Source organism: Clostridium sp. AF20-7, assembly GCF_003479275.1.
Lineage (GTDB): Bacteria > Bacillota > Clostridia > Lachnospirales > Lachnospiraceae > Otoolea > Otoolea fessa.
Map to the genome: position 1 here is coordinate 1 of NZ_QUGF01000008.1, position 115,343 is coordinate 115,343.

Here is a 115,343-nt window from a genome sequence, read left to right on the forward strand (position 1 = left end):
CACCTAACTCATCACTACTACAATATACTTATGGGTAATCCCCTTACATCCAGTAAGGATTTATCCATCTCATTACTTAAACTGTTAGAATGTAGGATGCAATGGTATATCGACTTCATCACTAGGACTTAGCGTCCGTACTTTAGACTGATAACCAGCTCCTCATTCACAGTGTTCGTTTTATGCAGGTTGAATCACATTAAGTGCATTCGTGTCACACACAGTAGTTTGAGCAGGTAATGAGTAAATCTGGTATTTATCCATTGTAATATTTTTAAGGAGTGACAAATTTATGAACGCAGTAGGTATTGATGTTTCAAAAGGTAAAAGCATGGTTACAATTCTAAGACCATTTGGTGAGATTGTATCCTCTCCTTTTGAGATCAAGCACACATCCAGTGATATCCTTTCACTAATTAAACTTATTCACTCTATCGAAGGTGAATCACGAATTGTAATGGAGCACACCGGACACTATTACGAAGTACTTGCTCAGCAATTTTCAGCAGCTGGTCTGTTTGTCAGTGCTGTTAATCCTAAGCTAGTCAAAAACTTTAATAATGACTCTCTTCGCAAAGTTAAATCTGACAAAGCTGATTCCATCAAGATCGCCCGCTATGCTCTTGACAAATGGCAAAATCTTAAACCATATAGTATTGTGGATGAATTGCGCACACAACTAAAGGCCATGAATCGTCAGTTTCATTTCTATGTGAAACAAAAAACGGCTATGAAAAATAATCTTATTAATCTCATTGACCAGACATACCCAAATGCAAATACTTATTTTAATAGTCCACCCCGCAGTGATGGCTCCCAAAAATGGGTTGATTTTGTCTATACGTATTGGCATGTAGATTGCGTTCGTAAAATGTCTCTAAATTCTTTTGTTAAACACTATCAAAACTGGTGCAAGCAAAAAAAATATATCTTCAATAAATCAAAAGCCGAAGAAATTTATACCAAGGCAACGGAACTTGTCCCGGTATTTCCTAAAAACGAAATAACCAAACGCATCATTAGACAAGCTATCGCTCAGCTTAACAGCACTTCCGCTACCGTCGAAACAATACGCATTCTCATGAATGAAACCGCCTCAAAACTTCCAGAGTACCCGATTGTTATGCAGTTTAAAGGGATTGGTCCATCTCTTGGTCCACAGCTTATGGCTGAGATCGGTGATATAACCAGATTTACACATAAAGGAGCCCTTACTGCTTTCGCCGGGGTAGATCCTGGCGTAAACGAGTCTGGCTCCTATGCACAAAAAAGTGTTCCAACATCCAAACGTGGGTCTTCAAATTTAAGAAAGACTCTTTTTCAAGTAATGGATGTTCTTATTAAAACAATGCCGCAAGATGATCCTGTATATCAATTCATGGACAGAAAACGTGCCCAGGGTAAACCGTACTATGTTTACATGACTGCAGGCGCTAATAAATTTCTCAGAATTTATTATGGACGAGTGAAGGAATATCTCTGTATTCTTTCTGAGTCAAGCTAATTCAAAACTTTTATTTGCAGACCAGCACTGCTTGTGGTGGTCTTATTTTAGTGCCTAATTTTAACCATGTAAAATTTTATATTTTTTTCCCCATTAAGTCTTGACTTTTTATTTGCAGGCTAAAGTAACGAGAACGCGGTGTGCCGTTTTTCAAACATTTTTCGAAATAAAAAGACCCATAGCCTTTCACTATGAGTCTTTTTCATACATCCCTTTTCTCTACTGGATAAACATAGCATCCCCAAAACTAAAGAACCGATATCTCTGCCGGATCGCCTCTTCATACGCCGTGAGCACATGTTCTCTGCCTGCCAGTGCGGATACCAGCATGACGAGCGTGGACTCCGGCAGGTGGAAGTTTGTGATCAGGCAGTCCAGAATCTTGAACTGATAGCCCGGATAGATGAAAATGTCGGTCCAGCCGCTGCACGCGCGGATCGTGCCGTCCTCAGCCGCTGCGGATTCAATCGTCCGGCAGCTTGTCGTACCGACACAGATGATGCGTCCGCCATTTTTCTTCGTCTCATTGATCATGTTGGCGGCATCTTCCTCGATACGATAGAACTCCGAGTGCATATGATGATCCAGTACATTCGAAACCTTGACCGGCCGGAAGGTTCCCAGACCCACATGAAGTGTGACATGCGCGATCTTGACGCCCATTTCCTGAATCTGTGCCAGCAGTTCCTTGGTAAAATGAAGTCCGGCAGTCGGAGCAGCCGCGGATCCCTCATGTTCTGCATAAACGGTCTGATAACGGTTTTTATCTTTCAGACGGTGTGTAATATACGGTGGAAGCGGCATCTGACCAAGCTGGTCAAGAATCTCCTCGAAGATCCCCTCATAGGAGAACTGAATCAGACGATTTCCCTCTTCTACCACATCAATGACGGTTCCTTTTAACAAACCATCGCCAAAATTAATTACGGTTCCCGGTTTTGCCTTTTTGCCCGGCTTTACCAGCGTCTCCCAGATATCGTTCTCACGGCGTTTCAGAAGAAGAATCTCGATGTGTGCATCCGTTCCCTCCTTGCTTCCGATCAGACGCGCCGGGATAACCTTTGTATCATTGATCACCAGGCAATCGCCCGGATGAAGATAATTGACAATATCCTTAAACACCTTATGCTGCATCTCACCCGTCTTTTTATCCAGCACTAAAAGCCGGGAAGAAGAACGATCTTCCAGCGGATCCTGTGCAATTAACTCCTGAGGTAAATCATAATAAAAATCTCTTACATCCATTTTTTGTGCCTCTTTGTCTTTCTATATCTGTACTTTCACTTTATTAAATCTATCGGTTTTATATCTTATATGCTATCAACCATTTCTCTATACTCCGGCATATCCGCTTTTCAGCTTTCCATACCTTAAAAACTTTATTTTTCCAGCCAGACGAATTCAATAAAGCATTTTAAGGATTTGACAAAGCCGGTTCTGACTCCTCCTGCATATAAGATGCGCCCTGTTTCATAAATTCCACGCGCTCTTTCAGCGCTTCATCCTGCTCCATCGCCGCATCCATTGCTTCATCCGTCTGCTTACTGAGAAGGCGTACATCCTCATTGACCGACAGCTCTTCAAAATACTGCGTCAGCTCTTCGGACATTTTCCCGTCATCGATCTGCCAGCTTCCGTCCTCCGCCCGGATCGCATAGATCCGCACCAGACTCGGTGCCGGTGTCTCCACGCCCGTATACAAAATCTCATAATACACATACGCTGCCATCTCGCCATCCCTAAGCCCCGGCGTCGTATAACATTTCACATTCTGGTACCCGGAAATGTACTGCTTCTGTTCTTCAAATTCCTGACGGTAGTGTTCTTCCTCACTCGTATCCTGTGAGGTAAACAACTTCACAAACGTATCCATATCACAGTCGGAAACTGCCTGAAAATAAGTATTCATCAGCTCTGTGATCCCCGGCTCGCCATTCTCTGTCAGAATACATCCGCCAAAGTCCTGAATATATTCTTTCGTGTCCGGCTCAATCACCATTCCAGATCCGCCTGTATCCACCATTTCTGCCGGTAAGCCATCCTTTTTCCCCAGAATGTTTGTTATTTTCCCGGAAAACATCGCCACCGAGCCAATCAGAATCAATACAATCACCGCCGCAAGCAGCATCACATAGCGGCGCAGTTCCCAGTCCGTTCCGTTCTTCCGGCTGCGTCCCGGTTTCTTTTTCGGTTCTCCCACCCGACCGCCTCCTGACTTATTCGATTGTTAATATTATAGCGGCGATTTGGTTACTCGGCAAGCGGTATTTCCGAAAAAAAACTTGCAATTTTCTAAATATTATAGTATCATACAAGTAATGCGTCTGTAGCTCAGTGGATAGAGCGCCGGCCTCCGGAGCCTGAGGCGTAGGTTCGATTCCTATCAGACGCATTCTTAAAAAGCGACAGCGGAGATATCTCAGCCGTCGCTTTTTGTGTTATTCATGATAAAAGGAGGACTCTTTCCGTGGAACTCATACACGTTTCTGGAAATACAGACTGCCTGCTTGGCAAAACAGCCGTCGGCATCTACCGCATCGACGACACCCGCTGCATCCTGTTTGACAATGGTTACTCAAAGGAATATGACGAGCTGGTCGGCTCTCTGAAAGACGCCGGGCTGACCCCGGCGGGGCTGATCGTTTCCCACGCGCACATCGACCATCATGGAAACAGCAAACGCCTGCGCGAAGCCTTTCAGATTCCACTGGCTATGTCGCTTGGCGAAGCCGGGCTGATCGCCTCCCAGGCGGCGCTGGAACGGTATACCAATTATTTCGGGCGCTCCGAGGAGGAAAAGGTTTCCATCGACACCGAGCAGCGCTGCCCGGTTGACTGTATCATCCAGCCGGAGGATACTTCCGTGACACTCTGCGGCGTAACCTTCCCGGTTCACCATCTGCCGGGGCATTCCCTCGACCACATCGTCATCGGCACACCGGACGGCGTCTGCTTTGCCGGAGACGCGCTTTTAACCGAAAATGTCCTGCGTCACGTCAAGCTTCCATACTGCGACCACGTCGGTCTGGATCTGGAAAGCAAGGAAGCAATCACAAAACTGCCTTACCAGTACTGGATTTTATCGCACAAAGGTCCATTTGATGGCAATATCCGGGAACTGGCGGACAAAAATATGGATCTTGTCCGTCTGCGTCTCGCAGAGCTGGCAAAGCTTTTGCAGAGACCGATGACGCGTGATGAATTTTATCAGGAAAGCCGACGCCTGATCGGAATGCATATCGGTACCTACGACCAGCTCATCCGTCAGGAACGCCACCTGCGCCCATATCTGGAACAGCTGGTGATTGATGGGACGGCACGGCTGGAAGTAAAGAATGACACCATATATTTTTACTTGAATGAATAAACTCTTTCTGCATGAATTTTCACTCTCCTGTTGTTATCGTTTCCGAAAATACACACACGCCACCGCAAATCCCAAGATTCCCGCTCCCATCACGGCGAAGCGGGAATATGTTTTTAACAGCACCAGAATACGTTCCCACGATGCCCCCGCCACCGCGCCGGCTCCGATGAGCACCGTATTCCAGATAAGACTGCCCGCTGTTGTCAGAAGGAGAAACGGCAGCAGTTCCATCTTTGCCATCCCCGCCGGAATCGAGATCAGGCTTCGGATGATCGGAACGAACCGGCAAAAAAAGACGGCTGACCGTCCCGTTCTCTCCAGCCATCCGTCTGCATCTTTCACATCTTCCACTTCTACTCCCAGCCGTTTTCCCCATGCCCCGCCCAAAAATGCATAAAACTTCTGCACGGGAATGTGCCGCCCCAGCTCATACAGAATCAGCGCCCCCAGCACCGAGCCCGCCGTCGCTGCCAGAACTGCCCCGGCTATGTTCATCCGTGTATATGTTGTCATAAATCCACCAAAGGTTAAAATCACTTCCGACGGGATCGGCGGAAACAAATTCTCAATTAGAATCAGGGCAAACATTCCCGCATATCCGTATGAACTTAAAAGTTCCAGCACTATATCACGCATGATATATCGCACTCCACGTTATCTCCACATATTCTATTTATTTTATGCGGAACGGAAAAAATCCAGGCATCTAATTTTCATTTTTCATGCCCGGATTTTAATTAAACCTAGAGAATCATCACATCCCCCACAGCCCCTGTGTCCGAAAACTCTGTCCACTCGCACACATTGACCGCGTGATCGGCGATTCGCTCCAGATACTTAGCAACCATCAAAAGATCGACTGCCACATCAGATTTATCCCCGTCTTTTTTCAGAAACTCAATCACTTCCCGTTTTACCCGCTCAAAGAAGGCATCGATCAGATCATCCCTCTGTTCGAATGTCTCCGCCGTCTCGGTGTCACGCTCAATAAACGCGTGAATCGCATCCTTTACCATCGTTTTCACATTTGCCACCATGGCCGGAAGATGTTTGCTTACAAGACTAATATCTGCATCCTCCAAACGCAGGGACAGATCGGCTATGTCCGCCGCCTGATCACCCATCCGCTCCAGATCGGTCACAACCTTCAGCGCCGTCGAGATATGGCGCAGATCACTGGCAACCGGCTGCTGCTTTAACATCAGCATCAGGCAGTGTGTCTCGATCTTTCGCTCCATATTGTCCACATCCCGGTCTCCTTTGATGACCTTCTGTGCCAGCTCTTCATTATGCTCGGTAAGCGCCTGAAAACTACTGTCAATCGCATCCTGCACCATCTGGCTCATCGCGTTCAATTCCTGATTCAGCCCTTCTAACTCCTGTATAAATGCCTCTCTCGTCGCCATCCCGTATCTCCTCTCCATCTCCCCTGTTTTCTGCCCAGAAAATTTCCACTTCTGAACAGCAAACTGATTTTCTACTTATTTTTAAATCCTCAATCTTACGCCTATCATCCAAACCGTCCGGTAATATAGTCTTCTGTCTTCTTTTCACGCGGATGCGAGAACAGATCCGTCGTCGGTGCATACTCGACTACCTCTCCTACCAGGAAAAATGCCGTATAGTCCGCAATACGGGTCGCCTGCTGCATATTATGGGTAACGATGACAATGGTATAATTCTTCTTGAGTTCGCCCATCAGATCCTCGATTTTCAGCGTGGAAATCGGGTCCAGTGCCGAGGTCGGCTCATCCATAAGAAGAATCTCTGGCTCAACTGCCAGCGCACGTGCGATGCAGAGACGCTGCTGCTGTCCACCGGAAAGTCCCAGTGCAGAACGTTTCAGGCGGTCCTTGACCTCATCCCACAGGGCCGCGCCGCGCAGACTCTTCTCTACGATCGCATCCAGCTCTGCCTTTCCCTTGATACCGTGAATCCGCGGTCCATACGCGATATTGTCATAAATACTCATTGGAAATGGGTTCGGCTGCTGAAATACCATGCCAACCTTCTTGCGAAGAAGCGTCGTATCGACCTTCGGATCGTAGATATCCTCGCCGTCGATCAACACCTTTCCATTGATTGTCACATTCGGCACCAGATCGTTCATGCGGTTCAATGTCTTTAAATAGGTAGACTTACCGCAGCCGGACGGTCCGATAAACGCTGTGATCTGATTTTCATATATATCCAGATTGATATTTTTTAATGCATGATTGTTTCCATAGTACAGATTCAAATCCGACGTAGAAATTTTTGTCTCCATATCATTTCCTCATTTTTTACTTTATTTTAATTTTGTCACATCAAACCGGCTGGTCAAAAATCTCGTCAGCAGGTTGATTCCCAGCACGATAATCAGAAGCACGACCGCGATTCCAAACGCCTGATCGTATTTTGCTTTCTGCATCGACAGGTAGAGCTGGATGGTCAGCGTGCCACTCGATTCAAACAGTTTTCCAAACAGGTTTTTCGGAAGCTGGAAGCCGCTTCCGGCAGTAAACAGAAGCGCCGCCGACTCTCCCACGATACGTCCAATCGAAAGAATGACGCCGGTCAGAATACCCGGTGCCGCGCTCGGCAGCAGGATTGTCCGGATCATATACCATTTCGTTGCACCGATTCCCAGCGCGCCGCTGCGGTAGCTGTCCGGAACGGTTTTGAGTGCTTCCTGTGTGTTCCGCGTAATCAGCGGAAGCACCATCAGGGTCAGCGTGAAGGATCCGGTCAGAACCGAATAGCCCAGCTTCAGCGTCATTCCGAAAAAGACCATACCGAACAAGCCAAAAATAATCGACGGAATACCGGACAGGATCTCGGTTGTAAATTCAATCGTCCGCACCAGTTTTCCCGGCTTTGCATATTCGTTCAGATAAATGGCGGAGCCGATTCCGATCGGCGCTGCAATGATGAGGGTAATTACAATGATGTAAATCGTGTTGATGATATTTCCCAGAATACCAAAGGTGCCCTTTAAAGAGCTCTGCACCGTGGACAGAAACTGCCAGGAAACCTGCGGCAGGCCGCGCACAAACACATACCCCATGATGCCAACTAACAACGCGATCGCCACGCCAGCTGCCAGATAAATCAACACTTTTAAGATATTGTCCCCGATGCGGGTGCGCTTCTGGTAAATACTTTTCATTCCATTATCGGTCATTTGCGCCGCCCTCCTTCACAAACATCCGGCTGAGCACCGTGTTGATAAACATGATAAATACGAACAGCACCAGACCGATGGTAAAGAGCACTTCCCGGTGAAGTCCCTCTGAATAAGACATTTCCGCCACGATCGCGGTCGTCAGGAAACGGACAGAGTTAAATGGAAGCGGCAGATTGACTGAACTTCCAGATACCAGGCTGATCGCCATTGCCTCCCCGATCGCACGTCCGCAGCCTAAAACCACCGCCGTGATGATGCCGGAGTGCGCCGCCGGAACGATTACTTTGAAAATCGTCTGGATATGCGTTGCACCGAGCGCCAGTGATGCGCTTTTTAAATGTTTCGGGACCGCCCTAAGCGACGCCTCGCTGATATTGATGACGGTGGGAAGAATCATGATTGCCAGAACCAGAACCGCCGATATCAGGTTCGCACCACCGGTAAACTGATGCGTCGTGGAACCGGCAAAAATTTTCATTTCCAGCTTATACATCAGGGGATTTAAAATCAAAATTCCTAAGAGTCCGTAGATAACCGACGGAATACCTGCCAGAAGCTCAACCGCCGGGCGGACCACTGCCGCTACCTTCGGCGGCGCAACCTCTGCCAGAAAGATGGCGGTAAACAGCCCAATCGGAACACCGATCAGGATCGCCAGAAAGGTTCCGACGATGGAAGTTAAAATAACGTAGAGGATTCCGAAAGACGCCGGATTTCCAGTCGGCTTCCAGATGGTTCCAAATAAGATTTCCGGAACACCCACCTTAAAAAGTGCCGGAGTACCGCTGATAATCATGTATAAGGTAATTGAAAAAACTGCCACCACTGCCAGAAGGCCGCAGGCGGTAAAAATAATTTCCGCTGCCCTCTCTACCGCTGATTTCGTGGCATGGCTTCCAAAAATGGTAAATTTCTTTTCGTGCATATGTCTCTCCTGTCTCGGATTGAACAGCGAGCCGCTTTCGGTCAAAGCAGAGTTTCCTTTCTGCGGCTTGACTGCAAGCGACTCGATATTGTTTGAATCTATTCAATATTATGTGTATTCGTGAATTTCTGATTTTTCTATCCTTACCTGTTTCCACCGGTAATTTTATCCACATTCACAAATTCCGATGCAGTTTCTTACTTCGTAGTAATCAGACCTACCGATTTAATCAGGTCATCGCCTTCTGCAGAGTATACATAATCAAACAGCGCCTGTACCAGATCGTTCTGCTCAGAAATTTCTCCCTTGGTTGCCATAACGAATGGACGACTTAAGAAATAGCTGCCTGCCTTGATGTTCTCCTCAGTCGGCTCTACATCATCCAGTTTAACTGCCTTAACGGTATCATCGACTACATCCAGGGAAACGTATCCGATGGAACCCGGTGTAGATGCTACTTTTGCCATAACTGCACCGGTGGAATCCAGCTCGTTTGCATATTTGCAGGCATCTTCCAGACCCAGAAGCTCCTCAAATGCGCCTCTTGTACCGGAACCTGCTTCCCGTCCGACTACGACAATCGGCATATCGCTGCCGCCTACATCCTTCCAGTTTGTGATGCTTCCGTCGTAAATGCCGGTCAGGTCATCCTTGCTCAGACCATCTACAGCGTTGGACGGGTCAACGACAACGGCGATACCATCGATGGCTACGATATTTTCAACAGCACCTTTTGCTTTCTCATCATCCTTTAATGCTCTGGAAGAATCACCGACATCACACTGACCTGCCAGCACGGACTCGATACCTGCGGAAGAGCCGGTAAATTCAGCCTGTACAGTCACGTTCGGATATTTCTCCATGAACGTTTCTGCCAGTGCGTTTGCAAATTTTTCCATCGAAGTGGAACCTGCCAGGGTGATAGAACCACTTAAATCTTTTGTATCTGCGCTGTTCTCGGTTGTATCTGCTGCTGCACCACTTTCAGCTGCGCTGCTATCTGCGCTTGTGTCTGCTGTACTTGTATTTGTATTGCTGGAACCACATCCTACCATTCCAGTTGCCAGAACGGCTGCTCCTAATACTGCGATTGTTTTCTGAATATTTTTCTTCATAATAAAATTCCTCTTTCCTCTCTCTTTTTTCTCTCAGAGTTTTTTATCCTTGATTTCTTACAGTACGCAGTATAAAAGATTCCTGGATTTACAGAAATCATGTTTTGGTATCGTTTATGTAAAATTTGGGTAATTTTTGTGGGAGTGAATGTAAGATATGGTTTCTGATCTGCTCTGTTTCTCTCCATGATCCGAAACGCCGCCGGACATCTCTTCGGACTTTGCTTGAAAGCCCGGGCAGAGATCGCCGGCGGCGTGATTCTGATTTTTATACTGAGTTTCATTCTGCTCTCAAACAAGGCAGGTGAATTTCCCCAGACATCCTACTTCAGAACAACCTTCTTAAAGTTTTTCTTACCTCTCTTGACAACCATTCCTTCGCCGGAAAGCTGATCCTTCGTAAAGACTGCCTTAACATCCTTTACCTGGTTTCCGTCTACAGATACGCCGCCCTGCTCGACATTTCTTCTTGCCTCGGAACGGGACGGAGCCAGACCGGATTTCTGCAGGATGGAGAGAATATCGATCTCATCACCGTTGAAATCATCCTCTGTCAGCTCGTAGGTCGGCATATTCGCTGCATTTCCGCTGGAAAACAGTGCTTTCGCTGCTGCCTGTGCCTTCTCAGCCTCTTCCTCGCCGTGTACCAGCTTGGTCAGCTCGTAAGCCAGGATCTCTTTTGCAGTATTTAACTGGCTGCCTTCCCATTTATCCATCTCATCGATCTGCTCAAGCGGCAGGAAGGTCAGCATACGCAGGCATTTTAATACGTCCGCGTCAGCGACGTTTCTCCAATACTGGTAGAACTCGAACGGGGAGGTCTTGTTCGGATCCAGCCATACAGCGCCTGACTGGGTCTTGCCCATCTTCTTGCCCTCGGAGTTTAACAGCAGGGTGATGGTCATCGCGTGTGCGTCCTTGCCAAGCTTTCTGCGGATCAGCTCGGTACCGCCTAACATATTGCTCCACTGATCGTCGCCGCCGAACTGCATGTTGCAGCCGTATTTCTGGTACAGCATGTAGAAATCGTAGCTCTGCATGATCATGTAGTTGAACTCTAAGAAGCTTAAACCTCTCTCCATTCTCTGCTTGTAGCACTCAGCAGTCAGCATGCGGTTGACACTGAAATGCGGTCCAACCTCGCGCAGTAAGTTTACATAATTCAGATTCATCAGCCACTCTGCGTTGTTGACTAAGAGCGCCTTGTCATCGGAGAAATCGATGAAACGGCTCATCTGCTTTTTGAAGCAGTCGCAGTTGTGCTGGATCGTCTCCGGTGTCAGCATCTGGCGCATATCCGTACGTCCGGACGGATCGCCGATCATGCCGGTGCCGCCGCCAAGTAATGCGATCGGCTTGTTGCCTGCCATCTGCAGACGTTTCATCAGGCACAGTGCCATGAAATGACCTACATGAAGGCTGTCTGCGGTCGGGTCAAAACCGATATAGAAAATGGCTTTTCCTTCATTGACCAGTTTTTTGATCTCTTCTTCGTTTGTAACCTGGGCGATCAGGCCTCTGGCTACTAATTCTTCGTAAATCTGCATTTTCCTGTTTACTCCTTTTTATAAAAAATAATTTTGCTTACTCGTTTTGCTTCTCCACGGGATTCCTTTTTTCAAAAATACATCCGATTCATCCTTTATTTTCTCTCCGAAAATCATTCTCAAAACAGAACAATAAAGGTACTTTGGAACGTCTGTGATTTCACAAGACACATTTTTCTATAAAATAAAAAAGCCCCGTCCTCCAAAAAGGACGGGGCAAAATTCCCGTGTTACCACCTTTGTTCGCAGACAGCTCGCGCCCATCTGCCTCTGCCGGTACCCTCTGATACCGTGACCGGATAACGTGTGTCTCTCACGTCGCAGCCTACCAAATCAACCGCCGCACATTTTCCACGCAGCCTTTTCATCGGATCCGATTTTAGATTCTTCGGTGCGAAGCTCCGGGATGTATTCGAATATCCGGTTCACGCGCGCCTCTCATCATCCGGCTGCTTTCTGTGCGCTCTCCTGCGGATCTCTACTTGTTCCCTTCATTGCCTTTGTAAGGTTATTGAGTATATTCTGTATTATAAGCGAAATTTATTATTTGTCAAGGCAATTTCTCAACTTCAAACTTCACGCTATAAAATTTTTACATTACTTTAAATTCAAAGCGTAAAAAGGAGTGTACATATTTATTAAATATAATTATCATATTATTACTTTAGTCACACAGTTCCCAATCTCCCAGCCACGTATCCTTAGAATAATTATATAATCTTCTATATAATTTCCCGTTTTCAACTTTATAAACATATTTTATAACATCTGCTCTAGCTATTGAACTCGATTTTTCAACAGCCACCTCTTTCTCTTGTGCAAACGCAGTCCCTGAAAAAATACATGTCATAGCAATTATTACTGCTAAAATTCTGATCGTTTTTTTCATTTTTATTTCCTCCTAATATTAATATTCTTTAATTCATTTGGTATTTCATCCAATGTTCCTATATATGTACCATTCATATATAATTCATACCCGTTTTCTGTCTTTACAAAAAAGTTATTTTTTTTGACTATATCATCTTCTTCAAAATACGGTGCATGCAACTTCAAATCAGCTACTGGTTCTATTACTATTGTACCAGACAATATAATAGCAATTAAGAAAAAGAACAACTTAATATTGACCTGTTTTTTTTGTTCTTCATTCAATATAGAAGAAATTCTAATTTTCAAAAAACTTCCATTAAAAAAAGATAGTGTTCCTCTCCTTTTTAACGCTTTTGTCCCAGACATTTTTAACAATATTTCAACATAATGAATTTTTTCTATTTCAGATAACTCATTACAAACAATTAAATCATTTCTTATTTCTAATATGTTAGAAAAATAATACCGAACTATGTATACTAACGGATTCCACCAGTATAAAAGACATAATATTTCAAAAAAACACTTTAAAAATAAATCTCTTTTAATGTAATGTCCCACTTCATGCAAGAGTACTATTTTTTTTGTTTCTTCATCTATATTCGGTATTATTATATACGGATTTTTTATACCAACAATAAATGGATCTTCTATACTATCAACTTTCAATATTGGTATTTTTTTCACTTTTTTATACTTTTTAACACGAATATACTCTATCGGTCTTATTTCTTTTATTAATTTTATAAATGATATATATGATAAACTTTTTTGCACTAAGATAAGAAAACTTCCAAGTAAACTAATCAAAAAAAGTACAGAAAAATGACTTAAAAATCCTATTTTCCCCCGCATAAAGCGACAAAGTTCTGGATATAATATTTTTATTCCTATCGTATGACTTATTCCGCAAATATCTATTGGAAAAAATAATCTTACTCCTGTTAGTACAGTGCAAAAAATAAGTAATTTTACTTCATACAAGCTATAATTTTCTTGCTTTTTCCATATATAAACCGACAAAAAACCCAATAGCAAAATTGAACTACATATTGCCGATAAAATTGATGTATATGTTATTTTCATAAAATCTCTTTTTTTCTTTTTTGAACTATACGTTCTAATTCGTCAATAACCGACTCTTCATCTACTGCTCCATTCAACAAAGCTGCTGTTATTGTATTTACAAAGGACATAGGATTTCTAGAATTTTTCATACATTTTTCTATTTTTTCTTCTATTTCTTCATCCTGAGTCTTTTTCGCTTTATATCGCCTAGCAAAAACTTTTCCAGTCTGAACTGTATCAATAACCTGAACATAACCCTTATCAAGCAATTTTCTTAACACAGTATGGACTGTTGGCGTTGTCAATTCTTTTTCAGATTCTACAATTTCTGTCACCGTCATGGGTTTTTCATACTTCCACAAAACCTGCATAACATTCATTTCTCGTTCACTTAAATAATTATTCTTCATAAAATTCCCAATCTCATAATTTATAGAAACAAAGGGAGCAACTGACGCCCCCTTTGTTTTTCACTCAAGTTCCAATACTACTAACTAATATTATCATTTCCAAGATCCACATTCCATAAATCACTCTATCTTTTTTCATTAGCTCATACCATTCAGGCGTATCTAATAATCTTGGTTTTTTAATTATATAATAATAACAAAAAATCAAAATACAAAGAAAAATTCTAACAGTTCCCACCTGATCATACCAATTTCTAATTCCCATTATGGAAGCAATTCGCTCCCCACAAAGACACAGTTCCATTAATAAAGCGGCAAACGTTGCTTCTCTTCCTTGACGGAATTCATTTGATACTCTATTCTCTTTCATTGCATCTCCCTTTTTTATTACCAATACTCATACTTGGTATAACCTGGCGTCCACCCTAATACTCCATCATTATTATAGCCATATGTATAAGATATTGTAACTTTTGCATAGTTTATGCCACCCTTTTGTGCAGCTGCTAAAACTGTTTTAGCAACAAGTGCTGCCACTGCTACCCCTGCTCCTGCTCCGCCTACCTGTCTTGCGATAAAATTAGTTATTGTCGCTAAATCTTTCATTTCTTGCAAATCAATTGTATACACAATATTTACAACGGTTCCTATAGCAGCTGTTGCTGGTAATCTTCCAGTTATACTAGATGCCCTCGAAGCACCTGTAGATCCTCCACTACCACTTTTGCTTACTTCCAATAATTCTTTAACTTCCGATCTTGAAAAACCAAAATCTTCCATTAACATATCTTCCACAACAGTTTCATCCGTTACCGAAGCATATTTATCATAAATATCTCTCAATTCATGTTGATCAATCACAACCTTTGTTGCCACTTTATCTATTGAATATGGCGGCGCTTCCGCAAATGTTGGGATTACCAATGAAGTTGACATAACTATCGACAATAAAATACTCATAAATTTTTTTCATAAAACCACCTCTTAACGTTATTCACATTATTAATGAGCATCCCACATTTTTGCTGCATTGGAATCCCTCCCTTCTTTAAATTTAGTAAACAAGCTTTAATTTGATTATATATTATCATCTTTGATTATATATGTCAATATTAAAAATATATTTTCATTTCAAATATACTTTCAATCTTTTCTACACAATTAAAAACTACTCTTTCGCCAGCGCCGCGAGCCCGGAAAGAATCTCCCGCGCCTTCACAAGCATCGTCTCGCAGTCCGTATGTTTCTGCCGCACGTCGCGGTAATAGAACGACGGCACATCACCCGTCCTGAAGGTCAGCGTGCCCTTATATTTCTCCATCAGCGCCGGAATGCCGGAGACGTCCAGATCGGCTTTCTGGTACATCTGAATCGTGATATCCTGCTTCTTTACATCGACCTCCACGACACCCGCCTGATGAGCAAGCGCTTTTAGATCGGCGATCTTTAACAGGTTCTCCACCGAACGTGGAATCTCGCCAAAGCGGTCGATCAGCTCATCCTGCATATCCATGTACTCTTCCTGGTTCTCAATACCGGAAATCCGCTTGTAAACGTCGAGTTTCTGATATTCATTGCGGATGTAGGACGGCGGAATATACGCGTCGATGTCGCAGTCCACCACCGTCTCGAAGTCCTCGGCTTCGTTCTTACCGCGAAGTGCCAGCACCGCCTCGTTTAAGAGCTTGCAGTACAGGTCATAACCGACCGCCTGCATGTGGCCATGCTGTTCCGCGCCCAGAAGATTTCCGGCACCGCGCAGCTCCAGATCGCGCATCGCAATCTTGATACCGCTTCCCAGCTCCGTAAATTCACGGATCGCCTGCAGACGTTTTTCCGCCTCCTCACGCAGCAGCTTGTCGCGCCGGTACATGAGAAACGCATACGAAGTCCGCCCGGAACGTCCGACGCGACCGCGGATCTGGTAGAGCTGCGACAGCCCCAGCCGGTCGGCGTCGTGGATGATGATCGTGTTCGCATTCGGAATGTCCAGTCCCGTCTCAATGATGGTCGTAGACACCAGAACGTCGATATTGCCCTCAACGAAATCCAGCATAATTTTTTCCAGTTCATGTTCGTGCATCTGCCCGTGGGCGAACACGACGTTTGCCTCCGGCACCAGAGCCGCCACATGGTTTGCCACCTCGTCGATGTTATTGACACGGTTGTAGACATAATATACCTGTCCGCCCCGCGCCAGCTCCCTGTGAATCGCCTCGCGCACCATCTCGTCGTTGTACTCCATGACGTAGGTCTGAATCGGCAGGCGGTCCACCGGCGGTTCCTCCAGGACACTCATATCCCGGATGCCAATGAGACTCATATGCAGGGTACGCGGAATCGGCGTCGCCGTCAGCGTCAGAACGTCTACATTTTCCTTTAATTTCTTGATCTTTTCCTTATGTGCCACACCGAAGCGCTGTTCCTCATCGATGATCAGAAGCCCCAGATTTTTAAAGACAACATCCTTAGAAAGGACGCGGTGCGTTCCGATCACGACGTCCACCTGCCCTTTTTTCAGATCTTCCAGCGTTTTTTTCTGCTCGCCCGCCGTGCGGAAACGCGACAGCATATCGACCCGCACTGGGAAATCCTTCATCCTCTGCACAAAGGTATTGTAATGCTGCTGCGCCAAAATTGTGGTCGGCACCAGATACACAACCTGCTTACCCTCCTGAATCGCCTTAAATGCCGCCCGGAGCGCTATCTCCGTCTTGCCGTATCCAACGTCGCCGCAGATCAGGCGGTCCATGATGCGGCGGCTTTCCATGTCTTTTTTGGTCGCCTCGATCGCCTCCAGCTGATCCTCCGTCTCCTCAAACGGGAACATTTCCTCAAATTCCCTCTGCCAGACCGTATCCGGTCCATACTGGTAGCCCTCGCTCCGCTGACGCGCTGCATAAAGCTCGACGAGATCCTTTGCAATATCACGGACCGCACCGCGCACCTTGCTCTTCGTCTTATTCCATTCCATTCCGCCCAGTTTATTGAGCTTCGGCGTCCTGGCATCCGAACCGGCATATTTCTGGATTCCCTCCAGGCGGGTCGCCGGAAGATAGAGATTACCGCCGTCGCGGTACTCAATCTTGATGTAATCCTTGACGACCTTGTCCTGCTCGATCTTCTCAATGCCCCGGTAAATGCCGAGTCCGTGGCTCTCATGCACCACATAATCGCCGATCGAAAGCTCGGAAAAGCTCTGGATTTTCTTACCCTGGTAGGAGGTCTTTTTCTTCTTTTTCCGCCCCCGTCCGCCGCCGAACATGTCTCCCTCGGTGATCACGACGAACTTAATCAGCGGATATTCAAATCCCCGATGCAGCTTTCCGTAAGTCACCAGGATTTCACCCGGTTTCACGGTGTTTTCGCCCTCATCCGGGCAGAAGGCACTTAAATCATACTCCCGCAGATCGCCCGCCAGACGGCTCGCGCGCGTCCGCGAACCAGCCAGCAATACCACCCGGTATTTTTCCTTCTTCCAGCGCGCCAGATCGCTGATTAAAAGCTCAAATCCATTCTGGTAGGAATTGACATTTTTAACGCTCAGACTGTATTTTTTCTTAACCGTCATGCCGGAGAGCTTCTGATCCAGCCCCAGCAGTAAAAGAGTGCGCGGGCGCATTGCCATCGCCAGCGTCTCCTTCGCCGAATAGAGGAAGGAAGTCTGCCCCGGAAGCAGATAGCCGCCCTCGAGACGGTGCGACATGCTCTCCCGGAACTCCGTCTCGGTCGTCTCTGCTTTTTCCTTCAAGCGCAGCGGCTCATCCAGGAAAATCGTCAGCTCATCGACTGGAAAATAGTTTAAAAACGATACCGTTTCCTTGCAGAAATACCGGATATAGCTTCCCAGCCCATGCACCCGGAAGCCCTCGCGAAGCCCCTCTAAGACCTCCGAGACAGCCGAATCCATCCGGTACGCCTCTTCCGTCTTCATGGCATCCCGGAGCTTTTTCACGTATTTCCTGCGGTCTTTCTCGATCGCCTCGGTTCCATCCTGAATCTGCTCCGGCGTCAGCGCCATCTCCGTCGCCGGATAGATCACTGCCTCATCCACCTGCTCGATCGATCGCTGGCTCTCCGGGTCGAAGGTACGGATCGAATCGACCTCGTCGCCCCACAGCTCGATCCGGTACGGCACCTCCTCCGTCAGCGGGAAAATGTCAATGATACCGCCGCGCACCGAAAACTGCCCTGATCCCTCAACCTGCGCGACCTTCTCATATCCCATTTCTGCCAGGGCGTGCGTCAGCTTCCCGACCTCGACCACATCTTCTGTCCCGATCGTGAGACTCCGCTCTTTCATCCACGCAAGCGGCAGCAGATGTTCCATCAGCCCGTCGATCGTCGTGACCACCACGCCGCCGGAACTCTCCAGGACCCGCCGCATGACCTGAATCCGCTGTTTCGTCAGCAGGTTTCCGTGGATATCCGACGTATAAAACAGCAGATCCCTCGCCGGGTACAGCGAAATATCCGTATCAAAGCACCGGTAATCCTCACAGATCTCCCGCGCCCTCGAATCATCGTAGGTGACAATCAGCTTCCAGGGCGTCAGATCCGAAAGCTCGGACAGCAGATGCACCTTCTGCGAATCCAGGCATCCCGTGACAAGAAGCGGTCCCTGTCCGCGCTGTAAATCCGTCTTGAGATCCTGAAACTCGATCATCTCCTCTAACGGATTTGCAAATAAATCGCTCATTGTGTCTTGACTTCCTCCTTCCTCTCCGCCTTCTGCTTCTCTAGCTTCTCCTTCTCCCCGCGCGCCGCGCCGTTAAAATGGTTCATCGCCGCCTCAACGCCCTCTGTCATCATATCCACGACTGCCGCCGCACCGTCCTTAAACGCCGTCGTCATCGTTTCGGCTTCCTCTTTCGGAAAACGTCCCAGCACATAGTCTGCCAGATCCATGCGCGCCGGCTTCTCGCCCACACCGATCCGCACGCGTGGAAATTCCTGCGTTCCCAGATGGGCGATGATATTTTTGATTCCATTGTGGCCGCCCGCGCTGCCTTTTTTGCGGATCCGGATGCCGCCCGGAACCAGGCTGATATCGTCATAAATCACGATAAACTCCGCTGGATCTACCTTATAATAATCCATCACCTGACGGATGCACTCGCCGCTCAGGTTCATATACGTCTGCGGCTTTACCAGAATGACCTTATTTCCCTCGATCACGCCTTTTCCGATCAGTCCCTTAAATGCTTTCTCCCGGACATCAATGTTATACTTGTCCGCCAGCGCATCCAGCGTCATAAATCCCACATTGTGGCGGGTTCCCTCATATTCTCTTCCCGGATTTCCAAGTCCTGCAATTACATACATAATTCTATTTCTCCCTCTTTTTCTATAGTATCAAAAATACCAGATTCTTCACTCATCGTCTTTCTCAAAAAGCCAAAACAGACACGACTTTAAGCGTTAAATCCTGAAACTGCCACTTTTTCAAGCTGTTTCAGGATCTAACGCACTTATTTTTCTGGATACTTTTAAAGTTACTGTTCACGGATAGGCACTTTTGGAATCGAAAGTGCCGTAAGTTTTGGGGTCGTGTAAATAAGAAGTTACTTTCCCTTCACAACCTCAACCGCCTTCTGCAGCTGATTATCCTTCTCCTCTGGAATCACGACTTCCTGCGCCGCCTCTTCATCCAGCTCCACCTCGAGATCCGGCTCGATGCCTTTTCCATGGATATCATTTCCATTCGGCGTATAATAATGGTCGGTCGTCAGCTTGATCGCGCTTCCATCCGAAAGCGGCATCAGCGTCTGCACGATACCTTTACCGAAAGTCTTCGTTCCGACGATCGTCGCCACGCCGTAATCCTTCATCGCACCGGTAAATACCTCCGACGCGCTGGCGGAATTGCCATTTACCAGCACAACCATCGGGATCTCCAGGCTGTGTCCATCCTCAGCGTCGTATGTCTCCTCCGTGCCCTTCTTATTTGCCACGGTCAGGATCCGTCCGCCATCTTTCAGGATATAATCCGCCATTGAGACAACCGTCGTCACCTCGCCGCCCGGGTTGTTCCGCAGATCGATGATCAGGCGCTTCATGCCCTCGCCCTGCAGTTCCTCGATCTTGGATTTAAACTGATCGGCAGTCACACGGTCAAACTCTGCAACGGAAATATATCCGATCTCTTCATCCAGCATCTTGCCTGACACCGTCTGCACATCGATCGGTCTGCGGGTCAGGGTGATATCCTTGTACTCGTCGCTATTTTCACGATAAACCGTGATCGTCAGCTGGCTGCCTTCCTCGCCCTTGACGTAATTATTGACCAGAAGCGACAGATCCATGCCAATCACCTCGGTGCCGTCTACCTTATAAAGCGCATCACCCGGAAGTATGCCTGCCTCCTCGGCCGGGCTGCCCTCAAAGACGCGCACGATCGTGCTGACGCCGGTCTGGACATTCTGGGATACCAGAGCGCCGATGCCGCAGTAAGAACCATTTGTCTCATCCAGGAAGCTTGTCAGCTCGTCCGGCGTATAGTAAACCGCATACGGATCATTTAAACCACTCAAAAAGCCCTGATAAATGCCGGCTTCCTCCTCGGATGTATCAATTTTTTCCTCAAACAGGTACTTTTTATCGATAATATCCTGTATCTGCTCCAGCTTTTTCGTGACATTCTCAAAATTGACCGGCTCCTGTGCCTGCGACGGTGTTCCCTCGGTCTGTACCTGTACCTGTGTCTGATTATCGATCACACGGCGTCCAAACATGTAAATCCCCGCCGAAGCACCGACCGTGATCAGACACACCAGTGCTGTCACCAGCACACCGACCATCACACCGCGCCAGAATTTATTTTTACTGTCCATCTCTTATGCCTCCTGATTCCTGTCTATTCCTTCCGGATTTGTAACTGTTCAGTACCTTCACAGTCACGCGCAAAAATCCATCAAAAATTGCCTACGGCAATGGGATTTTTGCCTGCTGGTCCATGTTTTCGTACGGTCAGCGCAGTAAATGCGCAGACCTACTGAACAGTTACCCGGATTTCATCTTTTGCAGCCACCTGATACTTTCCGCACTACGGACTTACATAGCTCGAAGGGTTTACATAACTTCCGTTCTTGCGGACTGCAAAATGCAGATGAGAACCTGTCGAATATCCGGTCGAACCTACCTTCGCGATCGTCTGTCCGGCTTTTACCGTATCCCCTGCCGATACCAGAAGCTGGGAACAGTGCATATACACGGTTGAAAGTCCATTTCCATGGTTGACCACAACATAATTTCCAGCCGAATAACTGTAGGTTGCAATCGAAACCGTTCCTCCGGCGGCTGCCACGATGCTGCTGCCGGTCGAAGCGCTGATATCAATGCCCTTATGGTTCGAGGACGCGCCCGCCGTCGGTGATTTACGTTTTCCGAATCCAGATGTAATGCGTCCGCTTGCAGGGCACGGCCAGCGCAGCGAAGAACTTCCCGTCGAAGTGGTAGTCGTACTGCCAGTATTCCCTTTCGCGGTCGAATTATTCGTTTTTCCCGCTGCGGCGGCTTTTCTGGCAGCTTCCTCTGCCGCTTTTTTCGCCGCCTCTTCCGCTTCCTTCTTCTTAATCTCCGCCTCCATCTGCGCGATCTTGGCTTCCTGCGCCTTGATATCGTCCTCATACGCTTTCGCCTGCGCTGATTTCTCGCCGATCTGCGCGTTGACGTTCTGGAGTTCTTTATTTTTCTCATTCAGGAGAAGCTGGACTGAATCCTGCTTTGCCTCCGTCTGCGTCTTCATCTCCTGCAGCTCCGTCTTCTCCGTCTCCAGCTTTTTCTTGCTGTCCGCGATGGACTCTTTCGTCGCCACATACTGGTCGAGCATCTTCCGGTCATACTCCGAAATCTTTGAAACATACTCTGCCCGGTTTAAAAGCTCCGAGAGCGAACGGGCTTCCAGAAGCAGATTTAAGTAGCTGCTATCGCCCTTCTCATACATATATTTGATACGCATTTTCATCGAAGCATACTGCTTTTTTTCAGTTTTCTGCGCTTCCTCCAGCTTTACCGCCGTCTCATTGATGCTTTTCTGCTTGCTGGAAATATTATTTTCCAGCTTCGTGACCTGCGACTGCAGATCATTCATCTTCGTGTCCAGCTCCTTGACATAGCTCTCGGTGTTACTTTTCAGACCCTGAAGGCTTTTGATCGCCTCCTCGGTCTTCTTTTTCTCCTGTTCCAGGGCGCTTTTCTTATCCTTGGCGCTGCTTACATCCTTTTTCGTCGCTGCCGCCACCGAGGTCAGCACTGGGGAAGACGCCAGCGCCGCCGTCACAAGGAACAGAGCCGCACGTATTTTCAATCCCTGTTTTTTCATGTTCTCATCCTTTTTACCGCAAATTTCCGCTGCCGCCGCATTCTCCTACAGCAGCCGCCAATGTTTCTTACACCTTTAAATGTCTGCGGATCGTAAAGAAACTTCCGACAAAACCGATTCCCACGCCCAGCGCCATCGCCACGGCTACCATGCTCGGGAAAATGGTCTGAATCGGGATAAATTCAATCAGGTTCGACAAGATATCAAACCGTTCCATCATATATACAACCGCCTGGCGGTACAGAAAATACGTGATCGCCAGCGGAATCAGCGCGCCAACCAGACCGATCATCACACCCTGTACAACGAACGGCGCACGGATCATGAAATTCGTCGCACCGATCAGGCGCATGATCCGGTTTTCCTCCCGCCTAAATGCAGCTGCCGTCGTGATCGTATTGCTGATAAGGAAGATAGCAACTGCCAGCAGAATAGCGATGATCACCCCCGACAAAAGTCCCAGCATCTTGTTGAAGCTTGAAAGCCCGGACGCCGTATCGCTCGAATAATTGATCTTCCGGATCCCCTGCACCGTGCCAAGCCATGCAACCATGTCATCCTGCATGTCAATGTCTTTCAGATAGATCTCGTAGGACGCCGAACCGGCTAACGGGTTGTCATCTGCAAATCCTTCTGCCAGATCCTCGACTCCCTTAAAATATTCTTTCTTAAAATTCTCCCATGCCTCCTCGGCAGAAACATACTTTACTTCCTTGACCTCATCGCGGGCGCGTATCTCATCCCCGATTTTCTGTATATCGTCCTCACTCATATCTTCATTGAAGAAAACCGTGATTCCTACTGTAGATTCTGCATTCCGCACCATATACTGTACGTTGGCAATCAAGCCAAAAAACATACAGAACAGGAAAATACATGCCGAAATAATCGCCACCGACGCCAGTGAAAACCAGATATTCCGGATGATATTGCGCATGCCCTCCTTGGTGCAGTAAATCAATGTACTAATTTTCATGCCAGATACCGCCTTTTTGATCTCCCGTCAGCACGCCGCGCGTCAGCGTGATCACACGTTTTCCCATCTCTGCTACGATCTCCCGGCTGTGCGTTACCACAAGCACCGTCGTCCCGCGCCGGTTTATCTCCTCCAGAAGCTCCATGATCTCCATGGAATTATGTACATCCAGGTTTCCCGTCGGCTCGTCCGCCAGAAGTATCTCCGGCGAGTTGATCAGCGCACGGGCAATCGCAACACGCTGCTGCTCGCCGCCCGAGAGCTGGTTAGGGTATGCTTTATATTTTGAAGAAAGCCCTACCAGTCGGAGCATTTCCGGCACATTTTTCTTAATCTCACGGGGCGATACGCCGATGACCCGCTGTGCAAACGCGACATTTTCATATACCGTCTTATCCTTCAACAGACGGAAATCCTGAAACACCATTCCCAGCCGTCTGCGGTACTTCGGGATGTAGCGTCTCGGCATCTTTTCCAGATCCATATCGTTGACGATAATCTGACCGGAAGTCGGCTCCAGCTCCTTCAAAAGAAGCTTTAAAAGCGTCGATTTGCCGGAACCGCTTCGTCCCATGATGAAAACAAACTCGCCGTCCTGAATCTGAATATTGATTCCCTTTAAGGCTTTATTCCCCGTCTTGTACGTCTTGGTGAGATTTTTAACCTCTATCATGCGTAAATCCTCTTTTTCAATTCTCCAAATGAAATTGCTGCGGCAAAGGCAATCTTCCTCCCCGCCACAGCAATTTGGATTAATAATCCAGGTTTTCCATGTATTTCATATATTTTACAACCATCAGGGCAATCTTAAATGTGATCGCATCCTCAAACACCCGCAGATCCAATCCCGTGCTCTTCTGGAGCTTATCCAGACGGTATACCAGGGTATTGCGGTGGATGTAAAGCTGTCGGGAAGTCTCTGATACGTTCAGGCTGTTCTCGAAGAACTTGTTGATTGTCGTAAGAGTCTCCTCATCAAACTCATCCGGCGATTTGCCATCAAAAATTTCCTTGATAAACATCCGGCACAGCGGCAGCGGCAGCTGATAGATCAGACGTCCGATTCCCAGCTTGCTGTATGCGACCACATTTTTGCTGCTGTAGAAAATCTTTCCTACATCCAGCGCCATCTTCGCCTCTTTATAAGAACGCGATACGTCCTTGATCTCGTTGACGATCGTACCGAATGCCACGCTGACACGTGTCAGTGACTCGGTATTGAGCATATCTACGATGGATGTGGCTGTCTTTTCCAGATCGTCGTAAGTCTCGCCCGGTTTCACTTCCTTGACTAGAATAATGTTCTTCTCATCCACTGCCGTGATGAAATCCTTCGTCTTGGTCGAGAACAGGCTGCGGACGGTCTCAAGTGCATTCACATCCTTCTCATGCTGCGTCTCAATGATAAATACGATCCGCTTGACGTTCGTCTCGATGTGCAGCTTCTTCGCACGGTTATAAATGTCAACCAGAAGCAGATTGTCAAGCAGCAGGTTCTTGATAAAATTGTCCTTGTCAAAGCGCTCCTTATAAGCTACCAGCAGGTTCTGAACCTGAAATGCCGCCATCTTGCCGACCATGTATACGTCGTCGCTTCCGCCCTTGGCAAGAAGTATATATTCTAACTGGTGATCGTCAAACACCTTGAAAAACTGATATCCCTGTATCACCTGGCTGTCCGCCGGAGAGTCTACGAAAGCCAGAATTGCACTCTCATATTCCTCAGCGCCAGTAAATGTGGATGCCAGCACCTTGCCTTCCGTATCACAGATACAGAGATCGACACGCGTAATTCCTTTTAACCCCTCAATGTTTGTCTGGAGTATCTGGTTCGAAATCATATTCCTCTCTCCTTTTCTTTTATCCTCCGTCCAGCTGTGTTTCCGGGTCTTTCAACCTGTCATTCCCCAAACCCGTTTGTTACCCCTCCGGCAATCTGTGCCTGTGGACCATAACCGTTCCCCATCTGAATCTTGGACGGATCTTTCCCTTTATTTTAAAGCAAAGTGACGAAAAAAAAAAGAGGGCGGACGAAAAAAAGTGAATTTTTTCGTCATTTTGCCCTCACACGCCGGGATTTTCACAGACTGGAACTTGTTTTTCCGGCGAAATTTTCCAAATATGCGATTCATTCTTATTTTGCTGCGATCGCTTCCATCTCCATCAGGACGCCCTTCGGAAGTTTAGATACCTCGACGCAGGAACGTGCCGGGCATGCGCCCTCGAAATATTTCGCATAGATTTCATTTACTTTTCCGAAATCATCCATGTTCTGGATAAATACGGAGGTCTTTACAACCTGCTCCATGGAAGCACCTGCTGCCGCCAGAAGATTCTTTACATTGGTTAAAACCTGCTCTGCCTGAGCCTCGATTCCCTCCGGGATCTCGCCGGTTGCCGGATTGACCGGAATCTGACCAGATGCAAATACCATTCCATTTACTTCGATTGCCTGGGAATACGGGCCGATCGCTGCCGGTGCATTGGTTGTGCTGATTACTTTCTTCATGTCAAATCTCTCCTTTGTCTTTTATTTTAAACGGATAGAATCTTCGTTTACCTCTACTTTTCCTTCTTTTAAAAGGTGTCCAACCGCACGCTTGAACGCGTTTTTGCTTAGATTAAATTCGCGGCGGATAATCTCCGGCTCCGCGCGGTCATTAAACGGCAGAACGCCGTTTTTTTCTTTCAGACGTGCCAGCACCGCCTCGGCATCCGCATTCATCTGACGGTACGCCACCTCGCGCAGGCTCAAATCCATTTTTCCATCCTCGCGCACCTTCGTCACGCGTACCTTTAAAACCTCGCCCAGACGGCATTTTCCATACAGCTCACGGTTCGGAATCAGACCGAAATAGCGGTCTGCCACTGCCACGAACACGCCCAGATTTTCATTGATCTCATAGACGCGTCCCTCGGTCCACTCGTCCTTCTTGTACGGCGCATCACTGCAAAGATACGAATATACCTTCATCGTCGCCGCCAGACGACCGCTCTTATCGATATACAGCGCTACCAGGCACTCTTCCCCGGCGCGAACCGGATATACCTGCTCTTTAAACGGGAGCAGCAGATCTTTTTCCAGCCCCATATCGAGAAAGGCGCCGATCTTCGATACATCCTTGACCTTCAAAACCGCCGTCCCGCCCAGTTCCAGCTTCGGCATCGAGGTCGTCGCAATCAGGCGATCCTCGGAATCTTTATAAATAAATACCTTGAGCTTATCGCCCACTTTTGTGCCCTCCGGCACCTGTTTCTTCGGAAGCAGGACCGCCGCCGCATCATCTTTCTTCTGTCCCAGATACACGCCGAAGTTTTTCTCCCGCACTACCATCAGTTCCTGTACTCTTCCCAGTTCAATCATGTCATTCGTCCTCTCTTTTCTGCCGATCTCTTTTTTTATTTAACGGTTGCATTTTTCATTCACTGGCAGACAATCCACGCCGAATCTTTCTTCGGCTGCAATGATTCAGTTTCTTCACTGCTACATACAAACTCTTTACAAACCAGTCCTTGCCAGCCACAAATTCGCATACACCTGACCTTCCGCATCCTGCAGCGATACCACGTATCCTTCCGGCACCTGCGCCAGTTTCGGGTACATCACATTCCCAAGCACTGCCGCCTTCCGGTACTCCACCCGCAGTTCTCCGAGTGCAAAGTCCACAGGCAGCAATTCACGCGCAATCGCCACATACTGTGCATTGTTCACGTGCCGGTTCGTATCGAGATGATGGCGTTCCACCGTGACCGGCGCCGCCGTCTCATACGTCTCAGGCAGGCGGATTTTCTTCGGCGCTGGCGGCATTGCAAGCGGTTTATCTTCAATCTGGTAGCCCTCCAACTGGCTTTCCGGCACCCGCACCGGGCATCCTTTTTCCAGATCGTAGTAAAACCAGGTCGAATCCGCCCGCACCAGCGGGTTTCCCATCTCATCCTCGATCGTGAAATTCCGGTAGCCATAGATTCCCTTAAACCCATACGGCCAGGTCGAAATACGGATCCGCTCGCCAAAATGCGGCTGTCTGAGAATCTCTATCTGCCATCCGCTCAGCCACCACGCCCGTTTTTCCTCATTCAGATAGGAAATTCCGAGTTTCAGATCCTCCGACTGGAACGTCGAACAATCCTGAAGATAATTCATGATTCCCACTACAGAAAGATTTCCCTCTTCATCCGTCTCACTGTACCGGACCCGGCTGTCAAATGTATACATATCGCTCTCTTTTCCTTTCCGGCTTCCGGCTCCCCGCACCATCTCCGCGCATCCGCCATCTGCCGTTTCGTCCTATATTGCCTTAACATTCTGTCATGAAACTCATTATATCCGATTCGAACCACGTTGTCTACTTACAGACCCAGAATATTGCAGAATTTGCCGGACGCATGGCGCGGTTTCTGCCACAGCAGCCGCCCAAACAAAAAAAATTATCAAAAAAGCGAAAAAAGTAGTTGACGAATCTGTTCCCTTACAGTATAATACAAATCGTTCAATTCATTGGGCTATCGCCAAATGGTAAGGCAACGGACTCTGACTCCGTCATTTTCAAGGTTCGAATCCTTGTAGCCCAGCTAAAAAGCATTTGTTTGCCAAAGACGGCATGACAAGTGCTTTTTTTGTATTATGGAAACTCCCTCTGAAATGTTCCATAATACAACATTTTTCAACTCAATAAACCTCCATATGTTTGCGAGAAAACAAGAAAAGAACCCCCGCTCCGGTCATCCCTCACAGCCGGCGGCAGGGGTTCTTTTCTATTTCCAAATATTCTTAATAAATGTATAGATCAGCCAAATCAGAAGAATCGGTCCCGCCAGATGAATCAGGATGGTGAAAATACCTCCGACCAGTGCAAACAGCACAAATAAGATCGCGATAACCACCACGCTGAGAATCACCTTCCAGTACCATTTGTTCAAATCGATGTAATGGAAGTTCGGCGGCAGACCGCTGTCGTCCCGCTCCGAAAAACCGCCGTTGTAGGAGGACGCTGTGCGCCCGCTCCCGGCAGCGTCTCCCGAAGTGTACGAACCGCCCTGGCCGGTCTCCCCAGCGCCCTCGCTGCTGTCGATAATGGTTTTCGCAATCAGGCGTGGGCTGCCGATCTCCTCGATCACTTCTTCCTCCCTGCGCCCTTTCGCCGCCTCCTGGCGGATATACTGATCGTAATAGCTTATGTTGCTCTGGATGACTGAAGCCGAAACCTCGCCGTCCAGCGCCTCCCGAAGCTCCTGTAAAAACTCTGTCTTTCTCATCTTGTCTCCTTATTCCTCAAACCGTCCCGCTTCTCCCGTTTTACCCAGCCGAAAGAAACAAGCTTCCAGTTCCCGTCCTTTTCAACTGCCTCAGCGCACGCGCTCTTTCAAAAGTCCGCTCCGGTACGCTTTCAAGAGCTCTTTCAGATCCTCGATGCGACCCGCCAGCTCCTTGCCCTCGTCGGTATCCGCCACTGTGATGCGCTTCTGCATTTTCTCCACAATATATACCTTCGGCGTCCGCTCGCGCTCCGGGTCAAATGGCTTGTGTTCCGCAAGCGCGAGATGGTGCGAATTGAAAATCAACGTATATCCGGCGATTCCCGTCCGCTCCTGGTAGGCTTTCGACAGCCCGCCGTCAATGATGAAGAGCTTGCCGCCAGCCCGGATCGGTGTCTCTCCACTCTTAATCTTCACCGGCATATGCCCGTTGATGATATGCGATCCCTTCGTCGGAAGTCCAAATTCCTTCAAAATCATATCGCAGGTCTCTTCTTCCTCACTGAGCTGGTAATACGGGTTCATCGTCTCTCTCATCACTTCCGGATCCTCAATGAAATAATGCTCAAAGCTGCGGTTTTTGTCCTTTCCAAATACCGGCGATTTCGCACCATTCCACAGATACCACATAAAATCGCGGCACGCCTCCTTCTCCGGCGCGTCCTCTGGAAGAAAATAGGCATTTTTAACCTGTGTGTCAATAAAATCCATCAATTCCTTGCCGCGGTACATCTTGCCGCCCACCATCAGACCGTCAAATTCCCGATTCTCCGTCATCGGGATACAGCCGTGATAGAGCAGGTTGGAATTGCAGCATTTATACATGCTTCCGTTGGAATATAGGAAACGGACATGCTCATGCAGCCGTGCATTGTGGCGGAACGACAGCTCCAGCGTGTGAAGCAGCTCTTCCTCTTCGTCCGTCAGCCGCAGCGGATCCGCCGGATCCACCGTCGGGAAATTCATGTCGCGCATCGGATACTCTTTTCCATCGATCGTGACCGTGCCGCGGTCATAACGAATCGCTGACAGAAGTATCCGCTCTTCCATCCCGTACTCCGGATGGCGCTTGATGATCTGCCCCTCTTCCTTATACTGTAACACCGCGATCGCCTTGTGCATCTTCGCCGCCAGCTTCGGATCCACTGCGTCGTAAATATTTTTGTCAAGAATCTGCGGCAGAAAACAGGTACACGGATCGTCCCGGTACACGCGCTCCGCAAACATCGACAGCGGGCGCAGGTTAATTCCGTAGCCGTCCTCCAATACATCAAATCCATTGTAACCGAGCGCCATACGCAAAACATTGCAGATACACGCCCGGTTGCCCGTCGCCGCGCCCATCCACGAAATATCATGATTGCCCCACTGGATATCCACATCATGGAAATGCATCAGTTCCTCCAGAATGATATCTGGCCTCGGACCACGGTCAAATATATCGCCCAGGATATGAAGATTATCGATCGTCAGACTCCGGATCAGGCTGCAGATCACGACAATAAAGCTGTCCGCCACCCGGACGTCAATCAGGGTATTGATGAGTTCGCTGTAATACTCCGTCTTATTGTCATCGGTATTATCGACATATAAAAGCTCATCGATCACACCCGAAAATTCCCTCGGCATCTTTTTTCTTACCTTGGAACGGGTGTATTTCGACGAAACCTCCCGGCAGATCTGCACCAGACGGTAGACCGCCGTCTTCTGCCAGTCCTCCGTGTATTCGTTCGCCTGTTTGATCTGATTGATCATTTTTTCCGGATAATAGATAAGGTTCGCCAGCCGTACCTCGTCCTCCTCCGAAATAATATGTCCAAATGTCTCGCGGATCTTCTCCCGGATAATACCCGACGAACTGCGGAGCAGATAAATAAACGCCTCATGCTCACCGTGCAGGTCACTGAAAAAATATTCCGTGCCCTTCGGAAGTCCACAGATTGCCTGTAAATTAATAATATCACTCGCCGCCGCCCGGATATTCGGATACTCCCGCGAAAGCAGCTTCAAATATGCTAAATCCCTCATGTTATCAGCTCCCAAACTGCGCTGTCTGCCCGGATATTGTCGTGACTCGTTATCGTCGCGCTCGCTTTGGGTAAACAGCACATTATCTACATTGCATTTGCCTTTTTGATAGATTTATAGTAGCATAGATTCAGATCAGGGTCAAAATATATTTTCGGCACTTTCGGTTCCAAAAGTGCCTACTCGTGAACAGAAACATACTTTTGTTACTGTACACGCATACGTGCCCAGTAACAGAATTTGCCGTGGCTTCGCATTTAAATACGGCAAATTCCTGCTGCCACCATGTTTTCTTACGGCACTTTCGGTTCCAAAAGTGCCTACCCGTGAACAGAAACATATTTTTACATAAATACAGGAGGAACATTCATGACGCAACCACACACTCTCTACGTGTTTGGCACCGGCAACGCCACGATGACACGTTATTATAATACCTGCTTCGCCATCCGCTCCGGCGAGGAATATTTCATGACAGACGCCGGCGGCGGCAATGGCATCCTGCGGATTCTGGAAGAAATGCAGGTTCCATTAAACCGCATCCATCATCTCTTCGTGACACACGAACACACCGACCACATTCTCGGCGTGATCTGGATGATCCGGATGATTGGCACTGCCATCAAAAAGGGAAATTATGAGGGAATTTTTCATATTTACTGCCACGACGGCCTGATCGACACGATTCAGACCTTCTGCCGCCTGACACTCCAGAAGAAATTCTGCGACCTGATCGGCGATCCGATCCAGCTCATCCCGATTTCTGACCGCGAAACCCGGCAGATTCTCGATATGGAGGTCACCTTCTTTGACATTCATTCGACCAAGGCGCGCCAGTTCGGCTTCCGCGCTGTGCTGCCGGGCGGCAAGATCGTCTGCTGCCCGGGCGACGAACCGCTGAACCCGCTCTGCGAAGAATTTGCCAAAGGCGCCGACTGGCTTTTCCACGAAGCCTTCTGCCTCTACCGCGACCGGAAAATCTTCTCCCCTTATGAAAAACACCACAGCACCGTCAAAGATGCCTGCGAACTCGCCGAACGCCTCGGTGCGCAGCATTTGATTCTGTGGCACACTGAAGATAAGACTTATCCGGAACGCGCTGCTTTGTACCGCGCTGAAGGGGAAGCCTATTATCATGGGGATTTGCTGGTACCGGAGGATGGGAGTGTGATAGAGCTGTGATTGTATCTTGCAGCTCTACCTCTTCCTCAAATGATAATACGTCATCGTCGCCGACGCCAGCAGCGTCTCCTTATCATCATAAATCTTGCATTCGCACACCGAAAATGCATAACCATTCTGTATTTCCTGCGCCCGGGCGATGATTTTGGATGTGTTTTTTCCAGCTTTCAGATAATGGATCGTGCCATCCACGGTCGGGACTGCGTAGTCGCGCCCGGTCATCGCTGCGGTGCCGCCCACGGTATCCGCCAATGAATACAGGACGCCGCCGTGCACGATACCTAAGATATTCATATGCCACGGTTTCAATACAATCTCTCCAACTGCATAGCCCGGGCGTGCCTCGGTGATCTCCATCTCGATTTTCTTCCGGAAATCATTGGCTGCATCCGTCTCCTGTCCGCGCTTGTCCCAGACTTCTGAGAATGAGCCGGACGGCTTTTTCTTTTCTTCCTTCTTTTCCATTTCATGTACCTCCTTGTATATATGATTTACTCTCCTTTTTATCTCTCTGCAGGTCATCTATTGTTTTCTTCTATTTTTTCTATCACTTTTCTCTCTGATATAATCTGTTTGTATAATCTGTTTGCCTGAATCAGCCCATCCTTTTTCCTCGCCTCAAACGCTTTTTCTCATATTTTTCCAAAGATGGACTCATACTTTCTCCCATCCTCTCATACAATCTTATCAGATTGCAAAAATGTTATTGTTCACGCATACGTGCCCAGTAACGGAATTTGCCGTGGCTTCGCATTTAAATACTATCGCACAGGAGGGATCTGTCTTGAAACGAAGTTCTGTTATCATTGCACTGGAAATCTGCGCCATTGCGGCGCTCTTTGTCAGCTGGTCCTTCCAGCGTCCGAACAGCCGTCAGGTCACGGTCGGGAATGCGTCGGAACATTTTATCCGCTGGGTGGATTTCGATGTGACCGCCGACGCCATGACACAGGCGTTCCGCTATGATGTTGATACCTGCCAGCAGGATCTCCACCTGAACTGGGTCGATCTGCTCGCCTACCTGGGGGCGCGCTACGGGGGCGATTTTTCGCATTATCAGGCGTCCGATATGACGGAAGCTGCCGAACAGCTCCAAAATGGCGTTACAGTGGAAGAATTGACGAAAAATATGACCTCTTTTGCCTATTATCGTGAGGCTTACGGCGCGGTTCTGGATGGAATGGTCGGACTGTATGAAATTGAGATTCCGAAATCGGAAGCACCGGCTTTTGCACTGGCGGACGCGCAGATACAGGAAGGGGATCCGGCTGCCAATACTTCCTACGCAACGACACCACCAACAACAGCAGCAACAACAGCAACCACAACTGGTACAGACACAATCGACTCAGCCAGTCAAGCTTCACCAGAAACTTCAGCCTCATCCAACACACAAACTTCTCTCGAACCCCCAGCCCCCACTCTCTCCGATCCCGACGCTGTCCCCCTGACTCCCTCCGGTGAGGAAAAAGTCTGGGTTACCAAATATGGTCTGAAAGCGTTTCTCCCACTGGCGAAAAACTTTCCCTACAGCCACTATGACGATTTCGGTGTCTCCCGCAGCTACGGTTACCGGAGACGGCATCTCGGGCATGATATGATGGGGCAGACGGGAACGCCTGTGATTGCTGTGGAATCCGGGCGCGTCGAGGCGCTCGGCTGGAACCAGTACGGCGGCTGGCGCATCGGCATCCGCAGCTTTGACGGGAAACGATACTACTATTATGCACATTTACGCAAAGACTACCCCTACCAGTCAAACCTAAAAGAGGGCAGCCTTGTCACCGCCGGGGACGTGATTGGTTATCTCGGGCACACCGGCTACAGCAGCACTGAAAACACCAACAACATCGCTGAACCGCACCTGCATTTCGGATTGCAGCTCATTTTTGACGAATCCCAGAAAGAAGGAAACAACGAAATCTGGATTGACTGCTATGAACTGATCCGTTTTCTGGCGATAAACCGCTCCGAGACCGTCAAGAAAGAAGGCACCAAAGAATGGACGCGTGTTTATGAAATGAAAGATCCTAGTATCGATCAATTTTCCACCCCATGACAAAGTTTTCTTACCAAGTCAATCCTGTCGCTTAATATAACCCGCCACTGACAGTTTCTCACCAATATATACATATAATTATCACGTTAAAAAGCCATGCAGAGATTCTTCAATAAAAACATTCTGCAATCCATAAAAATACAGCCGGAAAAGGTGCACCCAAAACCGCACTTTCTCCGGCTGTTTTCAATAAAACTTATTATTTGATCACGCGCACGCGCATCATACCCTGAATAGCTTTCAGCTTCTCAATCGTCGCCGCGTCTGCCTTGGTCTCCAGATCAACCAGCGTATAAGCGTATTTATCACGGCTCTTGTTCGTCATGTTTGCGATGTTCATGTCAGTCGATGCCAGGATCGAGGAAATCTGTCCGATCATGTTCGGCACGTTCTTATGAAGAAGTGCAAGACGACCTACGGTTGTGCACACGCCCATATCGCAATTCGGGAAGTTGACGGAATTCTTGATATTACCATTGTCCAGGTAATCCATCAGCTCTTTGACTGCCATCACGGCACAGTTATCCTCGGATTCTTCTGTGGATGCGCCCAGATGTGGGGTTGCGATGACGTTCGGCATCTGCATTACTTTTGCATTCGGGAAATCGGTGATATAGCGTTTTACACGACCGGAAGCCAGCGCCTCTGCCATATCGTCGTCATTTACCAGAAGGTCACGCGCAAAGTTTAAGATAACCACGCCGTCCTTCATCTGTCCCAGGCTGTCTTTGTTGATCATCTGGCGGGTGCTGTCAAGCAGCGGTACATGAACGGTGATGTAATCGCATTCCTGATAGATCGTATCAACAGATGTGATGTGCTTTACGTCTCTGGAAAGCATCCACGCTGCTTTGACAGAAATGAACGGGTCATAGCCGTATACTTCCATGCCAAGCGCTGCAGCTGCGTTTGCAACCTCTGCGCCGATGGCGCCCAGTCCGATAACGCCAAGCTTTTTGCCGCGGATCTCATGACCGGCAAATTTCTTTTTCGCCTTCTCCATATCTTTGGAAATATTTTCATTGTCCTTCTGCTCCTTGCACCAGTCGATGCCGCCGACTACGTCTCTGGCTCCCAGCAGCATGCCAGCCAGCACCAGCTCTTTGACGCCGTTTGCATTAGCGCCCGGTGTATTGAATACGACAACACCAGCCTCCGCACACTTGTCAAGCGGAATGTTGTTGACGCCCGCTCCGGCACGTGCAACGGCACGCAGTCCCTTCGGAAGTTCCAGATCATGCATAGCAGCACTGCGGACCAGAATGCCCTCTGCCTCCGCCAGGTTGTCAGTCATCTCATAATTTTCGGTCAGTAAACCGGTTCCCAGCTTGGAAATCGGGTTCAGGCAATGGATTTTTCTCATTTTTTAACTCTCTTTTCTTTCAAAATTTCAAATCTTCCCATACGCGGGCTGTTTTTGTTTTAAAAAGTCCACTGCTGCAGCAGAAAGGAACGGATTCCCCCTCCCTTTCGCCGCAGCAATGGCATAAATTTTAAAATTGACTAATTTGTATGTTTTTTCTCAAATTCACGCATGAAAGCAACTAATTTCTCAACGCCCTCGATCGGCATTGCGTTGTAGATGCTGGCACGCATACCGCCGACGGTACGGTGACCTTTTAAGTTCACAAAGCCTGCCTCTTTGGCTTCCTTGACAAACAGGGCATCCAGATCTGCATCGCCGGTGATGAACGGTACATTCATCAGGGAACGATCCTTTTTCTCAACAGTACCCTTGAAGAGCTTGCTCTCATCGAGGAAATCGTAAAGGATCTTCGCCTTCTTCTCGTTGCGCTCCTTCATGGCACTTAAACCGCCCATTTTCTTGAGCCATTTAAATACCTTGCCGCACATATAGATGGTGTATGTAGGCGGTGTGTTGTACAGAGAGTCATTGTCTGCGTATGTTTTGTAGCGCAGCATGGTTGGTGTTCCCGGAAGAACATCCTCAGTGATCAGATCCTCGCGGATGATGACGATCGCCATACCAGCCGGACCTACGTTCTTCTGGACACCGCCCCAGAGAATACCAAACTTACTCACATCCAGCGGCTCTGACAGGAAACAGGAGGAGATGTCTGCTACCAGTGTCTTGCCCTTGGTGTTCGGAAGCTCGTGGTATACGGTTCCGTAAATAGTGTTATTTAAGCAGATATACACGTAATCTGCGTCCTCATCCACTGGAAGGTCCGAACAATCCGGGATGTAGGAAAAGGTCTTGTCAGCGCTGGATGCAATCGCGTTGGCGGTACCAAACATCTTTGCCTCCTGATATGCTTTCTTTGCCCACTGTCCGGTGATGATGTAATCCCCCACCTTATTTTTGAACAGGTTCATCGGAACCATGGCGAACTGCATATTGCCGCCGCCCTGTACGAATAATACTTTGTAATTGTCCGGAATCTGCATCAATTCGCGCAGATCCTTCTCTGCATCATCAATGATGGCCTGGAAATCCTTGGAGCGGTGGCTCATCTCCATGACGGACATGCCGCTGCCCTGGTAATCCAGCATCTCTGCCGCTGCCTCTCTCAGTACCTCCTCCGGAAGTACTGCCGGACCTGCCGAAAAGTTATAGACTCTGCTCATAATAAATCTCCTCCTGTCTTACACAAAAATGTGATAATTGCCCCCATTTTACAACTATTCGATGCGTAAGTCAATCTCATCAAACGCTTCCTCGATCGGTTTTCCAGCCGGAACCATCGGGAATACCTTGTCATCGCTGCCGATCTGGCACTCGATCATAACCGGGATATTTAAGCTGATCGCCTCGCGCAGCACCGGCTCCACATCCTCTTTCTTCGTGATACGGTATGCCTTCGCGCCCATGCCCTCTGCCACCTTGACGAAATCCATCTGATCGTAAAGCTCCGTCTGGGAATAGCGTTTTCCATAGAACAGGGTCTGCCACTGGCGCACCATACCCAGAACATGGTTGTTAAATACAACCTCGATAACCGGGATATTGTAGCGGGTTGCCGTCGCAATCTCGTTCATGTTCATACGGAAACAGCCGTCTCCGGCAATATTGATAACCGTCTTATCCTTACAGCCCATCTTAGCACCAATCGCTGCACCCAGACCGTAGCCCATGGTGCCCAGACCGCCGGAGGTCAGAAGCTGTCTCGGACGTTTGTATTTATAATACTGTGCCGCCCACATCTGATGCTGTCCGACATCGGTACAGATGATCGCATCGCCGCCGGTTACCTTGTAGATCTCTTCCATGATATACGGACCGGTCAGAACTTCCTTATTGTAGCGGAGCGGGTACATATCTTTCAGACGCTCAATGTGACTCAGCCACTCGTCATGGTTCATCGGATCCAGACGCGCGTTTAACTTACGCAGAATAATCTTGACATCGCCAATAATGCTCGCATCGGTCTGGATATTTTTGTTGATCTCCGCCGGATCGATATCTATGTGTAAAATCTTTGCATTGGTTGCAAAATGGTTCGGATCGCCCACAACACGGTCACTGAAACGCGCGCCTACAACGATCAGCAGATCGCACTCTGCCACACCGAGGTTGGATGTCTTGGTTCCGTGCATACCGATCATACCGGTATAAAGGACATCGGTTCCGTCAAATGCACCTTTACCCATCAGGCTGTCACCCACCGGTGCCTGAATTTTATGTGCAAATGCACTTAATTCATTGGCAGCATCTGACGCCACTGCACCGCCGCCGACAAAAATAAACGGTTTTCTCGCCGCCTTGATCATCTCGATCGCCTTTTCCATGTCTTCCTCACGGATCAGCTCTGTCTCGCGCTCGATCGGCTGCGGTTCCTTCGGCTCGTACTCGCAGGCCGCTGCCGTCACATCCTTGGTGATATCCACCAGAACCGGACCCGGACGGCCACTCTTAGCGATCACGAACGCACGACGGATCACATCTGCCAGCTTCGTGACATCCTTTACGATAAAATTATATTTCGTGATCGGCATGGTAACACCCAGAATGTCGATCTCCTGGAAGCTGTCTTTTCCAAGAAGCCCTGTCGTTACATTACAGGTGATGGCTACCATCGGAATGGAATCCAGGTTAGCCGTTGCAATACCCGTAACCAGGTTTGTAGCTCCCGGACCGGATGTCGCCATACACACACCGACCTTACCGGTTGCTCTCGCGTAGCCGTCTGCCGCGTGGGACGCTCCCTGTTCATGAGAGGTCAAAATATGGGTGATTTCATCCTTGTGTTTATAAAGTGCATCATAAATGTTGAGGATCGCGCCGCCCGGATAACCGAACACCGTGTCTACCCCCTGCTCTTTCAAGCATTCAATGACAATCTCTGCTCCTGTCAATGTCTTCATCTGTCTAACCTGCTTTCCTTCCTTAAACCATTTTAAATGCATATCAAGCAGTACTTTCCGTCTCAAAAGCACCTGTCTGAAGCCCGCAATGATTACTTCTGTGTCTTCGGAACCTCCAGGATTGCGCCCCGGTTTCCGCTCGTTACAAGCGCTGCGTAACGTGCCAGGTATCCGGTCGTAACCTTCGGTTCTCTCGGCTGCCATTTCTTTCTTCTCTCTGCCAGCTCCTCGTCGGATACGAGTACGTTCAGGGAGTTATTATTGATATCGATGGAAATAATATCGCCTTCCTCAACCAGCGCGATCGGTCCGCCGACTGCCGCCTCCGGAGAAACGTGTCCGATGGATGCACCTCTGGATGCGCCGGAGAAACGTCCGTCTGTAATCAGAGCTACGCTGGAACCAAGTCCCATACCTGCGATGGCAGAAGTCGGGTTCAGCATCTCACGCATGCCCGGACCGCCCTTCGGTCCCTCGTAACGGATGACAACAACATCGCCAGCCACGATCTTGCCGCCCTTGATCGCTGCAATCGCGTCTTCCTCACAGTCAAACACACGCGCCGGTCCCTGATGTACCAGCATCTCCGGTGCAACGGCAGAACGTTTTACAACGCCTGTATCCGGTGCCAGGTTTCCTTTCAGGATCGCGATACCGCCAGTCTGGCTGTACGGATTGTCGATCGGGCGGATAACCTCCGGATTCTTGTTGACACAGCCCTTGATATTCTCGCCAACGGTCTTGCCGGTTACGGTCATGCAGTCCAGATTCAGAAGGTTCTTCTTGGACAGCTCATTCATAACCGCATACACGCCGCCTGCCTCGTTCAGATCCTCCATGTAGGTCGGACCTGCCGGCGCCAGATGGCACAGGTTCGGGGTGCGCTTGCTCATCTCATTGACCAGCTCCATGTTCAGGTCTACGCCTGCCTCATGTGCAATCGCCGGAAGATGCAGCATACTGTTGGTAGAACATCCGAGTGCCATATCCACGGTCAGTGCATTTAAAAATGCCTTTTCTGTCATAATATCTCTCGGACGGATGTTTTTCTCATACATCTCCATAACCTTCATACCAGCGTGTTTTGCCAGTTTGATTCGCTCGGAGTAAACTGCCGGGATCGTACCGTTGCCCTGAAGACCCATGCCGAGTACCTCTGTTAAGCAGTTCATGCTGTTGGCGGTGTACATACCGGAACAGGAACCGCAGGTCGGGCAGACCTTACATTCGAATTCTTTCACATCTTCTTCCGTCATGGTGCCTGCTGCGTAGGAACCAACTGCCTCGAACATGCTGGAAAGACTTCTCTTCTGTCCCTTTACATGACCGGCTAACATCGGACCGCCGCTGACAAATACAGTCGGTACATTGACGCGGGCTGCTGCCATCAGAAGTCCCGGTACGTTTTTATCACAGTTTGGAACCATAACCAGCGCATCGAACTGATGTGCCAGCGCCATACATTCGGTGGAATCTGCGATCAGATCACGGGTAACCAGGGAATATTTCATGCCGACATGTCCCATAGCGATACCATCACAGACTGCGATCGCCGGAAATACAACCGGTGTGCCGCCAGCCATCGCTACGCCCAGCTTCACGGCATTTACAATCTTGTCCAGGTTCATGTGTCCCGGAACAATCTCATTATAAGAACTTACGATACCGACGAGAGGTTTGTTCATCTCCTCTTCCGTCATACCGAGTGCATTAAACAAAGAACGGTGAGGTGCCTGCTGCATCCCTTTTCTTACTGCATCACTTTTCATCTTTTCGTCTCCTTCTATCTCTTTCGACGACCTCCGCCCCTGGTGACAGGGGCGGTTTTTACGTTTATCTTTGATTTTATCGCATTTATGAAATTTTTGCAATCTTTCTATTTAATTCTCTCACAGATCAGCCTGCCCATCTCAACGGTTCCAACCTGCTTGCAGCCATCCGCCATGATATCCACGGTACGGTAGCCCTCGGTCAGTACCTGCTGTACGGCATCCTCGATGGCTTTTGCTTCCTTATCCAGATCGAAGGAATAGCGGAGCATCATCGCTGCAGAAAGAATAGTTGCAATCGGGTTTGCGATGTCCTTGCCCGCGATGTCCGGTGCGGAACCGTGGCTCGGCTCATAGAGACCAAATTTGCCCTCGTTTAAGCTGGCTGAAGACAGCATACCGATGGAGCCGGTAATCATGCTTGCCTCGTCAGAAAGGATATCGCCAAACATGTTCTCAGTCAGGATCACGTCGAACTGTCCCGGATTCATGACAAGCTGCATCGCGCAGTTATCAACCAGCATATGGGTCAGGGTAACTTCCGGATAATCTTTAGCAACTTCCTCGACTACCTTTCTCCACAGGCGGGAGGAATCCAGTACGTTTGCCTTATCGACGCTAATAACGCTCTTGCGGCGCTTCATCGCGATATCGAATGCCTTGATTGCGATCCGGCGGATCTCATTTTCATTGTAGGTCAGGGTATCTACCGCGGTCGTCACGCCATCAATCTCCTTCGTGTAACGGTCGCCGAAGTACAGACCACCGGTCAGCTCACGCATGATAACCATATCGAAGCCGTCGCCGATGATCTCTTTCTTTAGCGGGCAGGCATCTGCCAGCTCTTTGTAGAGGTATGCCGGGCGGATATTCGCGAACAGTCCCAGACCTTTACGGATGGCAAGAAGACCGGCCTCCGGACGCAGGTTCGGAGCCACATCGTACCAGCGGGAATTTCCCACGTTGCCGCCGACTGCACCGAGCAGGACGGAATCACTCTTTTTCGCGGTCTCCAGTGCCTCATCGGTCAGCGGTACGCCGTACTCGTCGATGGAACAGCCGCCCATCAGGATTTTTGTATAATTAAATGTATGACCGTAGACAGCGCCCACCTTGTCCAGCACGCCGCATGCCTCTCTCACAATCTCCGGTCCGATTCCGTCACCCGGAATCACAGTAATATTGCAATTCATAATAAAATACCTCCCTTGTTTCAAACGGTTACTTTTTATCATATCGGATTCCGTCCTATTTTGCAATCTTCTGACAAAGGAAAACGGGTATTCCCCATATAGTAATTTGGAATTTATTCTATAACCTGGGGTTATCTGTAAAATAAAAAAGAATGTGCCTTGGCACATTCTCGCGCCGAGCGCGGTCGCTTGCGACATGTTTCTGCTTCGCGCGAGTGCGCATCATTGGCACGTTAGTGCCTTTTTGTGTCATAGGGAATTCCAAGGAATTTCCTGTTACACAAAAAAAGGACCGCCGCCCCCATCGGGAGCTGCGATCCTCTCACTTTCTTACCGTTCTTCTTAGACTTCCGGTTTCTCAACCTGAACGATTGCATCCTTACGCATCGGGATGCGGCAGTTCTTGTTGCTTCCGAATTCTACGATTACAGTATCATCGGTCATATCGATAATCACGCCGTAGAAGCCGCTGGATGTCAGAACGCTGTCGCCTACTGCTACGGTTGCCATCAGTTCTGCCTGTTTTTTCTTTTCCTTGGACTGTGGACGGATTGCCATAAAATAGAAGATGGCAATGATAAATACAAGGTAAACGATCATTCCGCTTGTGCTGCTCATGTGGTATATTTCCTCCTTTAGTTCGATTCACCCATCATGCCTGCAAGTTTCTTTGCTTTATACTCAGCATAACAGTGATGTTCGATCGCGTCGCGAATCTCTTCCATCATTTTATTATAAAAATACAAATTATGCAAGACGCATAATCTCATCCCCAGCATTTCCTTCGCCTTAAACAGGTGGCGGATATATGCGCGGGAGTAAGAACGGCATGCCGGGCAGCCGCAGCCTTCCTCGATTGGGCGCGGATCCAGCTCATATTTGCTGTTCAGGAGATTTAATTTGCCATGGTTCGTGTATACATGGCTGTGGCGTCCATTCCGGGACGGGTACACACAGTCAAAGAAATCGACGCCCCGGTCTACCGCTTCCAGGATGTTTGCCGGTGTGCCAACGCCCATAAGATAAGTCGGCTTGTCCTCCGGCAGGTGCGGAACGACTGCATCCAGAATCCGATACATTTCCTCATGGCTCTCGCCAACTGCCAGACCTCCGACCGCATAGCCATCGAGGTTCATTTTGCTGATTTCCTTCGCGTGTTCGATACGGATATCCTCGTAAATCGCACCCTGATTGATACCAAACAGGAGCTGTTCCCGGTTGACCGTATCCGGCAGTGCATTGAGGCGTGCCATCTCATCCTTGCAGCGCGCCAGCCAGCGCGTCGTGCGCTCCACTGATTTCTGTACATAGTCCCGATCGGCAAGACTCGGCGGGCACTCATCAAATGCCATCGCGATCGTCGAACCTAAGTTGGACTGAATCTGCATACTTTCCTCCGGTCCCATGAAAATCTTGTGACCATCGATGTGGGAGTTAAAATAAACGCCCTCTTCTTTAATCTTCCGCAGTCCCGCCAGGGAAAACACCTGAAATCCGCCGGAATCCGTGAGGATCGGGCGATCCCAGTTCATAAATTTGTGCAGACCGCCAAACTGTCGGATCAGCTTGTCGCCGGTACGGACATGGAGGTGGTAGGTATTGGAAAGTTCCACCTGCGTGCCGATCGTGCGGAGATCATCGGTCGAAACCGCGCCCTTGATCGCCGCCACCGTGCCGACATTCATGAAAACAGGCGTCTGGATGGTTCCGTGGACCGTTTTCATTTCCGCGCGTTTTGCGCGGCCATCTTTGTATAAAATCTTGTATTCCATCTTTTTTCCTATACTTTTTACTTCTCTGCCTTTGCCTTCTTGCCAGCCGGTTTGGCATTCTTCTCCATGCGCTTTTTATTCAGCACATACCAGACAGAGCCGGACAGGCATACGGACGAATACGTACCGCAGATCAGACCTACCATCAGCGGAAGAGCAAACTCACGGATGGAAGATACACCCAGGATGTAAAGAATCAGGACCATGACGAAGGTCGTCAGCGTCGTGTTGATGCTTCGCGTCAGGGTCTGGCTGATACTGGTGTTGACGATCGTCTCAGCGGACTCTTTATTGCCCAGAAGCTTCATATTCTCACGGATACGGTCGAAGATAACGATCGTCGCGTTGATTGAGTAACCGACAATCGTCAGCATGCAGGCGATGAACGTCGAACCAACCGACCAGCGCAGCATCGCATAGCAGGTCAAGACAACCAGTACATCGTGCATCAGGGCAAGAACCGCGCCCGCCGCGAACGTGATATTGCTGAAACGGAACCAGATGTAGATCAACATGCAGATCGTCGCAATCGTAACCGCCACAATCGCATCGCGCTTCATCTCCTGGCTGACTGCACCGGAGATACTATCGGCTGTGATCTTCTCTTTATCCACACCAAACTGATCCGCCAGCGCCTGGTTTAACTCTTCGCGCTCGTCCATGTTCAGGGTACGTGTCTTGATGATAACCTCGTTGCTTCCGGCTACCTTCTGGGTCTGTGTGCCAGCTTCGCCGGTAATCTTTTCTACCACCGGAACCACCTGGGAGGAAATATCTTCCAGAGACATATCCTCGTTAAAGGTAACGTTTGTAGAAGTACCGCCTCTGAACTCCATGCTGTAGTTGAGCGGCACACCCATCGAAGACTGATTGTGAACCATGCTACCGACGCCTGCCAGAATGATCACGAGCGACAGAGCAAAGTAAAGCTTGCGGAATTTCAGGAACGGACGCGTCTTCATATCCTTGCGGCATCCGTAGAATTTCGCATCCTCAAAGCCCATCTCATAGAAGCAGTTCAGGGCAAATTTGGTTACAAACAGCGCCGTGAACATAGAAAGCACGATACCGATTGCCAGCGTCGCCGCAAAGCCCTTGACGGTACCGGAACCTCTCCAGAACAGAACCGCTGCCGCAATCAGGGTGGTTACGTTTCCGTCGATGATCGCGGAAAGTGCCTTGGCGAAACCTGCCTTGATCGCATTCTTGACGGATGTTCCCAGACCGATCTCCTCTTTGATACGGGTGAAAATGATAACGTTCGCATCCACCGCCATACCAATCGACAGGATGATACCAGCCACGCCCGGAAGCGTCAGAGTCACCTCAAATGCAACTAACAGGATCAGGATCAGACCGACATACAGGCACAGAGCCAGAGATGCAGCCAGACCCGGAAGCAGATATACGGCAATCATAAATACAATGACAATGGCAAATCCGATCAGACCTGCCTTTAAGCTGGTGGAGATCGCCTCCTGGCCCAGCTTCGCGCCAACTACGTTGGAACGCAGCTCTTCCAGCTCCAGGGACAGGGAACCGATACGGATCGTGGACGCAAGATTATTTGCCTCTTCATAATCCGCCATGCCGTCGATCTGGCACTGTCCGCCTGTGATCGCCTCACGGACGGTCGGAGCAGAAATAATCTGGTTATCATAAATGATATAAATTGGTTTTCCGACGCCATTCGTGGTCGCCTCAGCAAATGCCTGTTTACCTTCCTCGGTAAAGGTCAGAGAAACGACATACGCCTTGGAACCGGTCGCCTTATCCTCGGTCATGCCGGCTTTCGCGCTGGCAACCTGTTTACCATCAAGGATCTGATTTCCTTCAGAGTCCACGAAAATCAGGGAACCCGGTTTTCCTAACTCTTCCAGAATCGCGTTGGCATCCGATACACCCGGAATATCTACGTTGATACGGTTATTACCCTCCTGGTAAACCTCCGCCTCGGTACTGTAATTCTGTACACGCTGCTGGAGCTTGTAGATCGTATCCGCCATATCCTCGGAAGACGGATTTTCTTCTTTCGCCTGATAGGTAATGCTGACACCGCCAGCCAGGTCAAGACCCAGCTTGATCTGATTCATCGTCGAATAGCCGAAATAGCCGAATACGCCGATGGCAATCAGAAGGAGCAGCATCCCCAGGAAGCTTTTTCCTTTTTTGTTCTTCATTCCTCTCTCTCCTTGTTCTCTACTCGTCAGAGCCGTCTGCAAGAGCAGCTTTTATCATGATCGCGCACTCGATACGTTTTTTCTGCATCTCGCACCCGATATCATACGCATCCGTGATGGAACCGTGGAAGTTGTAGGAATTGGCCGCACAGCCGCCGCTGCAGTAAAATCTGGCAAAACAATCCCGGCATTTGTCCTTCGCATAAACATTGCAGAGCTTGAACTCATCGCGGACTGCCGTGTTGGTCACGCCCGTATCCACATTGCCGAGAAGGAAATCTTCATTTCCTACAAACTGATGGCACGGATAGAGGTCGCCCCACGGGGTAACTGCCAGATACTCAGTTCCTGAACCGCATCCGGACAGACGTTTTGCCACGCACGGTCCCTGTGTCAGATCGAGCATAAAGTGGAAGAACGTGAAGCCGCGTCCCTCTTTGTGTCTCTTGACATACTCTGCTGCCAGACGGTCATATTCCTCGAGAATCTGCGGAAGATCCGCCTCTTTGATCGCGTAGGGCTCTTCATCCGGTGCTACGACCGGCTCAACCGACATTTTCTTGAATCCAAGATCGGCAAAATGCAGAACATCTTTGCCAAAATCCAGGTTGTTGTGTGTGAAGGTACCACGCACGAAATAATCGCGGTCTCCGCGCTTTTCTGCAAATTTCTGGAACTTCGGCACGATCAGGTCGTAGCTTCCGGTTCCGTTGCGGAATGGGCGCATCTTGTCGTTGACCTCTTTTCGTCCATCCAGACTGAGCACGACGTTTGACATCTCGCGGTTGCAGAATTCCATAATTTCATCGTTTAACAGAACGCCGTTGGTGGTCAGTGTGAAACGGAATTTCTTGTTGTGTGCCTCTTCCTGGGAACGTCCGTACTCGACTAACTGTTTAACCACCTGCCAGTTCATCAGCGGCTCGCCGCCGAAGAAATCGACTTCCAGGTTCCGGCGGTTTCCAGAATTGGCAATCAGGAAATCCAGCGCTTTCTTGCCGACCTCAAAGGTCATCAGCGCTCTGCGTCCATGATACTCGCCCTCTTCTGCAAAGCAGTACTGACAGGCAAGGTTGCAGTCATGCGCGATATGCAGGCAGAGTGCCTTGACAACCGTCTGGCGCTTCTTGAAATCCATAACGAAGTTTTTGTAAATGTCAGCGGTAAAGAGTTCTTCCTGATCGATGAGCTCCTGAATGTCCTCAAACGCCTCTCTGATCTCTTCCTGGCTGTATTTCTCTTTTAATGCTGCCGCCGTCTCGTCTTTCAGGGACTGGGCAATCTGAAACGGCTTCTCGCTATCCGGAATCCGCTCCGATAAAAAGGAAATCACATCGTACAGAAGCGGATCGACCGAATGGACGGAGCCACTGTTGACATCCAGTACGATATAATATCCATTATTTATATACTGATGAATCACTGTCTTTCTCCTTCTATAAGACATAGGCAGGCAGACAACCCGGAACATATGCAGTCCTCTCCTCGGACCGCGCTCCGTCTTGTCTGCCTCCCTGTGTCAACTCTGCGTTTTCTCAGACTCCAGCTCTCCCACTCATGAAAAGCTCTGATTTATCAGAAAACGCCTCATTTGTTTTGTACTGCCAATTAGCGGTTCTGGTTCTCGCAGCTCTGGTTACCTACAGTACAGGATGTCTTACATGCAGACTGGCAGGATGTCTGGCACTCGCCGCAGCCGCCTTTCTTCATGCTGTTCTTCAGTGTGCTTGCGCTCAGTGTCTTTACGTGTTTCATCTCTATGTCCTCCTTCATTTTTTTAGTATATAAAGTCCTACAGATTATATCATATGTTGCCCGCTTGTGCAAGTATTTCAATTTACCGTGTTTCTCACAGATTCCGGCTTTTTTGGAACTGTTCACGGGTAGGCACTTTTGGAACCGAAAGTGCCGTAAGAAAACGTGGTGGCAGCAGGAATTTGCCGTATTGAGATGCGAAGCCACGGCAAATTCCGTTACTGGGCACGTATGCGTGAACAGTAACGCTTGTTTGTAACAATGTTTCATTCTGCAGGCATATTTGTCCTTCTTTGTTCATACGAATAGAAAAAGAATGCACACAGGTATTTTATCATGGAAAAATCAGCTATCCAGATTCTGCTCCGTTCTTCCCTCTTCTCCTACGCGGCAACCGCTGTCTTTCTGCTTCTGCTCGCGTTTGGGATGTACCGGTTTCAGTGGGGTGAAAAGGAAATCACGCTAGGAGTGCGCGGCATCTACATTCTCGCCTGCTTTCTGGCAGGACTCGTCGCCGGAAAGAAAGCAAAAAGGCGCCGGTTCCTCTGGGGATTCTGTGCCGGCGCCCTTTATTTTCTTATTTTTCTAGCCCTGTCTTTTGCGATCCGACAGTCCCTCAAGGAGACTGCCTCATCCCTGCTGCTTTCCTTCGCCCTCTGCGCCGGAAGCGGCACCATCGGCGGTATGTTTAGCTAACGCCGCCTCCGACGGGCTTAACAGGTACAGATGAATCTTATCGATCCGGTTCTTATCCACACATTCGACGACGAGGCGGACGTTTTCCACCACAACCTCTTCTTTTTCCTGTGGAAGATGGTTCAAAAGTCCGATCACCAGTCCGCCAATGGAATCATATTCGTCTGACTGGAGCTCCAGATTCAGGCGTTCATCCAGATCGTCAAGTTTGACCGAACCGTCTACCATGTATTCCCGCGGGGCGATGCGCTGTATGGACTTTTCCTCGTCTCCATCGTACTCGTCCCGGATATCTCCGACAATCTCCTCCAGCATATCTTCCAGCGTGATAAGACCGACCGTCGAACCGTACTCGTCGAGCACGATCACGATGCTGATCGCTGCTTTCCGCATCTCGCGCATCAGCTCAGCAACCTTCTTAAACTCATATGTATAGAGAGGTTTCCGCAGATATTTCCGGACAGAAAAGCCCTCTTCCCCGCCTTTTAAGAAAATATCCTTGATGTTCAGAACACCGATGACATTGTCCGTCGTCTCCTCATAGACCGGGTAACGCGTGTATTTCTCACTGCGGAATACCTCCATCAGCTCGTCATACGTCGCATCCACGTCCACAAACGTCATGTTGACCTTCGGAAGCATGACATCGCGCGCCACGGCGTCCCCAAAATCAAACACATTGTTGATCATCTTCTTCTCTTCGGACTCGATGACGCCCTCTTCGTGGCTGACCTCCACGATCGTCCGCAGCTCATCCTCCGTGATGGACTCGCCCTTTGCCTTCACATCCACGCGAAGCAGCTTCAACACTAAAAATGATAGCTGGTTGACCACAAAAATGACCGGTGTCAGCACCGTCATGATATAATAAATGATTTTAGCGAACCGAAATGCAATCCGCTCAGCCTGTATCGTCGCAACCGTCTTCGGCGTGATCTCGCCGAAAATCAGGATTAAAAGCGTCAGAATGCCCGTCGCAATCCCTACGATCTTGTTGCCCCAGATGTGGGTGGCAAGAACCGTCGCAAGAGAAGACGCATACAGGTTTACCACATTGTTGCCGATCAGAATCGCACTCAGCATTTTGCTCGGATCCTCTATGATCTTCAATACATACTCTGCCTGCTTATCGCCATTCTCCGCCAGCGTCCGCACCCGGATCTTGTTGACCGTCGTCAGCGCCGTCTCCGTAGAAGAAAAGAAAGCCGACATCAAAAGCAGAAGTATCAAAATCAATAGCTGTATCCCATCACCAGAACTCAAAAAACTCAACTCCTATCTCCCCATGTAGGGGATTACTCTTTTTTAAGGTTGATTCTACCGTATTTCATAGGTTCTGTCAATAAAGACAGGCTTGCATTTCCATACTTCTGCCGTCTCCGGGAGTTTGACCGTTGAATAATAGAAAAATACCTTGCAGGCCGCATAGAACCTGCTTTTTTTGTGTCAAAAAAATTCGGAGTCTTTTTATATTGCAAAAAGCTATATTAATAACGAGGGAAAAAGTACATCTGTTAATGTGCGTAAACTGGGAACACTTAAAGAACTCCTTATTAAACATGGACCTCATACTCTCTGCTCCACCATGCCTGATATCCCGTATTTTCGGTCACTATTTCCTTATCATTAAAGCATATTTCAGTCTCTGCCGGAATCTCAACAAAGCTTGGGCGTGACATATAAATCTTTATGTTATCCATTTGAAATATCATTTTAAGAACATTCGGACCACATTCTTCCATTGCACTTTATTTTACTTTACCCTATAATGTTTATAAAAACAATCCAATTCTTACAGTCATAAAAGATACGGAACGACTGCCCTGGCAGCCATATCCTATTTTTATATCATAAAGGAGATAAGCAAATGAATTTATCCCTCGGAATCGACATCGGCAGTTCCAGCACCAAGGCGGCGGCGCTGGATGAGCATGGCACTCTGCTTGGTACGCTTCAGGTTCACGCGGATGACCCGCGCACCTCGGCTTACGGTGTTCTCGGGCGTTTCCTGGATCAGCAGGGCGCTTCGTTTGACGATGTTGAAAAAATCGTCCTGACCGGGCTCGGTTCGACGTATTTCCATGAAAATATCTTCGGCATCCCGACCATCCATGCCCTGGAGCTGGATGCCATCGGACACGGCGGCCTATACCTGTCCGGGCTTGACGAAGCGCTGGTGGTCAGCCTTGGAACCGGCTCTGCCTTTATCCGCGCTTCCAGGACAAACGGCTTCCGTCATCTGGGCGGAAGCGGCGTCGGCGGTGGGACACTTGCCGGCATGGCGGAGCGCTTTCTCGGCGTCACCGACATTTTTGCCCTCTCAGAGATGGCGCTGCGCGGCAATAAGGCCATGGCAGATCTCCGCATCGCCGACGTGCAGGAGGAAGATGTCCCGGGACTTGCCGCCGACTTAACCGCTGCCAATTTTGGGCGAATCAAAAGCGGTGCCTCGGATGCTGACCTGGCTGCCGCTCTTTTCAATATGATTTATGAAAATGTGGGTGTGATGGCGTCCCTGGCTCTCAGCCAGGACACCACCCGGAATGTCGTCCTGACCGGTTCTCTCGCCAGCCTTGCACCTGCTGCAAAGACCTTTGACATTTTCAATCAGATGCACGATGTCTTTGGAATCGACTATATCATTCCGCCTCATCCGTCTTTCGCCACGGCAGTCGGAGCGCTTTTATGTGAGCCTCTGCCGGAGAACTAAGATCACGGACGGCTCCCAGCAGATCGGAGGCTGCGATCAGGGCGCTTCCTGCGAAGATAAAAAAGTCTCCCAGATTAAAGACGACCTTTTCCAGGTATTTACACCGGATGCTGAAATAATCTACCACATAACCGCGTTTGAGGCGGTCATACAGGTTACTTAAACCACCCGCCGTGATGAGGGCAAAACCGATCCGATCGGCTTTTCTGCCTTCGTCCCGGCACAATAACCATGTCAGAATGCCCGCTGCCGCCGAGGTAAAGACAACCGGCACCATGCGGACCAGTTCTTTCTTTTCTTTTTTTATCCCAAAACAGAAACCGTCGTTGTGGTTGCGGTACAGGCGGATCTTTCCATGGCTTTTTTCCATGTCGCGCGGAAAATCTTCCGGTTTCTGGGCTTCTATGTTTTCCTTGCAGAAATAATCGATGCCGAACAGGGCAGCTATCATATACAGGTATTTTTTCATAAGGGCACCTCCTCATATAAATGTCATTATCTAACTTATATTTATTATAACAAGTTTTTCCGACAGAGTATAGGGAAGCTTTCGTATTTTACCGCATATCTTATCTTAAATTCTAAAAAATCTCTATGGAAAACGCTATGAATTGCTCTTCTCTTCCAGACAACCAAACCGCCGATTTTATCGAACGTTTTTTTCCTTTTACCTATAACCAGATTTTGGAAAATGATTCCGGCTGCTATGATTTTGTCAATCATGAGTATGTGATCTGGCACCGGTCTCTGGCGGAGGCGCTGCCGCTCTCAGTCCAGCAGTATGGCTATGACTCGATCCCGAATCTTTATACCATATTAGATACATCCAGCCTGGACAGCGCAGGAATTTCCCGGACGGCAGAACAGCCCTTCCTGGGAAACAAGGGGCGCGGGACGCTGATTGGGATTGTGGATACGGGGATCGATTATACAAATCCCTTGTTACGCGATCCGGATGGAAGCACGCGCATCGCCGCCATCTGGGATCAGACGGTTCCGGGCGAGGGGCTTAGCACGCCGGATCCGATCGATGCGCTGCACTACGGAAGTGTCTACCAGCGTTCCCACATCAACGAGGCGCTGCGCTCGGAAGACCCGCATTCCATCGTCCCCACCTCGGATCCTCTCCGCCACGGCACGCAGATGGCGCTGGTCGCCGCCGGTTCCGAAGATGCCGATGCTTTTTTCTCCGGGGCGGCGCCGGAATCGGAACTGGTCGTTGTCCGCTTGAAACCAGCCAGAACCTATCTTCGCGATTTTTTTCTGATCCGCGAGGATGCCATCGCCTTTCAGGAGGACGACATCATGCTCGGAATCAAGTTTCTTCTTTATATTGCCAGGCAGGAGAAAAAGCCCCTTGTGATCCTGCTGGGTCTTGGCACCAACACCGGAAGCCACAGCGGCACTTCGCCGCTTGGTCTATATCTGAACAGCCTGTCGCGCGCCAGCGGGCAGATTCTGGTCGCCGCCGGAGGCAATGAAACCGGGCGCGGGCACCATTTTCGCAGTGTATTTCCTGCTTCCACCTCCTATGAGGATGTGGAACTGCGGGTCGGTCCCGGCGAACGGGGATTTACGCTGGAACTGTGGGCGCGTGAATCAGAGCTTTACAGTGTCGGATTTTTATCCCCCTCCGGCGACGAAACGGGACGCATCCGGCTCTCCGGCGACGAAGAACGCCGGATTCCCTTTCTTCTGGAAGGAACGACCATTTACCTCAACTATACCAGCTCCGAGCTGGCGACCGGAAGCGAACTGATCCTAATGCGCTTTGATACCCCCGCCGCCGGAATCTGGAAAATCCGCGTCTACCACACGCTCTCGATTCAGGGTGAATACCATATGTGGCTGCCGGTGCACGGCTTTATCTCGGATGAAACCTTCTTTCTGCGCCCGGATCCGGACACAACCATCACCGATCCGGGCAATACAGCAGCCATCATCACCACCGCCGCCTACAGCCACCAGACGGGCGGGATCTATCTGCATTCCAGCCGCGGATTTACCCGCACCGGAGCTATCAAGCCCGACCTTGCCGCCCCCGGCGTCCGGCTCCCGCTTCCCGATTATCAGGAGGTAACCGGAACCTCATTTGCCGCCGCCATGACCGCCGGAGCCGCCGCGATCCTGCTCTCCTGGTCTGCCTATACGCCATCAGCCCCGCGGATCAACACCTCGATTGCCAAGGCGTTTCTGATTCGCGGGGCTGACCGCCGAAATTCCATCGAATATCCCAGCCGGGAGTGGGGGTATGGGACGTTAAACCTATATAACTCTTTTTTATCCATGAGAAGTTAATTAACTTCTGCTGTTTTCTCTTCACACACAAATTGCTTTTCCAGATCCTTACATCGATAACTTTCACCACATCCATGACACCGTTCACCGATCATGCTCCTGAAAAGCTATTACCCCCGCATCTCTATCCGCGGACCGCCCTTCTTCTCCAGATACGGGCGCGTGATCACAACGGATCCGATATTCGGATCTTTCGGGATCTCATACATGATATCCATCATAAAATCCTCTAAAATTGCACGCAGCGCACGGGCACCCGTATCTTTTTCCAGCGCCCGCTCGGCGATCCACTCCAGTGCATCGTCCTCAAACACCAGTTTGACCTCATCCAGCGCCAGCAGGCGCTCATACTGCTTGAGGATCGCATTTTTCGGTTCTTTCAGAATCCGCATCAGCAATTCCTTTGTCAGCCCCTGCAGGCTCACAAGCACCGGCAGACGTCCGAGAAACTCCGGAATCATGCCAAAATTCCGCAGATCTTCCGTTGTCACCTGGCTCAAAATATCCGGATCATTGTCAAATTCATCCTTCAAATGGGAGTTGAAGCCCATCGTGGAACGCTTTTTCAGGCGCTCCTTGATGATATCATCCAATCCCGGAAACGCGCCGCCACAGATAAACAGGATGTTGTTCGTATCCACAGTCGCCATCGGCGTGAGCGCATTCTTCTGGTTTGAGCCGACCGGCACCTCTACCTGGCTGCCTTCCAGAAGTTTTAAAAGCTCCTGCTGTACCGACTCACCGCTGACATCGCGGCTCATCGTATTTTTCTTTTTCGCAATTTTATCGATCTCATCGATGAAAATGATGCCTTGCTCAGCTTTCTCCACATCATTTCCAGCCGCTGCCAGAAGCTTGGAGACTACGCTTTCTATATCATCTCCGATATATCCAGCTTCCGTGAGCGCCGTCGCATCCGCGATCGCCAGCGGCACATCCAAAAGCTTCGCCAGCGTCTTGACCAGGTACGTTTTTCCGCTTCCGGTCGGTCCCAGCATCAGGATGTTGGATTTCTCAATCTCCGGCTCGCCGCCCTGCATCTGCATTCCCTGTGCCGCCGCGTTTTCCGCCTTTTCTTCCGTATTTTCATTTGCCCGAAGCTCGTCCTGCTGCCGGAGAATCACGCGCTTATAATGGTTGTAGACTGCCACTGAAACTGCCCGTTTCGCCCGCTCCTGCCCGATCACATACGTATCCAGCTGCGCCTTGATCTGGTGCGGTGCCGGAACATCCTTCATCGTCAGAAATTTCTCCGCGTCTTTTGCCTTGCTCTTTTTCTTGATCTTATTTTTCTCTGGAATCTCTGTATTCGGCATCTGCATGCCCGCAAAATCATTGAGATTCATGTTCATAAACGGCATATTTTGAAGCTTGGAAAAGTCCATGCCCGACTTGGAAATCGAGTCAAATGCTTTCTGCATACACTCATGGCAGAAATTCATCCCGCCCGGCATCGTGATCATCTCTCCCGCCTTGCTCTCCGGGCGGCGGCAGACGTAGCAGATTTTCTCGTAATCATCCGAATGATCTGTACTGGTTTTATTTGTATCTGTTTCGTTTATATTGGTTGTCGTATCTATATTCTGGTTATCACTCATATTTTTATATTTCCTCCAATCTGAAAGCACCTTTTCATTTTATCATAGCTTGCGAAAAACGTAAATCATAACAGCAGCCGTCATTTCGTTTTAAAAATAAAAAAATTTCCTATGAAACAAAAAGACAGATGAATCACCGCCCTCTCTGATTACAAGAGGATCTACCGGCGGTTCACCTGCCTTCTTTTCTATATCTTCCTGATTTTATTCATTTCCGCTTCGCAACAGTTCCGTATCTTCACCGTTACGGGCAAATATCCATTCCAGTCCACTTCGCTGATGGGATATTTTCTATCTTCCCAGTTTTCTCTGCGGACTTGCCTGTGATTCACTCCGGCTCTCGTTCTGGCTATCCTGGCTCTGCGGCATATCGCTCTTGGAGCCCAGTGTAATCTGTACGTTTCTCTCGACATATTTGCCATTTTCCAGACTCTGTACCGTCATGGTAACGGTGGAACCTGCCTTATAGTAAGTCAGCATTTTCTTGAGATCATCACCATTCTTTACCTTCTCACCGTCAAACTTGGTGATAATATCGCGCTCCCGCAGATCCGACCTGGATGCCGCGCCGCCCGCAACAATCTTGTATACATAGATACCTTCCGGCATGCCATACGCCTGCGCCATCTGGCTGTCGATATTCTGAAGCTGGATTCCCAGATAACCCTGCTCATTCTCATCGACAGCTACCTTCGTCGTCTTCGTCATCAGGTCGCTGATAATATCCTTTGCCTGTGAAATCGGGATCGCATAGCCGATACCCTCAACACTGGTGTCCGAATACTTCGCCGCATTGATGCCGATAACTTCACCGTTCATATTTAAAAGTGCGCCGCCGCTGTTGCCTGGGTTGATCGCCGCATCGACCTGCAGAAGTGTCCGCTCTACGTCGTTGATGGTTACCTTTTTATTTAAAGCGCTGACATAACCGACGGTAACCGACTGCCCCTGTCCCAGTGCGTTACCGATTGCCACAACACCCTGTCCCAGCTTCAGGGAATCAGAATCGCCCAGATCGGCTGCCTTAATCTGTTTTCTCGTTTCTTCCGGTATATCTGAAAGCTGTACAGCAATGACTGCCAGATCCGAATCGGAATCAGTACCTTTGACCGCTGCCTTAACGCTCTGGTTATCAATAAAGGTAACCGAAAGTTCCTCGGAATCTTCAACGACATGGTTATTGGTAATAATCAGAAGTTCCGTGTCATTCTGTCCGGCAATGATTCCTGAACCGCTGCTCGGCACCTCGTACTGCTGCTGACCAAACAGCCAGTTGTTCTGTGTATAAATCATCTTGTTGTTGATCGCTACAACGGACGGCATCGCTTTCTCTACAATTGAAGAAACATCGTTGCCAATGGAGGCCTGCGTTTTAGTGCCCGCATCTGCCTGTGTCTCCTGGGAAACCTGACCGATCGTTTCCTGTGCGGTCTCACCCGGAAGAAGCCGGTTTGAAAGTGCATTCACGCCAACCATGGTTCCGCCTGCCACACAGCCAAACAAAATGCCCGACATCACAAGTGCCGCAATTTTCTTACCAGTATTCTTAGAGCCATGTCCCCGGCCACTCCGTTCTTCCGGAATATAGCTGCGTTCCGGCTGCTTCTCTGCATTCTCTTTCGGATCTGCTCCGGCTGCTGCCTCCGGTTCTCCATCGAGACTGCCCCGGTAACGTGAATCATGATAACCGCCATAATCGGAAGTTTCTTCTTTTTTAGCAGTATCGTTATTCTTTTCCTCATAAGCGCTGTCCGAATAAGCGCCCTCCGTATAATCTACATCCTGATCGTGTCTCTCATTTCTTTCATTCTCGTCATACATATATTCATACCTCCTGTTCTCAGGAATCACAGCCGCGTACTGTCCATTTTGCGAACCTTCCCGCAGCGGATTGTTCATACTCTTATATTCTATCTCAGGCTTTCTGCCCTCTCTCTGTTTACATGAGATAGTCTATCAGTTATTTGTGATGTAATTGTGAAAATAAAATCATAAATCTGTGAAGCTTAAAAACATCTCTCGGTTTTCACTTGTCAGTCCTTCTCTCCTCTTGTATACTTAATGAATGAAACGAATTTTACATTTTATATGAAAGGACTATTACATCCATGATGAATACACAGGCAGTTGTCCATATCCGCAAAGGCGAGGCTCGTTCCCTGAAAGCCGGCGGTATGTGGATCTATGATAATGAAATTGAACGAATTGAGGGCGAATTTGAAAATGGCGATATCCTTCGTGTCGAAGATTTTGACGGTTATCCACTCGGATGTGGTTTTATCAACACCCGCTCCAAGCTTACCGTGCGGATGCTTTCCCGCAAAAAGGATACTGTCATCGACGATGCTTTTATCGAAATGCGCGTCCGCAATGCCTGGGAATACCGCCGTCAGACAGTTGATACCAGCAGCTGCCGCCTGATTTTCGGCGAAGCAGATTTCCTTCCGGGCATCGTGATCGACACATTTTCCGATGTGCTGGTCGTTGAATCCCTGGCGCTCGGTATCGACCGTCTGAAACCGCTGATTCTGGAAAAACTCGTCAAGGTGCTTGAGGAAGACGGCATTCATATCCGCGGTATTTACGAGCGCAGCGACGCTAAGGTCCGCTTACAGGAGGGCATGGAGCGCTATAAGGGCTTTATCGGGGAACCATTTGATACAAAAGTAGAGATCGTTGAAAATGGTGTCCGCTATCTGGTAGATGTCAAGGACGGGCAGAAAACTGGCTTTTTCCTCGACCAGAAATACAACCGTCTGGCAATCCAGCGTCTCTGCCCGGGCAAACGCGTTCTGGACTGTTTTACCCACACCGGCTCCTTTGCCTTAAATGCAGCCGTCTCTGGCGCCAAAGAGGTCATCGGCGTGGATGCGTCCGAACTTGCCGTCGCACAGGCGCGTGAAAATGCAGAGTTAAACGGTGTTTCCGGCACTACCACCTTTCAGTGCGCGGATGTCTTTGACCTGCTTCCGGAATTAGAGGCAAAAGGTGAGCAATTTGACGTCGTGATTCTCGATCCGCCTGCCTTCACAAAATCCCGCAGCTCGGTCAAAAATGCCATCAAGGGCTACCGCGAGATCAATATTCGCGGTCTGCGTCTGGTAAAGGACGGCGGCTACTTCGCCACCTGCTCCTGCTCCCATTTCATGACGCCGGAACTCTTCACAAAGGCGATTCAGGAGGCAGCCCGCAGCGCCCACCGCCGCCTGCGCCAGATCGAATACCGCACCCAGGCAGCCGACCATCCGATTCTGTGGGCGGGGGATGAGACGTCCTATTATCTGAAGTTCTACATTTTCCAGGTTGTGGATGAGAAGTAAAATTACAGAATGTTTGTAAGACTATAACCAAGCAATATGAACTGCTATTATAAATCATGAATATGCAAATCCTCTCAGAGCAATCTGAGGGGATTTGTGTTATACAATTTTCAAGGGAAAACGAAAATAGCCGCCATTACTGCAATAATGACGGCTGTTAATAAAACAGTTGTTTAATTTATTCAGGTAAGCCGCTCCTCTGGCTTTTCCTTTTTTCTATCCCTAATATAACATATCTTTTCATCCAATGCAAGCGAAACCCCCTTTATAGAAATACGAACTCATAAGGGATTACCGCTGCAGCACCATACACCAAACCGGTGCCGACACCATCGAAAGCAGCGTCGTAAATACCACGCACTTCGTCGCAAAGACTTCATCCCCGCCATATTTCGCGGCAAGAATCGCCGTCGTGCTTGCTGCCGGCATCGCTGCCAGCACCACAGAAATCCCCATCACCAGCGTGTCGATATGGAACAGCAGACAGCCGGCCCACACAAGCGCCGGGATCAGGATCAGGCGCACGGCGGCATAGTAGCAGCTGAGTGGCGTGATCATCGTCTTCATATCTGCCTCCGCCAGAACGGTTCCGACAAAAATCATGGAGACTGCCGTGTTTGCCTTGTTTAAGCTATGTACCGTATCTCCCAGGAATCCCGGAATCTGCATCTGTAAAAGCATCAGCACAAAGCCGATGAATACGGAGACAATACACGGATGCGTGCATATCTTTTTAATCAGAGTCTTCCGATCCGGCGCCTTCGTAAAATACGTCATTCCCAGCGACCACATCGCAGTTCTCTGCGGAATCAGGTAAAAAGAGGCGTAGAAAAGCCCCATCGAGCCGAAGATGCCCTCCGCCACCGGATTTCCCAGAATCCCGGCATTGGACGCCATCGTCGCGTATTTGAGGACCTTCTTCTTTTCCTCTCCCACACCCGGGTACAGTACCATATTTAAGATATAACAAGCCACCTGAACCATACACGAGACGAGCAGCGCCTGTGCGCTGCTCTTTAAGATATCCATGCTCAGTTCTACTTCAAATGACTCGATGATACTGCAGGGAAGTGTCACAAAGATGACCAGATCCGCAATGACCCTTTTTCCCTCATCCGTGATAATTCCCTTCTTCTTTAAGAATGCACCCAGAATCATCAGGGAAAATAACATTCCCTGCATCCGGTACAAACCATCTAAATTCAAAGCATTTCCTCCGTTTCACACTCTCTCATCACTCAATGATGATTCCCGCATCCGTCTTACTTCCCGGTGCACTGCTTCCATTCGGGGAACCGCTGCCGGAAGGTTTTTCTCTGCCATTCTCCGTGCCGGTGCCAGAATTTCCGCCCGGAAATGCCGGCGAAGAACCGCCAGACTCTGCCTCACTGCTCTCCCGCGCATTTTCCTTTGATGCATGCGTACCGTCCGGACGGCTTTCCTGCTCAGAAACGTCATTCTCCTGTGTTTCCGAAGCATTACCGGTCTCTTTCTCCGACTCGTCGCTGCCGCTCCCGGCTTTCTGGCTTTCGTCCGCGCCGCTCTCCTGCGTCGGATCCAGGATGGAAATTGTCGTCGCCTCGGTCGTCTTCGGCAATGCCTTCGTTTCTGCCTGTTTCGTGCCATAAACGCCTGTATCTGATACAATTTTCTGACTGATCGTCCGGACCGTCTCAGTCGGCGTGTATTCCTCATCGCCAAACAGGAAATGATGCAGCTCGATGACATTGCTCTCCAGCGTCTGCGGGATGACGCAGGCGCCCTTGCGTCCCATCTTCTTTTCCCTCAGCTCCGACGGAAAACCGGTCGTCTCGGTCAGATGGTAACGCGTAATATTTCGTCCTATCTTCAACAGATCATTGATCTCGATGCTGGTCGCCACCTGTGGAAATACCGTCTGCACAATATTGTTGATCGTCGCCCAATCTGCTTTTTTCATCTTCTCAAACGCGAGGGAAATAACCTTTCTCTGTCGTTCGGTACGGGCATAGTCCGTATCCATCAGACGGAGACGCCCATATGCAACCGCCTGCACACCGTCCAGATGGTTCATGCCCGCTGATTTAAGCTGGGTCGAAGCGACGCCGGTCGCCTTGACCGTCTCAGAAATGAACGCATTGATATAATAAAACTCTGATTTCGTGATCTCCACGTCAATGCCGCCCAGAATGTTGATCGCATCTGCAACGGCTTTCCAGTTAAAGGTCGCATAATCGTCAATATCGATATCCAGGTTCCTATTGAGCGCCTTGACAACCTGCTCCGGTCCGCCCTGCATATAAGCAGCGTTGATTTTGTTGTAGGTATTCTTGTCGCTGATATTTAAATATGAATCCCGGTACACCGAAACCAGACGTATCTCACCGGTTCCCTGATCGATGTTGCAGAGAATATTGACATCCGAGTTGTTGCCCTTTCCGACCGATGAGTTACGGCTATCCACGCCGAAAACCGCGATCGTCCAATAACCGCTCATCTGCTCCTGCTTCTCCTCCGAAATCTCGACGTTTTTGATCTCATCCGGGTTCCACGGAAGCCGCTGCATCAGATCCAGACGGCTGCTGATATACGAATATCCCGCAAAGCAGAGAATCCCGATCAGCATCACGCTCTCCAGAAGAATAAACCATATCTTCCGCTTCTTTTTCCGGCGCGCTTTCAATTTAACCGGGTCGGCGTAAATATCCGACCGGTTCATGGTCCGGGTTTTCTCCTGATTCCGGCTCTCCCGGCTGCTGCCAGGCTGCGTCTGTCCCCTCTTTGCCGCTTTCTGACCACTTCGGCTTCTATCTCCGCTCCGGTGGGATCCGTCCTCCCGGCGTTCCGTAAATGAATCCGTGATCAGTGTCAGACCATCGTCTTCCATCTCCGACGGTTTTGCCCGTCGGCTCCGGCGGTGTCCTGACCTATCTCTTTCTTCTTCATATCCCATGTGGTTTTCCTCATCAATACGCGTTTTTATTTATAAAGCCCTTAAAAACCGTCAAAAACATGATTTTAAAATCAAATCCCAGCGTCCAGTTCTCGATGTAATACAGATCATGCTCAATCCGCTTCGTGATCGAGGTATCGCCCCGGTAACCATTGACCTGTGCCCATCCGGTCATTCCCGGACGCACCTGGTGTTTGATCATATAACGCGGAATCTCTTCCTTGAATTTTTCAACGAAAAACGGGCGTTCCGGGCGCGGTCCAACCAGGCTCATATCGCCCTTCAGAACATTAAACAGCTGCGGAAGCTCGTCAATGCTCGTCTTCCGGATAAATCTTCCAATCGGAGTCACACGCGGGTCTCCCGGCGTCGTCCACTGGCTTTTCTCCTTTGCCGCCGACTGTACCGCCATCGAGCGGAACTTATACATCTTAAACGGCTTATTGTGAAGTCCCACCCGCTCCTGACAGAAAATGACCGGTCCCGGCGAAGTCGCCTTTATAAGAATCGCCGTCACCAGCATCACCGGTGAAAACAGGATGAGCGCCATCATGCCGCCGACCAGATCCATCGTCCGCTTCATCGTTGCGTTGAGCAGATTCGTGAGCGGCACATGGCGGATGTGGATCACCGGAAGTCCCTGCAGATCCTCCATAAACGGACGGGTCGGGATAAAGTTATAATAATCCGGGATAAATTTCGTATGCACACCCGATTTTTCACAGCCTGCCACGATTTTTTCCAGTTTTCCATACTCCTGGATGCTCAGGGTGATCGCGATCTCATCCAGCGTATTGAGCGCCAGAATCGTATCCAGATCGTCAATTTTGCCGATCACGCGCACTCCCTTATATTCTTTGCCCCACTCCTCATGGTCATCCAGAATACCGCGGATTTTATAGCCCCACTCCGGGTTGACATTCACACGGTCAATAAATCCTTCCGCTGCCCGGCTGTAACCGACCAGAAGCAGATGCTTCTGGTTATATCCCTTCGACCGCATCGACCGAAGCGCTATCCGCAGGATATTCCGCATCAGAATCTCAGCAAAGAGATTGATGCCAAAAAACAAAAATACCATCGGACGGGAGAAGTTGTGGAAATACTCATTTTTACCGCCCAGGTAAAGCATCAGTGAGATCACCAAAAGACCGATGATGTTAGCCTTAAAAATATTGGCTAACTCCACCCGTCTTCCCTGAACCCGTTTGGGCGTGTAAAGATGAAAAAATGCGTATAAAATCAAATAAAACGGTACAATAAGAACGCCAGCCGCCAGATAGACGACTGCCATTGCGCTCTTATTATGCCCTGTTACATTAAACCACGACGTTCCATTGACGATAAACCACGCAAGTGCGTAGGCGCATGCAATGACACATGCGTCCAGCACTACGTGGAAATGGTTCAGCCGTTTCTGGTTATCTTTTATCATAGTATATCACCTGAATTCAGATTAAGCTCCCGGACCTGCCGGACCGCCGGGGCCTGCTGCATCGCTGTTTCCGGAATTCCCCGGATCCTGAATCTCTGTGACCGGGCTTTTCACACCGGAATTATCTGATGCACCCGGAGAAGTCTTTTCACTGGATGCCGCTGTCTCTGCCGCTGTCGTGGTTGTAGATCCCGGTTTTGCAACGGAAGACTTCGTCTCCGATGTGCTGCCTGGTCCGGATAAAGAATCATCCGCCTCGGTTGTCTTATCCGTATGATTTTTCTTGCCGGGAGTCGTCGTTGTTCCTGGTCCCTTACTGCTGTTGCTCTTCGACTCTTCTTCCTCCCAGTCAATCCAGTCTTCATCCGGATCAAAGATCTCGTCCAATCCGATCGAGCTCTCGCTCTCGCCCTTCTTGGTCTCATCCCCGCTCTCGTCATCCGACTCGTCCGAAGCACTCGTCGATGACTTCTTAGCGGCATCCTTCGCCGCTGCCTGCGCGGCAATACGGCTCGCCCGTTTCTTGATAAACGTCTGGGCGCTGACACCCTGATCGACCGGAACATGACCAATCAGCTTCGCATTCGTCGTAAGCCCCGTTACCTGCGCGATATGGCTGCTGTACTCCTTAACATTAGACGGAACCTGATAATCTTCCTCATCAAACAGGAACTTATGAAGCTCTTTTACGTTGTACTCCAGTGTCTGCGGGATAACGCAGTCACCGATCTTTCCAACATCCTGCTCACCTCTGGCTGCCGGGAATCCCGCGGTCTCACCAATATGGAACTTCGCGATATTGCGTGCCAGCGGAATCAAATCCGTAATATCAACATTGGTTGCAAGCTGCGGCATGATCGTCTGAATCAGACAGTTGAGTGTCGCCCAGTCTGCATTTTTTGCCTTATCAAAGGCTTTCTGAAGAATAATTCTCTGACGCTCGGTACGCGCATAGTCCGTATCTGAATAACGGATACGTCCGTATGCAACTGCCTGGATACCATCCAGATGTACATTGCCCGCATGGGTCAGCTGATGAGAACCGATACCAGTCTCCTTTACGGTCTCCGTGATGAAGGCATTGATCCAGGAGAACTCTGCATCACTCAGCTCGACATCTACACCGCCCAGAATGTTGATGGCATCCGCAACCGCTTTCCAGTTGAACGTCGCATACTGGGTAATGTTAAGACCCAGGTTCTTATTCAGCGCCTTAACTGCCTGCTCCGGACCGCCCTGTGCGTAAGCGGCGTTGATCTTATTATAAGAGTTTTTATCGTTGATATTCAGATAACTGTCCCGGAATACCGATACAAGGCGGATCTCACCCGTCTCCAGATTGATATTGGCAATCATGTTGACATCCGCGTTCGTACCTTTTCCGACATTCATCTGCCCGTGCTCACTTCGCGAATCGACACCGAAGCACGCCACGGTCATGTAGCCCTTCATATCATCGATCTGTTCCTGGGACAGATTGACGTTCTTAACCTGGTCCTCGTTGAAATCAATCTTCTGCATAGAACCGAAGGTTCTGTGATACATATACCAGAACGCACCGCCCAGAATCATCAATATAATCACGACAATCTCCGCCGCAATGATCATATGCTTTCTGTGGCGCGCCGATTTACGGTAATGGCTGCCGCGGCGTCCCGAACTCTTTTTTCCACTTCCAGCGCTCTTAGGACCGCTGTAGCCGGAACGTACTGAACCGCTGCCCGCCTCACCTTTTCTCTGGCTATTTTCGACTGTACTGCTGACTCTTCTGCGGCTGGTGCCGGAAGCAGAACTGCCGCGCGAAGAATACCCTGCCTGACTGGCACGGCTGCTTCTGCCCTCGCGGCGCGCCCTCATGCGCTCCAGCTCATCATCCTCATAATTCATAAGCTACCTCATCTTTCACTTGCTTGCTGCCGCTCAGACATTGTCTGATAAGCAGCCTTTCTCCGTGTTGCATCTGCTAAACCATGACCGTTCACACATCGCGCAAACTCTAAGTTACTGTCCACACATACGCGCCCAGTAACAACTCTAACCTTTTCCTCACGATTTATCAGATGCTGCTTTTTTCTCGATCTGTCTCACAGCAAATTCATAGACATAGAGAAATGTCCCAGCTAAAAGTTCCAGCTCTATCGCCAGATAATTTTTAAGCCGTTCCGGGCGGTACGCCACTTTTTTACACTTCTTTGCCGTCCGTATGCCTTCTTTCAGACCTTCCAGATAATCTTTTCCAAACCCGAGTTTCCTGAAAAATGAATATTTCACGAAAATCCCCGCTGCGATCGGAATCGCATTTATGATAAGCTGTAAGCACGGCATATTTTTATAATTCAGATACACATTGTTGCGTGCCGCCAGCTTAACCTTGAATGAATTGTACTTGGAACCGCTGGTTCCGCTTCCGACGTGCCATACCAGCGCCGCCGGGCAATATATATTGTCATAACCCGCAATCCGGGCTCTATAGCCCACATCAATATCTTCCAGATAGGCAAAATGCATCTCATCGAAATAGCCTATCTCCTCAAATACCTCTCTCCTGTAGATCGCTGCGCCCGCGCACGCCGAGAATACCCGGCTTGAACGGCGGTAATGCGTAAGATCCCGTCCCACGCCGCGCTGGTACGCCCAGCCAAGCAGGGAATACATATCGCCTGCATCATCCAGCCTGTCTGGATGGTACATCTGGATCATCCGGCTGCTGACGGAAAAGATGCGCTCCGACTGACCGATCGCACGCACCATCTCCGCCACGAAATACTCGTCCACCCGGACGTCATTATTTAAAAGCAGCACATACGGTGTGTCTGCCGCCTTGATTCCGACGTTGACTGCACCGGAAAATCCCGTGTTTTCCGGCAGGAAAATCGTATCGATCTGATGTTCCTTCAGCCACTCCACACTTCCGTCCGTCGAACCGTTGTCCACCACCAGCGTCCGGAAATTCGGATACGTCTGTGCATTCAGTGAACGGATGCATTCGTCCATAAATTTCAACCCATTATAATTGGGAATAATAATTGTCGTTGTAATCTCCATCCCGGGTTATACCTCCAGATGATACGGTTCTCCGATTTTCTCTTTTTTCAGATCCCTGAGGGCGAAATTGGACTTCCGCAGCGTCAGGTTCGGATTGTAGTAAGGATCTCCATCTTTAAGGATCTCCGGCCAGCGCTCCGAGAAAATCTTGATCTCCCTGTTAAAACGTGCCACCTTCTCCGGCGTATCCTCCAGTCCTCTTGACTTCGACTCATAATGATACAGCAATGCGTACGGATTGTAAACCACTAAATGATTTGATGCCCGCACTTTCATGCAATAATCGATATCGTTAAATGCGACCGCCAGCTTCTCCGTAAAGCCGCCGACCTCATCAAAGAGTGCTTTCTTTGTCATCAGGCACGCCGCCGTCACAGCGCTGTAATCCTGTGTACTCATCGCACGGTGGAAATAGCTGTTTTCCGCCTTATGAAGCCCTATAAACGTATGCCCTGCGATGCCGCCGAAACCAATCACGACGCCCGCATGCTGGATCGTATCATCCTGATAGAGCAGTCTCGCGCCAACTGCGCCGACGTCCTCACGCTGGCACAGTCCCAGCATCTCCTCGATGAAATTCTCCGCAATCAGCTCGGTATCATTATTTAAAAACAGCAGATATTCGCCCTTTGCGAAGGTCACGCCGAAGTTGTTGATCGCCGAATAGTTAAACTCGCGCTCCCAGGTTACCACATGGACATTGGAAAATTCCTTCTGAATCTTTTCATAGTATTCAAAGGTTTCCTTCTCCGTGCTGTTGTTCTCTACAATGATAAACTCAACATTGCGGTACGTTGCCCGCGTCTCAATCGCCCGCAGGCATAGATCCAGATCCGTATGGTGATCCTTGTTCGGAATGATGATCGATACCAGCGGTTCCCCCTGAATTTTATATACAGAGTGATAAATGCCGTAGTCCACACCTTTTTCCACGCGCTCCGCCTCGATACCGACGCGTTTATAATGATCCATGATCGCGCGCGCACCCGCATCAAATGCGTACAGCTTGCTCTCCGGGTTGCTCGCTGTCGAATCCTTGTGGCAGCGCCAGTGATACAGCACCTTCGGGATATGGCGAATCTCCTTCGCCTTCTCCGTACAACGGAAAATAAAGTCATAATCCTGCGCTCCGTCGTATTCCTGACGGAAGCCGCCCACCTGCGCTGCCAGATCGTGGCTGACGACAAACAGATGGCAGATATAGTTGACGCTGCAGAGCAGATCGATATTGAAATCCGGCTTAAAATGCGGATCAAACAAAGCGCCGCCGTCCATATCCAGCTTATCCTCATCCGAATAGAAGCAGTCGCATCCCGGATGTTCCTGTAACAGTTTCGCACACTCATAGAGAGCATTCGGTGTCAGCTTATCGTCATGGTCCGCCAGCACAATATAATCGCCGGTCGCCATATCCATTGCTGCATTCGTATTGCCGGAAATGCCCTTATTTTCGCCTAAAATTACGTATTTAAAGCGGCTGTCCTTCTTCGCATACTGCTCCAGCACCCGCTCGCAGCTTTGTCCTGCCGGACTGCCGTCCGCCACGCAGACCTCCCAGTTTGCGTATGTCTGTTCCGCGATCGAATCCAGCATTTCCCGCAGGAATCGCTCCGGTGTCTTAAATGCCGGAATCACGATCGAGAATTTAACCGGCGCGTCAAACACCTTTTTCCTCTGCTCCTCCAGCTCCTCCGCCGTCGGCTTCGTCAGTGAATACCACTCGCCGTAATCGTAGTCATTGTCAATTCCCTGCAGTTTGTGCTTGGATTTTACCAGCAGGGCTTTCAGACCATTTTCCTTCCAGAAATCCAGACAGACCCGCACAGTCTCCATGTTCATCAGATCGCGGATCTTCTGCATCCGCTTGTGCGCCACACTGCTGCGCTTGCGGATCAGTTCTTCATTATATTTAATGCGGATTTTGCGGCCCTCGCCTTTTGCGATCAGATAATAATCTTTTCCGCGCTCATACGGGAACTGGATATCAAATCCAAGCTCTTTTTCTACCGTTCGCCCAAAATAAATCTGGCTGACGTCGTCGCGGCGGGTCGCCACATACTGAAACCGGATCGGCTGATGTGCCCCATCTTCAACCTGATAGGTGATCTCCGTTTCCGGCGTCTTTCCGATCGCCCAGCCATTGAGCTGAATCGAATTTTCACGAATCCGAACTACATCGACATTACATTTCATGCTGTTTGCCCCCAACTTTTTTTACCGGTGTATCAAAATTCAGCCGCTCTTCCTCCACTACCAGTGGACGCTTCATGACTCTCGAATTGATCGATAAAATATACTCTCCCACCAGACCGATGAAAAAGATCTGAACCGACCCTAAAAAGCACATTCCAATCAGAACCGGCGCCATACCAGCCGGAAAATCATACCAGTGAAGCAGTTTCATCACCAGATATACAATCGCCACGATCATACTGATCGCCGCGCAGATACTTCCAAATATCGTCGCCAGGCGCAGACCGACCTTCGTATAGGAGGTCACACTGAGCATCGCAGCATCGTAGAGCCGGTAAAAATTGTTGTGTGTCTTGCCTGCGCGGCGCTGCGGCTGGATATATGGGATCTCCTTGCGCTTATAACCAAGCTCCGCCACGATTCCGCGCAGAAACGGCGTCGGATCGTCAAGCTCCCGCAGAATCTCAATAAAATCGCGGTCATACAGACCCGAACCGGTAAAATGCTCAATCTGCTCGACATCGGAGAGTTTCTTTATCATCTTGTAATAGCAGCTCCTCAGCGCATACATGATCGGGTTTTCCTTGCTTCCCGTCTTGATGCCGATGACAATCTTGTAGCCATTTTCCCACTCATGGACATATTTCGGGATCATATCGACCGGATCCTGAAAATCTGCCACCATGCTGATCACGCAGTCGCCGGTACACTGTAACATTCCATAATACGGGGAATTGAACTGTCCAAAGTTTTTGGCATTAAAAATTGCCTTGATCCGTGGATTCTCGCTGCAGATCTTCCGAAGAATCGGGCGCGTCTGGTCCGTCGAATCATTGTCGATAAAGACAAGCTCATAGTCATATTCCGGCAAATCGCGCTCCAGCGTCTCCACAACCGCCTCGCTGATCGGACCTACATTCTCTTCCTCGTTGTAGCAGGGAATTAATATACTGATTTTTTTCATACTTTTCTGATTCCTATTAATTTGCTTTTTGTTTGAACTCTTCTGTTTCGTTCCACCAAATTTCGAACACAAAAAAAAGAGAAAGCCGCTTCGGCTATACTGCCTTTATTTTAAACGTCTTTCTCTCTTTTGACAACCTACAATTTTCTTAACGATTTTTGGCTGCTTCGCTATTTACTTGGCATAAACTGATAAAATATGTCCAAATATTTACCATTCTCTCCCGTCACTCTGCACAGAGGGCAGAAAAATCATTTCTGAAAAGCTAGAATTCTCTTCATTCCTTCTTCAAAATATACCTGTGGCTTCCAGCCAACCACCCGCTCCATCTTGCGGATATCCGGGATCAGATTGACGATTCCCTCTGCATTCGGCGGGCGGACGCCAAATTCCATGCTGCCCTGCCTGCCGCACAGCTCATAGACCGTCTCGACAAACCCGCGCAGCGGTCCTGTCTCATCCATCGGACCGCCCAGATTGTAGACACATCCGTGATCCGTGAGATTTCCCGCATATTCTGCCAGATCCGCCAGGGCGCGCCCCGCATCGTCAATATACATGAAGTTCCAGAGCTGCGTGCAGGCGGTCATCGTCATCTTCTCCCCTGCCCGGAAGACCCGGACACAGGAGGAAAGAAGCGACCACGGGTGATCGCCCGGTCCATACGTGCTGAAAATCCGTGCATGCCCGTAATCCAGTCCCAGTTCCCGGCAGAGCACTTCCGCCCGCTGCCGGACTGCCAGTTTCGCGCGTCCATACGGGGAGGTCGGCTCGCAGACCGTCTCCTCGTCTGTCAGCTCGCTCTTGACGCCATACTCCGCCTGCGAACCTGTAAAGAGAAACCGCCGGCACCCGAGGTCTTTCGCCACGCGGACGGCATTCAGCGCGTCCTGCACGCTCTCCTCCTGGACTGCCTCATTTTTCCGTGAATCACTCCCTGCACCGCGCCAGCCCATATGGAGAAACACATCGCATCCGCCCGGAATCCGTTCCGGCAGTTTCGAGAGATTCCCCAGATCCTCCTCCAAAATCGTGAGTCCCTGCGGAAATTTTCCATTTTCCCGCAGCAGATCCGCTTTCGTCGAATGTTCCCGCAGTACGGCGTATACCTGATGTCCGCGATGTAACAGCTCGCGCACCGCCCCCAGACCTACAAAGCTGGTGGCACCAGTGACAACTATCTTCATTCTATCGTTTCCTTTACTATTTTTTAATACGCGGAATCAGCATGATATGGTCCATCTCCTCGTCCGGCAGGAATGGGGACAGATCCTCCAGCGGCGGCGATACAAGCGTTCCGTCCGGCAGTCTCTTCGCCGCGGACTTTGGCTCAAAGTTCTGATCCAGCGTTACAAATACCTCGCAGATCACCGGGCCGTCCATCGCCAGCGTTTCTTCTACTTTCTCGCCCAGCTCCTTGTTTCCATGAATCGATACATATGGGAATCCATACGCCCACGCCAGCTTTTCCATACTCGGGAATCCAAGATCGCCGCTGTCCACGCCGATACCGATGAGCGGCTCGCCGAAGAAATTCTTCTGGGTCTGGCGGATGGAATGGTAACCGCCGTTATTGATAATGAAAATCTTGATCGGCATCCGGTGGCTGACAACTGTCTCAAGCTCCTGTAAATTCATCTGAATACTGCCGTCTCCGGTGATCAGGATAATATCCTGGCTGTGATCTGCCACGCACGCGCCGATCGATGCCGGAAGTCCGTAGCCCATCGAAGCGATGCCGGAGTTCGAGATAAATCTCTGTCCCTTTTTTACAATATTTGCGTGTCCACACACAACGTTTGCAGATCCATTCCCCACAACCACGATCTGGTTCTCATTTAAACGGCGGCTCATCTCATACGCAAATGCATATACGTTTGCCTCTGTCTCCGTGCCGCCGTTCATGTGCTTCGGCAGAACCACCGGATAATCATGCTTCCAGCCCTGGCAGATACGCAGCCACTCTGCCTGCGCGTCCTTGTACTCCTGCGTCATCGAAGCCGCGCCGTCCGCTTTTCCTTCCTCCGAAAGAACCTCGTCCATCACGGTCAGAAGATCCTTCACATCCGCGTGAACCGGCATGTCCACATGCAGAGTAGGCTTTTTCAGCTCTTCTGCATCGATATCATTCACAATCACATACGCCTCGCGCGCCCAGGTAGTAAAACGGTAACCGACCTGGCGAAAACTCAGACGGCTTCCGAGCGACAGCACCAGATCGCTATTCTGGATCGCGAAGTTGCCCGGGCGATCGCCGACGTTACCGCCTTTTCCGATGTACAGCGGGTGTTCGTCATAAATACAGTCGATGCTGTCCGCGCCGGTCACAACCGGGATTCCCAGCTTTTCAACCACGCGCATGAAAACATCGTGCGCCGCGCCGATACGGATACCATTTCCGGCATTGATCACCGGACGTTTGGAGGTGCGGACTTTCTCGATGATCGCACGCGCCGTCTCCTTCGTCACACGTGCCGGAAGTTTTGCACGAAATTCACCTTTTCCGGCGGTATCCTCCGGAATCTCGGACGCGCTCTCTGCCGCCCAGCCGGTTCCGCCCGCCTCATAATCCTCCGGATCAAAGCCGATCAGATCGTCTGTCTCGATCATTGCCGCCTGCACATTCAGCGGAATATCCAGCCAGGTAGGACCCGGACGACCGTTGTAAGCCAGATACAGGGCTTTTTCCACACAGAAGCGGATACGCATCGGATCGATCACCATCTCACAGTATTTTGTCATATTGGCAACCGATTTGGTGATATCATACTCCTGATCGCCCATCGCGCGCAGGTGAAGTCCCGTGCTGCGCGCTGTCGTGTCATAACGCACCTGTCCGGAAATGACAAACATCGGGATTGAATCCAGAAATCCGCCCGCAACGCCGTTCATCGCATTGATGCCGCCAGGTCCCGTCGTCACGCACACTGCCGCAATTTTATTGTGGATGCGGGCATACGCCTCCGCCGCCATCGCACATGCCTGTTCATGATGATTGTAGAGGCAGTGAAGCCCTTCCTGATGCCCCAGCGCGTCATCCAGATGCATCGCGCCGCCGCCTGTGATCATAAACACATCCGTGATGCCGGATGCGAGAAGTTTTTCTGCTATATAATTAGAAAGTTTCTGTTTCATTTTGATTTCCTCCTGAAAATACCTTGTCAAGTGTTCATATTATAGCACACATATTTCTCTTTTCATAGCCGACACGGCATTTTCCCTTCTTCTGAAACATTCTTTGTTACTGTTCACGGGTAGGCACTTTTGGAACCGAAAGTGCCGTAAGAAAACGTGGTGGCAGCAAGAATTTGCCAAATAATAACGCCTTTTTTCCCAACTCCTTACATTTTTCTTATGCTGTCTTGTATTTCTCCTATTTCTTTTCTATAATAAAGGTCAGCATCCGGTTCACATCGGTATGCCTGAATCGTTACGGTTCAGTTTACTTTATGTAACTGCATTTTTATCATACAGAGGAACGTCTTATGAATCGATTAGCACAGAAAAAAAAGGTCTGCGCGCTGATTCCGGCGCGGCTTAATTCGGTTCGCTTTCCGGGAAAGGCATTGAAACAGATTGATGGGATTCCAATGGTTGTGCGGGTTCTCGCGGCGGCGCGGGACAGCGGTGTATTTGATGCCGTTTACGCTGCGACCGACAGCCCTGAGATTGCTGCTGTTTGCCAGACATATGGATTTGAGGCGGTTTTCACCTCCCATTCCCATCAGAATCCGACCTCCCGCATTCAGGAGGCGGTGACGATTCTGGAAGATTCCAAGTCTGCTTCTTCGCGGAAATTTGATTTTTATGCGATGATCGGCGGGGATGAACCGCTTCTGACACCGGAGATTCTGCAAAATTTTATGGAGCAGGCGCTTACTGTTATTACCTCAAAAGAGAATGTACAGCGTCCATTTCTCATGAATGCCATGGCAGATATCCCGAACGATGCCGAGACAGCCGATCCATCCAACATAAAAGTAGTCTGCCGTCCGGACGGCACAGGGCTTTACATTTCCCGTGCGCCAATTCCATTCCGCAAGGGGACGCTTGACGAACCTTCCCGGAAATTTGTGAGTATCGGGCTTTATACGCGGGAATCGCTCGATTTCTTCTGTCAGAGCAGACCGGGCATTCTGGAACAGATCGAGGGCGTGGATTTGCTGCGTTTCCTCGAATATGGGAAAACGATCCTATTTCTTCCCATCTGCGGATATACGCTTTCCGTAGACACCCCCGTCGACCTTGAAACAGTACAGGCAATTTTACACAGGAGGACTAGCACCCTATGAATAAGAAAACATACCGCGGCGTGATCTTCGACCTCGACGGCACGCTGCTCGATACATCCGAAGGCGTCTTTGCGAGCGTGCGCCACACGGTAGAAGCACTTGGAAAACCTGCCCTCGACGAGGCGACACTCCGCACCTTTATCGGACCGCCCGTCAAGCTGTCGCTCATCCGCCTCTACGGACTGGACGAGGACGCCGCGAACCACGCAACCGAGATTTTCCGCACCCAGTACAAGGATCACGACCTGCTGAAAGCCGAGCCATACGCCGGTATCAAAGACCTGATCCGCGCACTCCGCGCACAGGGCTGCAAGATCGGGGTTGCCACCCTGAAACGTGAAGATTATGCGCTGACTCTGCTGGAACATTACCATTTCACAGAACTCTGTGACTCCATCTGCGGCAGCGATTTTGCCAGCAAAATGACGAAGGCTGACGTTCTGCACAAGTGCTTAAAAGCTTTGGAGTTGTCTCCATCCGAGGCAGTTCTTATCGGTGATACCTCTTCCGACGGAAAAGGTGCCAAAGAGGCAGCTGTCGATTTTATGGCAGTTACCTACGGCTTCGGACCAGATACCGCGGAGGCATGGCAGGAATATGCGCCGGTTTATACGGCAAAGGATACGCATGATATCGGGGCATTTCTGGGAGTCAATTTTTAAAATTACAAACATAACAAGAGGACAAACATCATGAAACAAGTCAAATTACTCGACTGCACTCTCCGCGACGGCGGCTACGTCAACGACTGGGAGTTCGGTCACGACAATATTGTTACTATTTTTGAACGTCTGATCAGCGCGGGCGTGGACATTCTGGAAGTTGGTTTTCTGGATGACCGCCGCACCTTCGACCGCAACCGCACGATCATGCCGACAACCCAGTGTGCCGATCAGATTTTCGGCAAGCTGGACAAGGGAAATACAATGATCGTCGCCATGATCGACTACGGAACCTGCGATATTTCTAATTTAAGCCCGTGTTCTGAGTCCTACATCGACGGCATCCGCGTCATTTTCAAAAAACATGTGATGCATGAGGCGATCCAATTCTGCCACGAAGTCAAAAAACTGGGCTACAAAGTGTTTGTACAGGCGGTTTCGATCACCAGCTACTCCGACCGTGAGCTTCTGGATCTGGTTGACCTTGTCAACGATCTGGAACCGTATGCGATGTCCCTTGTAGACACCTACGGTCTGCTGCATCAGGATAACCTGCTGCACTATTTCCAGCTCTTAAACTATAACTTAAAACCATCAATCGCGATCGGCTATCACTCCCACAATAACTTCCAGCTCGCATACTCCAACAGCATGGAAGTCTTACGCGAACCGGCGGACCGCACCGTTTTAGTTGATGCCTCCCTGTACGGCATGGGAAAAAGTGCCGGAAATCTTCCGATCGAACTCATTTCCATGTACATGAACACCACATTCGGACGCAATTTCAATGTCAGCCAGATGCTCGAGGCGATCGACATCAGCATCATGCCATTCTTCCGCAAGAGCCCATGGGGATATAACCTGTTCTTCTATATTTCCGCCTCCAACAACTGCCATCCGAACTACGTCCGCTTCCTGATGGATAAGCACACCCTGTCGCTTAAATCCATCAATACGATTCTGGATGCGATTGAGCCGGAGAAAAAACTGCTCTACGACAAAGATTACATTGAAACACTGTACCGCAGGTATCAGAGCACAGAATGCAATGACGAAGCCGATATTCAGGCATTGAGTGCTTCCTGGAGCGATCGCCCGCTTCTGCTGCTCGGTCCGGGAAAGAATCTGGAACTGGAAAAGGAGGCAATTCTTTCCTATATTAAGGCGCACAATCCGATCACAATCTCCGTCAATTTTATCCCGGAGGGAATTCCAATCGATTATGCGTTCTTAAGCAATTCCAGGCGCTATGTCCAACTCAACAACCGCCTGCTCGAGCACGCCGACGCCCAGGGACGCCCGGTGCGCGTCATCGCGACCTCAAACGTGACAAATGTCAAAGATACACATTTTGATTACACCTTAAACTATAATTCCCTGATCGACCAGAATGCAGAGATCATCGATAATTCCTTTGTCATGCTGCTGAACGTCCTGACCAAAACAAGCGTCCACCACGCCGCCTGCGCGGGATTCGACGGATATACGATCGATGGAGACAACTATTATAATTCCGCAATGGACTACCGGATCGCGCGGGAAAAATCACAGAGTATTAACCAGTATGTGATAGATACGCTGGAGAGGCTGGCAGGAACGCTGACGCTGGAGTTCCTGACGGATTCGAAATACGTAAAATAAAAAATTATATTTTCATATAGAAAAAGGGGTGTTCCAGCTGGTTCACCCCTTTTTCCACATCTCTCCACCCTTTCCAGCAACGCACACTATCTTTTTACGCATAATCCCCGTATAATAAGCCCCGTAATGCAGCGATGGATTTTCGCATTTTAAAAAAGGAGAGATTATACCATGCGTAAGCAAACTAAAACTTTAGCTGTTTTATCCGCTGCGGCTTTGTTCGCGGCTGCTGCACCTATAATGACAAATACGGGAACTTACAGAGTTCTGGCGGCTCAGAGCGGCTGGACAGAGGAAGATGGTCATCTTTATTACTACGATGAGGACGGCTATAAAGAGACAAACACATGGAAAAAACGGAATGGCGACTGGTTTTATCTCGATGAGGAAGGCGAGATTGCTACCAATCAGAGAGTCGATGACTATTTCGTCAACGATGAGGGGCACATGGCAAAGAACCAATGGGTTTCGGCTGAAAATGAGATCGGCTACGACAGCCCGGATTCTCCGGACGGCGGCTCCTGGCTCTATTTTGGCAAGGACGGCAAGATTGTAACTGCCAAATGGATGAGCATCAACGGAAAAACCTACTATTTCGACGAGGACGGACTGATGCAGACCGGGCTTCTGGAGCTGGACGGACAGACCTACTACCTCGGCGAGGAAGATGACGGCGCCAGAAAAACCGGATGGATTCTGCTGGAAACCATCACGAAAGACACCGACGATGAAGATATCTGGTGCTATTTTGACACCGAAGGACGCATGATCGTAAACCAAATGGACCGCAAAATCGACAATGCCTACTACACCTTCATCGACGGCCAGATGCAGACAGGCTGGATCAATGTCGCGGAAGCTGGATTTGTAAGCTCCAGCACACCTTCAAACGAAGCAGCAACAACGGACAACTCTGCCACAGACACTGTCAGCTTAAACGATTTCCGCTATTACGATCCGGAAAATGGCGGACGCCGGGCAAGCGGCTGGTACACCATTGAAGGGGCACCGGGCATCAGCGAAGAAGAAGAGCCATTTTCCTTCTTCTTTAAAAACGGAACTGCTTACTTTGCCGAGAAGGATCTTGCTATTTTCACCATCAATTCCGAGCGCTACTGCTTCAACGAGCGCGGTGAAATGCAGACCGGGCTTCAGAGCCTGAAACAGGCGGATGGCAGCTTCGCCTCCTACTACTTCGGCGACGACGGCGTGATGCGTACCGGCAAGCAGACTATTTACAATGATGATTTAGAAGAAAACCAGATCTGGTATTTCCAGACCAAAGGTTCCCTCAAAGGACAGGGCTACCATGGAGAGCGCGATAACCAGGTTTATGTAAACGGTCTTTTAAAGAAGGCGGATCCGGAACTCCGCTATGAGCCGGTTTCCATCGGTGAAAAACGCTACCTGGTAAACACCAGCGGCACCATCCAGAAAGCAACCTCTTCCTCCTCTTCCGCTTCCCGTCCGGAACTCGGAAAAGGGTTCAAGGATATCAAAGACAGCAATGATACTGCCTGGACAGTTGACACATCTGGAATCATCCAGTAAAATATAATATTGCATCCGTTCAAATACCGCAGGACACTTTTGTGACACCGCGGTATTTTTTCTGAAAGATGTCTTTTTTTATCGTTTTAAAAATTTTTTTGGAAATTTTTAAATTTTTTTCTAAAAACCAGTTATAATGTTCCCGATTAAAACGTATTATAATAAAGGGGATGTTTTCATTTTTCTCCCAATGACTCAACTCTTACTTCTACGGAGGCAACTCTATGCGTGGTTTAAATGTTTATTGCTGTCCAAACTGTGGACATTATGGATTCTTTCAGCTCGTTGCCAATGCGGTGTGTCCGCATTGCTCAATCGCCATGACTCCTCTTCCCATTCCGTATCAGGATTTCATGGACTTAGACTATCCACAACGGCAGATCCTGATTTCCAGACACATGATTAATGCGGCAAGCCCTTTGGATTCTAAAGCCAAACAGGCGAACAAGGCTAAGGCACCAGGGCAGACAAAGCCATCCGGCCGGAGCAAATCACCGGATGATGCAAAATCGTCGGATCAAAATGCAGCACCTGATAACACCAAATTGATGACAGATCATTCTGCAGCACCGGGTAAAACAAAATCATCTTCCACTTCCTCGAATCTCCATCCGGATATCTCAAAAGATTCCGACAAGGAAACTCTCTATCAGGAAGTATTGGCGCTAAGAGAGAAAAACGAGCAGCTGGAGCAGACGATCTCCTGGATGCATGATTTAATCTGGAAATTGACGCGCCAACTGCATATTACATAGAGTACATAAAAAATGCCGCATGATTCATTCTGGTTTAATAACATACCTTCTGAATCATGCGGCTTTGATATTCGATTTAGTATTTAATTTTTGATTTGATTGTTCACTTGCTCCATCTGGTATAAATGAGCCTCTTCTCTCCCATCTTATCCAGTTTCTCCGCTTATCCCACCTTCTCCGTCTTACAGAGTATGTAGTGGTCAATCATCCGGTTTAAGCTTTGATTCATCTGATCCAGAGTTTTAAATAACTCCTTAAGCTCACGCTTTAATTCTTCATTTTCCTGTTCCAAAACGACCAATTTTTTAGCTTCATCCATAAACTCTCCTCCTTTTGACTGCCTGTTCTTCCATTCAGATGACCACACTGCATAACGCAGCTCTGCCAGGCGATCCTATCGTTTTTTCGTTTCATATTATTTATAAACCGATTTTAAGAAAAATAAAAGAGTCTATCGATCGCAAATTTCGACACGGGTTACTGTTCACACATTACTTTAAATTCTAAATCGACAAAGTTCGTCATTTCGGCTTTTCCGCCGAATCTGCCCGGATTTGCCGTCTATTTGAGCTATTCTGCCTGTTCTGCTTTCTCTCTTGTGAGTGTAAGCCCAATCGCCAGCATCGCCCACATAATCGGCGTCGCGATCGGGAGGTTGATATTAACAACTGCCTGTGCTCCATAGCAGAGCACCGCCAGAACAGGCGCCAGAATCCAGGCGCACTCTTTCCATTTTCTGCACATTCTCACGCAGGCGCCGCCCAGAAACGCAAGATAGGATGCAAGCGCAAGCGGTCCCATTGTAACAAGGTACTGGAAATATTCGTTGTGGGCGCTCTCATAGAAAACTCCATACCGATCCAGCGCATCCTGCCTGAAATCCCAAGTCAGAATTCCATATGTGTCTGGTCCAAAACCAAACAACTGATGCAGGAACGGCAGCTCGCGATAGGACTGCCAGCCAATTCTCCAGCAATATCCCCGGTTCGTCCCCCAATCATCATCAAAAACAAGATACTGGGACAACGCGCTGTACCGTTCCGCATGTCCTCCCAGATTTGCATCATAGAAGACAAATGCCACTGCCAGGCATCCAAGAATCAAAACTGCACACCAGCCACGCCAAATCCATCGTCCCGGTTTGCTCTCTGGATTCGTCTGTTCCATCTTCCGTTTCCAAACACAGAGAATCCCCGCCAGAATCCAGAATAAAACGACGACTCCCTCCAGATAACGATAGCGCACCAACACGCCAAACACACCGCCCAGACCGATGACCTGATCGGCATATACTTTATTGACCGTATCTACTACCTTGATCACGGTCATAAACGTAGCCGCCAGAATACCATAATCTGCGATGCCCCGCCATGTCGTAAATAAAAACAGCGGCATCCCCGCAAACAGCATTCCAAGTGATAAATATGCATTATCACTCTGTCCGGTAATCAATGCAAAAAAGGCCAGCGCCGAAACCAGATAATACCAGATACGGCGTCCCACTTTTCTCTCACTTACAAAACAGCCGCAGGCAACCGCCATCGTAAGCGCCACAAACGCCGTATATGTGTTAATATTTCCCAATGTAGATACAAACAGGTTTCCCTGTTCATTGCTCACGCCCTTTTTCCATCCCAATAAATCCATCTGGAAATAATCTGTGATTCCAAACAGACAGACCAGAACGGACGATGCCAAAAACACATCCAGGTACCATTTTCTCATCCGACCATACTTGCTGATCACAATCGTTCCCAGCACATACAGCGTAATCAAGAATAATCCGCTGAATCGTCCCTCATTTCCCCAGAACGACTCATACACATAGTCCGACAGCACCGTCGATATCAGTGCCAGCGCCCAGAAAACTGCCAGCGCCTTATAGGCAAATGGCTGCTTTTTTAATTCAGTCAGTCGAAACGCGCCCAAAAAGCGCCGCACATGCGCCCCGCCAAACCGCTTTAAGTCCATGCACGCAAATACTATCGCTGCGATCAGGCATGACGCCAGCATCGCAACCGTGCTGAGCCAGTAAAACTGATATTTCGATACCAGAATATCATAATAATAATTATGGAAATATAGCGGAAATGCCCCAAACACCACACACAGATACACCGACACAATCCATGAAAAAACCTTTCGGACTTTTCCCTCCCATGCCTGCTCTGCCAAAATGGATGCAGTCGGAGCTCCCTGCTCTCTTGCAATCTCTGTCTGTTCCATCACATTCTTCTCCTTTTCTTATTCGTAAAACCAGAGAAACGGCTTGTATCAGTATAGCATTTCGTTTTGTGGATAGCAAGGAAGGAAATCTTAAATTTCCCCTATTATCTCGTTACTGTTCACGCATACGTGCCCAGTAACGGAATTTGCCGTGGCTTCGCATTTAAATACGGCAAATTCCTGCTGCCACCACGTTTTCTTACGGCACTTTCGGTTCCAAAAGTGCCTACCTGTGAACAGTAACATTATCTCTCCCTTTTTTTGCAACTTGCGATACTTTTCCATATCCGAAGTATAATGACCTGGTAATGCAGTTAGGATTTCGAGAAAAATATTTCAAAAAGTAAAAAGGAGAGTGCATTAATTATGAGAAAGCAGACTAAATTAGTTGCAGTACTTTCTGCAGCAGCTTTACTCGCTATGGGTGCTTCCATGACTTCTTTCGCAGCTGGTTGGCAGAAAGATGACGCTGGTGTTTGGCACTACTATGATAGCGATGATGAGATGGTAACAGGCGAATGGAAGAAGGACGGCGGTAAGTGGTTCTACCTTGACGAAGACGGCGATATGCTGACAGATGCTTGGGTAGATGATGACTACTATGTAGATGAGTCCGGTGCTATGCTGACAAACGCTTGGAAATACACTGTATCTGACGAAGATCAGGATGAACCGGATGAGGATGGCGAGCGTTGGTTCTACTTCAACAACAAAGGTAAAAAAGTTGTAAACGATACCAAGAAGATTAATGGTAAAACTTACTTATTCGATAGCGATGGTAAGATGGAGTTTGGCTGGCAGCAGGATAATAACACCGGCGACATGTACTACTATGGCGATGAGAACGATGGTGCTAGAACAGAGTCCAAGTGGCTGTGGCTGGAGAGATCCGGTAACTTAAGCGATGAGGATCTGGATGACGGACAGAATAAAGGTCTGTGTGACGATACCTCTTCTGATCCGTGTGATGACGAAGGTTGGTACTGGTTCCAGTCCTCTGGTAAGATGTACAAAGATAAAACAAAGAAGAAAATCAACGGTAAGTTCTACATGTTCAATGAGCATGGTCAGATGCTGTATGAGTGGATTGACAATAAGAAAGTTTCTGTTGGTTCCAACGCGCAGCTTGATGCAAAACGTGCTGATGGCTCTGTAGCAACTGCTGGTGAGATGCTGTACTACAATGTAAATGAAGAAGGCTGGAGAGCTGATGGCTGGTATCAGATCGATGGTTCCGAGGCTATGAAGACAGACAGCGATACAGACTGGTACTACATCGATGATGACGAAATGTATCATGCAACAGATGCTGATGATGCAGGTACGACTGATGGCGGTAGTGAAGTTTATGTAATGAGAAAGAAAGTTAAAGTAAGTGGTAACAAGTATTTCGCATTCAATAAAAAAGGTCAGATGCAGGATGGTCTTCAGTACATCGTTAAAGATCATGGCTTCTTCTACTTCGATGAGAATGGCTACCAGAAGACTGGTAAAGTTTCCAGCGTAGAGTGCGAAGATGATGATTACACCTTCTACTTCACAACCAAGAACGGTAAGAACGGTATCGGTTATACCGGTGAAAAAGATGGTACTCTGTACTTCAACGGTAAGAGACTGGAAGCAGATGATGATTATAAGTTCTATGTAGTAGATGGAAGTATCTACCTTGTAAATACAAAGGGTAAGATTCAGAAAGCTACCAACAGCAAGAAATATGATGATATCGAAAACGGCGCATACGTTGGAAAAGATTTACATGTAACAACTAACAAGAAAGGTATCGTATCTTCTGTTCAGGTTGGCAATGCAGCAGCAACTAGAAGCGAAGATTTATTAACAGATCTTGCAACAGACATCAATGCAACTGGTTTCGATGCTAAGTCTTATGAAAACGCAAATGATAATAAAGTAGCAGTTCCGTTCATCGATCTGTACGATAGCAATGATGTTTATACCTATACAGGTAGTGATTATGCTGAGGGATGGAGATAATTAAGTATTACTTTAAGTGATTCTTAATTTCAACCGATTAGAATTTCTTAATCTCTCTAAATTAAAGGAGAGCTGTCGCATTCATATGTGGCAGCTCTTTTTCTGACTAAATATGGTAACATTGTTTCTATGCAAAAAGGACTCGGGCATCCCAGATTTCTCTGAGATGTCGGAGTCCTCTTTATATCAAGCTATCAGCTCAATTCTTCAAGTTCAGCTCAATTACGGCTCCCAAACGAAACCATCAGTTGTGCTCTGACCATCTACATCAAAACCACCAGTTCTGATTACATCAGTCGGAAGTGTTGTTGCATTTGTATTCTTCTCATCATCAACAAAGTACTTGTTAACAGTACCGCTCTTGGTTACAGTTACATAACCTTCGCCGCCATCCAGTTCGTACTTCTTAGAAGTAGATTTCTGGATCTTACCAGTCTTGTTAACTACATACAGAAGATTGTTGTATTTGTATACAGCGTAGTCATCATCAGCCTCAAGTCTCTGACCATCTGCGTACAGATAACCATCTTTGATTCCGTCATAGCCCTTACCAGTATCGTTGTTCTTTGTGCTGAAGTAGAATGTGAATGTATCATCATTGTCATCATCAGCAGTTGTCTTACCGGTCTTCATATAGCCATTGTCATCGAAATAGTAGGTATGGTTTGCAATTCTCTGCAGACCTGTCTGCATCTTACCATCCTGATCGAAGCAGAAGTACTTACCATTGATTTTGATTTTCTTTCTGTACTGGGTTGCACCTGTAGAGTCAGTCTGAGCATCCTCAGCGCCTGCCTTCTTAGCTTCGCCCTTCTTGAAGAAGTACCAGTCGGTATCGTTGTCGTTGCCAAGATCCTCAGCACCGTCGATCTCGTACCAGCCTGCTGATCTGGAGCCATCTTCAACTTCGTTAGCGTAGATCATATCGCTTGCGGAAGCGCCTGCTCTGTTACCATCCAGAATAAATTCTGTGGAGGAACCAGTAGCTGTGTACTCCTTAGTATTGATCCACTCGTACAGCATCTGACCATGCTCGTTGAAGTAGTAGTATTTACCATTGATTTTCTTTTTCTTGCTGTTGTCTCTGTATGCTTTACCGTCGTTCTGGAAGTAGTACCAGCCTTCGCTATCACACAGGGAGCAATCATCATCATGAGACGGCATGGAATCGTTATCCTCGTCATCCTCATTCGGCTCTTCTAACCACAGCCACTTAGCATCTGTTCTCCAGCCTTCATCCTCAGTTCCCAGATAGTACCAGTCACCGTTATCTTCGAACCAACCGTATCTCATCTCACCGTCGGTGTTGAAGTAGTAGGTTTTACCGTTGATCTTCTTCTTATCATCGGTCACTTTCTTACCTTTATTGTTGAAGTAGTACCAGTTCTCGCCGTCATCATCCGGATCGCTGCTGTCATCATCATCAGCTACTTTGACCCACTGGTTAACCAGCATAGCACCATCTTCGCCTACATAGTAGTCATCGTCTACCCAAGCGTCTGTTTCCATATCGCCATCTTCATTGAGGTAGAACCACTTACCACCATCTTTTTTCCACTCGTCAGTTACCTGATTGTCATCGCTATCATAGTAGTGCCAAACACCAGCGTCATCTTTCTGCCAACCAGCTGCGAAAGAAGTCATGGAAGCACCCATAGCGAGTAAAGCTGCTGCAGAAAGTACTGCAACTAATTTAGTCTGCTTTCTCATAATTAATGCACTCTCCTTTTTACTTTTTGAAATATTTTTCTCGAAATCCTAACTGCATTACCAGGTCATTATACTTCGGATATGGAAAATTATCAATAGTTTTTTTACAGAATTTCCAACTTTTTATTTTGAAGTGGAATATTGTCTGTATTTCCTATGTTTCTCTTCCCTGTGAAGTACTGCCTTTCTCCGATACATCCACATTATAATACACGTTTTTCCAAAATACCATAACATTTATCTGTGCATTTTCTTACGGATTTTTTACGAAAATTCTTTATAGTTTCGTAATTGTATTTATATTTGTACAATCCTGTTTTAACCGCTAAAATGCCTGTATTTCCAGTATTTTTTACGTTTCTTATTTCCCACAGACCACCTTATCAAGCCTTTCGTCACTATTCACGCATACGTGCCCAGTAACAGTCTTTATTCTCCCCCCGCAGCATTGCTTTTTCCGTTTACTTTCTCTGTGTTTATGCTATAATGTTCATATATCACTTTTAATTTTATTTTTTGAACACACAACAGCTAGAACCTATTTTCACTCTTATCCATCTATAATGATGACGAAATACGTGAATATATAAGAGAAAAATAAAAGAATTTAATAATTCAGGAGGTTTTATATGGATCGCTATGGACTGATCTGCCGGAGTTTCTATGAGAATCCGGATGTAACCCAGCGGGAGCTTGCTTCGATTTTGAATCTTTCCCTGGGGACTGTGAATAAATTGCTTGGGGACTGCCTGGAGAAGGCATTTCTCATGACGGATATGGATACGGGGAAATATCTGCTGACCGAACAGGGGCTTAAGTATCTGGAACAATTTAAAGTGGATGGCGCCGTCATTACCGCCGCCGGGTTTGGCTCCCGGTTTGTGCCGCTGACGTTTGAGACACCGAAGGGGCTTCTGGAAGTGTTTGGCGAGCGGATGATTGAGCGCCAGATCAAGCAGCTCCATGAAGCGGGGATCACGGATATCACAATTATCGTTGGTTATTTAAAGGAAAAGTTTGAATATCTGATCGACAAATATCAGGTCAAACTCCTCTATAACCCGGAGTACGCCACCAAAAATAATCTGGCTACGATCTACCATGCCCGCGAGCTGTTCCGCGGCCGCAATATGTATCTGCTTGTCTCGGACAACTGGATTCGGAACAATATGTACCATAAATATGAGTGCGGCGCATGGTACTCTTCTGTTTATATGGATGGTGAAACGTCAGAGTGGTGTCTTTCTTCTAATAAAAAGGGGCGTATCACATCGGTGCAGGTCGGTGGGCATGATTCCTGGGTCATGTATGGACCTGCGTTCCTCTCGCGTGATTTTTCCAACCAGCTCATTCCGCTCATTGAGGAAGCCTATCATCAGCCTGGCACAGAACAATGGTACTGGGAACAGGTTGTCGTCGATCATATCAAAGAACTGGATTTTTCGATGAACTGCCAGCCGGCGGATCAGGTCTATGAGTTTGAAAACCTGGAAGAACTGCGCCTGTTTGATCCGAAATATCAGAATCATTCGGACAATGCCGCCATGCAGCTGGTCGCACACGTTTTCAATGTAAAGGAGGAAGCGATACACAACATCCGCTGTCTCAAATCTGGTATGACAAACCAGTCGTTCCTGTTTGAGCTGGATGGAAAACATTATATCTGCCGCATTCCGGGTCCAGGAACAGAATTTCTGATTAACCGGAAAGAGGAGGAGGCTGTTTACAAGGCGGTCACACCGCTTGGCATTACCGAACATATTTTGTATTTTGACGGAAAAACCGGCTACAAGATCGCCCAGTATTATGAGGGCGCTCGGAATGCGGATGCAAAGAACCCGCAGGAGATGGCCGCCTGCATGGAGATGCTGCGGAAGCTGCATCATTCCGGCGTGACGGTTCCGCACACGTTCCGCATCCGGGAACGGATTGATTTTTATGAGAGGATCTGCCGCGGACATGAGGAAATGCTGTTCGAGGACTACCCGGCAGTCCGCGCCCGGATGAATGAACTGATGGATCGGCTGGATACACTGGAACGTCCTTGCTGCCTCTCCCACATTGACTCGGTTGCAGACAATTTCCTGTTTCTGCCGGACGGCTCCCTGCGTCTGATCGACTGGGAGTATGCAGGCATGTGCGATCCGCTCATTGATATTGCGATGTGCAGTATTTATTCATATTATTCACAGGAAGAGCTTGACCACCTTCTGGAAGAATACCTCCAGCACGCCCCATCAGACGAAGAACGCTTTGTCACGTATGCCTATGCGGCGCTCGGAGGTTTCCTGTGGGCGCTCTGGGCGGTCTTCAAGAGTATGGAAGGACGCGAATTTGGCGATTACACGATCGTGATGTATCGGTATGCGAAAAATTATTATCGAAAAATTGTTTCCGAGGACTTGTTAAAATTGTAATATTTCCGTTAGGTATTTTACATTTATCTATGTTATACTTATAAAGTAATTTGATATGATACCAGGGTCAAAAGGTCAGAAGTTCGACGCAAGCTTGCTTGCAGGAGAATTTTTGACCTTGGGCCCCGCCAAAAACATGAGTAAGTAGCCATTTTTCAAAGAAAAATGAGCGAATTACGAATGTTTTTGAAGATTGCGGGAGCATATAGTGCGGAGCAATCTGGTATCAGAGGGGTCAAAATGCCTTTTGACCCCAACATCTTTGATATTAATTTCTACTGTAATCATAAATAACGATAAATCACATTGCAAGGGGGATACGCGATGCGGAAAAGATATGCAAAGCTGCTTGGGCTTGCCTGCCTGATCGGTGCCATGGGGCTGCTTCCTTCTTCCCAGAGCCGTGCGGCCGGATGGCTGAAGGACGGAAACTACTGGTACTACATGACCGACGACGGTCAGAAGCATACCGGATGGGTACATATCGGAGAGAAATATTATTATATGGATGAATCGACCGGCAAGATGGTGACTGGATGGCGTCAGGATTCATCCACTTCCGCCTGGTATTATTTCAACCAGAGCGGCGAGATGATGACTAAATGGCAGAAAATCAACAACTACTGGTACTATTTTAACCAGTACGGTGTGATGCAGAAGGGCTGGCTCCAGCTTGATACGGTCTGGTATTATCTGGGCGATGATGGACGGATGTTTACCAACTGGCAGAAGATGGATAACGGCACCTGGTACTATTTCGGCACGGACGGGGCGATGCGGACTGGCTGGCAGAAGGTAAACAGCACCTGGTATTATCTCGACGAAAATGGAAAAATGCTGACCGGTTGGCAGCTTATTAAAAATGAATACTACTATCTCCATGATGGCAAGATGCTGACTGGCTGGCTCAATGACAGCAACGGAAACACCTACTACATGGACAAGACAGACGGCAATATGAGCCGCGGCTGGAAGCAGATCGACGGCACCTGGTACTATTTCAATGAGTACGGACACCGTCAGAAAGGCTGGATTAAGGTATCCGGCACCTACTATTATCTGGATGAGAACGGTAAGATGGCTTCGAACACAACCCGGACGATTGATTCGGTGAAATACACCTTTGCCAAGAGCGGTGCGTGCCAGAATCCACCGTCCAGTCTCTCCGGCATGAGCGACAGCTATTTTGACCCAAGTGCTTCACAGGGAACAGGGACTTCGTCTGGCATTTCTTCTTCAAGCAGCACTTCGGGGCCAAGCGGAACGGCTTCGAACAATTCCAATTCAGGGACCTCCAGTTCAGGTAACACCAACAATTCGAATAGTTCCGATCCTTCGACCAGTTTTACTGCACCGGGAAGTTCCAACAGCTCCAGCTCGTCAAATGGTTCTTCGTCGGGCACAACCGTTCCGATTCCTGGAAGCGGCTACAGCAGCTCCACTTCCACGCCGGGCGGGACTTCCAGTTCGTCAGGCTTTTCGAATAACCAGACAAGCAGCAGTTCCACCAGCGATACCGGCAATGTACCAAGCCGCATCTACAGCAACGGCACGACTTACACCGCACCGACGACATCGAACTCCAGCTCGTCAGGCTCTTCGTCAAATTCGTCCGATAAACGGATTAACGGATTTACCTCCAATCAGGGCGATACGATTCAGGAGGGACAGACGCAGGGTCCTGGACGGAAATAAACCGTATTTGCAAAATATATAATTGAAATAAAAAAGATTTTGACCAACGATTCATAGCCTATATCGATGGTCAAAATCTTTTTAATTAAAATCATACCTTCTAAAAGCTGCCTACACCTCAAACACCAAATCCCCATAACTCGGAAATGGCCATAATTCTTTATCTACCAGCATTTCCAGTTCGTCTGCCGGTTTACGGAGAGCTACCATCGCCGGGCACACCTCATGCAGATAGGCGAATGCTTTTTCTTTGTTATCCTTGATCGCAGATGCCTTTGCCAGGATATCTTTGAGTGCCGCCAATGCCACCTTCATCTCTGAGAGTTTATCAGAGGTCTCTAAAAGCAGTTCTTTCTGGACACTGACATCGGCCTCCTCACAGGCAGTCCGGACGGCTGTCAGGGAGGAAGCAAGCTGAGTCGTATATTTGACAACCGCCGGGATGATCTGCTTGCCTGCCATGTCGATCATCGTCTTCGCCTCGATGTTAACAGTCTTGGAATATGCCTCATACTCGATCTCGGCACGGGATTCCAGCTCGGTCCGGGTGTACACGCCAAATTCTTCAAAGAGCTTGATCGCTTTCTCGGTCCGGATTGCCTCGACAGAATCGATACCCGCTTTCAGGTTCGGGAGTCCACGGCGCTCTGCCTCTTTAACCCATTCCTCAGAATAACCATTTCCGCTGAAAATGATACGGCGGTGCTCTGCAAACAGACGCTTGATGATATCATGGACTGCGCTGTCAAAATCATCGCTGTTTTCCAATTCGTCCGCAGCCTCTTTAAACGCTTCTGCCACGATCGTGTTGAGCACGACGTTCGGGGATGAAACAGAATCCGAAGAACCAACCATACGGAACTCGAATTTGTTACCGGTAAACGCAAACGGTGAAGTACGGTTGCGGTCGGTTGCATCCTTGACGAAATCCGGAAGTGTCGCTACTCCCGTCTGAAGTACCTCGCCTTTCTTAGAATGTGCGGCTTCGCCCGTGCTGCACAGCTGATCGATAACATCCTCCAGCTGCTCGCCCAGGAAAATAGAGATGATCGCTGGCGGCGCCTCTGCCGCACCCAGACGATGATCGTTGCCCGGAATCGCGGTGGACTCGCGCAGCAGATCCGCGTGTCTGTCAACTGCTTTCATGATGCACGCCAGAACCAGAAGAAACTGTACATTTTCGTGCGGCGTCTCGCCCGGATTCATCATGTTGATGCCGTCGTCGCTCGTCAGGGACCAGTTGTTGTGCTTACCGGAACCATTGATTCCGTCAAATGGTTTCTCATGCAGCAGACAGGTCAGACCGTGATGTCCTGCGACACGCTTCATCGCCTCCATGACCATCTGGTTGTGATCGACTGCCAGATTGACCTGACAATAGGTTGGCGCTAATTCATGCTGTGCTGGTGCAACTTCGTTGTGCTGTGTCTTTGCACTGACCCCCAGACGCCACAATGTCTCATTTAACTCTTTCATGAACGCACCGACTCTCGGACGGATGCTTCCAAAATAGTGATCATCCATCTCCTGTCCTTTCGGCGGCATCGCGCCAAACAGGGTACGACCGGTGTAGATCAGGTCTTTTCTCTGTAAATATTTGTTCTTATCAACCAGAAAATACTCCTGCTCCGGTCCCACATACGGAATCACACGGTGGGAAGTCGTATTTCCAAACAGGCGGAGAATCCGGAGTGCCTGCTCGTTGATTGCCTGCATGGAACGCAGCAGCGGTGTCTTCTTATCCAGTGCTTCGCCGCGGTACGAACAGAATGCAGTCGGTATGTAGAGTGTCACGCCCAGCGTATCTTCCCGCAGAAATGCCGGGGAAGTACAATCCCAGGTTGTATAGCCGCGTGCCTCAAAGGTGGAACGAAGTCCGCCCGACGGAAACGAGGATGCATCCGGCTCGCCCTTAATCAGCTCTTTACCGGAAAACTCCATGATAACGCGTCCGTTGGAATCCGGTACGGAGATAAACGCATCATGTTTTTCTGCCGTAATGCCGGTCAGCGGCTGGAACCAATGGGAATAATGCGTCGCACCGCGCTCGATCGCCCAGTCTTTCATCGCGTGTGCGACAACATCTGCGATGGACGGATCCAGCTCAGCTCCGTCTTCAATGGTTTTCTTCAGTTTTTTGTAAACACTTTTCGGAAGGCGTTCCTGCATCGCCTTGTCATTAAACACATTTTTTCCGAAAATTTCCGGTACATTGATAATCTCGCTCATTCAATCCCTCACATTAATATGAAAACAGACCGGACCGCCGGTATGTATATCCGCGTTGCGAAATGTACATCCCTGCAGTCCGGTCATGAACCTTACTTATTCATCAGGCTTTTCCGATAGAACCGAACAGTTCCATCTTTGTCTTAACCGTCTCTTTGATCGCCTCAAAACCAGGTGCAAGAAGTTTACGCGGGTCAAATCCTTTGCCCTGCTGATCCTTACCAGCCTCGATATACTGGCGGGTTGCCTCTGCAAATGCCAGCTGGCACTCAGTATTTACATTAATCTTCGCTACACCTAAAGAAATGGCTTTCTTGATCATATCTTCCGGAATACCGGTACCACCGTGAAGAACCAGCGGCATATCGCCTACTTTTTCTTTTACGGCTGCCAGCGTCTCAAAGCTTAAGCCTGGCCAGTTTGCCGGATATTTGCCGTGGATATTGCCGATACCTGCTGCCAGCATATCAACTCCGAGGTCTGCAATCGCCTTGCACTCGTTCGGATCTGCACATTCGCCCATACCGATCACGCCGTCTTCCTCGCCGCCGATGGAACCAACCTCAGCCTCCAGGGAAATACCTTTCTCCGCGCAGACTTTGACTAATTCTTTGGTTTTCTCTACGTTCTCGGCGATCGGATAATGGGAGCCGTCAAACATGATGGAAGAAAATCCAGCATCGATACATTTGTAGCAGCCCTCGTAGGTGCCGTGATCCAGATGCAGCGCAACCGGAACCGTGATGTTCAGCTCTTCGATCATCGCTTTTACCATCGCAGATACTGTCTTAAAGCCAGTCATATACTTGCCTGCGCCCTCAGAAACACCTAAGATAACCGGTGAGTTCTGCTCCTGTGCCGTCAGTAAAATCGCTTTGGTCCATTCAAGATTGTTGATGTTGAACTGACCAACCGCATATTTGCCATCTCTTGCCTTCTGAAGCATTTCCTTCGCACTAACTAACATATACAAACCTCCTCGTTGTCTCTTTTTGATCTAACCAGAGTCTATTATATACCATAATTCAGTATTTGCCTAGCCTGTCAAAAAAATAACAGGCAATTATTTTAATATTTTGTAACTTTTACTGTAAAATCTCCGAAACGGTCTTCTCCATCTCCTCCGGCTTGCACTGGCGGTTGTGACGGATCTCTGCCTTGCGGATCTCCTCGATCGCCTGCGGGATCTTCACGCCGGATGCTTTCTCCATCTCGTCGATAAGCTCGAACTCGCCCTTGCCTTCTTCGCTGCCGAAGATTGCCTCCATGACGCTGCGGGAGAATTTATATGGGCTTGCCGTCGATGCGATAACTGTCTTCTTGGTATCGCCTGTCTCCTTCACATAGTTATGGTATACGCAGGATGCAACGCCGGTATGCGTATCGATCATATAACCGGTCTCATCATAGAGACGCTTGATCTCGGCTGCATTTGCCGCCTGATCAGCATAACCGCCGACAAAATCTGCCATGCGCGCACGCATCTCGTCGGTAACCGAATATTTGCCATCTTTCGAAAGCTCTTCCATGCGTTTCTTGGTCTCCTCCGCATCGCAGCCGGTGGAGAGATAAATCAGACGTTCCAGGTTGCTGGAAATCAGAATATCCATCGACGGGGAAGAGGTCAGGATGAATGGACGGTTCTTGTCATATACGCCTGTCTTAAAGAAGTCGTACAGAACTTTATTGTCATTGGACGCGCAGATCAGCTTGTCGATCGGCACACCCATCTGTTTTGCAAAATAAGCAGCTAAGATATTGCCGAAGTTTCCGGTCGGAACGGTTACATTGATCTTCTCACCGTTCTCGATCTCGCCGTTTTCAAGCAGCTTTGCATACGCATATACATAGTACACAACCTGTGGTACGAGACGACCGATGTTGATGGAGTTTGCGGAAGAGAGCTGATAGCCTCTGCCTGCTAATTCTTTGGCAAATTCTTTGTCACCAAAGATTTTCTTGACACCGCTCTGTGCATCATCAAAGTTTCCGGAAATACCGACAACGCTTGTGTTCGCGCCCTTCTGGGTCAGCATCTGCAGCTCCTGCACACGGCTGACGCCGTCCTTCGGGTAAAATACGATAATTCTGGTTCCCTCAACGTCTGCAAAACCAGCCATCGCTGCTTTTCCGGTATCGCCGGAGGTTGCGGTCAGGATCACGATCGTATTCTCCGCATGGTTCTTCTTCGCCGATACGGTCATCAGATGCGGCAGGATCAAGAGCGCCATATCCTTGAAGGCAATCGTGCTTCCGTGGAACAGCTCCAGATAATATGCTCCGTCTGCTTTGACAAGCGGCGCAATCTCTTCCGTATCAAACTTACTGTCGTAAGCGCGCTCGATACAGGTTTTCAGCTCTTCCTCTGTGAAATCAGTCAGAAACTGCTTCATAACTGCATAAGCTACTTCCTGATATGTTTTATGGGATAATTCTTCCAGGCTGCAATCTAACACCGGGATATGATCCGGCATGAACAGGCCGCCGTCTGCTGCCAGTCCCTTTAAGATCGCCATCGAAGCCGTTACGTTGTTTTCACCGCCACGGGTACTGCTGTAATTGATTGCCATGATTTTCATCCTCTCTTTTTATCTTTCCCCATCGTCCCCATCTTTGCAAAGGATGCCGGAGTCAAACTTTCTGCCATGTAAGTGTTCTGTGTGGTTTTGCAATTCTCCCGCAAAGTTACGGGACCCCCTGCTCACTTTAGTTAAAAATTCTATCATACTTTATGGCACAGCGCAAGAAAAATTCCCCCTTAATACGTGATCTTCCAGCGCCCAAACAATCCCTTCTTAAAATGGGAAAACCGCCGTGAAGCACTCTCATTTCCCATCTCGATCGCCTTCTGGTAGCACTGTGCCGCCCGCTCGAGATCTTCCGGGGATTCATTTTTCCGTTCGTAGATAAATCCAAGCTCATAGAGTGCATATCCGTCACATTCCGTCTGTGCCGCCCGCTCAAAAAGCTCCTTCGCCTTATTTTCATCGGCGGTGCAGCCTTCTCCCTTCATATAGAGATAGCCTAACTTGGATGCAGACTGCAGGCTTCCGGCTTCTTCGCACCGGTTCAGCCACTCAAATGCTTTTGCATAATCGCGGTCTACTCCCTCTTCGCCCTGGAAATACAGGCATCCAAGAATCTCCATGCACTCTGGATTTCCCTGCGAAGCGCCTTTTTCGTACCAGGAAACCGCCTGCTTCATATCAATCTCGCCGTTCAGACCATCCCGATAGATATTTCCAAGCGCCAGACTTGCCTGTCCGTCCGTCTCGATCCCAGCTGCCTCCCGCAGAAGTTTTTCTGCCCGGACGGTGTCCTGCTCGTCGGACGGGCGCAGATACAGGCGGGCTAACGGAAGCGCCGCCTCTTTGATGCCTGCCGCATATGCTTTTCCATACCAGTAAAACGCTTTTTCATCATCGCGCTCCACCAGTTCATCCTGATAGAACAGATTTCCAAGTTCTTCAAAGCTCTCCGCCTCGTTCCGCGCCGCGGCGTTTTCCAGCGCCTGGACGGCCGCCTGGATATCGCGCTCTGTGCCCTGTCCGTTTAAGTACATCTGCCCCAGATACAGCATAGCGCGGGAAGACCCCTGCTTTGCCGCCGCATAGTCATATTGGAATGCAGCTTCCCAGTCTTCTTCCTGGCGATAATGTTCCCCCATCTGGAAGAGTCCCCAGACCTCCCCGCTGGCGGCGCACTGATTCGCCCAGCGAAGTGCCTCTTTTTCATCTTTTTCCCGGTATGTACCATTCTGGCAGCATTTTCCCATCTTAACCATCGCCGGGATAATGCCGCCGTCCGCCGCCCGTTCGTACCAGAAGAGACACTGCTCACGGGCGCTCTCAGTCTGCGGCATATAATCGGCCAGATCTTCCCACTCAACTGCCTCGCCCATCTGCCACGCGGCATAGACATCGCCCATCTCAGCGGCATCCCGCACCTGACGGTAACTTTCCTCGATGGAATAACGTGCCGACCGCTTCATCTGTTCGTCATACTGACCGGCGCGCAGCGCTCCTAACACTGCCCGGGCACTTCCCGCCGAAGCCCCCCGCAGGTAACATTCATACGCTTTTTTCTCATTGAACCCGACAGCCCCGTCCCCCCAGCTGTAACAGTGTCCTAAAAAGAACCATGCTTCCGCATCGCCCGCATATGCCGCCTCTTCCAGCCAGGTAACTCCCTGGGCGTACAGCGCATCGTTACACTGTTTCCAGATCTGGTCTGCACCTTTCTCACATAAGCCTGTCATCAGGATTGTCATATATCATTCATCCGCCTTCCACACGAAATTGTATCAATTAAAACTTTCTGCCTCCGCCGCCGTGCATCCTTCCGCTGCTACCCTGATGTATGGTCGTCCTTCCAGCCGAACCGCCCGAAGCGCCCGGACCCGGATTTTTCGGAATCCGTCTGGTCACTACCGACCGGTTTACAAACTGTTCCTCATTTTGGACAAAATGCAGCGCACTGTCCGCCCGGTATGACATATGGAACCCCAGCGACTGGCGGTGTTCTTTCTGCATCTTATACTGGCGCATCACCGAAAAGCACGGGAGTGCCGCCACGATCGCTGCCGCAACCACCGCAAACAGCACCTCATACCATTCCAGGGAATGTTTTTTCTCCTCACGCACCTGCGTATACTGTCCCGCCGGAACGCCCATCTCCAGATAATTTTCGATGCTGTCGATCGCCCCCAGCGCGCCTTCCGCATAGTTTCCATCCGCCACGCTGTCATATGCCGCATCCAGCACCTTCTCTACCCGCGCATCCGTCAGCACTTTCATCGCATACCCGGTGGTAGAAACATATATCTCCCGGTTGTCCATATCGATCGAAAGCAGAATACCACTCGCATCGTCCCCGACGCCCAGTCCGTGGCTGTCGTAAAAATCATCGGCATAGCTTTCCGCCGATTCTCCCTGTGCGTCCTCGACTGTCAGTACCGCCAGATCGGCATCCTGTGAATCACGCACCTCATCGATCCGTGTCTCCAGCTCCTGCACTTCTTCCGCGCTGAACAGTCCCGCCTCGTCGAAGACGCGCGTGCCTTCCGCCGCCCATATAGGGCTGACCTGTGAAAATGAAATAAATGCTGCAACGGAGAAGCATATAAAATCTTTCAGCCGTCCATATTTCTTCTTTTTCTGTGTGACTCCCGCATTTTGATTCTCTATCATATCAGGTATCCTCCCAGCAGCAAAAGTACAAACACAGGAATGAAAATCGTCAAAAACAGGCGCACCAGTTTTTTCGAATCAACCGGCAGGACGCCGCAGACCTTTCCATTTTCCCCATTCATCGCAAAATAGTACATCTGACCGCTCTTCGGATCCGGATAGGTCATCATCCACACCGGAAGCATGGCATAGTTCCATTTTTCCCCCGTGATGGTCTCCCGATGGTTCCGGATATCCACATGATCGTAGCCGGAGACGCTATTTTGCAGGGATTCTCTCGTATACTGCTTGATCTCCTGCTCAATCTCCTGTGTAAATTCTTCCTTTTCCCGGTCGCGCCGCTCCGCTCTAAATCCCAGAAAATAGCCTGCCTGAAACGGGCGCAGCTTCTTCATATCAAACGGAAGCACGGTCTCGGCAAGGCTGCGGTCCGCCTGCTTTAACGCGTTGCGCGCCACATCCTTGATGGGAAGCTCCGCCTTTTTCTCCAGATGGTAACGGCTCGTCTCGATATACTCGATCTCCCCCGCCACCGTCACGCGTTTCCGCAGCGCCTCCGCCTGCATCTCACCGGATACCTGGCAGCTATACATCCAATATGGATAATAAATTCCTTCCAGATACTCCATCTGACGCGGCGAGTAGAAATCATCCGGCACATACTTTTTCTTCTGAATCCAGTTTTTAAAGATTTCTTTTGCCTTTTTCTTGTCGATCTCAAACGGAATCAGACCGTCCGGGCGGTATTTACCGTCCAGACTTCCCGAAAGAACCACCGGATTGTGGCAGTAACAGCAGTACGTGGATGCTGTCGTCTCCTGTGCCACGATCTCCGCGCCGCAGCTCGGGCAGGTATAGAGAACCATCTTAGACTCCGCCTGCTTCTGGCTCTCTATCTTTTCCGCTTCCGGCATTCCACCCGGCTTCGAAGCCTCCTCTGACTTTCTGGCTGCCTCTTCCATCTCTTTCAACGTCTCTTCCGTAAACGCTGAGAGGCAGTATTCACATTTAAATTTCTGCGTCTTCGGATCAAACACCAGTCCGCCGCCGCAGTTTGGACACTTATATGATTGTATCTCCATACACCCTATGACCTCGGTTTTCCGCATTCGGAACAAAACTTACCTGTATTGACCGTTCCGCAGCTGCAGGTCCACGGACCGGCTGGTCTTGGCTTGCCGCACTCGGAGCAGAACTTTCCGTGGTTGACATTGCCGCACTCACAAATCCAGGATTCCGCCGGAGCTGCCGCACTGCCCTGCGGCGCTGCGTTCTGTCCTGCCGGTTGTGCATAGCCGCCCTGTGGTGCCGCATTCATCTGTCCCGGCTGCTGTGCATAACCACCCTGCGGCGCTCCATTCGCCTGCCCCGGCGCATAACCGCCCTGTGGTGCCGCATATCCCTGCCGCGCCGCCTGCTGCATCTGCATCTGCTGCAGGTTGGACGCCGATGCGGCGCCCATAAATCCGCCGCCGAAGTTCATGCCGGCGCCCATTCCCATGAAGCCTGCCATCGCACCGCTTCCGTTGGAACCGGCTGCCTCAAAGCCGCGTGCCATCGCGCCCTGTACATACCCCTCGCGCACCGACGGGTCGCCGAGCATCGCGCCCTGATTCCGCATATTGATAAGTTTCTGCGATTCTTCATCATAGGAAATGCTGGCGATACCGACTGACTGGATCTCCATGCCACGCAGACGGTTCCACTCTTCATCCAGCGTCTCCGCCATATATCGTCCCAGTTCCCTGCCTTTGGAGGCTACAAAGGAAATCCGCACGCCATCCGCCGACATCTGGTTGATCGAGGTCTGCAGCGCTTCCAGGAACTCCGCTAAATACTGCTCATTGATGGAATCAATCTCCACCTGATCCTGATTTTTCGGAATAGCCTCCGCATAAAATTTCAGTGGATCCGTGATCTTGATGGAGTAAGTTCCATGTGCGCGCAGAAACAGCTCGGAATTATAGAATAAATCAAAATAGTTGATCGGCGTCCGTGTGCCGAACTTGATTCCCTTGATCTCCTGGAGATTAATATAGTAGACCTTCTGTGCATACGGCGTCTGTCCGCCATAACGCACACGGTTGAAGGATTCTTTCAGCGCATCGCCGAACTGTCCGTTAAACAGAGACGGCAGGGATGAATTCTGCACTGTATAATAGCCCTCTTCCGCTGTATAATCAACGACCTTACCGCCGTCCACCAGCATCATAAACTGATTTGGGTACACATGGATCACAGAACCATTGGACACCGTTTCCGGCGTTCTCTTCCGGTTCTCCCCGCGGCGTGTCTGCACACCCGCTGAAAATACGGTCTGTTCCCCCATATTTTCCGGTTCAATCACTTCCAGCCACTGATCTGCCAGCCCACCGCCGACCGCGTGTGCCGCTGCTCTGATAATTCCCATACTCACTGCCTCCTTCTCCAAATTCATAGTTTCTCTGTTTTTCTGCTTTTTCTATCTATCGGTTATCATTCCCTTTATTTTTCCCATGCCGATTCCATTTTCCCGGCGTGATCGCCCATACTGCTGCCGCGATCAGCACCATCGCCAGCATACACTGCAAAATCAGGCTGCACGCCGTCCAGTGTGCTGTGATCGCATTGTCTGGAAATACGCCAAACAGTGGCTCGAACCATTTTCTCATGTCGCCGCTTCCCGCCTGTCCGTTAATTACATTATAAAACGAGACAGCCGGATTGAAAAGAAAGAGATAGCGTAAAATGCCAGAACTTGCCATTTCCGATGCATTGAGATTAGATACATACGAATCTGCCGCCCGGATCGCCATCCGGTATGCAAACAGATTGACCGCCATCGTTCCCGCCGTCAACGCCACCACCGTCACATAGGAGCAGACGGTCGATACCGTCGAGCGGCGCAGCACCGATGAATAAAAGATCCCGATACTGCCCGTTAAAATTGCCACAACGCCGTGGCACAGGAACAGCATCCCGATGTCCTGCAGCGTAACGCCCCCGTAGACAAATACAAGCGCCTGTACCGGAAGCGCCGAGACCGCCAGCACCAGCATCGTCACCAGCGAGGACGCCAGTTTTCCAAGCACCATGTCACGCGGCTCCATCGTGGTCGTCAGCATCAGTTCCAGCGTCTGGCGTTCCCGCTCGCCGCTGATACTGCTGGCAGTCAGCGCCGGCATGATGAAAAGCAGCATGATAAATTCGATCGAGGAGACGAACGTGTAGAGATCCAGAAACTGCGAATACTGGATCTCCGCCGTCGTCCTGACCTGCTCCGCCACCGAATACATATTAAACAGCGCCACCGCCGCCAGAATACTGTTAAAAACAAACAGAATCGCCATCATGCGGATGCTGCGGCTCCCGACTGTCATTTCCCTCCTAAATACCGGATTCCATCTCATGTTTCAGCACCGCCCTCTCTTCTTCATGTCCTGTGATCTGCATAAACAGTGATTCCAGGCTTCCCTTCTCGCGCATAAAGCTGCTGACCATCACATCCGCATCGATAAGCTGCTGCAAAAGCAGCGCCTCATCCTGCCGATCCCCCAAAAAGCCCAGCTTGATCTCATCCCCCTGCACCGCAATCGTCTGCACGCAAGGATGGCTTTTCAGGATCGCAAGCGCCTTTTCTTTCTGGCTGAAAATCGAGATCAGAAGCGGATTGGACGAGTTGATCCGCGCAAAAATCTGATCCATGCTGCCCTGCAGGACCGTTCTTCCCTGCTCAATGATGCCGATCGAGGTACAAAGCTCTGACAATTCCGATAAAATATGGGAGCTGACGAGCAGCGTTTTTCCCTGATCGCGCAGTTCTTTCAGAATCGCCGTATACTCCACCCGGGTGCGCGGATCCAGCCCGGAAGCCGGTTCATCCAGGATCAGAAGATCCGGATCGTGGATGAGCGCCCGCGCCAGACAGAGGCGCTGCTTCATACCTCTCGAAAGCCCGTCCACAAAAAAGTCCTCTTTATCTTCCAGCCGCACCTGTTCCAGAAGCGTATGGCAGCGCGTCCGCGCCTGCAGCCCCGTAATTCCGTAGCAGGATGCAAAAAATTCCATATATTCCGATACTTTCAGGTTATCATATACTCCGAAGAAATCCGGCACATAGCCGATCCGCCGCCGGAGTTCTTTTCCGTCTGAGTAAACATCCAGTCCGCCGATCTCCACCTCGCCCTCATCGGGAACGAGAAGTCCCGCAAGAATCTTGAGCGTCGTCGTCTTGCCTGCCCCATTGGGACCCACGAATCCAAAGAGTTCCCCGTCCGCGACCTCCAGATTCAGCCCATCCAGCGCTTGAAAATTGCCATATCGTTTTCTGAGGTTTTTAATCGTCAGCATCACTCTCTCCTCCCTACGACATAGATTCTTGGAAGCTGGCTTTCCCAGCCATACTCTCCCGTCTGTTCCGGCACATATTTGACGGTCAATGTGTTCGACGGAGACAGGTACGGCGAAAGCTCCTTTGCCGAATACTCTGATTTCAGCTCGATCCGGTCATTGCGCCCGGTCTCATAGTTATAGAAATACATGCTTCCGGAGAAGGATGACATATACGGATAGAGCGGATTTTCCGAAAATCGCGGTGACAGAGTCTCAAACGTAAGCTTTTCAATGACAAGGTCACTTCCCAGCGAATATTCGACCGTCGCAGCCTCCGCTGTTTCACCGCTATACATTGTGTTGTACGCCGCCTCATAATTTCCGGCGAGCACCGTTGGATCTTCCTCAAGCGCCGAACGGTAAAGTTTTCCGTCTTTTTCACGGTTCAGCGGGATTGACTCGGTCACCATGCAAAATCCTTCCCGAAGTGTACTCGCATCCGCCAGGAAATCTTCCTCGCCCTGGAGCTTCCGGGTTGAAAATGCCACCAGGCACGCCTCAGACGGATTGCGCCCCGCGCCGGAATCCAGATAAAAGCTCAAAAGTCTCGTCCGCTCCTGCGCCTTTAAATAGTCCGAATCCTCAATCTCCGCTTTCTCATACTGATCCGCCCCGGTCACCATCTGTGCTGCCGCATACGAATAGCTGACCGGATAATCGCAGCTCTCCTTTCCATCCAGAGAAACCGTCTGCCCAGGCTCTAATCTTCCCAGCAGCACCGCTTTCCCATTGATGAGCAGAGCCGCATTCTCCAGCGGTTCCTCAAAACAGTTTTTTACCGTTCCCGACACCACGCCGTCAAAATAGGAAATATTTCCCTGAACGCCCATCGCGTCCGTTTTCTCCAGCTCACGACGCAGGGTAAACAGATTCGGTGAAAATGCGACCGTATCCCGCATTTTAATTTCGACCCGTTCCGGCTGATAAACAAAGTTCGTATGATACTCTTCCTCACCGGTAAAGCGCACCGCCGAAACCGCATCGTAATAGTAACTGCGCGTCATCGGGCGCACCTCATAGCCCGGCTTTAAGCTCACCGAATACGGCTTGTTATAAGGGCTTCGGATGTTCATATAAGTGGCTTCTTCCGCCTCTTCTCCCGAGGTATCCAGAATCGACGCATACGTCACAAACGGCTCCCGGAAGCGTGTCTTTACGCCCAGCGCATAAATAATGCCGGTAAACAAAAACGCCCCCAGTGTCACCGCCGGCAGATAATACCGGTAAATTCCTCGCTTTTTTAAGTAGAAATAGATGCCCGGACCGATCAAAAGCAGATAGACCACCACGATCACCGTATATGCCGCAACCTTCGGAAGCCGCCCCGCATTGCCGGTGTTGACCAGCCCCTGTACGCTGAAATACGAGCCCGAATAACCGTAGTAATCCTCCTGTGCCAGCTCGTCCACGGTATCACTTCCCAGCACCAGCGTATACAGCTTTTCAAATGAGGATGGATTGGTCAAACACAAATCGCTGATCGCATCCATCGAAAAGGCAGCTGCCACGATCCGCCCCTGTTTGCAGTTCGTATGGGATAACAGCGGGAACACTTCCCCCGCCAGCAGAGTGCTGCCGTTCTTCAGGTTCACATCGACGCATTCTGCCTGGATCTCCCCCGTCTGCTCGCCCGGTGCCGTCTCCCCGCCCAGACTGACCGGAACGGTTACCGCATCCAGATACGGCGGCTCCAGCACCTTCTCTGCAAACCTGCCATAATTTCTCGCACAATCCACACCGCCGCCAAAGAGGATCGTACCGCCGTCTTCCACCCAGCGCCGCAGCGCCTCATACTGGACATCGCTGAGCGAATCCAGGTCAAATCCAGACACAATTACCAGATCCAGCGGATCGTAACCCAGCCGGTCATCCGGTGCCTGCTCGGCATCCAGAAAAACCGCCCGCGTCCGAAGCGTCCCATATCGGATGCCCGCGCCGTCTAAATAAGAAAGTGCCTCCGGCGTATCCGTCAAAATTCCGATATAACTCTCCGCAACGTCCTCCTCAGAACCAAGTTTCAGACGTTTCCGGATGATTGTTTTCCCGTTTACATCCTGTACCGATACAAACATCTGATCCGCCCGCACACCCAGCGGGATATAATATTCTTGTTCAAACTTCTCCCCAGCTGCCAACGATAACGGATAGGAATACTGGTACGCCTCCAGACTGGACTGCGCGGTCAGAAATTCCAGCGTTCCCTCAAACGGCGCTGTATCATTATTCAGAAGGACCGTTACCCGAAGGTAACGGTCACTCTTTGCCGTATTGTCAAATCCATAGGAAACATCCATCGACAGCGGCGCATCTGCTTCCTTCTGTGAGGCATATGCGTACCCTGCAGGAAGGCAGAATAGTGCCATCCATCCGATCAATATCGCAAAAAAGAACTGTATTCCCCTCTTTTTCTGCATTCTTTCTCTCCCTATCTGTAACTGTTCACGCATACGTGCCCAGTAACGGAATTTGCCGTGGCTTCGCATTTAAATACGGCAAATTCCTGCTGCCACCATGTTTTCTTACGGCACTTTCGGTTCCAAAAGTGCCTACCTGTGAACAGTAACCAAAAATCCATTAAAATGTCTATCAGATTCTTTCCCACACTCGCCTTTACGGCATCTGGAAATTTTCCCTGTTGATGTCAAAATTCGTCCGCAGGCGCACCGTAAACACCGTTCCATTCAGATCGCTCGTTACCTGAATCGTGCCACCGTGCATATCGACGATATTTTTGGCGATCGCCAGACCTAACCCTGTGCCGCCCGTGTTGGTCGATCGCGACTGTTCCACGCGGTAGAATTTATTAAATAAAAGAGGCAGCTCGTCCGCCGGAATCACGTAACCGTAGTTCGTCACCGAGACGGTCACGACCTCTTCCTCCGCGTGAATCTGCACCAGCACCCGTTTTCCGTCCGCACCGTACTTGATCGCGTTATTGATCAGGTTGTCAAAGAGGCGCGCCAGAAGATTTCCGTCTGCCGTGATAACCTTGCCCGGGACATTGCTCTGCAGCTCGTAGGAGAGGTTTTTGTCCTTGAAGCTCGGATAAAATTCCTCCAACAGCTGGCTGAGCAGTTTGACGATGTCCACCTTCGACACGTGCATTGCCACTTTTCCATAATTCATTTTGGTAAAACCAAACAAATCTTCGATCAGTTTTTCCAGACGTTTCGATTTTGCATAGGCAATATCAATATATTTTTTCTGCATTTCTGCAGGAATCTCCACCTTGCCGGACAGAAGTTCAAGATAGCCGATGATCGAGGTCAGCGGTGTCCGCAGATCGTGTGCCACATTGGTAATCAGCTCATTCTTCGTGCGCTCCGCCTCGCGCTCCTTGTCCATCAGATTCCGGATATCCCCGACCATCTTATTTAAATTGACCGCCATCGCCGTAAACTCGTCGTCGCCCCGCACCTCGATCGTCGTATTCAAATCGCCCTCGGAAATATTCTGAATCGCGGACGAGATCCGGCTGATATAGCGCATGGACCGCTCCTGGAGGGCAAAAAAAGTGACTGAGAAGATCGCGATGCCCGACAGAAGATAGACAAATGCCATCAGTGTCTCTGTCTCCGTCAGGCGCAGGAAAAAAGAATCCCGGTACCGCGTCTCCCGCAGATAGCTGCTGATCATCGAAACATTGGCAATCAGAAACACCTCCACCAGGCATGCCACCACGGTGCTGTAAACGATGTTCATGACCATCCGTGTCCGGAATCGGCGACTCATATCTTTTTTATTTTTCAATTTTGTATCCTACCCCCCAGACCGTTGTAATGATCTTGTTCTGTCGGGTGTCCTCCTTCATCTTGCCGCGAAGCCGTCTGATATGTACCATAACCGTGTTATTTGCCTCGTAGACTTTCTCATTCCACACCTTCTCAAAGATTTCATCGGTGCTGAAGACCCGCCCCGGATTGGATGCCAGCAGATACAGAATGTCAAATTCGATCGGCGTCAGCTTGATCTCCTCGCCGTACACCGTCACTTTATGATTATCTTTGTTGATCGTGAGTCCCTTGATCGAGATCTCATTTTTAACCTGGTTTCCTGCACCGCTCTGCGGATTTAACTGCGTATAGCGGCGAAGCTGTGATTTGACGCGCGCCGTCAGCTCCAGCGGGTTAAATGGTTTCGTCACGTAATCATCCGCGCCGGTTCCCAGTCCCAGAATCTTATCCAGATCCGCTGAGCGCGCGCTCAGCATGATGATCGGGATATTGTTCGTCTCCCGGATCTTGCGGCACATCTCCAGACCATCCATCCCCGGCATCATGATATCGAGAAGCACCAGATGAATCGTCTCCTTCTCCAGAATCTCCAATCCCTCTAACGCATTGGATGCCTTATATACTTTATAACCATCACTGACCAGATAAATCTCCACCAGATCGGCAATCTCTTTCTCATCATCCACCACCAGAACGTGTATTTCAGACATAAAAAAACCTCCCTCATATGTAATGCAGGTTCCCGGTATCTCTATGCGAAATACCAGACGAATATACCTGTTTCCAGTTTACCATATGGGGAGGATTTATGCTTTAAAAATTTATTACATTTTTGGAGAATTTTGCTTATCTGCGAACTGCAATTTCTTTATTGTTCCAGCGGAATAAACACCCTCATCGCCGCCGGGTCCTGCTTTTTTCCAGCCTCCTTCGCCGCCTGCACTGCCTCCGCACAGAAGGTATCCTGCGCGCAGACCGGCTCTTTGCCGCGGCGGTTGCGTTTAGCGTAGGTTCCGTCCGGTCTCAGGTACTGCGCCTTGACATTGTCGGCAAGCTGTACCTCTAAGATGTGACAGATGCGTGCTTTCAGCTTCTCATCCTCAACCGGGAAGAGAATCTCCACACGACGGTCGAGGTTTCGCGGCATCCAGTCGGCACTTCCCATGAAAATCTGCGGTTCACCATCGTTCTCGAAGTAGAAAATACGGCTGTGTTCAAGGAAATTTCCAACGATCGAGCAGACCGTTATATTCTCGCTTAATCCCGGAATCCCGGCGCGCAGACAGCAGATGCCGCGGACGATGAGTTGTATTTTTACCCCCGCATTGGACGCCTCGTAAAGACTCGCAATGATCTCACGGTCGCACAGGGAGTTCATCTTTGCCACGATCCGCGCTGGAATACCTTCGCGGGCGTTGCGCGTTTCCCGCTGGATCAGGCGCAGAAAACGTCCGCGCAGCCACAGCGGCGCCAGCGACAGCTTGTTCCAGCCAAGCGGCTCCGAATAACCCGACAGCATGTTAAAGACTGCAGTCGCATCCTCACCGATCAGCGGATCACAGGTTAAAAGACCGCAGTCGGTGTAAAGTTTTGCCGTCGAATCGTTGTAATTTCCAGTTCCCAGATGGACGTAGCGGCGGATGCCCTCTTCCTCGCGGCGCACTACCAGCGTGATCTTACTGTGTGTTTTCAGCCCCAGCAGGCCGTAGATAACGTGGCAGCCGGCTTTTTCCAGCATCTTCGCCCAGAGAATATTGTTTTCCTCGTCAAAACGGGCTTTCAGCTCAACCAAGACCGACACCTGTTTTCCATTGTCCGCCGCTTCAGCAAGCGCCGCGATAATCGGGGAGTTACCGCTGACACGGTAGAGTGTCTGCTTGATCGCCAGCACCTCCGGGTCGCGGGCAGCTTTCTTGATAAAATTGACGACCGGCTCAAAGGTCTCAAACGGGTGGGTCAGCAATATATCGCCTTTGCGGATATTGGCAAAAATATCATCCTCATTCATCAGCGCCGGAACCGGCTGCGGCGTGTACGGCGGTGTCTTAAATTCGTCAAAGCCCGGCAGACCGAACACCTTCATGAGAACGGTCAGATCAAGCGGTCCGTCAATCTCATAGATCGCGTGCCCGCCGACGTGCAGCTCCTTTTTGAGGATGTCTAAGAGGCGCTTGTCCGCCTTTTTCTCGATATCCAGGCGAATAACCTCGCCCCACTGGCGTTTCTTGAGCTTCTGCTCGATCTCCTTGAGCAAATCCTCCGCCTCATCCTCGTCGATGCTCAGATCGGCATTTCGCATGACACGGAACGGATGGCAGCTGATAATATCATAATTTAAGAACAATTTGTCGATGTTCCGCTCGATGACTTCTTCCAGATAAATGATCGATTTGCCCTCCTGGCACGGCAGCTCCACCACGCGTGGAAGCCCGCCCGGCACGCAGACCATCGCAAATTCCAGCTCGCCGTCTCCCTTTTTCTTGCGAACCAGCGCGGCGATATTTAACGATTTATTGTGAATAAGCGGGAACGGGCGGGAGGAATCAACCGCCATCGGCGTGAGGACCGGGTAGACCGATTCCTCAAAATACCGATCAACGTACACCGCTTCTTCCTTCGTCAGCTTCTCATGCTCGGTGACCACGCGCAGACCGTGCTGTTTTAAGAGCGGCAGGAGCATCCGGTTGTAGGTCCGGTACTGATTCTCGACCAGCTCATGCGTTTTTCCATCAATCGCATCCAGCTGTTCCTGTGCCGTCATACCCGCAATATCCCGCTTCGTATAATTGGCGTGAACCATGTCCTTGAGGGATGCCACGCGGACCATGAAAAACTCATCCAGATTCGACGCCGTGATGCTTAAAAATTTCAGGCGTTCAAACAGTGGGGTCGTCTTATCGCGCGCCTCACCCAGAATCCGGTAGTTAAATTCCAGCCAGCTCAGTTCACGGTTTACATAATTTTCAGGTTCTCCGTATTTCAACACTGCATCCGACATCCTTATACCCCTCTTTTCTGCCTGAGTACAGGCCGTATTCCAAAGACTTCCTCAAAGAAATCTGCCTTCTGGTCAAATGAATACTGCTCCAGCACGATACTCTCCGGACAGTCCGTCGTAATCACCAGACTGCCGTTCCGCACAGCGATGCGGCTGTCGCTCAGCTTCTGGCGGTGGCTGCGGTCCATCGAATTGGCCAGACGCAAAATTGCCGTCAGCTTCGCAATCAGGATCGTCAGCTCTCTCCGGGAGGTTCCAAGCCCCGCATACTGGGACAGATCCGACTCCAGGATGACCTCATCGTAGGCATATTCCTGAATGTTGTAGCGCACGATATTGGCTACAACCTCGCGCTCCAGATGGGAAATTCCGATAATCTCCGTATCCATGATGATCTGGTACGAGCTTTCCGAACCGCGCGTGATGCTGACAAACTTGCCGCAGTCATGCAGGGTCGCTGCGATCTTTAAAAGCAGCCGTTCCCGCGCTCCCAGACCATGGTATTTTTTCGTTGCATCAAAGATCATCTCCGCCGACCGCTCTACCTCGCGCACATGTGCGCCGTGGCAGCGGTAGCGCTTCGCCATCTGGCGCGCCGTTGAGAGAATATCTGCCTCAAAATCATGATGGAAGCGGACCAGACGGTTTTCCTGCGCGTACTCTGCCGCGATACCATCGCAGAGTGTCGTCCCCGGTGCCCAGATATAGGAAGCACCCGTCATGTCTAATATCTTCCGGTAGAGAATCGCACTTGGAATCAACACTTCTGCGTAATCCTGCGGCAGCTCATAGCGCTCCTGAATCTCCTCCGAGGACATTCCGATCAGCTTCTCGCAGAACACGCCAAATTCCTTTGCCGTGAACCGCGCCCCGCCTTTTTCATGCATGCCGCGGCTGATCATATAATTCATTGTCTCGCCGGTTGCAATCAGCGTCTCGATCTGATGCTCTTTTAAAAATATCTTCCGGAATGTGTATAATTCATTTTCTACCAGCTCGTCGATGATCGCCGGGATCTTCCGGTAATCGACGCGCCAGTGTGCTGACATTTCGCTTAAACGCAGCACGCCGAGCAGAAGGTTCTGCGTCGATACCAGTACCTCCTCATCAAAGAGGGAGATCTGGGTGCTTCCGAATCCGACATCCATCAGCGCCGCGCCATTTTTCACGGTGCGCTGGAATTCTTCCTCCCTGGCTGCAACAGCTTTATAACTCTTAAAACGCAGCTCCGAGTTGTTCATCGTGCGGACCCGGAGTCCGGTACGCACCAGAATCCGGTCCAGTACCATCTGGCTGTTCCGCGCCTCCCGAAGCGCACTGCTCGCAAATGCCCGGTAATCCGATACCCGGTATGTTTTCATCACTTCCCGGAACTTATTCAGGACCTCGCACATTTCCTCCACGATCTCGTGGCTCAAACGTCCGTCATTGTACGTGTCTTTGCCAAGCGCCAGCGCATGGCGCACATGATCAATCTCGCGGATTCCGGCGGAAGCAGAAATCTCGAAAATTCCCAGCTCCAGTTCGAAGGAACCCACATCAATAGCGGCAAAGGTTTTAACGGTCATATTACTTGATCTCTCCTTTCAGCTTGCTGCGTAAGTTTGCAATAAACTGGGTGGCAGTACGTCCGGACAGCCCGCCGTGGCTTAACTCCCACTTGTTGGCTTCCAGAAGCAGATCTTCCTCCGGCATATGGATATGGTATTTATCTGCCAGTACGCGGACGATGTTCTGGAACTCTTTCTTGTCCGGTGAGCCGTAGTAGATCGTGACGCCAAAACGCGCAACCAGGGACAGTTTTTCCTGCACCGTATCGTTGGAGTGCAGATCGTCGTCCAGCTCGCGCTTATCGCTGAATTTCTCGCGGATTAAGTGACGGCGGTTCGATGTCGCATAGATCAGGACATTCTGCGGCTTAATGCCGAGACCACCCTCTATGATTGCTTTCAGATATTTATATTCCAGCTCATATTCCTCAAAGGAAAGATCGTCCATATAAATGATAAATTTGTAGTTGCGGTCTTTGATCTGCTCCAGGACATCTGACAGTCCGCGAAACTGGTGCTTGTACACCTCGATCATGCGGAGTCCGCGGTCATAATACTGATTTAAGATCGCCTTGATACTGGATGATTTACCAGTACCGCTGTCACCGAAAAGCAGGCAGTTGTTTGCCGCGCGCCCCTCGATAAATGCCTCGGTATTCTCAATCAGCTTGGCTTTCTGCAGCTCATAGCCGACCAGATCGCTCAGCTCGATATGTTCCACGCGCGTGATCGGCTCGATATCGACCTGCTTTGCCTCCTCATCCATGATAATATGGAATGCTTTGTTAAGACCAAACTTGCCGACACCAAATTCTTTATAAAATTCGGTCACGATATCCTGAAATTCCTGATCACTCTCCGCATTCTCCAGGGAAACCGATAATTCAACGATCCGATCGCGGATGCGGTGGTTGAACGCCTTGCTGTTTTCCAGCGCATTTTCGTAATGCTTCATCTCCGACCAGATGCCGTTCTCAGTCTCGTCCAGACAGGCAATATCCAGGGAAAAAAGCTCTCTGACCTGTGCAAAATCGTGACGTGCAAGCTCGCTCAAGCTGCCGCCGACCGGTCCGATGATCTCGCAGGATGTGCTGTAGGCATTTTCATTGTTTGCCATGCAGAACGCCAGGAAACAATGCCACAGGTTTCCGCGGAATCCATAGGTCACTGCCAGATCGATGAGCTGACTCGCGCATGCATATGCATCCGGGCGTGCCTCGCCTTCCTCTGGTTTTAAGAGGCTGCACATATCGTCAAATAACTGCTGATACCGCAGGTTGCGATATAAAATCATCGTATTTTTCCTTTTTTCTTCCATCATTCTGCCTTTCCGGTTGCCATCACATTCTTTTACGGCACTTTCAGTCTCAAAAATGCCTGCCCGTGGACAGCACCCCATTCTGTCTTGTCCTAAGCTAAAGAGTCTAGTAATTTCCTAATATTTTTACATTTTTCGCTTCGCGCATGATTCCGTACAGTGCATTCTGCACACCGGCGTCCTCCAGGTTTCCCTCGATGTCCACGAAGAAGCGGTACTGCCAACTCTCCTCCGGGATCGGGCGGGACTCGATCATACGCATATTGACGTCATTGAAAATAAAATTGCCGAGCATACTGTACAGCGTACCGCTGCGGTGCGGCAGCTCGAAACAGAGGCTGATTTTCTCTGCGCCCGCCTGATAGACGCGATCCTTCGCCAAAATCAGGAAACGGGTCGTATTGTCCGGACAGTTGTTGATCGGACCTGCCAGCTTTTTGAGCCTGTAAATCTCACCTGCCACCTCACCTGCGACTGCCGCCTGTGACGGATCTTTCTCATCGCGTACCTTCTGTGCCGCCACAGCATTATTTTCCATGCTGAGCTGCTGCCAGTCGTGCTGGTTTAAGAAGTCGCTGCTCTGCATCAACGCCTGCGGATGGGCAAAAACACGCTTCACATCGGAAAGTTCCGCGTCCGGTGTGCCAAGCAGGTAGTGGTGTACCGGCAGAAATGTCTCCGCCACGATCACATTGTCGTATTTTAAAAGCAGATCATAGTTGTCCGTCACGGCACCGGCGGAAGAATTTTCAATCGGAAGCACCGCAAAATCAGCTTTTCCCTCCTGAATCTCCACCATCATATCCTCAAACCGGCGTACATGATGGATATCCTCGTCTTTTCCAAAGAACTGCAGCGCCGCCGCATGACCGTAAGCACCCTCTAATCCCTGGAACACCACGCGTTTTCCGGCTGTTTCAAGCTTCTCCACCTTATGGAAGCCCAGATCCGGACCGCCGACGCGCCCTGCAATGGTCTGATACTGATACCGGCGGCTCAGCGTCATCATCTGCAAAAACAGTTCGGCAACCGCCTGCTTGTTGAACTCGCTCTCCGCCATCGCCTGAACTGACTCGATCTTCTGTTTCTCACGCTCGGCGTCGTAAACCGCCTTTCCGGTCGCGATCTTATACTCTGCCACCTCGCTGCAAAGGCGCATTCTCTCCTCAAATAACTTTTCTATCTGGGTGTCAATCTGGTCCAGACGCCCTCTTATCTCCAGCAAATCCATCTCTTAGCTGTTCTCCTTTTCCATCTCTGAAAGCATCCCTGCGATCTTTTCTCTCGTATATGCGCCGACAAACTTCCGGTTCTCCGGATCCAGCTCTTTCACGATAAACGGCTCGCCGAACTCAATCACGACATGGCTTGGACAAATAAGCGGAATATGCTTCTCAAAGACCTCCGCTGTTCCCTTGATCGCCACTGGAACAACCGGACAGCCAGCTTTCTCTGCAATCTTCAAGCTTCCCTCTTTAAATGGAAGCAGATCTGAAAGCTGTTCATTTTTATTGCGGGTTCCCTCCGGAAAAATCCAGACAGAAACGCCGCGGCGCACCTTCTCGATCCCCGCCAGAATCGTTTTTAAACCTTCTTTTATATTATTCCGATCTAAAAACAGACAGTTGACATTGAGCATCCATTTTGACAAGAGCGGAATCTTCTCCATCTCTTTCTTTGCCACAAATCCCATCAGTCCCGGAACCGTCGTATAGCCAACCAGGATATCAAAATAGCTCCGGTGGTTTCCCACATAGAGCACCGGGCGATCCTGCGGAATATTTTCATATCCGCGCACCTCTACCGTCACACCTGCCATTTTGAGCAGTTTTTCAAAAATATTACGCACCATCTGGGTGCTTTCTTCCTCCACTGCGACCGGATCTACCTGTCCCTGTTTATCCATACGGTGCAATGTGCCGATGGAACCAACAAGGAAGCTGACGATCGTTCCTACTATCTTTATCGCGCGAAACATACTGATACCTCTCTTTTCTCTTGTATCTGTCCGAAACCGTCTGGTTTTTATCCTGCTATTTTCATTTCCAGACAGACTGCTTTACTGTCTCATTATATAGAAAGAAGCAGGGTTTTACAAGACTTTCCTTGTAAGACATCCTGCCTCTGTTACTGTTCACGCATACGTGCCCAGTATCGGAATTTGCCGTGGCTTCGCATTTAAATACGGCAAATTCCTGCTGCCACCACGTTTTCTTACGGCACTTTCGGTTCCCAAAGTGCCTACCTGTGAACAGTAACCTGCCTCTCTATTTTTTATGGATTCACAATCTCCGTCTTTCCGCTGATCAGCGCTTCCACCTCGATTCCACCTATCTCGCACAAGATTCCCTCATAGCTTTCCAGTGTATCGCTGTAATACACGCTGTAGATAGACACATCCTCAGAAATCTCTCCATCCAGATAGTTTTCCAGCGGATTTTCTCCCAGATCCCGGAAAGAACCACCCAGATCCATCATCAGCTCCCAGCTTTCCGGATGAATGTCCTGTTCATCCAAATCATGTAGATACATCCAGAGCGCCATGCATAGAATCCTCGCCTCGGCTTTCGCCCGCACTTCCTTCGCTTTCTGTACCTGTCCGGACATGATCGGGATCGAAACTGCAACGAGAATCGCCACAATCCCGGTCACGATCAGCAGCTCTGCCAGCGTAAAGCCTGACCGTGCCCTAGCGGAACTGGTTCTTTTCTCTGTCATAGGTATATCCCACCGCCTGCAGCTTCTTCTCAAGCTCCGACCGTTCTGTATCAAACGCACTGCATAATTCATCTAAATCCGGGTAAAAATCTCTGAGCTGTGTGTTCACAAAACTCAGGCACATAATCGGATCGTTCGGTATTTTTCCTGCCATCTTTTTCCCTTTCTGTCCTTTTATTCATACTCAAACGTAACCGTCACATAGTAACCGCGGTCATTTTCCTCGATCGCCTTTACCACGCCGTGATCGGCGGGAATCCGGTCATTCAGCTTAAAAAGCCCCGACATCGCCACCGCCGGTTCAATCATATAATTGACATTAAACGGCGTCACCGACTCCGTCACCTCTACTGTCTGTCCGACTTCTACCAGTCCCGGACGTTCCATTTTAAATACAACATCTCTTGTCACGCCGTTTTCCCTCTTCTTTCTGGTCTGATCCCCGATTCTGGCTGCTGGCATATCCTCACGCCGTGCCTCTGATTTCAAAATTTTTTTACACGAACCATAACCGCCAGCTTACCAGTTTTCTAGTATACGGCACTTTTTTCCTTTTATCAACTGCGCCCACATAACCTACCGTTCGTTTTTTTCACGCGCCATCCGCCGCAGCTGCCGAAATCCAAGCCATGCCAGTAAAAGCAGCAACAGACTTACACTGATCGTCAGTCCGTAGTGAATCCACCGTCTCCAGAACGGAAGCGGGAGGTTTTCCACCGGCGCAGTCTCTGTTTCCACCAGAGTTCCCGGATCCGCTTCTATTTCTGTCATCTCTTCCACATCCAGTTCCGCTTTTTCATACTCCATCCGCCTCCGGTAACGCTCATATGCCGGAAGTCTGACCGTTCCCCCGTACACTGCCCGGCAGTCCCATACGCGGCGTTTTGCCTGTACCGCCGCATTGCGGCACCAGATGCCAGCCTCATCCTGATAGGCATCTCCCTCCCAGCTTGCGGACTCAATCTGCACATCATCCTCCGATAGCCCCACACTTGCAAGCAGTTCTTCTCTGCACGCCTCCAATGGCGGCACTTTCTCATCATGCATCACGACAGCCCCACCCAGCTGGTATGTATCCGCCCCGTATTCGTGAAATACGACCGAAATCTCAAATCCATCCTGCCAGTGTTCGTTCTCATAAGAGGTTCTTTTCAGATCCAGCATAACCGATACCGTCTTCCGGCTCTCCCGATCCTCCACTTCCATCGGCGCTCTCGCCGGGATCTCCTGTTCCCGCGTCACGGATGGATAGACCATCTCCCCCGAAACCTCCCGCGTTCTGCCGCGCACCGGCACCGCCTCTATCTCTGTCCCCACAAGCCGGTAGGTAATTTCCCCCTCTTCCAGATATTCTTCCGGCGCTTCTGGTATCTCAGCCTCTTTCAAATAGGAAGAAGAATAACGGATCCGCCGTTCTCCCGCCTTATCTTCCTGTGCGTAAGCCTGTCCGCCGGTGCCCTGCAGGCACAGCAGCACAAATGTCAGCACTGCCAGCCTCCAGCCATATCTTCTGTCTTCTCTTTTCCCCATACATTCTCCCTTTCTGCCATTCCCCGGCAAATGTCTCCTGCCAGCCGAACCGCATTCTTTCGTAAGCACGTTCTAAATTTCCGTACTCCTCTCTCAACCTTCTCCGTCCTTTCTAAAATTGTTATTGTTCACGCATACGTGCCCTGTAACGGAATTTGCCGTGGCTTCGCATTAAATGAACAGTAACCTGAAATTTTCTGTGCTGAGTTTAAATCAGCATAAAATACCGCATCACACACACATATCATTCAAGATATAAGATGCCATGTTTTCTAAATGCCGATATGATGTTACTGTTCACGCATATGTGCCCAGTAACGGAATTTGCCGTGGCTTCGCATTTAAATACGGCAAATTCCCGCTACCACCACGTTTTCTTACGGCACTTTCGGTTCCAAAAGTGCCTACCTGTGAACAGTAACGATATGATACTTATATTCAGCACTGCTCAATCATATGACTGCTATTTTTTTGTTTCATAGGACGCAGTTTCCCCTGAAACAAAAAATGCATTATGAAATTTCATAAATACCCGAATATTTCTGTGAATCACAGATGCCCTCTTTGCGGGCAGAATCATCGAATGCCGTCCGGAACCGGACTTTGAACTGCATCGTACCTTTATTATAGTCTGCCCTATCTCAAAATACAATTTATAAATCGCTCCCGCGGCATTTTCTACAAAAACCCCTTTTCATCCAGCATTTACTTATAAGTGTTATACAAAAAATCGAATACGAGTTTCTGTTTGGTACGGCAAAATGACTTGACTGGACAGCAGATTTTAGGTATACTTGCATATAGGTACATTTTACAAAATAAGAGCGGAGGAAATTAAACTATGAAGTGTCTTATCATTGACAAAGTATACGCTGGTATTGCTGAAGAACTCAGCAAATACATGGAAGTTAAAACTGCAGAGAATCTGCCGTCCACCAAGGATCAGTTATTAGCTGAAATCGGTGACGTAGACGTTCTGATCATGCGTGTAGATCCGAAGATCGATCAGGAAATCATCGACGCTGCTAAGAACCTGAAGGTTATCGGCGTTTGCTCCGTTGGTCTGAACCACATTGATATGGACTATGCAAAATCCAAAGGAATCCAGATCTTCAACGCACCGGGCTTAAACGCTAACGCAGTTGCAGAGCTGACCATTTCCAAGATGTTAGATATCTCCCGTGGTACTTTCACAGCTAACTACGATGTAAAAGTAAAACACGAGTGGAACAAATATAAATTCGAAGGTCGTGAGCTTCGCGGCAAGACTCTGGGTGTTATGGGCTTCGGTCGTATCGGTAAGAGAGTCGGCGAACTTGGTCGTGCATTTGGTATGACTGTCGTTGCTTACGATCCATTCCTGAAACCGGAAGATTTCGAGAAAGAGCATGCAACTGGCATGTCCGTAGACGAGATGTTAAAGGTAGCTGATTTCGTATCTATCCACGTACCGCTGACACCAGAGACAAAGGATCTGTTCAACGCTAAGTCCATCGCTGAGATGAAGGATGATGCAGTTGTTCTGAACATGAGCCGTGGTGGTATCGTAAACGAGAAAGACATGTACGAGGCTCTGAAAGCTGGCAAGATCGGCGGCTACGCAGCAGACGTTATGGAGAACGAGCTGGCTGGCAGCGGTCTGACAGGTGATGATACATTCGCAAGCCCGCTGTTCGAGTGCGACAACTTCATCGTTTCCCCGCACATCGGCGCTCAGTCCGTAGATGCTTCCAGAGACATCGGACTTCACATCATTTCCAAGGTAAAAGAGGCTCTTTCCCTGTAATCAGGAAACCAGTCTTATACTCATATAGGAAATCCTGCGGAAATCGTTCTGCAGAAACTGCATAAAGACAGGAACCGGATGATACTCTCGCCGGTTCCTGTTTTTTTGTTTCATAGGAAACTACTGGAATACCACTGGTTCCTCCAGCAGTTCCGTCCGCAGCACAATATACGGATACGACGGCTCTTCCCCGGTCGGCTCGCTTCTCTCCGGTCCTTTTAACTCGGTCTTGACGATGATCGAATTGTCCGTCAGGTACAACTCCGGAACCGTAATGCTGTAACCGCCGGTCTCCTGCTTGCCGTACCCGGCAGCTATGTAGAGGTCATTTCCGCTTGTGTAAGTCAGGCGGAAGGAATCGTTCTTCTTTTCTTCTATGATCTGCGCCAGCTCCTGCGGCGTCTCATCGGGACCTATGACGGCAAATTCCAGATCCCGCAATTTTTCTGCCTGTTTTTCACCGCCGCATGCAACCGCATAGACCCCCGCCAGAAAGATTCCCATCACAACCATAAGGCTTAGAAGCCATTTTTTCCTGCTTTTCTTACTTTTCATCAAATAAAAAACCTCCCGCTCCCCTGCACGCAGCCACGCGGCAAAATGCTTTGATTTACTGCATTTTATGAAGCGGAAGGTTGTGATATTCAATCTTTTTTCCTTTTTCCCTGGCATACGCCAGCAACCGGTCGTTCGCCGCCGCCCAGCCCCCATACTGCCTGCGGCACGCAATCACGCACTGGCACGCATCCAGACATTCTCTGGCTTCTTGTTCCTTTTCCTCTGATATTTCTTCAAATGCGGGGACTGCAATCAATCTGGACGCCAATGTACAAGCCGCCGGATAATCTAAGTCGGCTTCCGATACGATCCCTGCCGCAAACGTGGTTCCAGCTCTCTGAAGCTGCCAGAAGACAGCGCGCCCGCTTCCTCCTCCTGCCAGCACAAACACCTCTGGTGCCCCCTCCGGACGCGGAAGCTCCATACTGCCGCCTGT

Annotated in this window: 94 protein-coding genes and 2 tRNA genes (1 of these 96 running past the window's edge); 19 read left to right on the forward strand and 77 right to left on the reverse strand. The window is 49.4% G+C overall.

What is annotated here, in order from left to right; all coding sequences use genetic code 11:
- The first annotated feature begins 292 nt into the window (after nt 1-292).
- Nucleotides 293-1,504, forward strand: coding sequence for an IS110 family transposase (locus tag DWX68_RS09495; RefSeq protein WP_118293994.1), 1,212 nt, complete (start codon nt 293-295; stop codon nt 1,502-1,504).
- A 219-nt stretch (nt 1,505-1,723) separates the two neighbouring features.
- Here DWX68_RS09495 and queA read toward each other — a convergent pair whose 3' ends face one another.
- Nucleotides 1,724-2,749, reverse strand: a complete 1,026-nt coding sequence (queA, locus tag DWX68_RS09500) for a tRNA preQ1(34) S-adenosylmethionine ribosyltransferase-isomerase QueA (RefSeq protein WP_118629223.1) — start codon at nt 2,747-2,749, stop codon at nt 1,724-1,726.
- Nucleotides 2,750-2,918: 169 nt separating this feature from the next.
- Nucleotides 2,919-3,704, reverse strand: coding sequence for a hypothetical protein (locus DWX68_RS09505; RefSeq protein WP_118629225.1), 786 nt, complete (start codon nt 3,702-3,704; stop codon nt 2,919-2,921).
- A gap of 120 nt (nt 3,705-3,824) precedes the next feature.
- Here DWX68_RS09505 and DWX68_RS09510 point away from each other — a divergent pair.
- Nucleotides 3,825-3,896: transfer RNA gene (locus DWX68_RS09510), tRNA-Arg, on the forward strand.
- Nucleotides 3,897-3,971: 75 nt separating this feature from the next.
- Nucleotides 3,972-4,871: an MBL fold metallo-hydrolase gene (locus tag DWX68_RS09515; protein ID WP_182432168.1), complete on the forward strand. Its 900-nt coding sequence runs from the start codon at nt 3,972-3,974 to the stop codon at nt 4,869-4,871.
- A gap of 33 nt (nt 4,872-4,904) precedes the next feature.
- Here DWX68_RS09515 and DWX68_RS09520 read toward each other — a convergent pair whose 3' ends face one another.
- The 22 genes from DWX68_RS09520 to DWX68_RS09630 all read right to left on the reverse strand — a co-directional run bounded on the left by DWX68_RS09520 (nt 4,905) and on the right by DWX68_RS09630 (nt 27,490).
- Nucleotides 4,905-5,507, reverse strand: a complete 603-nt coding sequence (locus DWX68_RS09520) for a DedA family protein (protein WP_118481982.1) — start codon at nt 5,505-5,507, stop codon at nt 4,905-4,907.
- Nucleotides 5,508-5,614: 107 nt separating this feature from the next.
- Nucleotides 5,615-6,277, reverse strand: a complete 663-nt coding sequence (gene phoU, locus DWX68_RS09525) for a phosphate signaling complex protein PhoU (protein WP_118629229.1) — start codon at nt 6,275-6,277, stop codon at nt 5,615-5,617.
- A 104-nt stretch (nt 6,278-6,381) separates the two neighbouring features.
- Entirely contained in the window at nt 6,382-7,137 is a 756-nt protein-coding gene (pstB, locus tag DWX68_RS09530) for a phosphate ABC transporter ATP-binding protein PstB (protein ID WP_118629231.1), read from the reverse strand.
- A 21-nt stretch (nt 7,138-7,158) separates the two neighbouring features.
- Entirely contained in the window at nt 7,159-8,034 is an 876-nt protein-coding gene (pstA, locus tag DWX68_RS09535) for a phosphate ABC transporter permease PstA (RefSeq protein WP_118629233.1), read from the reverse strand.
- Nucleotides 8,024-8,962, reverse strand: coding sequence for a phosphate ABC transporter permease subunit PstC (gene pstC, locus DWX68_RS09540; RefSeq protein WP_118629358.1), 939 nt, complete (start codon nt 8,960-8,962; stop codon nt 8,024-8,026). The genes pstA and pstC overlap by 11 nt, the downstream gene beginning before the upstream one ends.
- A 197-nt stretch (nt 8,963-9,159) precedes the next feature.
- A complete protein-coding gene (locus DWX68_RS09545) occupies nt 9,160-10,077 on the reverse strand; it encodes a phosphate ABC transporter substrate-binding protein (protein WP_118629235.1) in 918 nt (305 codons plus the stop codon).
- A 323-nt stretch (nt 10,078-10,400) separates the two neighbouring features.
- Nucleotides 10,401-11,624: a tyrosine--tRNA ligase gene (gene tyrS / locus DWX68_RS09555; protein WP_117796015.1), complete on the reverse strand. Its 1,224-nt coding sequence runs from the start codon at nt 11,622-11,624 to the stop codon at nt 10,401-10,403.
- A 664-nt stretch (nt 11,625-12,288) separates the two neighbouring features.
- On the reverse strand, nt 12,289-12,513 hold the full coding sequence (locus DWX68_RS09560) for a hypothetical protein (protein ID WP_107001488.1): 225 nt from the start codon (nt 12,511-12,513) through the stop codon (nt 12,289-12,291).
- A 2-nt stretch (nt 12,514-12,515) separates the two neighbouring features.
- A complete protein-coding gene (locus tag DWX68_RS09565; RefSeq protein ID WP_118629237.1) occupies nt 12,516-13,583 on the reverse strand; it encodes a M56 family metallopeptidase in 1,068 nt (355 codons plus the stop codon).
- Nucleotides 13,580-13,975: a BlaI/MecI/CopY family transcriptional regulator gene (locus DWX68_RS09570; protein ID WP_107001486.1), complete on the reverse strand. Its 396-nt coding sequence runs from the start codon at nt 13,973-13,975 to the stop codon at nt 13,580-13,582. The genes DWX68_RS09565 and DWX68_RS09570 overlap by 4 nt, the downstream gene beginning before the upstream one ends.
- A gap of 64 nt (nt 13,976-14,039) precedes the next feature.
- Entirely contained in the window at nt 14,040-14,345 is a 306-nt protein-coding gene (locus tag DWX68_RS09575; RefSeq protein ID WP_107001485.1) for a hypothetical protein, read from the reverse strand.
- Nucleotides 14,346-14,362: 17 nt separating this feature from the next.
- Entirely contained in the window at nt 14,363-14,935 is a 573-nt protein-coding gene (locus DWX68_RS09580; RefSeq protein ID WP_118629239.1) for a hypothetical protein, read from the reverse strand.
- A 208-nt stretch (nt 14,936-15,143) separates the two neighbouring features.
- Nucleotides 15,144-18,674, reverse strand: a complete 3,531-nt coding sequence (gene mfd / locus DWX68_RS09585) for a transcription-repair coupling factor (RefSeq protein ID WP_118629241.1) — start codon at nt 18,672-18,674, stop codon at nt 15,144-15,146.
- Entirely contained in the window at nt 18,671-19,300 is a 630-nt protein-coding gene (pth, locus tag DWX68_RS09590; RefSeq protein WP_107001482.1) for an aminoacyl-tRNA hydrolase, read from the reverse strand. The genes mfd and pth overlap by 4 nt, the downstream gene beginning before the upstream one ends.
- A 239-nt stretch (nt 19,301-19,539) precedes the next feature.
- Nucleotides 19,540-20,808: a S41 family peptidase gene (locus DWX68_RS09595; protein WP_022359888.1), complete on the reverse strand. Its 1,269-nt coding sequence runs from the start codon at nt 20,806-20,808 to the stop codon at nt 19,540-19,542.
- A 212-nt stretch (nt 20,809-21,020) separates the two neighbouring features.
- Nucleotides 21,021-22,298: a M23 family metallopeptidase gene (locus DWX68_RS09600; RefSeq protein ID WP_107001481.1), complete on the reverse strand. Its 1,278-nt coding sequence runs from the start codon at nt 22,296-22,298 to the stop codon at nt 21,021-21,023.
- A gap of 67 nt (nt 22,299-22,365) precedes the next feature.
- Nucleotides 22,366-23,274 (reverse strand): permease-like cell division protein FtsX, encoded by a 909-nt coding sequence (gene ftsX / locus DWX68_RS09605; protein ID WP_118293415.1) that lies wholly within the window; start codon nt 23,272-23,274, stop codon nt 22,366-22,368.
- Nucleotides 23,264-23,947, reverse strand: a complete 684-nt coding sequence (ftsE, locus tag DWX68_RS09610) for a cell division ATP-binding protein FtsE (RefSeq protein WP_022359885.1) — start codon at nt 23,945-23,947, stop codon at nt 23,264-23,266. Before ftsE ends, ftsX begins: the two co-directional genes overlap by 11 nt.
- Nucleotides 23,948-24,026: 79 nt before the next feature.
- Nucleotides 24,027-25,115, reverse strand: a complete 1,089-nt coding sequence (locus DWX68_RS09615) for a helix-turn-helix domain-containing protein (protein ID WP_107001479.1) — start codon at nt 25,113-25,115, stop codon at nt 24,027-24,029.
- 293 nt (nt 25,116-25,408) lie between these two features.
- On the reverse strand, nt 25,409-25,783 hold the full coding sequence (locus tag DWX68_RS09620) for a RidA family protein (RefSeq protein WP_107001478.1): 375 nt from the start codon (nt 25,781-25,783) through the stop codon (nt 25,409-25,411).
- 21 nt (nt 25,784-25,804) lie between these two features.
- Nucleotides 25,805-26,638 carry a S1-like domain-containing RNA-binding protein gene (locus DWX68_RS09625; RefSeq protein WP_107001477.1) on the reverse strand — a complete coding sequence of 278 codons (834 nt, stop codon included), beginning with the start codon at nt 26,636-26,638 and terminating at the stop codon, nt 25,805-25,807.
- A 135-nt stretch (nt 26,639-26,773) separates the two neighbouring features.
- Nucleotides 26,774-27,490, reverse strand: coding sequence for an acyl-ACP thioesterase domain-containing protein (locus DWX68_RS09630; protein ID WP_118293429.1), 717 nt, complete (start codon nt 27,488-27,490; stop codon nt 26,774-26,776).
- 283 nt (nt 27,491-27,773) lie between these two features.
- Here DWX68_RS09630 and DWX68_RS09635 point away from each other — a divergent pair.
- A tRNA-Gln gene (locus DWX68_RS09635) sits at nt 27,774-27,846 on the forward strand.
- Nucleotides 27,847-28,029: 183 nt separating this feature from the next.
- Here DWX68_RS09635 and DWX68_RS09640 read toward each other — a convergent pair.
- Complete coding sequence (locus DWX68_RS09640) at nt 28,030-28,530, reverse strand: DUF1700 domain-containing protein (RefSeq protein ID WP_118469419.1); 501 nt, start codon at nt 28,528-28,530, stop codon at nt 28,030-28,032.
- A 90-nt stretch (nt 28,531-28,620) separates the two neighbouring features.
- Complete coding sequence (locus tag DWX68_RS09645; RefSeq protein ID WP_118469418.1) at nt 28,621-30,558, reverse strand: fructose-1,6-bisphosphatase; 1,938 nt, start codon at nt 30,556-30,558, stop codon at nt 28,621-28,623.
- A gap of 369 nt (nt 30,559-30,927) precedes the next feature.
- Here DWX68_RS09645 and DWX68_RS09650 point away from each other — a divergent pair, with 369 nt between their 5' ends.
- A complete protein-coding gene (locus tag DWX68_RS09650) occupies nt 30,928-31,740 on the forward strand; it encodes an MBL fold metallo-hydrolase (protein WP_118629243.1) in 813 nt (270 codons plus the stop codon).
- Nucleotides 31,741-31,755: 15 nt separating this feature from the next.
- Here the strand turns inward: DWX68_RS09650 and DWX68_RS09655 are convergent, their stop codons facing one another.
- A complete protein-coding gene (locus tag DWX68_RS09655; protein WP_182427970.1) occupies nt 31,756-32,205 on the reverse strand; it encodes a PaaI family thioesterase in 450 nt (149 codons plus the stop codon).
- A gap of 319 nt (nt 32,206-32,524) precedes the next feature.
- On the opposite strand from DWX68_RS09655, the gene DWX68_RS09660 reads away from it, so the two are divergent.
- On the forward strand, nt 32,525-33,799 hold the full coding sequence (locus DWX68_RS09660; RefSeq protein ID WP_243027683.1) for a M23 family metallopeptidase: 1,275 nt from the start codon (nt 32,525-32,527) through the stop codon (nt 33,797-33,799).
- 199 nt (nt 33,800-33,998) lie between these two features.
- Here DWX68_RS09660 and DWX68_RS09665 read toward each other — a convergent pair whose 3' ends face one another.
- From DWX68_RS09665 to scfA, 10 genes are all read right to left on the reverse strand, one after another.
- A complete protein-coding gene (locus tag DWX68_RS09665) occupies nt 33,999-35,162 on the reverse strand; it encodes a phosphoglycerate dehydrogenase (RefSeq protein WP_022359875.1) in 1,164 nt (387 codons plus the stop codon).
- Between the two features lie 140 nt (nt 35,163-35,302).
- Nucleotides 35,303-36,388 (reverse strand): 3-phosphoserine/phosphohydroxythreonine transaminase, encoded by a 1,086-nt coding sequence (gene serC, locus DWX68_RS09670; protein ID WP_118629249.1) that lies wholly within the window; start codon nt 36,386-36,388, stop codon nt 35,303-35,305.
- Between the two features lie 54 nt (nt 36,389-36,442).
- The gene (ilvB, locus tag DWX68_RS09675) at nt 36,443-38,125 is read right to left on the reverse strand and encodes a biosynthetic-type acetolactate synthase large subunit (protein WP_107001471.1); all 1,683 of its coding nucleotides are present in this window, start codon (nt 38,123-38,125) and stop codon (nt 36,443-36,445) included.
- Nucleotides 38,126-38,217: 92 nt separating this feature from the next.
- Entirely contained in the window at nt 38,218-39,894 is a 1,677-nt protein-coding gene (ilvD, locus tag DWX68_RS09680) for a dihydroxy-acid dehydratase (protein ID WP_107001470.1), read from the reverse strand.
- A gap of 107 nt (nt 39,895-40,001) precedes the next feature.
- Nucleotides 40,002-41,087: a 3-isopropylmalate dehydrogenase gene (leuB, locus tag DWX68_RS09685; protein WP_117796026.1), complete on the reverse strand. Its 1,086-nt coding sequence runs from the start codon at nt 41,085-41,087 to the stop codon at nt 40,002-40,004.
- Between the two features lie 342 nt (nt 41,088-41,429).
- Nucleotides 41,430-41,705, reverse strand: a complete 276-nt coding sequence (gene yajC, locus DWX68_RS09690) for a preprotein translocase subunit YajC (RefSeq protein ID WP_022359870.1) — start codon at nt 41,703-41,705, stop codon at nt 41,430-41,432.
- A 17-nt stretch (nt 41,706-41,722) separates the two neighbouring features.
- Nucleotides 41,723-42,859 carry a tRNA guanosine(34) transglycosylase Tgt gene (gene tgt, locus DWX68_RS09695; protein ID WP_022359869.1) on the reverse strand — a complete coding sequence of 379 codons (1,137 nt, stop codon included), beginning with the start codon at nt 42,857-42,859 and terminating at the stop codon, nt 41,723-41,725.
- A gap of 17 nt (nt 42,860-42,876) precedes the next feature.
- A complete protein-coding gene (gene secD, locus DWX68_RS09700) occupies nt 42,877-45,039 on the reverse strand; it encodes a protein translocase subunit SecD (RefSeq protein ID WP_117796027.1) in 2,163 nt (720 codons plus the stop codon).
- Between the two features lie 19 nt (nt 45,040-45,058).
- Nucleotides 45,059-46,462 carry a thioether cross-link-forming SCIFF peptide maturase gene (gene scfB / locus DWX68_RS09705; RefSeq protein ID WP_107001519.1) on the reverse strand — a complete coding sequence of 468 codons (1,404 nt, stop codon included), beginning with the start codon at nt 46,460-46,462 and terminating at the stop codon, nt 45,059-45,061.
- 185 nt (nt 46,463-46,647) lie between these two features.
- On the reverse strand, nt 46,648-46,794 hold the full coding sequence (gene scfA, locus DWX68_RS09710; RefSeq protein ID WP_022359867.1) for a six-cysteine ranthipeptide SCIFF: 147 nt from the start codon (nt 46,792-46,794) through the stop codon (nt 46,648-46,650).
- A gap of 336 nt (nt 46,795-47,130) precedes the next feature.
- Between scfA and DWX68_RS09715 the strand changes: the two genes are divergently transcribed.
- A complete protein-coding gene (locus DWX68_RS09715) occupies nt 47,131-47,490 on the forward strand; it encodes a TIGR04086 family membrane protein (protein ID WP_107001467.1) in 360 nt (119 codons plus the stop codon).
- Here DWX68_RS09715 and DWX68_RS09720 read toward each other — a convergent pair.
- Entirely contained in the window at nt 47,425-48,753 is a 1,329-nt protein-coding gene (locus DWX68_RS09720) for a hemolysin family protein (RefSeq protein ID WP_107001466.1), read from the reverse strand. The genes DWX68_RS09715 and DWX68_RS09720 overlap by 66 nt on opposite strands.
- 290 nt (nt 48,754-49,043) lie before the next feature.
- Entirely contained in the window at nt 49,044-49,190 is a 147-nt protein-coding gene (locus DWX68_RS14695; protein ID WP_182432169.1) for a hypothetical protein, read from the reverse strand.
- Nucleotides 49,191-49,357: 167 nt separating this feature from the next.
- Between DWX68_RS14695 and DWX68_RS09730 the strand changes: the two genes are divergently transcribed.
- Nucleotides 49,358-50,200 carry a BadF/BadG/BcrA/BcrD ATPase family protein gene (locus DWX68_RS09730; RefSeq protein ID WP_107001464.1) on the forward strand — a complete coding sequence of 281 codons (843 nt, stop codon included), beginning with the start codon at nt 49,358-49,360 and terminating at the stop codon, nt 50,198-50,200.
- Here the strand turns inward: DWX68_RS09730 and DWX68_RS09735 are convergent.
- Nucleotides 50,130-50,669 carry a signal peptidase II gene (locus tag DWX68_RS09735; protein ID WP_118629251.1) on the reverse strand — a complete coding sequence of 180 codons (540 nt, stop codon included), beginning with the start codon at nt 50,667-50,669 and terminating at the stop codon, nt 50,130-50,132. The two genes, DWX68_RS09730 and DWX68_RS09735, sit on opposite strands and share 71 nt — an antisense overlap.
- A gap of 137 nt (nt 50,670-50,806) precedes the next feature.
- On the opposite strand from DWX68_RS09735, the gene DWX68_RS09740 reads away from it, so the two are divergent.
- Nucleotides 50,807-52,498 (forward strand): S8 family peptidase, encoded by a 1,692-nt coding sequence (locus DWX68_RS09740; RefSeq protein WP_118629253.1) that lies wholly within the window; start codon nt 50,807-50,809, stop codon nt 52,496-52,498.
- A gap of 110 nt (nt 52,499-52,608) precedes the next feature.
- Here DWX68_RS09740 and clpX read toward each other — a convergent pair whose 3' ends face one another.
- A complete protein-coding gene (gene clpX / locus DWX68_RS09745; protein ID WP_117796032.1) occupies nt 52,609-54,096 on the reverse strand; it encodes an ATP-dependent Clp protease ATP-binding subunit ClpX in 1,488 nt (495 codons plus the stop codon).
- Between the two features lie 291 nt (nt 54,097-54,387).
- On the reverse strand, nt 54,388-55,995 hold the full coding sequence (locus DWX68_RS09750; RefSeq protein ID WP_347475181.1) for a trypsin-like peptidase domain-containing protein: 1,608 nt from the start codon (nt 55,993-55,995) through the stop codon (nt 54,388-54,390).
- Between the two features lie 212 nt (nt 55,996-56,207).
- Here DWX68_RS09750 and DWX68_RS09755 point away from each other — a divergent pair, with 212 nt between their 5' ends.
- Nucleotides 56,208-57,416 carry a class I SAM-dependent rRNA methyltransferase gene (locus DWX68_RS09755; protein WP_118629361.1) on the forward strand — a complete coding sequence of 403 codons (1,209 nt, stop codon included), beginning with the start codon at nt 56,208-56,210 and terminating at the stop codon, nt 57,414-57,416.
- Between the two features lie 291 nt (nt 57,417-57,707).
- On the opposite strand, the gene DWX68_RS09760 is transcribed toward DWX68_RS09755, so the two are convergent.
- The 9 genes from DWX68_RS09760 to DWX68_RS09800 form a co-directional block, all read right to left on the reverse strand.
- The gene (locus DWX68_RS09760; RefSeq protein WP_182429762.1) at nt 57,708-58,622 is read right to left on the reverse strand and encodes an AEC family transporter; all 915 of its coding nucleotides are present in this window, start codon (nt 58,620-58,622) and stop codon (nt 57,708-57,710) included.
- Between the two features lie 28 nt (nt 58,623-58,650).
- Nucleotides 58,651-60,348 carry an LCP family protein gene (locus DWX68_RS09765; protein ID WP_117796034.1) on the reverse strand — a complete coding sequence of 566 codons (1,698 nt, stop codon included), beginning with the start codon at nt 60,346-60,348 and terminating at the stop codon, nt 58,651-58,653.
- A 13-nt stretch (nt 60,349-60,361) separates the two neighbouring features.
- Complete coding sequence (locus tag DWX68_RS09770; protein ID WP_107001458.1) at nt 60,362-61,783, reverse strand: undecaprenyl-phosphate glucose phosphotransferase; 1,422 nt, start codon at nt 61,781-61,783, stop codon at nt 60,362-60,364.
- Nucleotides 61,784-61,804: 21 nt separating this feature from the next.
- Entirely contained in the window at nt 61,805-63,670 is a 1,866-nt protein-coding gene (locus DWX68_RS09775; RefSeq protein WP_118629257.1) for an LCP family protein, read from the reverse strand.
- Between the two features lie 159 nt (nt 63,671-63,829).
- Nucleotides 63,830-64,828, reverse strand: coding sequence for a glycosyltransferase family 2 protein (locus DWX68_RS09780; RefSeq protein ID WP_022359149.1), 999 nt, complete (start codon nt 64,826-64,828; stop codon nt 63,830-63,832).
- Nucleotides 64,829-64,834: 6 nt separating this feature from the next.
- Nucleotides 64,835-67,021, reverse strand: a complete 2,187-nt coding sequence (locus DWX68_RS09785) for a glycosyltransferase family 2 protein (RefSeq protein ID WP_107001456.1) — start codon at nt 67,019-67,021, stop codon at nt 64,835-64,837.
- Nucleotides 67,011-67,985: a glycosyltransferase family 2 protein gene (locus tag DWX68_RS09790; RefSeq protein ID WP_107001455.1), complete on the reverse strand. Its 975-nt coding sequence runs from the start codon at nt 67,983-67,985 to the stop codon at nt 67,011-67,013. Before DWX68_RS09790 ends, DWX68_RS09785 begins: the two co-directional genes overlap by 11 nt.
- Before the next feature lie 251 nt (nt 67,986-68,236).
- Entirely contained in the window at nt 68,237-69,172 is a 936-nt protein-coding gene (locus DWX68_RS09795) for an NAD(P)-dependent oxidoreductase (protein WP_118493659.1), read from the reverse strand.
- 16 nt (nt 69,173-69,188) lie between these two features.
- A complete protein-coding gene (locus DWX68_RS09800) occupies nt 69,189-71,120 on the reverse strand; it encodes a thiamine pyrophosphate-binding protein (protein WP_118629259.1) in 1,932 nt (643 codons plus the stop codon).
- 350 nt (nt 71,121-71,470) lie between these two features.
- Between DWX68_RS09800 and DWX68_RS09805 the strand changes: the two genes are divergently transcribed.
- The 5 genes from DWX68_RS09805 (at nt 71,471) to DWX68_RS09830 (ending at nt 76,886) form a co-directional block, all read left to right on the forward strand.
- Nucleotides 71,471-72,277: a 3-deoxy-manno-octulosonate cytidylyltransferase gene (locus DWX68_RS09805; protein WP_118629261.1), complete on the forward strand. Its 807-nt coding sequence runs from the start codon at nt 71,471-71,473 to the stop codon at nt 72,275-72,277.
- Nucleotides 72,274-72,939 carry an HAD hydrolase-like protein gene (locus tag DWX68_RS09810; protein WP_022359155.1) on the forward strand — a complete coding sequence of 222 codons (666 nt, stop codon included), beginning with the start codon at nt 72,274-72,276 and terminating at the stop codon, nt 72,937-72,939. The genes DWX68_RS09805 and DWX68_RS09810 overlap by 4 nt, the downstream gene beginning before the upstream one ends.
- 30 nt (nt 72,940-72,969) lie before the next feature.
- Nucleotides 72,970-74,580 (forward strand): aldolase catalytic domain-containing protein, encoded by a 1,611-nt coding sequence (locus DWX68_RS09815; protein ID WP_118629263.1) that lies wholly within the window; start codon nt 72,970-72,972, stop codon nt 74,578-74,580.
- Between the two features lie 171 nt (nt 74,581-74,751).
- Nucleotides 74,752-76,131, forward strand: coding sequence for a cell wall-binding protein (locus DWX68_RS09820; RefSeq protein WP_118629265.1), 1,380 nt, complete (start codon nt 74,752-74,754; stop codon nt 76,129-76,131).
- A 224-nt stretch (nt 76,132-76,355) separates the two neighbouring features.
- The gene (locus DWX68_RS09830; RefSeq protein WP_107001448.1) at nt 76,356-76,886 is read left to right on the forward strand and encodes a hypothetical protein; all 531 of its coding nucleotides are present in this window, start codon (nt 76,356-76,358) and stop codon (nt 76,884-76,886) included.
- 163 nt (nt 76,887-77,049) lie between these two features.
- Here the strand turns inward: DWX68_RS09830 and DWX68_RS14700 are convergent, their stop codons facing one another.
- Nucleotides 77,050-77,205, reverse strand: coding sequence for a hypothetical protein (locus DWX68_RS14700; RefSeq protein WP_182432170.1), 156 nt, complete (start codon nt 77,203-77,205; stop codon nt 77,050-77,052).
- A 251-nt stretch (nt 77,206-77,456) separates the two neighbouring features.
- Nucleotides 77,457-79,112 (reverse strand): O-antigen ligase family protein, encoded by a 1,656-nt coding sequence (locus DWX68_RS09835; protein WP_118629267.1) that lies wholly within the window; start codon nt 79,110-79,112, stop codon nt 77,457-77,459.
- A gap of 420 nt (nt 79,113-79,532) precedes the next feature.
- On the opposite strand from DWX68_RS09835, the gene DWX68_RS09840 reads away from it, so the two are divergent.
- Entirely contained in the window at nt 79,533-81,104 is a 1,572-nt protein-coding gene (locus DWX68_RS09840) for a glucan-binding protein (RefSeq protein WP_347475183.1), read from the forward strand.
- 222 nt (nt 81,105-81,326) lie between these two features.
- On the opposite strand, the gene DWX68_RS09845 is transcribed toward DWX68_RS09840, so the two are convergent.
- A complete protein-coding gene (locus DWX68_RS09845; protein ID WP_117796041.1) occupies nt 81,327-82,814 on the reverse strand; it encodes a glucan-binding protein in 1,488 nt (495 codons plus the stop codon).
- Between the two features lie 629 nt (nt 82,815-83,443).
- Here DWX68_RS09845 and DWX68_RS09850 point away from each other — a divergent pair.
- Both DWX68_RS09850 and DWX68_RS09855 read left to right on the forward strand, forming a co-directional pair.
- Nucleotides 83,444-85,231 (forward strand): phosphotransferase, encoded by a 1,788-nt coding sequence (locus DWX68_RS09850; RefSeq protein WP_118629271.1) that lies wholly within the window; start codon nt 83,444-83,446, stop codon nt 85,229-85,231.
- Nucleotides 85,232-85,555: 324 nt separating this feature from the next.
- Entirely contained in the window at nt 85,556-86,926 is a 1,371-nt protein-coding gene (locus tag DWX68_RS09855) for an N-acetylmuramoyl-L-alanine amidase family protein (protein WP_118629273.1), read from the forward strand.
- Nucleotides 86,927-87,037: 111 nt separating this feature from the next.
- Here the strand turns inward: DWX68_RS09855 and DWX68_RS09860 are convergent, their stop codons facing one another.
- From DWX68_RS09860 to DWX68_RS09960, 21 genes are all read right to left on the reverse strand, one after another.
- Nucleotides 87,038-89,155 (reverse strand): glutamine synthetase III, encoded by a 2,118-nt coding sequence (locus DWX68_RS09860; protein ID WP_117796044.1) that lies wholly within the window; start codon nt 89,153-89,155, stop codon nt 87,038-87,040.
- Nucleotides 89,156-89,258: 103 nt separating this feature from the next.
- Nucleotides 89,259-90,122: a class II fructose-1,6-bisphosphate aldolase gene (gene fba, locus DWX68_RS09865; protein ID WP_022360285.1), complete on the reverse strand. Its 864-nt coding sequence runs from the start codon at nt 90,120-90,122 to the stop codon at nt 89,259-89,261.
- 118 nt (nt 90,123-90,240) lie between these two features.
- The gene (gene thrC / locus DWX68_RS09870; RefSeq protein ID WP_118629363.1) at nt 90,241-91,725 is read right to left on the reverse strand and encodes a threonine synthase; all 1,485 of its coding nucleotides are present in this window, start codon (nt 91,723-91,725) and stop codon (nt 90,241-90,243) included.
- A gap of 188 nt (nt 91,726-91,913) precedes the next feature.
- A complete protein-coding gene (locus DWX68_RS09875; protein WP_243027685.1) occupies nt 91,914-93,425 on the reverse strand; it encodes an SEL1-like repeat protein in 1,512 nt (503 codons plus the stop codon).
- 37 nt (nt 93,426-93,462) lie between these two features.
- Nucleotides 93,463-94,344 (reverse strand): TPM domain-containing protein, encoded by an 882-nt coding sequence (locus DWX68_RS09880; RefSeq protein ID WP_118629275.1) that lies wholly within the window; start codon nt 94,342-94,344, stop codon nt 93,463-93,465.
- Complete coding sequence (locus DWX68_RS09885; protein ID WP_118481938.1) at nt 94,341-95,426, reverse strand: TFIIB-type zinc ribbon-containing protein; 1,086 nt, start codon at nt 95,424-95,426, stop codon at nt 94,341-94,343. Before DWX68_RS09885 ends, DWX68_RS09880 begins: the two co-directional genes overlap by 4 nt.
- Nucleotides 95,427-95,431: 5 nt before the next feature.
- Nucleotides 95,432-96,754 (reverse strand): SPFH domain-containing protein, encoded by a 1,323-nt coding sequence (locus tag DWX68_RS09890; protein ID WP_118629277.1) that lies wholly within the window; start codon nt 96,752-96,754, stop codon nt 95,432-95,434.
- A 55-nt stretch (nt 96,755-96,809) separates the two neighbouring features.
- A complete protein-coding gene (locus DWX68_RS09895) occupies nt 96,810-97,703 on the reverse strand; it encodes an ABC transporter permease subunit (protein ID WP_243027687.1) in 894 nt (297 codons plus the stop codon).
- A 7-nt stretch (nt 97,704-97,710) separates the two neighbouring features.
- Nucleotides 97,711-98,673 (reverse strand): ABC transporter ATP-binding protein, encoded by a 963-nt coding sequence (locus DWX68_RS09900; RefSeq protein WP_107001433.1) that lies wholly within the window; start codon nt 98,671-98,673, stop codon nt 97,711-97,713.
- Nucleotides 98,673-101,129, reverse strand: coding sequence for a hypothetical protein (locus DWX68_RS09905; RefSeq protein WP_107001432.1), 2,457 nt, complete (start codon nt 101,127-101,129; stop codon nt 98,673-98,675). The genes DWX68_RS09900 and DWX68_RS09905 overlap by 1 nt, the downstream gene beginning before the upstream one ends.
- A gap of 196 nt (nt 101,130-101,325) precedes the next feature.
- The gene (locus DWX68_RS09910; protein ID WP_107001513.1) at nt 101,326-102,447 is read right to left on the reverse strand and encodes a HAMP domain-containing sensor histidine kinase; all 1,122 of its coding nucleotides are present in this window, start codon (nt 102,445-102,447) and stop codon (nt 101,326-101,328) included.
- A gap of 7 nt (nt 102,448-102,454) precedes the next feature.
- A complete protein-coding gene (locus DWX68_RS09915) occupies nt 102,455-103,159 on the reverse strand; it encodes a response regulator transcription factor (RefSeq protein WP_022360295.1) in 705 nt (234 codons plus the stop codon).
- 158 nt (nt 103,160-103,317) lie between these two features.
- Complete coding sequence (locus DWX68_RS09920) at nt 103,318-105,447, reverse strand: RNA degradosome polyphosphate kinase (RefSeq protein ID WP_117796048.1); 2,130 nt, start codon at nt 105,445-105,447, stop codon at nt 103,318-103,320.
- 2 nt (nt 105,448-105,449) lie between these two features.
- Nucleotides 105,450-107,015: an HD domain-containing protein gene (locus tag DWX68_RS09925; protein WP_117796049.1), complete on the reverse strand. Its 1,566-nt coding sequence runs from the start codon at nt 107,013-107,015 to the stop codon at nt 105,450-105,452.
- A 1-nt stretch (nt 107,016) separates the two neighbouring features.
- Nucleotides 107,017-108,315 carry an ATP-binding protein gene (locus tag DWX68_RS09930; RefSeq protein ID WP_182432171.1) on the reverse strand — a complete coding sequence of 433 codons (1,299 nt, stop codon included), beginning with the start codon at nt 108,313-108,315 and terminating at the stop codon, nt 107,017-107,019.
- A 106-nt stretch (nt 108,316-108,421) separates the two neighbouring features.
- Nucleotides 108,422-109,546: a bifunctional chorismate mutase/prephenate dehydratase gene (locus tag DWX68_RS09935; protein ID WP_118629281.1), complete on the reverse strand. Its 1,125-nt coding sequence runs from the start codon at nt 109,544-109,546 to the stop codon at nt 108,422-108,424.
- A gap of 3 nt (nt 109,547-109,549) precedes the next feature.
- The gene (locus DWX68_RS09940) at nt 109,550-110,293 is read right to left on the reverse strand and encodes a lysophospholipid acyltransferase family protein (protein WP_117796051.1); all 744 of its coding nucleotides are present in this window, start codon (nt 110,291-110,293) and stop codon (nt 109,550-109,552) included.
- A 296-nt stretch (nt 110,294-110,589) separates the two neighbouring features.
- Nucleotides 110,590-111,033: a type II secretion system protein gene (locus DWX68_RS09945; RefSeq protein WP_118472612.1), complete on the reverse strand. Its 444-nt coding sequence runs from the start codon at nt 111,031-111,033 to the stop codon at nt 110,590-110,592.
- Nucleotides 111,005-111,187, reverse strand: coding sequence for a DUF4250 domain-containing protein (locus tag DWX68_RS09950; protein WP_022360303.1), 183 nt, complete (start codon nt 111,185-111,187; stop codon nt 111,005-111,007). The genes DWX68_RS09945 and DWX68_RS09950 overlap by 29 nt, the downstream gene beginning before the upstream one ends.
- A gap of 20 nt (nt 111,188-111,207) precedes the next feature.
- Nucleotides 111,208-111,522: a hypothetical protein gene (locus tag DWX68_RS09955; protein ID WP_333491325.1), complete on the reverse strand. Its 315-nt coding sequence runs from the start codon at nt 111,520-111,522 to the stop codon at nt 111,208-111,210.
- A gap of 87 nt (nt 111,523-111,609) precedes the next feature.
- Nucleotides 111,610-112,563, reverse strand: a complete 954-nt coding sequence (locus DWX68_RS09960) for a hypothetical protein (protein WP_118629283.1) — start codon at nt 112,561-112,563, stop codon at nt 111,610-111,612.
- A gap of 841 nt (nt 112,564-113,404) precedes the next feature.
- Here DWX68_RS09960 and DWX68_RS09965 point away from each other — a divergent pair.
- A complete protein-coding gene (locus DWX68_RS09965) occupies nt 113,405-114,349 on the forward strand; it encodes a D-2-hydroxyacid dehydrogenase (RefSeq protein ID WP_022360306.1) in 945 nt (314 codons plus the stop codon).
- Between the two features lie 120 nt (nt 114,350-114,469).
- On the opposite strand, the gene DWX68_RS09970 is transcribed toward DWX68_RS09965, so the two are convergent.
- The gene (locus DWX68_RS09970) at nt 114,470-114,904 is read right to left on the reverse strand and encodes a protease complex subunit PrcB family protein (RefSeq protein ID WP_107001425.1); all 435 of its coding nucleotides are present in this window, start codon (nt 114,902-114,904) and stop codon (nt 114,470-114,472) included.
- A gap of 55 nt (nt 114,905-114,959) precedes the next feature.
- Nucleotides 114,960-115,343: the final stretch of an ABC transporter ATP-binding protein gene (locus DWX68_RS09975; protein WP_118629295.1), read on the reverse strand. 759 nt of this gene lie beyond the right edge of the window; 384 of the gene's 1,143 nt are visible here — the last part of the coding sequence; the start codon falls outside the window, past its right edge — the gene reads right to left on this strand; it ends in the stop codon at nt 114,960-114,962.

What these genes read in the sequence shown, in the direction of transcription:
- DWX68_RS09495 (WP_118293994.1), top strand. Translation starts at nt 293, where the DNA reads ATGAACGCAGTAGGTATTGATGTTTCAAAAGGTAAAAGCATGGTTACA.
- queA (WP_118629223.1), bottom strand. Translation starts at nt 2,749, where the DNA reads ATGGATGTAAGAGATTTTTATTATGATTTACCTCAGGAGTTAATTGCA.
- DWX68_RS09520 (WP_118481982.1), bottom strand. Translation starts at nt 5,507, where the DNA reads ATGCGTGATATAGTGCTGGAACTTTTAAGTTCATACGGATATGCGGGA.
- phoU (WP_118629229.1), bottom strand. Translation starts at nt 6,277, where the DNA reads ATGGCGACGAGAGAGGCATTTATACAGGAGTTAGAAGGGCTGAATCAG.
- pstB (WP_118629231.1), bottom strand. Translation starts at nt 7,137, where the DNA reads ATGGAGACAAAAATTTCTACGTCGGATTTGAATCTGTACTATGGAAAC.
- pstA (WP_118629233.1), bottom strand. Translation starts at nt 8,034, where the DNA reads ATGACCGATAATGGAATGAAAAGTATTTACCAGAAGCGCACCCGCATC.
- pstC (WP_118629358.1), bottom strand. Translation starts at nt 8,962, where the DNA reads ATGCACGAAAAGAAATTTACCATTTTTGGAAGCCATGCCACGAAATCA.
- DWX68_RS09545 (WP_118629235.1), bottom strand. Translation starts at nt 10,077, where the DNA reads ATGAAGAAAAATATTCAGAAAACAATCGCAGTATTAGGAGCAGCCGTT.
- tyrS (WP_117796015.1), bottom strand. Translation starts at nt 11,624, where the DNA reads ATGCAGATTTACGAAGAATTAGTAGCCAGAGGCCTGATCGCCCAGGTT.
- DWX68_RS09560 (WP_107001488.1), bottom strand. Translation starts at nt 12,513, where the DNA reads ATGAAAAAAACGATCAGAATTTTAGCAGTAATAATTGCTATGACATGT.
- DWX68_RS09565 (WP_118629237.1), bottom strand. Translation starts at nt 13,583, where the DNA reads ATGAAAATAACATATACATCAATTTTATCGGCAATATGTAGTTCAATT.
- DWX68_RS09570 (WP_107001486.1), bottom strand. Translation starts at nt 13,975, where the DNA reads ATGAAGAATAATTATTTAAGTGAACGAGAAATGAATGTTATGCAGGTT.
- DWX68_RS09575 (WP_107001485.1), bottom strand. Translation starts at nt 14,345, where the DNA reads ATGAAAGAGAATAGAGTATCAAATGAATTCCGTCAAGGAAGAGAAGCA.
- DWX68_RS09580 (WP_118629239.1), bottom strand. Translation starts at nt 14,935, where the DNA reads ATGAGTATTTTATTGTCGATAGTTATGTCAACTTCATTGGTAATCCCA.
- mfd (WP_118629241.1), bottom strand. Translation starts at nt 18,674, where the DNA reads ATGAGCGATTTATTTGCAAATCCGTTAGAGGAGATGATCGAGTTTCAG.
- pth (WP_107001482.1), bottom strand. Translation starts at nt 19,300, where the DNA reads ATGTATGTAATTGCAGGACTTGGAAATCCGGGAAGAGAATATGAGGGA.
- DWX68_RS09595 (WP_022359888.1), bottom strand. Translation starts at nt 20,808, where the DNA reads ATGGACAGTAAAAATAAATTCTGGCGCGGTGTGATGGTCGGTGTGCTG.
- DWX68_RS09600 (WP_107001481.1), bottom strand. Translation starts at nt 22,298, where the DNA reads ATGAAAAAACAGGGATTGAAAATACGTGCGGCTCTGTTCCTTGTGACG.
- ftsX (WP_118293415.1), bottom strand. Translation starts at nt 23,274, where the DNA reads ATGAAAATTAGTACATTGATTTACTGCACCAAGGAGGGCATGCGCAAT.
- ftsE (WP_022359885.1), bottom strand. Translation starts at nt 23,947, where the DNA reads ATGATAGAGGTTAAAAATCTCACCAAGACGTACAAGACGGGGAATAAA.
- DWX68_RS09615 (WP_107001479.1), bottom strand. Translation starts at nt 25,115, where the DNA reads ATGATTTCGAACCAGATACTCCAGACAAACATTGAGGGGTTAAAAGGA.
- DWX68_RS09620 (WP_107001478.1), bottom strand. Translation starts at nt 25,783, where the DNA reads ATGAAGAAAGTAATCAGCACAACCAATGCACCGGCAGCGATCGGCCCG.
- DWX68_RS09625 (WP_107001477.1), bottom strand. Translation starts at nt 26,638, where the DNA reads ATGATTGAACTGGGAAGAGTACAGGAACTGATGGTAGTGCGGGAGAAA.
- DWX68_RS09630 (WP_118293429.1), bottom strand. Translation starts at nt 27,490, where the DNA reads ATGTATACATTTGACAGCCGGGTCCGGTACAGTGAGACGGATGAAGAG.
- DWX68_RS09640 (WP_118469419.1), bottom strand. Translation starts at nt 28,530, where the DNA reads ATGAGAAAGACAGAGTTTTTACAGGAGCTTCGGGAGGCGCTGGACGGC.
- DWX68_RS09645 (WP_118469418.1), bottom strand. Translation starts at nt 30,558, where the DNA reads ATGAGGGATTTAGCATATTTGAAGCTGCTTTCGCGGGAGTATCCGAAT.
- DWX68_RS09650 (WP_118629243.1), top strand. Translation starts at nt 30,928, where the DNA reads ATGACGCAACCACACACTCTCTACGTGTTTGGCACCGGCAACGCCACG.
- DWX68_RS09655 (WP_182427970.1), bottom strand. Translation starts at nt 32,205, where the DNA reads ATGGAAAAGAAGGAAGAAAAGAAAAAGCCGTCCGGCTCATTCTCAGAA.
- DWX68_RS09665 (WP_022359875.1), bottom strand. Translation starts at nt 35,162, where the DNA reads ATGAGAAAAATCCATTGCCTGAACCCGATTTCCAAGCTGGGAACCGGT.
- serC (WP_118629249.1), bottom strand. Translation starts at nt 36,388, where the DNA reads ATGAGCAGAGTCTATAACTTTTCGGCAGGTCCGGCAGTACTTCCGGAG.
- ilvB (WP_107001471.1), bottom strand. Translation starts at nt 38,125, where the DNA reads ATGAAGACATTGACAGGAGCAGAGATTGTCATTGAATGCTTGAAAGAG.
- ilvD (WP_107001470.1), bottom strand. Translation starts at nt 39,894, where the DNA reads ATGAAAAGTGATGCAGTAAGAAAAGGGATGCAGCAGGCACCTCACCGT.
- leuB (WP_117796026.1), bottom strand. Translation starts at nt 41,087, where the DNA reads ATGAATTGCAATATTACTGTGATTCCGGGTGACGGAATCGGACCGGAG.
- yajC (WP_022359870.1), bottom strand. Translation starts at nt 41,705, where the DNA reads ATGAGCAGCACAAGCGGAATGATCGTTTACCTTGTATTTATCATTGCC.
- tgt (WP_022359869.1), bottom strand. Translation starts at nt 42,859, where the DNA reads ATGGAATACAAGATTTTATACAAAGATGGCCGCGCAAAACGCGCGGAA.
- secD (WP_117796027.1), bottom strand. Translation starts at nt 45,039, where the DNA reads ATGAAGAACAAAAAAGGAAAAAGCTTCCTGGGGATGCTGCTCCTTCTG.
- scfA (WP_022359867.1), bottom strand. Translation starts at nt 46,794, where the DNA reads ATGAAACACGTAAAGACACTGAGCGCAAGCACACTGAAGAACAGCATG.
- DWX68_RS09715 (WP_107001467.1), top strand. Translation starts at nt 47,131, where the DNA reads ATGGAAAAATCAGCTATCCAGATTCTGCTCCGTTCTTCCCTCTTCTCC.
- DWX68_RS14695 (WP_182432169.1), bottom strand. Translation starts at nt 49,190, where the DNA reads ATGGATAACATAAAGATTTATATGTCACGCCCAAGCTTTGTTGAGATT.
- DWX68_RS09730 (WP_107001464.1), top strand. Translation starts at nt 49,358, where the DNA reads ATGAATTTATCCCTCGGAATCGACATCGGCAGTTCCAGCACCAAGGCG.
- DWX68_RS09735 (WP_118629251.1), bottom strand. Translation starts at nt 50,669, where the DNA reads ATGAAAAAATACCTGTATATGATAGCTGCCCTGTTCGGCATCGATTAT.
- DWX68_RS09740 (WP_118629253.1), top strand. Translation starts at nt 50,807, where the DNA reads ATGAATTGCTCTTCTCTTCCAGACAACCAAACCGCCGATTTTATCGAA.
- clpX (WP_117796032.1), bottom strand. Translation starts at nt 54,096, where the DNA reads ATGAGTGATAACCAGAATATAGATACGACAACCAATATAAACGAAACA.
- DWX68_RS09750 (WP_347475181.1), bottom strand. Translation starts at nt 55,995, where the DNA reads ATGAACAATCCGCTGCGGGAAGGTTCGCAAAATGGACAGTACGCGGCT.
- DWX68_RS09755 (WP_118629361.1), top strand. Translation starts at nt 56,208, where the DNA reads ATGAATACACAGGCAGTTGTCCATATCCGCAAAGGCGAGGCTCGTTCC.
- DWX68_RS09765 (WP_117796034.1), bottom strand. Translation starts at nt 60,348, where the DNA reads ATGGGATATGAAGAAGAAAGAGATAGGTCAGGACACCGCCGGAGCCGA.
- DWX68_RS09770 (WP_107001458.1), bottom strand. Translation starts at nt 61,783, where the DNA reads ATGATAAAAGATAACCAGAAACGGCTGAACCATTTCCACGTAGTGCTG.
- DWX68_RS09775 (WP_118629257.1), bottom strand. Translation starts at nt 63,670, where the DNA reads ATGAATTATGAGGATGATGAGCTGGAGCGCATGAGGGCGCGCCGCGAG.
- DWX68_RS09780 (WP_022359149.1), bottom strand. Translation starts at nt 64,828, where the DNA reads ATGGAGATTACAACGACAATTATTATTCCCAATTATAATGGGTTGAAA.
- DWX68_RS09785 (WP_107001456.1), bottom strand. Translation starts at nt 67,021, where the DNA reads ATGAAATGTAATGTCGATGTAGTTCGGATTCGTGAAAATTCGATTCAG.
- DWX68_RS09790 (WP_107001455.1), bottom strand. Translation starts at nt 67,985, where the DNA reads ATGAAAAAAATCAGTATATTAATTCCCTGCTACAACGAGGAAGAGAAT.
- DWX68_RS09795 (WP_118493659.1), bottom strand. Translation starts at nt 69,172, where the DNA reads ATGAAGATAGTTGTCACTGGTGCCACCAGCTTTGTAGGTCTGGGGGCG.
- DWX68_RS09800 (WP_118629259.1), bottom strand. Translation starts at nt 71,120, where the DNA reads ATGAAACAGAAACTTTCTAATTATATAGCAGAAAAACTTCTCGCATCC.
- DWX68_RS09805 (WP_118629261.1), top strand. Translation starts at nt 71,471, where the DNA reads ATGAATCGATTAGCACAGAAAAAAAAGGTCTGCGCGCTGATTCCGGCG.
- DWX68_RS09810 (WP_022359155.1), top strand. Translation starts at nt 72,274, where the DNA reads ATGAATAAGAAAACATACCGCGGCGTGATCTTCGACCTCGACGGCACG.
- DWX68_RS09815 (WP_118629263.1), top strand. Translation starts at nt 72,970, where the DNA reads ATGAAACAAGTCAAATTACTCGACTGCACTCTCCGCGACGGCGGCTAC.
- DWX68_RS09820 (WP_118629265.1), top strand. Translation starts at nt 74,752, where the DNA reads ATGCGTAAGCAAACTAAAACTTTAGCTGTTTTATCCGCTGCGGCTTTG.
- DWX68_RS09830 (WP_107001448.1), top strand. Translation starts at nt 76,356, where the DNA reads ATGCGTGGTTTAAATGTTTATTGCTGTCCAAACTGTGGACATTATGGA.
- DWX68_RS14700 (WP_182432170.1), bottom strand. Translation starts at nt 77,205, where the DNA reads ATGGATGAAGCTAAAAAATTGGTCGTTTTGGAACAGGAAAATGAAGAA.
- DWX68_RS09835 (WP_118629267.1), bottom strand. Translation starts at nt 79,112, where the DNA reads ATGGAACAGACAGAGATTGCAAGAGAGCAGGGAGCTCCGACTGCATCC.
- DWX68_RS09840 (WP_347475183.1), top strand. Translation starts at nt 79,533, where the DNA reads ATGGGTGCTTCCATGACTTCTTTCGCAGCTGGTTGGCAGAAAGATGAC.
- DWX68_RS09845 (WP_117796041.1), bottom strand. Translation starts at nt 82,814, where the DNA reads ATGAGAAAGCAGACTAAATTAGTTGCAGTACTTTCTGCAGCAGCTTTA.
- DWX68_RS09850 (WP_118629271.1), top strand. Translation starts at nt 83,444, where the DNA reads ATGGATCGCTATGGACTGATCTGCCGGAGTTTCTATGAGAATCCGGAT.
- DWX68_RS09855 (WP_118629273.1), top strand. Translation starts at nt 85,556, where the DNA reads ATGCGGAAAAGATATGCAAAGCTGCTTGGGCTTGCCTGCCTGATCGGT.
- DWX68_RS09860 (WP_117796044.1), bottom strand. Translation starts at nt 89,155, where the DNA reads ATGAGCGAGATTATCAATGTACCGGAAATTTTCGGAAAAAATGTGTTT.
- fba (WP_022360285.1), bottom strand. Translation starts at nt 90,122, where the DNA reads ATGTTAGTTAGTGCGAAGGAAATGCTTCAGAAGGCAAGAGATGGCAAA.
- thrC (WP_118629363.1), bottom strand. Translation starts at nt 91,725, where the DNA reads ATGGCAATCAATTACAGCAGTACCCGTGGCGGTGAAAACAACGTAACG.
- DWX68_RS09875 (WP_243027685.1), bottom strand. Translation starts at nt 93,425, where the DNA reads ATGACAATCCTGATGACAGGCTTATGTGAGAAAGGTGCAGACCAGATC.
- DWX68_RS09880 (WP_118629275.1), bottom strand. Translation starts at nt 94,344, where the DNA reads ATGATAGAGAATCAAAATGCGGGAGTCACACAGAAAAAGAAGAAATAT.
- DWX68_RS09885 (WP_118481938.1), bottom strand. Translation starts at nt 95,426, where the DNA reads ATGGAGATACAATCATATAAGTGTCCAAACTGCGGCGGCGGACTGGTG.
- DWX68_RS09890 (WP_118629277.1), bottom strand. Translation starts at nt 96,754, where the DNA reads ATGGGAATTATCAGAGCAGCGGCACACGCGGTCGGCGGTGGGCTGGCA.
- DWX68_RS09895 (WP_243027687.1), bottom strand. Translation starts at nt 97,703, where the DNA reads ATGACAGTCGGGAGCCGCAGCATCCGCATGATGGCGATTCTGTTTGTT.
- DWX68_RS09900 (WP_107001433.1), bottom strand. Translation starts at nt 98,673, where the DNA reads ATGCTGACGATTAAAAACCTCAGAAAACGATATGGCAATTTTCAAGCG.
- DWX68_RS09905 (WP_107001432.1), bottom strand. Translation starts at nt 101,129, where the DNA reads ATGCAGAAAAAGAGGGGAATACAGTTCTTTTTTGCGATATTGATCGGA.
- DWX68_RS09910 (WP_107001513.1), bottom strand. Translation starts at nt 102,447, where the DNA reads ATGAGTCGCCGATTCCGGACACGGATGGTCATGAACATCGTTTACAGC.
- DWX68_RS09915 (WP_022360295.1), bottom strand. Translation starts at nt 103,159, where the DNA reads ATGTCTGAAATACACGTTCTGGTGGTGGATGATGAGAAAGAGATTGCC.
- DWX68_RS09920 (WP_117796048.1), bottom strand. Translation starts at nt 105,447, where the DNA reads ATGTCGGATGCAGTGTTGAAATACGGAGAACCTGAAAATTATGTAAAC.
- DWX68_RS09925 (WP_117796049.1), bottom strand. Translation starts at nt 107,015, where the DNA reads ATGACCGTTAAAACCTTTGCCGCTATTGATGTGGGTTCCTTCGAACTG.
- DWX68_RS09930 (WP_182432171.1), bottom strand. Translation starts at nt 108,315, where the DNA reads ATGGAAGAAAAAAGGAAAAATACGATGATTTTATATCGCAACCTGCGG.
- DWX68_RS09935 (WP_118629281.1), bottom strand. Translation starts at nt 109,546, where the DNA reads ATGGATTTGCTGGAGATAAGAGGGCGTCTGGACCAGATTGACACCCAG.
- DWX68_RS09940 (WP_117796051.1), bottom strand. Translation starts at nt 110,293, where the DNA reads ATGTTTCGCGCGATAAAGATAGTAGGAACGATCGTCAGCTTCCTTGTT.
- DWX68_RS09945 (WP_118472612.1), bottom strand. Translation starts at nt 111,033, where the DNA reads ATGACAGAGAAAAGAACCAGTTCCGCTAGGGCACGGTCAGGCTTTACG.
- DWX68_RS09950 (WP_022360303.1), bottom strand. Translation starts at nt 111,187, where the DNA reads ATGGCAGGAAAAATACCGAACGATCCGATTATGTGCCTGAGTTTTGTG.
- DWX68_RS09960 (WP_118629283.1), bottom strand. Translation starts at nt 112,563, where the DNA reads ATGGGGAAAAGAGAAGACAGAAGATATGGCTGGAGGCTGGCAGTGCTG.
- DWX68_RS09965 (WP_022360306.1), top strand. Translation starts at nt 113,405, where the DNA reads ATGAAGTGTCTTATCATTGACAAAGTATACGCTGGTATTGCTGAAGAA.
- DWX68_RS09970 (WP_107001425.1), bottom strand. Translation starts at nt 114,904, where the DNA reads ATGAAAAGTAAGAAAAGCAGGAAAAAATGGCTTCTAAGCCTTATGGTT.